Source organism: Symplocastrum torsivum (assembly GCF_059505465.1).
On sequence record NZ_JCACKQ010000125.1, the window covers coordinates 57,056 to 172,398 of the forward strand.

Genomic DNA, 115,343 nt, shown 5'->3' on the forward strand with positions numbered 1-115,343 from the left:
GGGTGTCACCCCCTATTTAGAAATTCTTTTGACCAACTAATTTGGCACAAAAAAAGGAGAGCCACCTAAGCGACTCTCCCGATCATCAGGGTGCATCTACTTATCACAGTATATAGCTAACAGGATGAGGGGGGACACCCCCTGATTTATTTTTTGTGTGAAGTTTGAGATTGAGTTTATCAAGTAAGGGCGAAGCGACCAAAGTAGCAAGAATCAGCCTGCCTCACGGCTTTAGGGAGGGATTCTTCAAAGATTGCTGTACTGGTGTTCTAGCCGTTCAGCTTCTTACTTAGGATTTGGTTTGTCAGTTTAGGGTCAGCCCGCCCACTGGTTTTCTTCATCACTTGCCCAACAAAGAAGCCTTGGAGCTTGGTTTTGCCGTTGCGATACTGCTCTAATTCCTTGGGATTGGCAGCAATAACTTCATCAATGATTGCTTCAAGTTCACCTGTGTCAGAGATTTGAACTAGACCCTTGCGTTCAACGAGTTCTTTAACGGAACCACCCTGAGACAACAGTTCAGGTAGCAGTTCTTTAGCAATTTTGCCGCTAATCGTGCCGTCTTCAATCAGGGTGATCAGTTCTGCCAGGATGAGCGGTGTGAGAGCAATCTCCGTGATTGTGTGCTTCCCTGTATTGAGATAAGCCGCGATGTCTCCCATAACCCAGTTAGCAGTTTGTTTAGGATTCGCCTTAGCCGCGACAGCCGCTTCAAAATACTCAGCTACTAGTCGATCATCCGTTAGCACACGGGCATCATAAGCAGAAAGCCCCAACTCGCTTTCATAACGGTGCCGTTTTTCGGCAGGTAGTTCAGGGAGTTCACTACACCACTGCTCTAACTGTTGTTTTGAAACCTCAATCGGAGGAAGGTCAGGTTCCGGGAAATAGCGATAATCACTAGAGCCTTCCTTAACTCGCATACTAATTGTGCGTTGGCTACCTTCTTCCCAAAGCCGAGTTTCTTGAATAATCCGCTCTCCAGCTTCGACAGCAGCGATTTGCCGCTCAATCTCATATTCGATCGCTTTTTGGATGGCGTTGAAGGAGTTCATATTTTTGATTTCAACCTTCGTGCCAAACTCCTGTTGACCGATAGGACGCACGGAAATATTGACATCGCAGCGTAGAGAGCCTTCCTGCATATTGCCATCACTGACACCGATGTAACGCATAATCCGGCGTAACTCTTGGGCATACTCTGCCGCTTCTTGACCAGAACGCATATCGGGTTCCGAGACAATTTCAATCAGTGGCACACCCGCACGGTTGTAATCGACCAAAGAGTAAGTCGAACCGGAAAGCCCGTCACTTCCTGCGTGAACCAACTTGCCAGCATCTTCCTCCATATGTAAACGAGTGATGCCAATCTTTTTCCGAATTGGATTACCCGCCTCATCAGGGAGTTCAATCTCTAGCCAACCATGCTCAGCAATTGGCAAGTCAAATTGAGAAATCTGATAGTTTTTAGGAAGGTCAGGATAAAAATACTGCTTGCGATCGAACTTGCTGTAGGGTGCAATCTGGCAGTTCAGCGCCAAACCTGCTTTTACGGCGTACTCTAGTACCTTTTGATTGAGTACAGGTAATACTCCCGGCATTCCCAAACAAATTGGATCGATGTTTGTATTCGGGGTAGCACCAAATTCTGTGGAGGAATCAGAAAAAATCTTGGTTTGTGTACTCAGCTGACAATGGGTTTCTAGACCAATGATTGCTTCGTACTGCGTTTTAACCCGTACAGCAGAGGTCATAAGCGTCTTGGATGCTTGTCTTATTGCAACAGATCTCTATTCTATTTTATTAGTGCAAGCCGCTGAGTAGAGCGCCTTAGTCTAAAGTACAGACACTAGTTTAAATAGTTGTCATTCACAAATTATTCACAACTCCTGGTTAACTTAGTAAGTAAGCAGGATTAAGCCTGAGCCGATAGCGTCAAGTTAAAGCCTTATCTGTAAACCGCTAGCCAGTAATCTCGAAACTGTTGACTAGCTTATAACTTAACTAAAACCCAGACCAAAATGGTCTGGGTTTATTATTTGTACTTCCTCATCCCATCTAGCGCAGAATTTGTTCGATCATCCGGTTAGCTTGTGATGCATAGCCGCCGCCAAAGAGATTGAAGTGATTGAGGATGTGGTAGAGGTTATAGAGAGTTTTTCGCTGTTTATAACCATCATCCAAAAGCCAAGCTTCGTTATAACCGCGATAGAAAGCAGCAGGGAAGCCGCCGAAGAGTTCTGTCATTGCAAGATCAACTTCGCGATCGCCTATATAAGTCGCTGGATCTAAAATTACAGGTTCTCCAGACGTAGTAACGGCGGCATTTCCTCCCCACAAATCACCATGTACTAAGGAAGGCTGAGGCTGATGATTCAGCAGTTTGGGAATTGCTGCTATTAATTGCTCTTGCTGAGGAAAATGACCACCACGACGCTGTGCGAGTTGGAATTGATAGCCGATTCGGTACTCAGCAAAGAATTCTATCCAATCCGATGTCCAGTTGTTCAGTTGTGGCGTTGAACCAATCGTATTGTTTTGCTCCCAGCCGAACCCTTTAGCGGTGGGAGGGTTCCAGCGATGCATAGCAGCTAACTGATGCCCCATTTCTTCCCACGTCTGGGAATTATTGCTGCCACCTAGTTCCAGCCACTCCAATACGATGTAGGAAGAATCAGTGGCTATTCCCCAGCAAATCGGTTTTGGCACCCGAATGGCTTGAGTTTCCTGCATTTGCTTTAAACCCAACGCTTCTGCCTCAAACATCTGCACCTGAGAGGCTTGGTTGAGCTTTACGAAGTAGGTGCGAGTGTTGCCGCTAACGCAATAACCCTGATTGATACAGCCTCCACCAACAGATCGGCGGTTGTTGATTTCAAACGCTTCACCTGTGGTTTCGCTGATATGGCTAGCAATTTGTGTCCACATCTTGGAATTTTAGATTTTAGCTAAATGTCGCTCTTCTTAAGCGCCAATTAATTGTTTGGGAAAAACCCTAGCTTGGGGGCTTTCCCCCAAACCCCCTCCTCACTCTCATCTCCGGTGGGGGACAAGCGTCTCCCCCAAACCCCCCGCGCAATCATGGGTGGATTGTGATGAGTTTATAGCATTTCTCTGTTACGCGCGTGTACAGCAGAAAAACCTAACCCCCAACCCCTTCCCTGCAAGGGAAGGGGAGTAAGAATCAAAGCCTCACTCAAGAGTAGGAGAGAGGTCAAAGTGTACCGCATCCAACCGACAACCGCTATATATGAGTCAGTGCCATTCGATTTAAGCTGGCTTGATGGCAACAACACCATAAGCGTTGGGAGAAAGGTACTGCTGTGCAGCTACCTGAAGGTCAACAGCATTCAAAGATTGGATTTTGCTGGGGTAGTTTAAGGCTGGTGCCAAGTCACCTAGCTGCGACTGGTAGTAACCATATAATGTTGTGCGATCGCTTGGTTTTTCATTTCCAAAGATAAAGCGATTCGCGACTTGTGTTCGGATACGGGCAAGTTCTGATTCTGCCACTAATTCTGTCTGAAACTTGCGGATGTGTTGTGCGATCGCATCTTCCACCACAGCTAAATTCTCTTCTGGTAACTGTGCAGAAATATAAAACACTCCCTGATGCCGTTGTGTCATATTGCTCACACCGATGTGAGTAACCAGTTGCCGTTCTTCTCGCAAGTCCCGAACGAGCCGTGACACCCTACCTTGCCCTAAAATCACCGACAGGACATCAAGCGCATAAACCTGCTCTAACTCATTCATTCCTGGAACCCGCCAAACCATCACCAGCCGCGCTTGCTGTAAGGTTTCGTCAACATACTCCCGACGCACAACTTCTGTAAAAGCAGGTTCTGGTGTAAAGGTTTGCGGTAATAAGTTTTTGTCTACTTCCTGAGTGCTAACTGATGTTTGCGTGAACCCATCAGCGACAATCTCAATCAATTCATCAACGGGTAAGTTACCCACAGCAACAGCAGTCATTGAGCGGGGTTGATACCAAGTGCCGTGAAAGTCCCGCATTTGCTGAGCTTTTAGCTGTTCAATCACTGATGCTGGGCCTAATACCTGTCGTCGGTAAGGTAACTGTTCAAACGTTGTCTCAATTGCGCGTCGAAATGTGCGGCGTTGAGGGTTGTCTTCTGAACGGCGAATTTCTTCCAAAACGACCATTCGCTCTCGCTCAAAGGCATCATCAGGAATGCTGGGATTCAACACTACATCCAGTTGCAGAGGGGCAAGTTCAGCAAAATCTTTGGGTGCAGTGGTGATGTAGTAGTGGGTGTAATCCTGACTTGTCGCGGCATTCGTCACCGCACCCCGCTCTTCAATTAACCGCTCAAATTCGCCACTTTGCAGTCGTGGTGTTCCCTTAAAAACCATATGCTCTAAGAAGTGAGCCATGCCGTTGATGTCGTCTGATTCCGCTGCGGAACCAACGTTAATCCAAACATTTAAGTTGACGGCTTCAACAGGCATCTGCTCTGCCACAATTGTTAAACCATTAGGCAGCTTCTTGAGCGTCGGGGCGTTGAGAGGGGGAGTTTTGAGCAGAGTTGAAGTCATTTGTTACACACTTTTTTGCTATTCCCTTTCTATCTTAATGAGGTAGGTCTTTACCCTGTTGGGTTACTATCGCTGGAAATAGAACAGTATGTGTGTACGCTAGCAGCGATAGTGCAAGCACTGCCGCCCAGGCAGATCGCATTCTTCAAATCGTCTGTATCCATTCCAGGAGATTTGCGCCATAAATCTCAATCAAAACCTGCCCCCTAAAGATTTAGCCTATTTCTTCCAGGCTTTTAGCAGCTTAGTAATTGCATCGATTTGGCTTCTGGTAAAGTACGTCAGGGCAAAAATGGCTAGGATGGTGACACCACCATTGACCAAAAGCGTCTGGTAGATATTGGCAGAGGATTCGGTTGAATTGACAGGGACTAGCATTACCTTTTCTGAAGCAGTAGCGGCGAGATTTAGGTTTTGATTCTCTGTGTTGCTCATAGCTTTTGTGATTAGTTAGGTGTTCAGTGGTTTCTGTATCTAAGCTAATCTTGGCTTCTGAAGTTTGGTGTCGAATAAAGTAGAGATATATCTATTAGTTTTAAGAGCTTTTTAACGCTACAAATGAAGTTATTAATTCTTTCGTAAGCAGATAAAAATATTTTAAATTAGCATTTAGCACAATTCTATTTACGCATTTTTACTAATTGGAAATAAAGTTAGTAGATAAAAGTAGAATTAGGTAGAGCTTACTAGATGAGCCATTGGATAACCTAATTCCTCTGCCTAGAATGGGTTTAAAACATTCAATCTAGGTAGGAATTATGACTCTACCAAATTATGAAGATCATGAGGAAGAGTTTCTCAAAGCGATCGCAACTCGCTTTGGTTTCTCTGGTAAGACTTGGTGGGTATTTCTGGAACGCTTTCGCGAAAAAAATACCGATTCTTTAGATAAAGATATCGCGGCGTACCTTGAGGCAGAGTTGATAGAGGGAACCAGCGATGGTGCGAATCCTGCTACTATACTGCGCGATCGCTTAAAGGTGATTTGTGACAAATTTGAGGTTGAGGGGTGCGACTTCCAGGGAGTCACTAAAGGTAGGTGGAAGATTGCGAAGCGGTGGTTGCGGGAAGTCATCTATCCGGAATGGCTAAAACAGTGTCACTTAATCCCCTTAACCTGTGACCAACTTTGGCAGCAACTCTGGGAAACGGCAACGCCTACGGACAAACTGAAGCCAGTTTTGCTGGAACCCGTGTCAGGTTTGGATATGGGAGAGGCGGAAATGACGGAGGAAGACTCTTTCTCTTTTCGCTTAAACAGTAGGATTCGGTTTGAAGTCAATCTGGATAGTGCTGGGTATTTGCTGCTGTTGGAGAAAGGCACGTCCGGGAAAATGTGGTGCTTGTGTCCATCGGGGTTTGCACCGGAACTGAAGCATCTTGGGGGATGGGTGAGTTTACCGCAAGCAAGTTCGCGCCACAAGTATTTTAAATTAACTGGCAGTGCGGGGCAGGAGGAAATCGTGGCGGTGATTACGAAGGACGTGCCAAGGTTGGACTGGTTGCCTAAACCGGGGGAACGGTTGTTGCAATTGCGGGAAGGGCATTTGACGGGTTTATTGGAGTATCTGAATCTAGCCCGTGATTATCAAGTTCTCCGCATGGTGTACAGAGTGACTGCTGCGTAGTTGGCTCACTAAAAAAAGAAGACGATGGAAATGGTTTTTAAGTGGTTGCGAGATTTAGCAGCCCCAGTCAGGAAATTCACAAAAGCAAAAAACTTGAAGCAGCTAAGCAGGAGAGCGGTTCAACTTTATCATGAGGGTCAGTATGGTCAAGCAATAAGTTTGGCTGAGGAAGCCTTGGAATTAGCGCGACAAGTTTGGGGAGAGGAACACCCCAATATAGCAACCAGCCTCAACAATTTAGCAGTACTCTACAAACTCCAGGGACGCTTAGCTGGGGCAGAACCGCTTTATCAAGAAGCTTTGGCGATGAGACAACGCCTGTTCCCAGGTGACCATCCTGATGTGGCAAAAAGCCTCAACAATTTAGCAGTACTCTACGAATCTCAAGGAGGCTTGGATGCCGCCGAACCGTTTATAGAGGAAGCCTTATCGATGACAAAGCGCCTGTTCCCAGGTGACCATCCTGATGTTGCAGATAGCCTTAACAATTTAGCTGGACTTTACGAATCCCAAGGACGCTTAAAAGCTGCCGAACCGCTTATAGAGGAAGCCTTAGCGATGAGGAAACGCCTGTTCCCAGGTGACCATCCTGATGTTGCAGGTAGCCTTAACAATTTAGCTGGACTCTACAAATCCCAAGGACGCTTAAGTGCCGCTACTCCCCTTTTAGAGGAAGTCTTGGCGATGACAAAACGCCTATTTCTGCCTGACCATCCTCATGTCGCACTAAGCCTCAACAATTTAGCATTCCTCTACAAATCCCAGGGACACTTGGATACCGCCGAACCGCTTATAGAGGAAGCTTTGGCGATGAGGAAACGCCTGTTCCCAGGTGACCATCCCGATGTGGCAGGTAGCCTCAGCAATTTAGCAGGACTATACCAATCTCAGGGACGCTTAGTTAAGGCGGAATCCCTTTTAGAGGAAGCTTTGGCAATGACAAAACGCCTATTTCCCCATGACCATCCCCAAGTTGCACTAAGCCTCAACAATTTAGCATTCCTCTACAAATCTCAAGGACGTTTGGATACCGCCCAACCGCTTTATGAGGAAGCCTTGGCGATGAGGAAACGCCTATTCCCAACTGACCATCCTGATGTAGCAACTAGCCTCAACAACTTAGCAGGACTCTACAAATCTCACGGACGCTTGGCTGAGGCAGAACCCCTTTTAGAGGAATCCTTAGCGATGAGTAAACGCCTATTGCCAGGTGACCATCCCAACGTGGCAAAAGGACTCAACAATTTGGCAGGATTACTTGCTGCTACCCATCGCTATTCTGAAGCGCTAGAACGGATGAAAGAGGCAGCAGCCATTGAGAACCGTCTGATTAACCAAGCTTTTGCTGCCAGTTCCGAAAGCGATCGCCTCGCCTATCTCCAACTATTGAGAGCTAATTTTGAGGCATTTCTCTCTCTGGTTTACCAACACCTCCACGACTCTCCTCAAGCCAAACAAGCAGCACTAAATTTAGTGCTACAACGCAAAGCCTTAACTGCCGCCGCCTTAGCTGCACTGAACCAAGCAATCTACAGCGGACGCTACCCCCACCTAACGGAAGAGTTAAAGAAACTGCGAGAATTGAGCGCCCGGATTATCCACTTTACCTTTACTCAACCCCAACCTGATCGCATCCCGCAACTGCAAGCCGAACACAACAAATTGCAACAGCAGCTAGCATCCCAAGTACCAGAAATCCAACTCCAAGAACAACCGATTGACTGCCGCACTGTCGCATTAGAACTACCAAGAGGCAGTACCTTAATCGAGTTTGTCTGCTTTAAAGTCTTTGATTTCCACGCCGCTAGTGGGGAATCAAAATGGCAACCCGCCCATTACCTAGCCTTTATCTTACCCGCAGGGCAGCCAGACCAGGTGCAGATGATTGACTTGGGAGAGGCAGAACCCATCGACCAACTAATTCAGGACTTTCGCCACTATGCATCTGACGGTAATCTCGTAGTGCATTCGCTGGATATGGGAGGAGATGATGATGAACTTGAAGACTTGAGACAGCCTCCCGCAGAGGTTATCCAACTGCGTGAAGCGATATTTAAGCCACTTTGCCCTTACCTACAAAAACACCAGCACCTATTTATTGCTCCCGATGGGAATTTGAACCTACTGCCATTTCAGATTCTCCCCACTGATGAGACGGGCGAACAACTGCTGATGGACGAGTACCGAATCAGTTACCTCAGTGTCGGGCGAGATATTCTGCGTTCTAAAGTTCGGATTGAGCGTTCTGCTTCTCAACCTTTAGTAATTGCTGACCCAGATTTTGACCTGGAAGACCTAACCCCCCCAATCCCCCTTCCCTCGCAGGGAAGGGGGGAGGAAAACTCCTCTCTAGTTATCGACGGAAAGGAGAAGTCTTACTTCCCTCTCCTTGCAGGAGAGGGGTTGGGGGAGAGGTCAAAGTTGGGCGTACTAGGGACACAAGTCGCCGAATTACTGCAAACTTTGGCAGGTTCGGCTTTTAAACGTGCTGAAGGAACTCGCTTTTTGGGTGAAGGGGTTGCCAAGCTGTTGGGGGTATCGCCTTATTTGGATAAGGAAGCGTTAGCGTCTCGTTTGACTGGTTGTGAGTCTCCTGAAATCCTGCTGATTGCGACTCATGGCTTATTCTCTAGAGAAGTACAACTGCAAGACTATTGGAAATTAACCCTGGCGCTGCTGACTTGCCCCGATGCACAGGAAGCGGAACTCTTGCAGAAGAACCGGAAGCTGCTGGATAAGACATTGTTGGAGGAGATGGAAAGGGTAGCAGCGATACTTGCAGAACGCGGAATTCAGAATGATGCTGACTGGTTGAGAAATTTCGCCCCGCAAGTCGTAGCAATCATTGACAAATCCACCCAGCAAACCCCAATCCAAAACTCCCCTAACTCTCCTGATCAAGGGGGGAACTCCAAAATCCCACATCCAGAAGACCCGATGTTACGTTCAGCCCTTGCCTTCGCTGGCGCTAACGCTTGGCTACAGGGTAAAACTCTCCCAAACGAAGAAGGCAAAGGCTTAGTCTTCGCCCAAGACGTAGCCGCACTCGACCTCTGGGCAACTGAACTCGCCGTCCTCTCTGCCTGCAATACCGCAATAGGCGACATCAAAATTGGCGAGGGCGTCTTTGGATTGCGTCGCGCCTTTGCCGTCGCCGGAGCAAAAACCCTGGTGATGAGCTTGTGGTCAGTCCCAGACCGAGCAACTGCCCTACTGATGCAGCACTTTTTTACCAACCTGCACCAAGGTTTAGGTCGTGCCGATGCCTTACAAGATGCCCAGAATTACATCCGCACTATCACCGTCAAAGAATTGCAGCAATCTTCCCTCGGTCTTGTCGTGCTGGAAGAATTACAAAGACATTTACCACAAGATTATCAATTTTGTCAAGACAATAGACCCCTTGAGCATCCCTATTTCTGGGGAGCCTGGGTTTGTCAAGGCGATACTACAGCAATGGTAAAGTCACAGGGATTGAACTGAATTAGGCGATCGCCAATCAGCACAAAAAGCGATCGCCACCTGATAAAAAGGGGAATAACAAAAAAGGCGGCACCCGGATTTGAACCGGGGGTGGAGATTTTGCAGACCTCTGCCTTACCACTTGGCTATGCCGCCGTAAGTTCAGTTTACTACTATACCAAAAAAGGCGACAAACAACTAAGCAGGAATTACGCACTGCCACACACGGTAGGGGCGCACCTTAGAGCGCCCCTACGACAGAATCAGCCTTTCATCAAGAAACTGCGTAAGTTCTACTAAGGATGAGTGCTGCCATCAGGCATAATTGCATTGTTGAAATTGACACCTTCTTGCTTGGCACGCATGATGTCTATCTTCGCACCCTCTAACTCAGCCTCAGCCAAGTTCGTCTGATTGAGCTTCGCATTGCTCAAATTAGCATCTTTCAAATTTGTCTTGCTTAGGTTTGCAGTTTCCAACTCCGCACCCGTCAAATCGGCACCCGTCAAATCTGCCTCAGTTAAGTTCGCATTTTTCAGTTCCGCACCGCTTAGCTTGGCGTTCTTTAAATCAGCACGGCTGAAGTTGGCACTTTCTAGATTGACTCCGCTCAAATCTGCACCAGCCAAATTTGCACCCGTACAATCTGCATTCCTGAAATCCATACCACGCAAGTTTTCTCCCTCAAGTTTTAGTCCTTCGCACTTGACGGTAAGTCCCTGCAATTTGGTATCACTCACCTGGGTTTCAGTGGGAAGCGGCTCTACCGTTTCTACTTGAGCTTTTTCTCCTGCATTCGTCAGTGCAGTTTTGACAAGGAAATACATACCTCCGAAGGCAACTAAGGCTGTTGCAAGACCAGCTAGCAAGATTTTAGTTCGTTTATTCGGATGTGTTGGTACAGGTTGCTGAGCTGGCACCTGCTGTAACTGCATTTGATCAATCGCTTGTTGAATAAACTCTGGCGGAATTTTTGCCTCTGATCCAGCATCCATTAGCTCTTTTACGGAATAGCTCTGGTTGTGCTGAGCATATAGCTGAGCAGCAAGGGTAAAAACCTCCTGAGTTTTGTCTTCAGGAATACGATATTCTGGGCGGTTCATAGTGCATTCGGGGGTGAAGACAAAGGACAATTCAAAGACTATATTTGCGATCTTATTCCTCTATTCAGCTAGCGTCAGCAGCAAGCAGCTAAAGATTTAACTCAAGGGTATCTAATAATCGAGAGTGTTAGTCTGGGAAAAACGTTAATTACTCAGACTTCATCATTTTTTCAAAAATAGTTTTTGTATTTGAAGACTTACTCAAGCTTTTGCCGATTTAGCTATTAGCAGCGGCTCTTGTGCTAAAAACAGCATTATCTGTGTTTACAAGATAATCTGGCTACAAAAATGTCTAGCGAAATTATTATTTTTAACCAATTCTTGAACCAGCCAGAATCAAGAGATTGATACTCTTCAAGATGCATACTCAAGCTGTGTATATATGCTGCGATCGCTCTTTTGCTGAACTAATCCTTCACGAAAGTTTTTGTAGCTACTTTGAAGCCAGTAATACACCAAGCCTTACAAATAATTTACCCTAGCTTTCGCTTGTGTTTTAATACATTCAAATATCAGCTCCTAAAGGAGAAGCTTCTGCCCTCTGCCTTCTGCCTTCTGCTTTTTGCTATAAATCAAAGAATTGGATGGACTAATACCAAGTTATGGATGACTCCTCAGCAGTTGGCTACCTCTATATCTAATCTACGTCCGCTTCTCTCGTGTCCATCCACGATAAACCCACACCTGGATAATAGGTGCCAAGGATTTGTTGGTAGTCATAGCCCTGCTGAGCCAATTTTAGGGCACCCGTTTGACTCATCCCCCTACCACCAAAAACATTAGTCACAATTTCATCAGAGGCAGCGTACATTGATTCCACCACTCCCCCTTTGTGGCTCAGGAAAACTCCAGCCGTTTCTTGAACAGCTTGCTGTGTAGTGTTCCATTCTGCACTGATGCCTTTGTAAACTTGCCAGCGCTGAGTGTTTCCTAGATCGTACAGAGCGTTAGCAGGTCGCAAGTAATGAACTAAGGCATAGGATCGAGCGGCAATGGCTTGAGCTTTTAGAGCTGCCATCGGCCAACTTGGAGAGACTTCAGCGCCTACTACACTAACAAGATAATTCTCAAGGTCAACATAGTTAACCGCTAGTAGGGTATTACCTTTAGAAACCAGAAGTAAATCACCTCGATACCAGCGATCGCCTACAAATACATACCCTCCTTTCGTAGGCTTAATCCAAACACCTCCTGGAGTCTGCCACTGACCAACACGGATATTTGCTCCCTCTGGGCTGACATTTGTCCCATCGTTTGCGGCTAGCTTGCCCAGAACTTTACCACGAGCATCAATCACCTCGCCTGGTGTTGAGGTGCCAACGACTAGGGCGCTATCTCCATTCGCAACAGCAACTCGTAGCTCTAGCAATGGGGCATTTTTAGCTGCCTGGGCAGCTTGAGCTTCGGCTGTAGTAGAACCTTGAGATTTAGGTTTTTGCTTATTACTTGTTTGGGAAGGCTTTGAATCTTGGGATTTGGCTTTGGATTTTTGTGGCTGTGATGTAGAGGTTTTTGTAGGAGAAGATTTGGATGGAGCTTTATCAGTTTTGGCAACCGCCGATTTAGAGGCGGTTGTATTTGTAGTAGTATTACTTTTTGGCGACAAAGAGAGGCTTTGGCTAACTAGACGTTGATGCCAATCCCGTTCGGCTAAGACATCAGCTTGGGATGGCCCAGGGGAAGACGCTAAGTTAGGGGAAGGTTGCTGCGGCGATGCTAGCGACGGCTGAGGTCGTTGTGCCAAGGATTTTGCTAACACAATAGGCACAACCAAGGCGGCTGAAAACAAAAAAAATGTCCACAACACTGAGCGGTTAAAAACTGGGTGCTTGTCAGGCGAACGAAACATGCATCCTCACTCCTACTTTTATCTCTCATAGCCTACAACAAGCAAGTCTAATTGCCAAAAACCAAGTATGGTTAAATTGATAGGTGTCTTGAAAGTCGGGAATGGGGAATAGGGTAATTCAGCTTTCATTCAATGTTCATGTGCGTAGCTCAATGTGAGCCTAATCATTCAGCCCCATTGCTGTTGCGACGGCTGAGATTGTCGGCTCAATTCCTTGCTTGAATTGGTTATTACTGTGTTGAATTGCTGTATCTGGGTCTTTTAAACCATTACCAGTTAATACACACACTACTGTAGCGCCTGTGGGTACTTGGTCTTTGACTTTCAACAAGCCAGCAACTGAGGCAGCACTGGCGGGTTCACAAAAAATTCCTTCTTCAGATGCCAGCAATCGATAGGCTTCAAGAATCTCAGCATCGGTGACGCTGTTAAATTTTCCTTGACTTGCCTGTTGAACAGCGATCGCTTTTTCCCAACTCGCGGGGTTCCCAATCCGAATTGCTGTCGCTATCGTTTCGGGATGAGTCACAACTTCGCCAGTAACCAGGGGAGATGCCCCGGCTGCTTGAAATCCCATCATCACGGGTAAGCGATCGCATTTCCTATCCTGATGGTACTGGCAAAATCCCATCCAGTAGGCTGTAATATTCCCAGCATTCCCTACCGGGATACACAGCCAATCGGGGGCATCACCTAAGCTATCCACCAATTCAAACGCTGCTGTCTTCTGACCTTCTAGCCGATAGGGATTAACCGAGTTAACTAGGGTAACGGGATAGTTTGATGCCATCTCCCGAACAATTTCTAACGCTTGGTCAAAGTTGCCTTGAATTGCTAAGACTTCTGCCCCATAAAGTAACGCTTGCGCCAACTTACCCAGCGCTACATAACCCTCAGGAATTAGCACAAAGGCTCGCATTCCACCCCGACGTGCATAGGCAGCAGCAGAGGCAGAGGTGTTACCCGTGCTAGCACATATCACCGCTTTTGCTCCTGCTTCCTTGGCTTTGGAAATTGCCATCGTCATCCCCCGGTCTTTAAAGCTACCCGTAGGATTAAGCCCGTCGTATTTCACCAGTACTCTTACTCCCTTACCAATCCTTTTTGCGATCGCTGGGGCGGGAATTAAGGGCGTATTGCCCTCTAGGAGCGTGATGACGGGAGTTGAGTCACTTACTGGTAAATACGAGCGGTATGCCTCAATTAAACCTGGCCAGTTGAGATGTCCAGAGGCAGCATTTCCGGTAGCCGATAGGTGGGCAGTAGACAAGCTTGAAGCCACAATTGGTTAGTTATTGGTTATTGGTCGTTAGTTGTTAGTTGTTAGAAGTAGTTTTTTCATCACTAACAACTAACAACTAACAGCAATCAACTCTTAGTTTACCGTGAGTGGTTCGGTGTCGCTGAAGAGGTTTGGGGCTTGTCGATCCGCCGCTTGATGATTTTGGGTCGTTCCACGGGTGGCTCGAAATCGGGGGCCATCCAAGCAGGCTGAGTTTGGTCGTAGACCATTTGCAGGGCGGCGGCAGCGATCGCATGTGGATCGTATTCCTCACTCATATCCCGCACTACGGGTAGGAAGGATGCCATGCGTTCACCGGATAGTGCCTCACGCAACTGTTCTTGCAGTTTCTCTAAGCGCCGTGACTCAATTTGCGATCGCGTTGGGATTGGTGACACGTTCAGCGTTTGCCGCACTTTTCGCTCAATCAAGTTCAGCTTACGCCGCTCAAACGAACTAATCAGAGAAATTGCGATTCCTGTCTTTCCAGCACGTCCCGTCCGACCAATGCGGTGAATGTAGCTTTCCACCTGATCGGGGAGGTCGTAATTAATCACATGGGTAAGATGATCAACATCTAAGCCCCGTGCCGCAATATCAGTTGCCACAACCCAACGGACTTGACCTGCCCGGAAGCGGGACAACAAGCGCTCTCGCTGAGATTGGCTCAAATCGCCGTGGTACTCATCTACACTGTGACCAGCGGATTGTAATTGACTGGTCAGTTCAGCCGCTGCCCGTCGTGTCCGCACAAAAATCAAGGCGGCTTCCGGGTCTTCCAGTTCTAGAATCGGCTGGAGGGCTTTTGCCTTCGTCCAGCCACGGGGAACGATGTAAACTCGCTGCTCAATCCGTGATGGGGTTGCTTTGGGTTGCTCAACGGTCACTGTCGCTGGCGATTTCAGGAACTTGTTGACCAACTCTCGGATTGGACGTGGCATGGTTGCCGAGAAACAAGCGGTCTGACGCTCAACAGGTGCTTGCTTGAGGATTTTCTTGACATCATCAATGAAGCCCATGCTCAGCATTTCATCTGCTTCATCGAGTACAACCCAGCTAACGTTATCGAGCTTGAGGTCACGCCGATCAAGCAAATCAATCACTCGTCCAGGTGTACCGACAACAATTTGTGCGCCGCGTTGTAGGCTGCGGACTTGGCGCTCCATTGATTGACCACCGCAGACGGTGACGATTGATAGACGGCGATTACTGCTGAAAGTGCGAATTGCCTCAGCGACTTGAGACGCCAATTCTCGTGTCGGGGTCAAAATTAAAGCTTGTACTGCTCGGTTTTCAGTGTCGATTCGCTCTAGCATCGGCAGTGAAAACGCGGCTGTTTTCCCAGTGCCAGTTTGAGATTGTCCAACGACATCACGTCCAGCGAGTAGTTGGGGAATCGCTTGGATTTGAATTGTTGTGGGTGTCGTGAAGCCTAGTGTTTCCAGTTGAATGACGGCAGCTTCGGACAGGCCCAGGCTTTGAAAGGAAAGGGTCATAGTTTAGTTGTTCGTTGTTAGTTTTCAGTTTTTTCGAGGTCAGTTATCTGTTTTCAGCTGTCAGTTGTCAGTTGAGAACATTCAACAGACTACGGACAACAAACAAGGAACTAGGCTTAACGGACAACTGACAATTTTGTGTTAGGGACTACAGAACCATACAGGTCATAGATGTCGGCATCAGTAATTTCCACTCCCACAATTGTCCCTAAAGGAGCGTCGCCTTGTACATAGACCAATCCATCTACTTCAGGGGCAAACCGAGCAGATCGACCAATCAATTCGCCTGTTGAGGGATTTTCTTGCTCAATCAGGACATCCACAACCTTGCCTAGGTCACCTTGATTTTTTTTCAGTGAAATGGGCTGTTGATCTGCCATAAGGCCATCTCGACGAGCGTCCATTACGTCTTGCGGCAGTTGGTTTGGCAAGCTGTAAGCGGGTGTTCCTTCTTCTGGAGAAAAGGTAAAAACACCAGCATGATCAAATTCATGGCGTTGGACAAATTGCAGCAGGTGTTCAAAATGCTGATCTGTCTCGCCAGGAAAGCCAACGATGAAGGTTGTGCGTAGCACCGCATCGGGGAGCGCTATTTTGATTCGCTCTATCACCGCGTCATTGACATGCCCCTGCCAGGGGCGGTTCATGGCGCGGAGGATTTCCGGATGGGAGTGCTGTAGGGGCAAATCCAGGTAAGGAAGAACATTGGGTGTTTCCTGAATCGCTTGAATAACATCTGGGGTTAAGCCAGTCGGATAGGCGTAGTGCATCCGAATCCAGGGGATGTCTACTTTACCTAAAGCTCGTAAGAGTTCTGCTAACTTGGGTTTGCCATAAAGGTCTAAACCATAGTTAGTAGTAATTTGGGAAATTAAGATTAATTCCTGAACGCCTTGGGCTGCCAATTGTTCGGCTTCCGCGACGATGGATTCAATTGTCCGCGATCGCTGATTTCCCCGGAGATGGGGAATAATGCAGAACGCACAGCGATAATCACACCCTTCTGCTACTCGTAAATAAGCTACGCCCTCCGAGGTGGTTCGGTAGCGCGGCATTGTCTCATCTGCTATGTAAGTTGGGTTAGCCGAAATCTGCTTAACACGCTTACCCGTTTCTACCCGTTGAAGTACATCAACGATTTTGTTGTAGTCGCCGGTTCCCACCACGGCAACTGCTTCTGGCAACTCATCCAAGAGTTGTTCCTGGAAGTGTTGTGCCATGCAGCCAGTGATGACAATTTTTTTATCAGCTTCTGCTAGTTCTACTAGTGTACGGACAGATTCTGTACGAGCTGCTTCAATGAAACTACAAGTGTTTACAATAACGTAGTCAGCTAGTTCTTCATTCGTATCTACATTATAGCCTGCCTGTACCAGCAGACCCAACATATGTTCAGTATCAATGCGATTTTTTTCGCAGCCCAAGTGAGAGATGGCAATGGTTGGCTTGTTGCCCATGCGGTTATTCGTTGACGACTCATTGAGTGGGGAGCGCTCTAAGAACTAGAGTAAGCATTTTATATTATTAAGCTTTTGGGTTCACCCACACTCCACCAGTCCGGATGTTCCTTATCCTTTCACAAACCCCTGTCTTTATTGTAGATAAAATTTTATTGAGAGATCCAACAGACTTAGACTATTTATGCCATGACCAACCTGACCCCTTAGGGGAGAACATTATAGGTAGGCACAAAGTAGCCGGTGTTTTCAGGTAGATAAGTGAACTTACATCAAATTTTCAAGACACCGAATCCGATTATTGGCGTGGTTCATCTGCTGCCGCTCCCCACATCTCCCCGTTGGGGAGGGAGCCTGAAGGCAGTGATCAACCGGGCAGAGCAAGAAGTAACGGCATTGGCTTCTGGAGGAGTCGATGGCGTAATCGTTGAGAATTTTTTTGACGCACCGTTTACGAAGAATCAGGTCGATCCAGCGGTTGTCAGTGCGATGACGTTGATTGTCCAGCGACTGATGAATTTAGTAACGCTGCCAGTGGGGATCAATGTTTTACGCAATGATGCCCAAAGTGCTTTAGCGATCGCAACCTGCGTCCACGCCCAGTTTATTCGCGTCAATGTCCTCACGGGGATCATGGCAACTGACCAAGGGCTAATTGAGGGACAGGCACATCAGTTACTTCGCTATCGGCGGGAACTCGGCAGTGATGTCAAAATTTTCGCCGATGTTCTCGTGAAGCACGCACGACCCCTAGGCTCCCCTAATCTCACTACGGCGGTGCAAGAAACCATTGAACGCGGCTTAGCCGATGGCGTTATTCTCTCTGGCTGGGCGACAGGTAGCCCTCCTAGCTTAGAAGACTTAGAGCTAGCCTCTGCCGCTGCTAACGGAACACCAGTATTCATTGGTAGTGGGGCAAGCTGGGAGAACATTCCCACCCTGATGCAGGCAGCAGACGGGGTAATTGTATCGAGTTCCCTAAAGCGACGTGGAAAAATCGAGCAACCCATCGACCCAATTCGCGTCAGTCAATTTGTAGAAGCGGTGCGACGGAGTGTTTCTGATCAAGCCGAACCGAAACCCATTTCTTCACTCAAGCTACATTCTTAAGTAAATTAAGCGATGAGCTACGAACAACTAACCACCAACAACTAACCACTAACCACTAACAACTGATTATGAGTCGCCGACGTTCTGCTCCCTGGATTCATCGCTGGTCTCGTCAGCTAATCGGTGCGATCGCTGCCGTAGGTGCCCTATTAACGGCTTATCTAACAATCGTTAAACTCACAGGTGGCACAGCCGCTTGTACCGCTAGTGCGGCGGCATCGGGTGCTTCCGGCTGCAATGATGTTCTTTCTAGTCCCTATGCCACGGTTTTCGGTTTGCCTCTAGCATTGTTTGGCTTCCTGGCATACGCCAGTATGGCAACATTTGCCCTAGCTCCACTGGCAGTGAACGTACAGCAACAGAAAGAACTCCGCTCAAAATTAGAGGATTGGACTTGGCTGCTGCTTTTTGCTGGTGCCACAGCAATGACTATTTTCAGTGGCTACCTAATGTATCTGCTTGCCTTTCAGATCAAAACTGTATGTCTGTACTGCATCGGTTCGGCTTTATTCTCCCTCAGCATGTTAGTGCTGACTTTTATTGGTCGGAGTTGGGAGGATGCTGGTCAATTGTTCTTCGTCGGTATTATTGTTGGGATGGTGACGTTGATTAGCGCCTTAGGTGTCTACGCTAACGTTGGTAAACCGATAGCAACGGCAGCGGAGGGGGCTACTCCAATCCCGATTACCGCTTTGAATGAAACACCCCGACCCGAAATTGGCGGATGGGAAATTACAACGACCTCTGGTGAAGCTGAAATTGCTCTGGCGCGTCATCTGAAACAAGTTGGTGCTAAGGCATTTTTTGCCTACTGGTGTCCGCACTGCTATGAGCAGAAGCAGCTATTTGGGAAAGAGGCACTCAGTGAGCTTAATGCCATTGAATGCGCGGCTGATGGCAAAAACGGGCAACCACAAGTTTGTGCAGAGGCTGGAGTGAAAGGCTTTCCCAGTTGGCAAATTAATGGTGAATTGACTTCTGGGACCAAAACTCTGGAAGAACTTGCTGATTTGACGGGTTATCAAGGACTACGCAACTTCAAGTACACGCTGCCAACCCGTTAACCTTAGCCCAAAGTATAGCAATCAGCAGTCAGCTTTCAGCGGTCAGCTTTGGGTCAAATCAGCTCTAGCTGGGGAACGCTCTTCTCCCGTTAATGACCTAACATTTGTGGCTACTGCCATACCGTAAAAAGCTATACTCGACGCCCATCTTCTAGGCGAGGAAACCAAGGAGGTGCCTAGGAAAGATATTGTTGATGTTGTGATCCGAGCATGGGTCATTAGAAGAGTTACCAATTGATTGAAAAAGTATAGGGGTGAACAATTATTTGATTTGCCCCTATTTGACTATTCAGCTAATTTTTGAGAATTTCTCTACCTGAATAATTACTAGGGCAACGAAACATAACTTATATTCGTTGTCTCACCTCAGTGAGATCTTTTATTTCAGAGACATTGGCAAAAACCGTGCTAAGACCGAAAGAGCAATCTTCACCTCTAAACAGAGTGATCAAGACCAGTTGTGCTATCTGCTGACATGATCAGGTTCTTGAAGAGAAAATATAAGAATATCAAATCAAACTGAGTAGGATGATTTGTTGAACTGCAATCTTGGGATAGTCCTGTAATCAGGCAGATGTTAAAAGCAAGTTTATGGAACCGCTTAAAGCAGTGGTCACAGAAAGATCATAGGTTATTGATAACCTCTGCTGGGGTCACTGCTGCTGTCATTGTCCTCCGCTTGACTAGTATCCTACAAGCCTCGGAGTTTGCCGCCTTAGACCAACTATTTCACCTGCGTCCTCCAGAACGGATTGATGATCGCATTGTCATTGTTGAGATTAACGAGGCAGATCTACAACAGGTAGGACAATGGCCGATTCCTGATCAGGTCATGGCTCAGTTGCTGCAAAAATTAAATAGCTATCAGCCACGCGCTATTGGTCTGGATATCTATCGTGATTTACCAGTTGAACTGGGTCGAGCGGAATTTATCAAAGCGTTTAAAACAATTCCCAATTTAATCGGGATTGAGAAGTTCCAAGACAGCATGAGTCCCGGCGTTCCACCTCCGCCAGTGTCAAATCAACGTAAGCAGGTTGGTTTCAATAATGTTGTAGTTGACCCTGATGGTAAGGTGCGTCGCAGTTTGCTCTATTGGCATATAAAGGGCGAAGATCGTAAAAGTTTTGCCCTTCAGTTGGCTTCAATTTATCTGAAGGCGCAAGGAATTACTCCGCAACCAGCGGAGATTAATCCTAACTATTTGCAATTGGGTCAGAGTGTGTTTCGCCCATTTATGTCTAATGACGGTGGTTATGTGCGGGCAAATGCTAGAGGGTATCAAGTTTTAGCTAATTTCCGTCGTCCTGGTAGTTTCCGCACGGTGTCAATGGTCGATGTCTTGACAGACCGAGTGCCACCGAGTTTGATGCGATCGCGTATTATCCTGATTGGTTCAACAGCACCAAGTCTCCAAGATTTTTTCTACACGCCTTATAGCAGTAGTCTGATTAAGGAAGTTCAGCCGATTTCTGGTGTTGAAGTTCACGCTAGTTTTGTCAGTCAAATCCTGAGTGCAACACTTGATGGACGTCCCTTGATCAGAGTTTTGGGAACTCCCGTCGAATGGTTGTGGATTTTCGCGTGGACGAGTTTAGGTGCTAGTCTGATCTGGAAATTGCGATCGCCTCGACGTGCCTCTTTTGGTCTTCTTCTTGCAGGTGCGACTTTGGCAGGCGGCTGTTATCTAGCGTTTTTAGCGGGTTGGTGGGTGCCGCTTGTCCCTCCACTCTTAGGCTTAGTCGGGTCGGCGGCTGTTGTTACTAGCCATCTTGCCCACCTCAAGGAAGAATTAAAACGCTCTAAAGAATTTTTGCAGACAGTCATCAACAACATCCCTGACCCTGTTTTTGTTAAAGACAAAGACCATCGCTGGATTATTTTGAACCAAGCGTATTGTAAATTTATTGGCTATCCGCTTGAGACATTAATGGAAAAGTCAGACTATGACATTCTTCCTAAACACGAAGCAGAGATATTTTGGAATCAAGATGAACTAGTCTTCCAAACAGGCGAACCCCAAGAAAATGAAGCAGAATTTACAGATTCTTTTGGAACCACTCATTTAATTTCTACAAAGAAATCTCTCCATAAAGATGCGGCTGGTAATCTGTTTTTAGTGGGTGTAATCCGAGATATTACAAAGAGTAAGCGAACAGAACAAGAGTTGAGACAAGCTGCCGCAGAACTAACTCGCTCTAATGTTGAACTCAAACTTTCAGAAGATAGATTGCGTTATCTGGCATATCATGACGCTCTCACAGGGCTTGGAAATCGTAAACGATTCTACGAATGCTTGAGCCAAACATTGGATTGGGCGCGTAGTAATAATAACCAGCTAGTAGCACTGATGTTCCTTGATTTAGATGGCTTTAAGCAGGTTAATGATACCCTAGGGCATGATACTGGTGACCAGTTGCTAAAAGTAGTTGCTCAGCGCCTTATTGGTAGCTTACGCAGTAGTGATGTGGTTTCACGATTGGGTGGTGATGAGTTTACGGTAATTGTGCCGGGAATTCCTCAAGCAGACTATGCTGCTACTGTTGCAGAAAAGATTTTAGAAAGTTTGTCTCAAGTTTTTGTACTGGAAGGGCACAATGTTTTTGTGACTGTCAGTATTGGGATTAGTATCTTTCCCCATGATGGTCAGGGAGAAGAACTCTTGATTAAGAACGCCGATATGGCAATGTATCGTGCTAAGCAACTAGGTCGGAATCAACATCAATTCTCTAATTCGCTTTAGATGAAGCTAGCGTTCAGTTGTCTTGCTCAGTAGGAGTAGTAAGATCAGGTGTTCTTTTTGCGATCTGCGCTGACGCTCGAACTCTCGCTAATGCTAGCCTGCGGCAACGCCAAGGGCGAACGCAAACGCAGCAGCGCTTCGCTATCGCACTCGCCATGAGCGCTTGTCCTTACTGCTTTTCTCAAGAATCATGCATTCTTGCAAGTCTACTACGTTTGACCGCAACTTGGAATAAGCTAATTCCTAACCTCAACTCTTAATTTATGAATTCAGTTTGGCAACAGTTTACTCTGTCGAATTTACATCTGTATCAGTGGCGAGGCGCTAGCTATTTGTATCGGCTGGTGGGACTGCTGCAATCGTGGCATCGGGACAGTTTGCTGATGCAGTACTCTGAGCCGATAGGGGCGTTGTTGGTCGCTTTGGTGTTGGCTTTGGCTCCGTTTGTACCCAATGCTTTGATCGGCGTTCTATTGATTGCAGGAGCAGCGTTTTGGGTGTTGCTGACTTTATCGGATGAAACAGTCTACCCTAAAGGGTTGCCATTGAAGGTAACGCCAATTCATCTACTGGCGTTGCTGTACTGGAGTATTGCGGTAGTGGCAACTGCCCTTTCTCCGGTGAAGATGGCAGCGGCTACGGGGTTGGTGAAGTTAACGCTTTATCTACTGCTATTTGCCCTGATGGCACGGGTGTTGAGAACGCCCCGCATCCGTTCCGGGATTATTACCCTATTCCTCCATGTATCACTAATAGTCAGTGTTTACGGGGTACGGCAGTCATTTTTTGGGGCAAAGGCACTGGCAACCTGGGTTGATCCAGAGTCTCCCTTATCTAAATCGACACGAGTTTATAGCTACTTGGGAAACCCCAACTTACTTGCCTCCTATTTGTTGCCTGCGATCGCGTTATCAATAGTTGCGGTGTTTGCTTGGCGAGGTTGGGTTCCCAAGGCATTGGCACTGACAATGGTGGTGGTCAATTCCTACTGCTTGTTTCGCACGGGTAGCTTGGGCGGCTGGATCGGCTTTGGGGTTCTTTTTGTCACATTGATAATATTACTCTGGTACTGGTGGATCAATTATTTACCTCCCTTCTGGCGCACTTGGTTATTGCCAATTGTGTTCGGGAGTATGGTTGGGTTATTACTCGTAGCCATCCAGCTAGATGAGTCGATACGCCTTCGCGTCTTGCGGCTATTTGTTGGTCGAGGAGATAGTAGTAATAACTTCCGGATGAATGTTTGGGCATCGGTGGTGGAGATGATTCGCGATCGCCCTATTCTCGGTATTGGACCTGGTAACAATGCCTTTAACAAAGTCTATCCCCAGTATATGCGTCCCCGCTTTAGTGCCTTGAGTGCCTATTCCATCTTCTTAGAGGTGCTTGTAGAAACGGGCTTTATTGGCTTTGCCTGTTTCCTGTGGCTGCTTGTTGTGACGTTCAATCAGGGAGTCCAGCAATTGCGTCGTATGCGGGCACTGGCTAATCCGGATGGCTTTTGGCTGATTGGTGCGATCGCTGCTATGACTGGGATTCTATCCCACGGTTTTGTGGATACTGTCTGGTACCGACCCGAAATCAATACTCTCTGGTGGTTAATGGTCGCAATTATTGCTAGTTATTACAGCGTTCAACCTTCAGCGAACAATGGTCAGGTGTTTGACTCCTATGTTCCTGCAACGCAGGCGGATAATGAGTTGAATTGACTGTAAGTAAGTTCCCAACCTGGTATAGCAGTCGCCCAGGAAATTAGGACTTGCGCTAAATACTGAAACCAAGACCCGTCAATATGCATCCCTTCTGCCTTTGCTATAGCTGACAGCTACTCACGCTTCATTGCCCGCGCCATATCTCGCTTATCCTGACGCGCCTTGAGGGTTTCGCGCTTGTCATGAAGCTTCTTACCTTTACCCAAACCTAGGCTGATTTTCACGAAGCCTCGTTTTAGGTACATCTTCAATGGCACAAGCGTTAAACCCTCTTGTTCCACCTTACCGATGAGCTTGCGGATTTCCTTTCGGTGCAGCAGTAGTCGGCGGTTGCGAAGGGGTTCATGATTAAAATAAGTGCTGCTGCTTTGATACGGAGAGATATGTACATTCAGCAGCCATGCTTCACCATCACGAATCAAGGCAAACCCATCTCGCAGGTTTACCCTGCCCTCCCGAATTGACTTAACCTCTGTGCCCTTTAGCTCAATCCCCGCCTCATAAGTCTCTAAAATTTCATATCGGAAACGGGCTTGCCGATTATCACTAACAATTTTGTAACTATCATCTTTATCACTCATATCAACAATCTTTACGTCTGATTCAGGGACTAGTGATTATAGAAGCATTTCACAGGGCGACGCTTGGGGTGTTACAACCTGTCACACCCTTACCTTTTTGAGGCACTACTCATCAGTTTATCTGCTGTACCCTCCCCTCTTGTTCCCCATGAGCAGGCGACGGGAAAAAGACAGTTACAATTCTTCGGTACTTGAGAGCGACGTTTACTGACTTCGTTGGTGGATTGTAAAGTTTTACAACAAATTTGACATTTACCCTAAAAACGGTAACAATAGATACAGAAAAGAAAAAACGTTCATCTCACTGTATTCGGTAGTTAAGCAAGTCACCAGGAATGACAGCGGGACGGAAGTAAGGAGAGATCCTGAAGGAACGCGCCTCATCAAACTTACGTTACATAACGAGGCGAATACTATGAAACTCTCTTATCGCGGTGTTAGCTACGACTACAACCCCTCCGAAGTTGAAACCACTGAAGGTCAAATTGGCGGTAAATATCGGGGCTTGGACTGGAGATTCCGCAATTTGAAAAAGCCACCTGTGCTGCAACCCACAGTTAACCTCAAGTACCGTGGCGTTTCTTATCACACTGGCGGCAATACAACGACAAATACTGTTGAGCCAACCAAGACTCCTGTTTTGTCTACTCAAGATAAAGCTCGTTCACTAATGCTGAATCACCAACGGACGCACCAAAATCGTCAGCAAGCGATGTTGCATCGTTCTGCCGAGGAAATTGGGTTGGCAACTTACAACGGCTAGTACTGAAATCGAAGCTGGGGTAAAAGTCTATCTAATCCCAGAAGCAACGACATAGTTTAATTGATGAAAACGCCCCTGCGGGGGTATTTTTTTATGCTGTTGCATATTAATGAACGTTTTTCTCCTCTTAGCTTGAACGTGCTAACCTATCCCGTTGATGCTGCATAAACCAGTCGAATAGTGCTGGATTATTGTAGGTCTGTGTCCACGAGTCGTGGTCGGCTTCTGGGTACACCGTAAACTTCACATTGCCGCCGCAAGCTTTCAGTGCCTCGACCATCTCTTGTGACGCACTGATGGGAACGATGCGATCGCGTGCGCCGTGAAGTGACCATACTGGAAGATCTTTTAGATTACAGGTATCACCCCATCTTTGAGGTTCTAACCATGATTGCCTCCCCCCAATCCCGGACATGAAAGTGCGAATTGAAGCTCTCAATCGATTTTACTATCCTGATGTCCTAGTTTCCTGTGACGATCGCGATCGCAAATCTTCAGTTCCAGTACCAGAATGATCGCTTCAGCTTTACCCAAATCAACCTTACAATCGAGTAAGGATGCTATGTAAGGAATTCCACTATGTCCATTGCAACAGTCACAACTAAGGGACAAGTCACCATTCCCAAAGAAATCCGAGATTACCTGAAACTAGAAACGGGTAGCAAAGTCGAATTTCTTATTGATGAAAACGGTGATGTCAAAGTTGTTCCACTAAATGTCCCGCTCGAAGCCTTGTCTGGAGTGTTACATCGTCCTGGTATGAAGACTGCAACCCTAGAGGAGATGGACACGGCGATCGCAGAGGGTGCGCGTGATTGGACTTGATACAAATGTCCTAATTCGCTATCTCACCAGAGACGATCTTGATCAATGGGAACGAGCTTCTCAAATGATTCAGGAAAATCAACCTTGTTTTATTAGCAGTGTTGTTTTATGTGAGGTGGTCTGGGTTCTTAAAGGACGACCTTATCAATTTGGCAAAGATGAGATTATCACAACCTTAGAGATGATGGTGCAAAGTTCTGGCTTTGAATTTGAAGACCGTTCTGTGGTTTACCAAGCCTTACAACGCACCAAGAAGGGACAAGCTGATTTTTCGGACTATCTAATTGGAGCGATCGCTCGACAGATAGGCTGTACTGAAACTGTAACCTTCGATCGAAAGTTGCGGCAAGAGCAAGGATTCCATTGCCTTTGAAATAAAAACGATTATCCAGCAAATCCAGCGACAGTTTGGTGGTTATTACTGTGTTTACAACCTTTTGACAATTATTGGTGGCTACAGTATTAGTGTCCGGGTGCTGCCAGTTTTGTGTGCAAAAATCGAGTATATCGTCACGGTGAAGACAGCATCCCTTTGGGAAAACCGCATGAACTTGGGAATTGGACAAACACTTGGTGGACGCTACAAAATCATTAGCCAACTGGGACAAGGTGGGTTCGGTAAGACTTTTGTTGCCCAAGACCAGCACCTTCCTGACAACCATCAGTGTGTTGTTAAGCAACTAAAGCCTCAATCAACTGACCCATTAACCTTGCAAACGGCAAGGCGTCTATTTGATACAGAAGCAAAAGTCTTGTACCAGTTGGGAAGTCACGATCAAATCCCCCGACTCTTTGCTTACTTTGAAGACAATCAAGAGTTCTATCTGGTACAGGAACTGATTGAAGGGCATGACCTCAGTCAAGAACTCACTCCCTCCTACCAAGGGATGGCAAAGGGAGGTTCACCTTCCTCTGGCGGGACTAAAGGGAGTGGCTGGAGTGAGAAGCAGGTAATTTCCCTGTTACGGGACATCCTGGAAATCCTAGAGTTTGTGCATCAGCAGAATGTTATTCACCGTGATATCAATCCCCGAAACTTGATCAGGCGTAAGCAAGATGGCAAGTTGGTTTTAATCGATTTTGGGGCAGTTAAACAAGTCACTACCCAGGTTATCAAAGGCGGGAAGACAAGCTTCACGATCGCAATTGGCACTCCTGGCTATTGCCCTAGCGAACAAGCTAATGCTTCTCCTAGATTAAGCAGTGATATCTATGCGGTAGGAATGGTTGGCATTCAAGCCCTGACTGGCATAGCGCCTGACCAACTACCTACTAACCCTGATACGAGTGAAATCAGTTGGCATGACTTAGCATCAGTTAGCCCTGAGTTTACTCAAGTGTTAGACAAGATGGTGTGCTATGACTTTCGGCAGCGTTATCAGTCGGCAACATCTGCTTTAAACGCCCTCAAAGATTTGAACACCACCCCTAATAAGACTGTTGCTTTACCACCTGCTTCAGCGCTTGCTGGAAAACGAAAACTCTCAGTTCCTCTACTGCGTAAAGTTTTAATCTCAATCAGTGTTATTGGTCTGGGGGCGATCGCAACCGTATTGGCAGTTAACGTAATAAACTCTACGAATGCCACTGATTTAACTAACCGAGGGGAAACTCTTTTGGAGTTGAAGCGCTACGATGATGCGCTTAAGGCATACAATCGTGCTGTTGAAATTCGACCCGAATACGCAGAAGCTTGGAATGGTCAAGGGGATACACTTTTAGCCTTGAAGCGGTATAAAGATGCCCTTGATGCCTACGATAAAGCGATTCAAATCCAGCCAAATTATTTAGAAGCTTGGGTGAGTCGAGGCAAAGCACTTGATTCCTTGCAGCGATACGAAGAAGCGATCGCCTCGTTTGACGCTGCCCTCAAAATCCAGCCAAAATATCTGGAAGCCTGGGATGGTCGCGGTAATGCACAGATGAAGTTAAAACAATATTCAGAAGCGATCGCATCTTTTGATAAAGCCGTTAAACTCCAATCTGACTACTCTCCCGCTTGGTACAGACGTGGCTTAGCACTACATAGTTTGCGACAGTATCAAGAAGCTGTGGACTCCTATGACAAAGCGATTAAATTTAAGCCTGATTCTCCTCAATCTTGGTATAGCCGAGGCAATGCGTTGATTGTTTTAGAACGTTATCCAGAAGCGGTGGAGTCTTATGATAAAGCTGTTCAATTTCAGCCGAATTTCTACCAGGCTTGGTACAGTCGGGGCAGTGCGCTAGTTAACGTGGGGCAGTATGAAAAAGCGATCGCGTCGTTTGACCAAGCTGTGAAATTTAATCCCAATGATGCCGAAGCTTGGTACAGTCGTGGTTGGTCATTACATCAACTGAATCGCTACGAGGAAGCGATTACTTCTTACAATAAGGCACTTAAATTACGGCGGAATTCTCAGCAAACTTGGTATAACCTGGGCAATGCTTTTTATAACTTGAAGCGCTACCCAGATGCGATCGCTTCTTACAATAGAGCCGTTGAAATTAAACCCGATCACTACGAAGCTTGGTACAGTCGCGGCAACGCTTTAGTCAATTTACAACGATATCCAGAAGCAATTGACTCGTACAACAAAGCCATTCAATACCAGCAAGACTACAGAGAAGCGATCGATGCGCGAAACCAAGCACAAAGTCGGTTAGCATCAACGCAGGAAAAACCAGAAGAAGAAAAAGAACCAGAACAACCTCAAGATTAAAAGAATTTGATTGGTTGATATGATTCAACAATGCTTTTGCTAAGGTTCATGAAACTAGGTATTTTCAGGCAAATCACTTTCCAGATCCGGAAATATGAGAACCGCTATAGTTAAACCAAGACAACCAGGAAGACCAACTCTCGATATATTTTGCTAATTCTGAATACCCTGCTGCTCCTGGATGAGCACCATCATTTTCTGCTACCTCGCTCATCCAAGTAGTTGATGATTTTAGAAGATTGAAAACATTTAAGTAAGGTACATTAACCTGATTGCAAACCAAGGCAAACTGTTCCGATAAGTTAGCACTTCTGCGGTTTTGCTCAACATCTCCAATCGGTAAAGGACTAATCATTAATACCGGATAAAGTTGTTTAGCCGTCGTTAAAATTTTGCGGCAGTTTTCTATGGAATGATGTAATTCAATACGAGTTTTACCTTTTTCAAGAGTCGTATCATTTACACCAAAAGAGAAGACAATTCTACCATTGCATTCTTCAGGCAAACGGCGAGATACTTCCTCAAACCAACGTGCTGCGACGTCTGCACTAGTATTTCGTCGTATACCAAGGTTATAGTAAGTAATATCATGCCCTTGCTTGTGTGCTTCTCGGCAAATTCTCCCTGTCCAACCAAGATACTCAGGGTCACAAGTTCCATTCACAAAAGAGTCACCAACAAAGCACATACGCATAATATAGCGGCTTTCACTACTTAATAGAGTACGATGTCTGGATTTCGTTCATGTTTCATAGTTCAGTAGCCTAAACTCATCTGCTCATGGCAAAGATTTGTTGGGCTTCGAGGGTTAAGTTGATAAACAACCGAGACTCAATTCGATCTTGCCCTCTAAAAATCTTACCGGGCAGATATTCACCGTTCTCCAATTGATAAATTGTAATTGTTGGTTGCTTCGGTGACCCGATAAAACGAATTCCCCCATAGGCGGCATAGTCCACGATTATGTATTCTGAAACTCCCAAATCTTCGTATTCAGCGAGTTTAGTAAGATAGTCATCTTTCCAATTTGTACTGACTACTTCAATGACTCCTGGCGGTGGAACGTAAGCCGCAGCAGAGCTAGAATTCCCTTTCATCCGTTGCCATTCTTGTTTGGCAAAAATCACAATGTCGGCTTTACGGCTTTTTTCCTTTTCGTCTGGTTCTGTCTTAAGTCGAACCTGTTTAGACTGTCTGCAAACTAATGGTAGATTTGCCTCTAAGCAGTGAGCTTCTAGGCAAGTGCAAAGTCGCTCTATCAAATCCTCGTGATTTGCATTTGGTTCAGATAATGGCACGGGAACCCCATCAAGTAACTCAAAGTTCCTGCCTGAACCGTCATCCCAGACTAGAAATTCTTCAAAGGTTAATGGCTTTGTAACTGTTGCGTACATGGCGCTTGATAGATGATGTAAAGGCTTTGATGATGTGTTGACGCATCAATCGCAAAAATGGAAGTTTACTTCGTCTCCATCCAATTTTTCCCTGCATGAACATCTGCAACTAAAGGAACACTTAGCTTGACGGCTGATTCCATTGTGGACTTGATTTTTGGCTGCAATTCTTCCCACTCATCCGGAGGAACTTCAAAGATTAGTTCGTCGTGAACTTGTAATAGCAGACGTGCCTGATAATTCTGCAAGAGTTCGTGCATTTTCACCATTGTAATTTTGATGATGTCAGCACTTGAACCTTGAATTGGAGCGTTAGCGGCGGCACGTAGCAAACCAGCATCATTGGGTCCTAATCCCTTAAATTGGTCGAGGTTAATATCCGTTGGATTGTTACCTCGGTACCTGAGAAGGTCGTGAGATGTGAAGTTGAAGTAGCGACGACGCCCTAGAATGGTTTCAACGTAGCCTTGTGCGATCGCTTCTCGTTGTAGTTGTTGCAAATACGCAAAAACTTTTGGATAACGTTGGTTAAACCGTTCAATAAATGTCTTACCTAGTGCCGCTGATATCCCAGTTTCCCTGGCAAATCGCTGCGCCCCCATTCCATAAATCACACCAAAATTAATCGTTTTACCCAAACGTCGTTCATCTGGCGTTACTATTTCTTTTTCAAACAACAACCGTGCCGTTACTGCATGAATATCTTCATTTTTCTGATACGTTTCAACTAGTATCGGCTCTTGAGTAAGATGTGCTAGGATTCGCAATTCAATTTGAGAATAGTCAGCCCCTACCAATACCCAACCTGATTCTGGGATAAACCCCTTACGAATTTGCCGAGAAAAGGCAGTACGAATTGGAATATTCTGCAAGTTTGGATTAGAAGAAGACAGACGCCCAGTTGATGTAGCTGTCTGGTTAAAATCTGTATGGACTCGCTGGGTATCTGGACGCACCAAGGCAGGTAGCGCATCTACATAGGTAGATTTCAACTTTGAGAGAGTGCGATATTCCAGAATCGCATCGACAACGCGATGGTCACCTTGTAGCTTTTCTAAGGTAGCAGCATCAGTAGAGTAACCTGTTTTGATTTTGCGTGACTTTCTGCGGTCTAATTTTAGCTTTTCAAACAATAGCTCACTCAGTTGTTTAGGAGAGCCTAGGTTGAATTTCTCACCCGCCGCTGTATAAGCTTCAGACTCAAGCCGTTCTAAATCCTTTTCTAGCTGCTCTGAGAGTTGTTTGAGATAGGCAATATCAATATGAATTCCTACATATTCCATCTGAGCTAAAACAGGTTCTAGCGGCTGTTCAACCTCTAGTAATAGCTGATGCAATGCTGGTACTTTCTCCAGTTCCTCACACAGCTTGGAAACTAAGCCAAATGTTGTGTAAACATCCATCCCGCAGTAATCGGCAACGCTTGGGATATCAATATCCGCAATTGTTTTTCCTTTAGGAACTAAATCGGTGTAACTTTTAGCCGTTATTCCCAAATACTTCGCAGCCAATTCACTGAGGTTATGGCTGTTCTCTGGATTGATTACATAACTCGCCAGCATCGTATCAAAAACGACTCCCGCCAGCTTAATTCCCTGACAGCGCAACACTAAGCGGTCAAATTTGGCATTTTGCAAAGCCTTAGGATAGTCAGCACTCTCTAGAATTGGGCGCAACGCTTCTAGAACACTGTTTTTATCTAAATTCTTGCCATCTTTATGACCAACAGGGATGTAAGCAACCTCTACGTCAGAACGCTGAAGTTCATTGTTGCCTTTTTTCTTGGCACTTTTTCGTTCCCCAGTGGAGTTCTTGGTGATGGCAAAGCAGCAGCCAATCCCAACTAACTCCGCGTCCCGTGGTTCCAAATCGCTAGTTTCCGTGTCCCAAGCAACGGGGGTTGCCGAGTCAGTACACTGTTGTAGCTGAGCAACTAACTCCGCAAGTTTTTCAGGTGTATCGATAATACTCGGTTGAAGTGCTGCCTGATGAGATGCTTGTTGTTGAGCGGCTTCGGTATCTGCTGCACTAAAGAACCAGAGCGCGGGGTCGTTTGAATCCGGTGAGGTGAAGGTAAATTCCTCTTCTACAGACTCGACTTGTGAAGGCGTGATATCTTTCGTCTCTACTGGAGTTTCGCTATGTTCAGATGCTCTACCACCAAAGGTCTGCTGAAGTTGGTCAATTTTCCCTAAAAATGACTTTAACTCCAACTCTTCTAAAAGCGGTTTCAAAACCTCAGTATCAAATCCTTCCAACTTCCCGTCTTCTAGCTTCATATCCACAGGGGCATCAAATGCTAGTTGAGCCAGGTATTTGGAATGCTCTGCTTCTTGTTTCCCTGTTTCTAGCTTTGTCTTAACAGCACCTTTAATCTTGTCTAGAGAAGCATAAATTCCTTCAAGGGTGCCATACTCCTTAAGTAAGGTAACGGCGGTTTTTTCCCCAATTCCCCTGACACCAGGAATGTTGTCAGATTTATCACCACATAAGGCTTTGTAATCGACAACCTGTTCGGGTAAGATGCCAAGTTTCTCTTCAACCTGTTCGGGTCCAAATTCGGCGGGTCCGGTGGAACGACCACGCTGCTTCAAAAAGTCAGTGCTTAGATAGAGAACACTGATTTCCTTTTTGGGGTCAACGAGCTGAAATAAATCGCGATCGCCTGTTAATATCTTGACTCGATATCCTGTCTCACTCGCTTGCCGCGCCAACGTCGCCAAAACGTCATCCGCCTCATATCCAGGAGACGTTACCACTGGCAGATTAAACGCTTCCAGCAGCTTCTGAAGGTTTTTCAAATCTGGAACAAAATCTTCCGGTGTCCCTGGTCGGTCGGCTTTGTAGGTATCATCCGCTTCATGGCGAAATGTCGGCAAACTCAAATCAAACGCAACTGCCATCGCTTGGGGTTGCTCTGACCCCATCACCTCTACAAGGGACTTGAGAAAGCCAAAACAAACGCTTGTTGGAATTCCCGTTGTCGTTCGCAGTCCTCCATCTCGCCCTTTAGCAAAGGCAAAGTAAGAGCGAAAGGCTAACGAATGACCGTCAACCAGGATAAATAGAGGTTGTTCCGATGAGGAGGCGGAAACAGGGGGGTTAGAGGCAGGAGTGGATTGAGACATAGCCTCATTTTAGCCAGTTCGCTTGGGTAGAGGGCGATCGCTTTCTTAAAGAATCACCAGCCAATAGCATAAAGGTTAACAAAAGTTACACCAGCATTATGAAAACAGCGATTTCAATCCCTGACCCTCTCTTTGAGGCGGCTGAGCAATTTGCAAAACGTGTGGGATTATCTCGTAGTGAGCTTTATGCTGTAGCACTCCGAGAATATTTGCAAGCCCATAAACAAGACCAACTCACCAAGCAGTTAGATGCTGTATATGCTGACGAAGACAGCAGTCTTGAGCTGTTCTTTGTACAGCTACAAAGCCATACGTTATCCAAGGAAACTTGGTGATGAATGCGATCGCTTACCGGGAGGTTTCCAGAAAGCTACCACGAAAACCACTCTTCTTTCTTCCTGATTCTCAAGACAGGCACCATGAGACGAAAGTTCTCCGCAGGAGTAGGAATGAAAATTTTTCTTACTCCTTCTGCCTTATTCTCAAGACAGTGCCGTTCACTTTAAGGTTCAAGAGAAATTGAACTGCCTGAGCAGGGGGGGTTTTGAAGACGAACCGAACAAGTGTAGTTAATCGACTTATCCGCAAACAAAGCCTTGAGGTTTCCTTTGAACCAGAAGGGGGCGTTGGTTGTCTCGTTGCCAGTCTCCGCAGCAGATGCGCCTTGGGGAAGTTTATTAACTTTGATTTGAAAAGTCTCCGCGTCAACCCAGGTAAAGCGGCTTAAGTCGAATTCATGCTGACCAAACTCTAAAGCTCTTCCGTCTGCCGTTTCCAGATCGATCGCATAGAACCAAGCTGCGCCATCCGTGTAACCCTTCATGACGAGATAGCGATCGCTTTGTGACCACTGCATCCAGTCTTCATCTGCACCGTATTTGCCAACCGTCGTTTCTTTGGCTTCACCAGCAACGCGATCAAGTAAGAAGAACTTCCAGCACAAGCCGTTCGTCTCGCCATCGCACCCTCTAAGGAGATTGAAGTTGCCGGAGGGAGAAGGTGGTGAAACGAGCAGCCGCTTGGCATAATTTACAGGTCCAGTTGAATCATAGGTTACTGCAATTTTTTCTAGCAGCACCTTTCCCTTAAAGGAGAGTTTCCCATCCTTACTAAACTCAAGTCCATCAGCCGCTTCCCCCGGATAAAGTGTTACCCACCCTTGTGCGTTGGGTTTCGAGGGTGCGTCAACCTCTTTCGTCGGGCTAACCTTAGTCTGAGTTATTGAGGACGGTTCTTCCCCAGCTTGTCCCGAACTGGTTAGAGAACTAGAACAGGCGGTTGCCGTTAAACCTAGAAGCACAACAGTAAGTAGCTGGATAAATTTAAACATCACTGGAAGCCTCAGCTAGGAGCTTAATTATGATTCCTACTCTTCTATCTGAGAATATTCCGGATATTATTACTGTCTGCATCGTTTAGGACGGGCTTTTCGGCCATCCCACAAGATTTTTAGCAACAACACTAGTGCTTGTATAGATGGGGAGCAGGTTATCAATTTGCGGTTTTTGGTTAATTTCCCCTATTCAGATCTTGCACCAGCCCACTCACCGGCTGTGGAATCAATTCCATGGCTAATAGCACAAGTCCTCTCAAGAGGACTAAACACCTCTACTGACGGGATTTCATTCCACTTAAGTGGACTTGAGCTATTAGCCCGGAGTTTGAACTCCGGGCTGTTTAGCGGGTTGGTGCAAGATCTCAGCCTAGATACTTTAGTCTTCTTTTTTCCTGTTCCAGCAGCAATCAAATTGATGAAGCGTCTTACCGAGAAATTTTCGTCACATCTCAATCTGCCTGCAATAGCCAAAAGCCGCTGTAAGTCATCCCTGAATCATCAGGCTGCACTAACAAAAAGTGTAAGCCCTTACTTTCCTCTTTCCGCTGTTGATAGCGTTGGGCGGCGGCAATAACTTCTGTATCCTCAAACGTAGCAACTACCCATCGCTCAACCAGTCCCGCTTCTAATATCAATCCATCTGGCGCACCAGCCATATAATTTAGGGCAACGGGTTTTGCCTCCTGAAGCCAACGAGCAAGCCGCATCGACTGCCGTCCACCATCAATCACCACACCTGGCACTGGTGCTGTTGATGCCAAGCCAAGATTAATCGGTAAGAGAAACTCTGGCATCTGCAAAATCGGAATCGGACGTTCGGCAAAGGCTTCCTCAATGTTGCCAGCAGGGAGTGTGGCAAATCGCCATTGTTCTCCCCAAAGATTTTCGGGTAGAGGTACGGGTGGCGGCTTGTCTAGGGTAATGGGATTATATGCTTCGCCTGTGTAATTATCGTTTTTGGGGTACTGCGAGGCTCGTTCCTGCAACCATTGCTTTAATGCAGGAGTACGTCGTGTTGCTTCCACCGCTACACCCATTTGTTGCCCTGCTGAGGTAAGTAAACTCAGAGATTGAGGTCGAAATACTTGAATAACATCTGGCAGTTGAGTCGTACTCGCTGCTTTTTGTAACTGAGAAACTAGCCAGTCGCTATTAACCGATGACTGAGGGCAAAAGGCTTCATAAGTCAAGCCGCGTGTGGTGTCACAAATCAACAACTCCCACAGCACTTGCCCGGTTGCATCCCGCAGCGGACGCCGATACAAATCAGCTTGCCAAACACGCATAGTTCTCTAGGTTCACCTGATATTCATTGTAGAAAGCATCGACGCAGGGCATTCACTTGCAGCAGAGTTCAACTAACAACCAACAACCAAAAACTAACAACCAACCCAAGGAACTCGAAGATTTGCGCTTAAATTAATAAAGTACAGTCGAACAACAGGGTATAATTTCAACCCAGTTCGCTGCAAGGCAAGTAAACCCTCACATATCAGTATTGCAACTAAAGCCTATGGAGCCTGCTCTGACTCAATTCGGCACCCAGATGTCCAACCTCACTGGTGTCCGGGCAATTATGAAAGATATTATCGAAACGCTACGCGCCGGACAAGGGCAGGAATTTATAAATTTGAGTGCTGGCAATCCAGTAATTTTGCCAGAAGTGGAACAACTCTGGCGGGATTGCACCGCAGATTTGTTGGCTAGTCCAGAGTATGGTGAGGTCGTTTGCCGTTATGGGTCGAGTCAAGGATATCAACCATTGGTGGAGGCGATCGCAAAAGACTTTAACCAGCGCTATGGACTAAACTTAAGCGATCGCAACATCCTGATTACCCCTGGCAGTCAGTCGATTTACTTCTACGCAGCTAATTCCTTTGGTGGTTATACAACTGACGGACAGTTAAAACAAATTGTCCTACCCCTAAGTCCAGACTATACAGGCTACGGTGGAGTCAGCTTAACGCCTGAAGCTGTATTTGCCTATAAGCCTGCACTAGAAATTAACGAGAAAGCTCACCGCTTTAAGTACCGTCCTGACTTTAGCCAGCTAACGATTACAGAAGATACTGGCTGCGTCATCTTCTCACGTCCTTGTAATCCGACGGGCAACGTCCTCACTGATGAAGAGGTGAAGAAAATTGCCGCCCTTGCTGTCCCCCTAGAGGTGCCAGTATTGATTGACTCAGCTTATGCACCGCCCTTCCCCGCGTTGAACTTCACGGAAATGGCACCTGTGTTTGGGGAAAATATCTTGCACTGTATGAGCCTTTCCAAAGCAGGTTTACCAGGGGAACGGATTGGTATTGCGATTGGGGAACCGGAACTGGTTGGAGTTTTGGAGTCATTCCAAACCAATATGTGTATTCATTCTCCCCGATATGGACAAGCGATCGCGGCACGGGCAATCAACTCTGGCGCACTTGCCAACCTGGCGACAAGCGTCATTCGCCCTCACTACCAGAAAAAGTTTGATGTCGTAGAAGACACCCTCGACCAAGCCATGCCCAAGGATATGCCGTGGTTCTTGCATCGTGGGGAAGGAGCAATCTTTGCTTGGTTGTGGTTACGGGATTTACCGATTACTGACTGGGAGTTTTACCAGGAGTTGAAGCAGGTAGGTGTAATTGTTGTGCCGGGTAGCTCATTCTTTCCCGGTTTACGAGAAGAATGGTCTCACAAGCACCAGTGTCTCCGCATCAGCCTCACTGCAAGTGATGAAGAGATCGAAATTGGGATGAAGCGCTTGGCACAGGTAGCACAGCAAGTCTATCAGCGTTCAACTGTGGTTGTTTAGTCGGTGGCGCGGTTGATTGTTTGAGGTTCATGGTTGATAGCTATGAACCTTGAACCACCTCATCAAATCATCTAAGTATTCGTAAAAGAAGTTGATATGGCATGATTGCCTCCCCAAACTCCCAACCCCTGACTCCCCAGGAATACCTGGAATGGGAAGAACAACAACCGATTAAATACGAATATATTAACGGCGAAGTCTTCGCCATGACTGGGGGAACACTCCCCCACAATTCGATTGCCCTTAATTTAGCCTCCGCTCTCAAAACTCACCTACGGGGCAAAGGCTGTAAAGTTTTCATGGCAGATGCAAAAGTCGGCGTATCAGAGAAAGGGTCTTATCACTATCCTGATGTGATAGTAACTTGCGATCGCCGTGACCAAACTGCCCGTCAAGTTATTTACTATCCTTGTCTAATTGCCGAAGTTCTCTCCCCTGGTACTGAAGGATACGACCGAGGTGATAAATTCAAGTACTACCGCCGTATCAAAACCCTGAAAGAATACGTGCTCATTGATGCCGAAACGATGAGTGTCGAGTGCTACCGACTCAATGAGCGAGGCAAATGGGAACTCACTGCCTACTCAATTGAGGAAGCTACCACACAAGAAGCAGAACTAGAAGTCGAGTTCCCCAGCGTTGACTTTTGCTGTCCCATCTCCCTGCTTTATGAAGATGTTGAATTTCTGCAAACTTAGGAATCCCATAAGCTTACAGCAAATGGTAGCTCAAATCTGGTCACCTATCGAACCCTAAAGCTTAATACAATCTGCTCGAAGGCTTGTATTGATGGGTCAGATGGATCAATGTAGCCTCTACTCAAGTGGATAACACTACGACCATCTGGAGTTGCGAGCACAATATTATCAAATCCGTATAGCCCATCAGACTTATAGGCGAGTGCTTCTTGTCCGGCAACAGTGGCAGTACGACTATTGTTAGTACCTATGCTAAGGCGATCTCTCCACTGTGAAAGCGAAAGTTGCTCAGCATTACTATGAACAGAAATACTGATGTTGGGAGGGTATTCACCACCTTCAAAGCTCTGTGATTTGATTGCTTGATAATCTGCATCCTTCCAAATGTTTATCGTTCCTTGCAAGGATTCACCGGGTTTAGGTTGTAAATTTTCCTGGCTGCTATCGACAACGTAACCATTGGGATATCTAAACCCCAACTTAAATCTGGCACTGCGATAGACATTTCGCGCCTGGGGGGTTTGTCTTCTAGCGGCGGGATTAGGCGAGGATGTGCTTTGAGCGATTGATATTGGTGCAGCAGCCTCAGGTAGGTTCACCTTCTGAGTAGATATAGCAGGATTGATAGAAGTGCAACCGATTGCCAGCAAAGCCATCAATCCAATGGGGAAAATGTGTTTCATGGAATTGACCAGATTAGTGTTGAAAACGTAGTGGTAAAAGTTCGAGGAGTGATGTCCATCGCACCTGATACAAGAGCATTAGGGACAATAGACAAACTAGCCTTGTGATACTGTACCTATAGTAGGCTTGGATAAAGTCAATAGGCTTCACCCGATTGCTTCACCCAACCGGGTGAGTTTGCTTGCGTAGGGAGAAGGCACAGTTACTCTTGATTCCCGGAAGCGATTGCCTGTTAGACGGATGAGAGGAGCGATCGCATCTACTCAGCCACGACAATTACAACCTCTCGCTATCCCTAAAGAAGCTGTATCGCTAAAATTAGAAAGCTAACAGCTACAAGCTTGAGAGCGAATGGCAAACGACGACTGGCTGGAAATTGGTACTATTGTTGCTCCTCAAGGTTTACGAGGAGAGTTGCGGGTCTATCCAAATTCTGATTTTCCTGAACGGTTTGAAGAACCTGGACAGCGCTGGTTACAACGCCCTGGTGAGACGGAACCTCAACCAATAGAGTTACTACAGGGGCGTTTTGTTCCTGGAAAAAAGATATACGTGGTGCAGCTAGCGGGGGTGGAAACCCGTGAACAAGCAGAAGCACTGCGGGATTCTCGCCTCCTGGTTCCCGAAAGCGATCGCCCAGAACTGGGAGACGATGAATATCATGTGATGGACTTGCTGAATCTAGAAGTCTTCAATCAGTTAACCGGTGAAGCCATAGGTGTCGTTATCGATATAATCCCAGCAGGTAACGACCTTCTCGAAGTAAAACTCCACCAGCAACCGGAACCGAAAGCCGAAAAGCCAGAAGCCCCAATCCCTACCAGAACCAGTAAGATACGCAAACCTAAGCGAAAAGTTCCACCCAAGCCAGCAACAGTATTGATTCCTTTTGTAAAAGCGATCGCACCCGTTGTAGACCTTGAGAGTCGTCGGATTGAGATTACACCACCAGAAGGTTTGCTAGAAATTAATGACGATTAAGTCACATTTTGGAGAGTAAAAAATTGTGGAATGGACTCCTGAAGCTGAAGCTAAATTAAAAGAAATTCCCTTCTTTGTACGTCCTGCTGCTCGTCGTAAGATTGAACAGTTTGCTCAAGAAGCTGGACAAACTACCATTACTTTAGAAGTTTACGAACAAGCCAAAGCTAAGTTTGGGTAGAGGATCGCAACTGAGAATTTAGAGCTTTATATAGCATCAAAGCAAGGGCGCACACCCGTGCGCCCCTACCCAAAAATAAATACAGTACCAAAGGAAATTACTGGAAATCTCCTATTTTCAAGCTGGCACTTAAGGCTTGGCAGGTAGTTTAGGCATCACTCATTACCCAATTAACAAGAGTACGCACTGGGTAGCCAGTAGCACCAGCAGGATTGCAGCCCTCATCTTTATCTGCCCAAACGGGACCCGCGATATCTAAGTGCGCCCAAGGTGTCTCTTTCACAAACTGCTTCAAGAAGAGGGCAGCCGTAATTGAACCTCCAGGACGAGGACCCGTATTTTTCATGTCGGCAATTGGCGACTTCAAGCCCTCGAAGTATTTCTCCTCCATCGGCATTTGCCAAAACTTTTCCCCAGCCGCTTCTGAAGCAGTTTTGAGTTGAGAGGCTAGAGTCTCATTGGCTGTCCACAGTCCGCCAATATCATTACCTAAAGCAATGATGCAAGCACCCGTCAGTGTTGCTAAATCTACGATCGCATCTACTTCCAGTTTCTCGGCAAACACCAGTGCATCTGCTAGAGTTAGCCGTCCTTCAGCGTCCGTGTTGTTAACTTCAATCGTCTTACCATTGGAGGCTGTGAGAACATCACCGGGACGCATTGCATGACCACTAATCATGTTCTCCGTCACCGCGCTGACGAAGTGAACCTCAACATCCGGCTTGATTTGTCCAATCGCTTTCGCGGCACCTAAGGTTGCTGCTGCACCCCCCATATCCATCTTCATCGTCTCGATGCCACTACCAGCGCCTTTGATATTCAAGCCGCCAGAGTCGAAGGTTAAACCCTTGCCAACAATCGCTACTTTACGCTTCGGTGTGCCATCGGGTTTGTAGGTTAGATGAATAAACTTGGGAGGCAAATCTGAGGCTTGAGCAACACCGAGGAAAGCACCCATTCCTAACTTTTCACAGTCTTCCCGTTCTAAGATTTCCAGGGCAAGACCATGTTCAGACGCGATCGCTTCTGCTGTCTCTGCCATACTAACGGGTGTCACTGCATTTGCCGGGGCAGCGACCAATTCCCGTGCCAGAATTACACCTGTAGAAATCGCTTGCGCTTTGGTAATCGCTGCTTCCTGACCACGCAGTCCCAGCAAATCAACCTGTTCTAGTTTTGCGCCTTTGTCTTCCGGTTCAGACTTGAAGCGATTATCCTGGTGCAGCGCTAGAATAATACCTTCAGTAATCGCTTGAGCTGTGTCTGTTGGATTATCATTCGCTACTGGTAAGCTAATTCCTAGCGTTTTGCTTTTTTGCTGTTTTGCGCTCCGAGCGATCGCCGCTGCCGCACGACGCAAGCTATCTAAACTAAAAAAATCTGGTTTACCCAGTCCAACCAGTATAATTTTACGAATTGAGCTACCGGAACCCACTCGCGTTACAGCACTACTGCCAGCACTCCCTTTAAACTCTGATTCCTCAATCAGTTCTTTGAGCGTACCAGCTAGCTTCTCATCCAACTGGGCTAAATCGCCACTTAGATCAACACCATCTTCAAATAATCCCACCGCTAGGGCATCGCCAGTCCAGTCTAACCGTGGTGTATCCGTTGCTCGAATTTCCATCCCTATCATCATTTATATGAGTACCTGATCATCAGTATTGCTCGGAAAAACAAAAAAGACCCTTAGTTACTAGATTCAAAGCACAAAGAACTCTTGAGCAAGGCAACTTTTGTGGATAATTAATGTCTTTGGTAAGGTTGTACTGCCTAGCCCTATCAAGGTGTTAGGTAGTAGGTGGTAGGTTTTAGGGAAAATCTAGCTCAAGACTTGGGAAGATTAGGACTTCGGGGAAATTTTAACTCCAAGACTTGTCGCTTCCCCTACGACCTAACACCTACAACCTGCCACCTCTACACAGATTAGGTTGTACTGCCCTATCCCCAATCGGGCAAAGGACGTTACTATGTTGCAAGTTTTGCTTCCATTGCTTTAGTTCAAGCAGAACATTTCTCAGTTAACGCTCAAATCAAAAAAGCAAAATAAAGAAAGGTTGTGCCAGTGTTGGGTAAACGAGGATTAATGCTAAAGGGACGGACAATTAAAATTCCTGTGGCGGTAGGAGTAGGGCTGCTGCTGTGCGGGCTACTTAGCTCATCGCTGATAGCACTGAGACTGACGGGTTTACTAGATCGATGGATTGATAATGAACAAACCGTTAATCCATTAAGCCTGACTAAGGAAGAGGCAAAATCGGCAGTACTACCACTGGTATCTCTGCCACCTCAAGCTAGGGTATCTCAGCTAGAAGCGATCGCCTCTGGCTCCAAGTCACTCGATCAGCATCGCGCCCGTTATCTCCTCGCGTCTGACTTGATTCAACTGCGTCAAGGTCAAAAGGCGCTGACTTGGCTAGAAGGACTAGATTCGGAGTATCCGGCTTTAGCATCCCAAATCGCTGTAAAACGTGCCCAAGCTTACGAAGTAACAGGGGATACAGCAAAAGCCCAGGCAACTTGGAAAGATATCCTGAAAAATCACCCCGATCAGCCAGTAGCGGCTGAAGCGCTGTATGCTTTGGGGAAAGCGAATCCTGAATATTGGAAACAGGCGATCGCAAAATTTCCCGCACACCCCCGCACCCAAGAAATCATTCGTCAACGCCTCAGCAAGAATCCCAAACAGCCAGCTCTGTTGTTGCTCTTAGCGAAGCATAATCCAGAAGCCAAGGGCATGGGGGCTGTACGCGATCGCTTAGTTGACCAATTTGCCTCCCAACTCAAACCAGAAGACTGGCAAGCGATCGCCTTTGGCTACTGGGAAACTCAGGAGTATGGTAAAGCAGCAAAAGCTTACGCCCTTTCTCCTCTCACTCCTCGCAATGCTTATCGAGTTGGTCGAGGGTATCAACTCACGGGAAAACGGGCAGAAGCCAGAATTGGTTACCAAAAGCTAATTAGCCAATTTCCGGATGCAAAAGAAACAGGGCTTGGCTTGAGGCGTCTTGCTAGCCTTTCACCCTCAGAAGATGCACTCAAATACCTTGATTTGGTCATCAGCAAGTTTCCTGATGAAGCGGCTGAAGCGTTGTTTGCCAAAGCTGACATTCTGGATGCATTGGGAAGCGATACTTCTGCCGCTCAAGCTCGTCAGTCGGTAATGTCGCAATATCCCAGTTCCAATGCAGCGGCTAATTATCGCTGGAAGGTAGCTGAGAAAAAAGCAGCAGAAGGAAAGTTACAAGAAGCATGGCAATGGGCACAACCGATTACTACCCAAAGCCCTGATAGTGATTTGGCACCTGAAGCTGCATTTTGGGTGGGGCGATGGGCAGCACAACTCGGACGCCAGCAAGAAGCAAAAGCCGCGTTTGAGCATGTGTTAGCTCGGTATCCAGAGTCTTACTATGCATGGCGTTCTGCTCGATTTTTGGGGTGGGATGTCGGAGACTTTGATACCGTGCGTGATATGGTGCCAAACTTTGCAGCACCGCAAGTACGAGCAGTACCCCCCGCAGGTTCGACAACGTTAAAAGAACTTTACCAGTTAGGTCAAAACAATGATGCTTGGGCACTCTGGCAGGCGGAACTAGAGAACCGACAAGAGCCAACAGTTGCGGAGCAGTTTACTGATGGTTTAATGCGGTTGGGGGTAAGTGACAATCTGGTAGGTATTAATAAAGTCTGGTACCTGAGCTTACGAGACACCCCCGAAGAGCGATCGCAATGGCAAACACTGCGTCGAGCACCAGAATACTGGCACGCTCTTTTCCCCTTCCCCTTTTTGGAACCCATTACCACCTGGTCACAACAACGCCAGCTCAACCCCTTACTCGTAACTGCTCTCATTCGCCAAGAGTCTCGGTTTGAACCCAAAATCCGTTCTGTTGCAGGGGCAACTGGTTTGATGCAGGTGATGCCAGGAACTGGCAGTTGGATTGCCAACAAAATCGATCTAGAGCAATACAACCTAGAAAATCCCGACGATAACATCAAGCTTGGTACTTGGTTTTTGGACTATACCCACGGGGAGTACAAGAACAACTCACTATTGGCAGTTGCGAGTTACAATGCTGGTCCTGGTAATGTGTCTAAGTGGGTTACAAAATACGGGTTCACTGACCCAGATGCCTTTATTGAACTGATTCCCTTCCCGGAAACCAAAGGCTATGTTGAGTCAGTATTTGGTAATTATTGGAATTATCTGCGGCTCTATAATCCAGAAATTTCCCAGATGTTAGCCAAGTATGCGACTACTGAGCCAGTTGTCCCAGGCAAATGAAGACTGCTCAATCGTGAGATTTTTCTGAACCCTGTTGGTTAAGGGAGGAGAGTTTGTTCCCCCAACATCTTGCGTCTGTCCGATTATCCGCCAGGGATTCAAGTCCCTGGCTAACAGATTAAGTCCACTTAAGTTGACTCAGGATTCAATCATTGCTAAAACAAGGCTCTAGTCAAGTCCAACTTACTAGTGCAGCGCGGCGGAAATAACTATCCAGTTGGACATTGGCTAAAAGGCTTACTGTAAAAGCAATATTGCTTCTGCATAAGAGCCTCCTATCTTCTGCCTTCTTGCACTAGTGTCCCCATCACGCGATAGGTACAATAGTTAGCGAGTCCCGAACCTAACCAAACTGATGACGCCTTCTGAAGTAGAGACTGCATCCCAGCTAAATTCAGATACCCTGGACACCGAAGACATCAACGAATTGCCTGATGATGTCGAGATGTCGCTATTCGACCACCTAGAGGAGTTGCGACAGCGGATTTTCTATGCGCTGATTGCCGTGGTTGTGTGCGTTGCTGGCTGCTTTTTAGGGGTTAAGCCAATTGTCCGGTTGCTGGAAGTTCCCGCGCAGGGAGTCAAGTTTCTACAACTAGCTCCGGGAGAATACTTTTTTGTCTCCATAAAAGTAGCTGGCTATAGTGGCTTATTGGTTGCTAGTCCGTTTATCCTCTACCAAATTATCCAGTTTGTTTTACCAGGACTGACTCGCCGCGAACGACGTTTAGTTGCACCTGTGGTTTTGGGTTCAAGCATTCTATTTTTCGTTGGCTTGGCATTTGCCTATATTGCTTTGGTTCCTGCGGCATTGAACTTCTTTATTAGTTATGGAGCAGATGTTGTTGAGCAGTTGTGGTCAATTGATAAGTATTTTGAGTTTGTCTTGCTATTAATGTTTAGTACTGGCTTGGCATTCCAAATTCCAATTATTCAGCTTCTTCTAGGCTTTTTAGGAATTGTTTCTTCCCAGCAAATGCTATCAGGTTGGCGTTTTGTAATTATTGGCGCAACTGTTTTAGGTGCCGTACTAACACCCTCAACTGACCCCTTGACACAAAGTTTACTAGCTGGTGCTGTACTTGCACTTTATTTTGGTGGTATTGGTATGGTTAAAGTCTTAGGGAAATAATATAAGTCAATCCGCTCTCTTTTTGAGACTGGCTAGAAGCTCATAACTATAGAGAAGGACGTTACAGGGTTGAGCGATCGCCAAACAGATGTCATCGTAATTGGTAGTGGGATTGGGGGTTTAAGCTGTGCAGCACTTCTAGCACGGTACGGCTTTGAGGTAACTGTCTGCGAGAGCCATTCCATCCCTGGCGGTGCGGCACACGCTTTTGAACGCAACGGATTTAAGTTTGATTCAGGCCCATCGCTCTACTCAGGTTTATCGTATAGCCCCTCTGCCAACCCCCTCCGACAAGTGTTGGACGCTATTGGCGAGAAACTGCCGTGTGTGAACTACGATACATGGGGTTGCTGTCTGCCGGAAGGGGATTTTGATACATCGGTTGGTGCCGAGCAATTTTGTGAAGTTCTATCAAAGTTCGGTGGCAATGAAGCTATTGCTGAATGGCTCAAGCTTCAGCGCGTGATGGAACCCTTAGCGAGTGCTGCTGTTGCCATTCCGCCTGCTGCAATGCGCTTGGATCTGGGTGCGGCGCTTACGGTGGGTCGATTTGCCCCGTCTTTAGTACGGCATACTCCTAATATTTCTAAGCTAACGGGTTCGTTCAGCCGGATTATGGACGGCGTTATCTTTGACCCATTTACGCGCAACTGGCTTAATTTGCTGTCTTTCCTCCTCTCTGGACTGCCAGCCGATGGTACGAGTGCGGCGGAGATGGCGTTTATGTTTGCAGACTGGTATCGACCCGGTGTTGTACTGGATTATCCAGTGGGTGGTGGTGGCGCTCTTGTTGATGCACTGGTGCAGGGACTCAAGCGACATGGTGGTGAACTTCTGCTTGGCACTCATGTCGAGGAAGTGTTGGTAGAAGGGAATCGCGCAGTTGGTGTGCGTCTGCGAGGTGGCAAAGAAATGCGATCGCGTCGAGCTGTTGTGTCAAATGCTTCGGTTTGGGATACGCTCAAGCTACTGCCAGAAGGAGCAGTTCCCAAACGATTTCGAGCAAAGCGACAGGCGACACCTGAGTGTGACAGCTTCATGCACCTCCACCTCGGTATTGAGGCAAAAGGACTACCCCCAAACCTGGCTTGTCATTATATTGTGGTTAACGATTGGGAAAAGGGCGTGACAGCTCCGCAGAATGTTGTGCTGGTGTCAATTCCGTCACTTCTCGACCCATCTCTTGCCCCATCTGGAAAGCACGTCATTCATGTCTATACACCGGGAAATGAACCATATGACCTCTGGCAGGGAATGGATCGTCGGAGTGAAGAGTATGCGCGACAAAAGCAGGTGCGTGCAGAAGTGATGTGGCAAGCTTTGGAGCGAATCATTCCGGATGTGCGATCGCGTTGTGATGTCACCCTAGTTGGTACACCACTCACACACGAGCGGTATCTCCGACGCTACCGAGGGTCATATGGGCTAGCAATTCGAGCTGGAGAGGGATTTTTTCCAGGTTCAGGTACACCTTTACCAGGACTGCTATGCTGCGGAGATTCAACCTTTCCTGGAATTGGTCTACCTGCTGTTGCTGCTAGTGGGATGATTGCCGCAAATACGCTTGCACCCGTGCAAAAGCATCTCGAAATGCTTAAAGATATTGGGTGCCTTGCATAGCAGTTGAATTGTCAGACCCCCCTATCTGCCTGATTTAGGGCTACTCTAGAGGGTTCTGTCCCATGAGACTTGATAAACTATTAAGTACGGAACCTGGAGGTCAAAGAGTTATGCTTAAAGACTCCCTATTTATTAGCGCATCCCCTGAAATTATGGGCGGCACGCCAGTTTTTACTGGTACTAGAGTTCCTGTGCAGACACTTCTGGACTATCTCAAAGCGGGAGAGTCAATCGGATGCCGGGATTGACGGTTAAAGACCTGGAAAAATTACAAGTGCAGCATCCGGACTATCGGATGGAGTTGGTGAGTGGGGAGATTATTGTCATGAGTCCGTCAGGGTATGAATCCGATGAAGTCGCTGCTGAGATTATCGCTCAGTTGCGTAATTGGGTCAGACCTCGTAGGTTAGGGCGAGTGACTGCATCCAATGCTGGATTTATTCTTCCGAATACCGATAAGGACGTGCGTGCGCCTGATGCGTCGTTTGTACGAGCAGAGCGATTGCGGCGAACCACAGGAGACTATGCTCAGTTAGTCCCTGATTTGATGTTTGAGGTCAAGTCTAAAACTGACTCCTTATCTAAGTTGCGTCAGAAGATTCAGGAGTTTTTAGCTTTAGGAACACAGGTTGGGGTTTTAGTTGACCCGCGAAGTCGGACGATGGAGGTTTATCGTCTGGGTGTGGAGAAAGTACTTTTACGGGATGGGGATGTACTTACAGTGTCGGAACTGCTACCGGGATGGGAGATGGCAGTGGCTGAGGTTTGGGCACCAGAGTTTGATTAGGTATCGATGGTATCAAACTCTTCAGAATCAGTATCACCTGCAGCCACCGAACTTTTTGCAATCCCTCGAAGCCGAGACAGGTTTCCCCGTTGCGAGATTGGGTGAGTTTCCCGTTTTAGCGACTCTAAAAGAGTTTGCACTAACTGAAGCGCGATCGATAATAGGCAATTGCAACGCCTGCTTTTGCAATTCCTGTAGTGTCATTCCCAGTTAATCAAAGAAATCTCCTGTGTCTAGCAATGCTCCACATCTTGCACAAACCAAATGCCAAGAGAGACCGCCACCAAACTGGGAATGAGACCAACGCCCTTCGTTGTCACTGAAAACATGCCCCTCTACACTAGTGCAAGGGGATGAAGCGTCTCTGTTCATTCGTAAGCGGCTTTCAAATAGATCGAATTCATCTGGCGGAATATCTTTAAGTTCTATTCTCTCTAATGCCTTATAAGGATCTATGTGGTAGTAGACGCTGTCTTTGTTAAAAATGAGAAGGTCTTCATGAGGATTTCGCTCGTCTTTGTTACTCGAAAAATCTTTGATGTTCTCTGTTACAAAATGAAACTCAACATTGTTCTTAATTGCTTCTGTTTCTTTAACCCATTTCTCGAATTGAAGATAAATCACAGTATCTGCAACTGAGTTTTTGTTCTTGTGGCAGGGAGCTTGTTTTTTAATAGCAATTTGAGAAGCATTGATTAATATTTCAGCAGAACTAGGCAATTTTGTAGTATTTATATTGTCAAAAATGCTTTCAATTATGCCTAGAGCATTTACACCTTTCTTAGCAGATGAATCGATATTATCATTAGCTTTATTTAAAAGAGCTAAAAAAGCTGAGCGTTCAGAAATATCAAGATAATCTTGAATTTTTTTAGCATTTTTAATGTGATTTTTTAATGGACTAGTGTCTTTGCCAACAATACTATCTTTATGACGACTGTACTCTTCAACAGTCACATCAGAAAGCAATATTTTCAACTTGTTTTGGTTAAGACCAGATAGGATACTCTTCAAAAGAGGACGTGATTCTGGTTTGGCAGCTAGAGTTAACCAAATACACGTATCGAAGAGAAGATATTGCATGATTCTAGGGAATACTTTAACTCTATTGGACTAATTGCATAACATACCTTGCAGATAACCTTTGAATACTGCCCGACCGAGAGACGAAGCAGAGCAACTATTAATAGTTTTACCGCATCTACCGATCGCGTTCTTTACCTACTTCGATAGCTGCTGCACAATGCGGTATGTTCTGGTGCAGCCAACCCTTCTTGCAACGCAGCTAACACTACCCCCATATTCCCAACCAATAGGTCATCGGCAACCAACCACAAGCCTGGAAACACTTAACTATGATCATATCGGCTATATCCTCTCTAACCAGCTTGATCCGTTCCAGTACAGCGACTTGTCGTGCAGCATTAGTACATTTGCTTACTCGGATAGTGTTGCCAAAAATTCCTCTGGCATTATTGCCGGAACTGAAGAAGTTACAAAATCAGATGTATTTCGCGTCACAATCATTTCTAAACCTGCAACATTCGCCGCAGCACTCGTCACAGCGTCCTCAAAATCTGCCATAGAACTTTGCAATGCTTGCCGAATTACTTCGTCCGTTACGCTGGCAACTTGAATACGCTGTAATAACCTCGACAGCAGTTCCCGTGCTGCTTCACTACCAATTTGACGGCGTAAGATGTAGAAAATATTGGTTACTGCATGACCTGAAACATACCCCTGTACTTGTTCCTGCGTCACTGTATTTAATGCTTGTGCAGAAGCAATCACAAACGGTTGGCGTTGCGCTAAAACATCCAGCAATACATCGCTATCAAACAGCACCCGCTTCAACTATATTTCTCCTCTAGATAATCCACATAGGATTCTGTTGAATAGTCTGTATGTAGCTGAATCGAACCGATTAGGCTTTGAGTCCAAGGGTCGAGATTAGTCAAAGGTTGTATCGTTGAACTTGGTGAAATAGATGACAACGTTTCTTTTTCGATTGATGCCAACACGGATTGAACTAAACGCCAGCGATCGCTAATTGGCAATTGCAATGCCTGCTTTTGTAATTCCTGCAATGTCATTAGCATTCTCTCCCTTGAAGCTCTCTCTACTAATTGTATTTGTGACGGTGCCTGAGCCGATTACTCCAACACTACGGATTTCGGACTGATTTCAAACTGCAATTGTGAGCGATAGAAACAAATATCAAACTCCATAAAGAAGTTAACTTGCCCTAAAATGAGTGGTACATTTGTAGCCTGCGTCCATGCAAACACGAGTTGGACAGGCTCAAACTGCCCAACGACAGCTTGAACAAGCACGACACTCGCCTCATACTGAGCCAAATTTCCCGTCAAACTTAATGCTGTTGTTTGTTGTTCCCATACATACCCAAGCTCAATTCCTACTGAATACGGAAGCACATTCACGCTTGCTCCGGTGTCCAATAAACCAGATGCTGCAACAGAACTTTGTTGATAAGCCAAAGTGAGAGGCAAGAATGGACGAAAACTGGCTTCGCCCAATGCAACATCACTAGGGATAAAAGGATACCGTTGAGCGTTACGCATGGTCTTGAGTTTTAGCAGCTTGTAGCACTTTTAACATCGTATCGGCTGCTTCAACCGCGTCATAGGGCGACCACACTGGATAAGATTGATCAGGCTTAATCAGCTCGGTTTCTTGTTGGGCTAGTTCCGAGATTAAAACTTGCATGACATAGAATTTATCTGCGCGGCTAAGCCCTCGCAATGTCGAGATTAGTTCTGATGAAACCATGTGATTTGATTAGGTAACAGCATTTGAATTGTTATACCGCTCTATCTGCCTAATTTAGAGCTACTCTAGAGGGTTCTGTCCCATGAGACTTGATAAACTATTGAGTACGGAACCCGGAGGTCAAAGACTTATGCTTAAAGACTCCCTAATTATTAGCGCATCTCCTGAGATTATGGGCGGCACCCCAGTTTTTACGGGTACTAGAGTTCCTGTGCAGACGCTTTTGGACTATCTCAAAGCAGGAGAATCGATTGACGATTTTTTAGATGGGTTTCCTACTGTGACCAGAGAGCAGGTCATCGCCTTACTGGAATCTTGTCTAGTGTTATCTGAAGGTTAACTCATTGTACTTTTGCCCAAAAATAGCCAAATCAACCAAACGATGTAATGAATCGTGACAATCGCCCAAAATACAGCCTGATAGGACTTCTTACTACTTTTGTGTCGCAGTCTTCGCTGGGCTACAAATCCACCCAACCATCCACCCGCAAGTTCACACAGATGCAGTGTCTTCTCTGGCGTTCTCCAGGCCCGTCGGTTAGCACGAGACTTGTCATCAGCGTATAGGGCAAAGGTCAGTAGACTCATCGCAGGATAAAGAATGAGTGGAAGCGGATTGGAAGTCGTCCAAGCAAAATGAATCGCCCCAACTAAAGGCAGAATCGACAACAGCAACACCTCCAACACTGGAAACGGAGATGTGGATGCAGCGTTAGATGTAGCTTTGTTATTCAAAGATGACGCGGTTGGCTTGCTTCTTGCGCCTAAAATGAAGGCGTTGCAAGCGCTAAGTTTGCCATCTTGACCAGCTACGGCATGGTAGTAGATTGTATCGCCTACTTGTGGACGACGAGTCGCGTCTTTGAGTTCAGATATGTGCAGAAAAATTTCTTGACTTCCATCAACGGGTTGAATGAAGCCAAATCCGCGATCATCTTTCCATTTTGTGAGTTGTCCTCTGCGTATACCAAGCTTCATAAAGCAGTTCTAGACCATGAACTTTGTCATCCACTAACAAATCTCAAGTACCGTCACAACCAGAGGATTAAGCAGTCCAACTAATTATCCAACCACACAGGGTGATCTAATCACCATACCAATGATGTTATGCCGCACCCACCGTTCTAACTCCCTTGTTGGAAATGCTTTATTGATAAATTGATAAGTGCAATTTAACACACCCAAATTTTGTAATACTACCGAATAAAGCAGTCTAACACTGCTAAGAAGATAGTTTTACCGCATCTACCGATCGCGTTCTTTACCTACTTCGATAGCTGCTGCAAAAATGCGGTATGTTCTGGTGCCGTAGATATGGAATGAAGTTTCAAGCAGAAACAGTTAGTTTTTGAGGGCTTGGGATGCTTGAGTAGCGGAGTGATTCCCACGTTCCTTGGAGAGTTGGTCGATGGTGTCTCCAATAACTGTGGTTAAACTTTTGCGGGTTTGGGCGTGGTTAGTTTGCTCGGTTTTCAAGGCATCGAGAAGGCGATCGCGTTCTCCCATGATGTCTTTGAGCTTTGTCCGCAATTCCTCAACGGTCTGCATCTTCGCTAGTTCCTGCTCAATGGCTGATGCCGATTCTGGGTCATCGGCTTTCGGGCGCGAACTCTCCCCTTGCAGTTGCCGTAGTTCGGCTTTGAGGGTTTCGACCTGTTGTTGGGCAAGCCGTGCTTCTGTTCGGCGCTGCTGTGCTTCAGTATTGTATAGTTGACGCCAGTTATCTGCACTTTCGTAAGCTGTATCGCGATCGCTAATCGTCTCAGCTAGTTGCTGCTTCAGTGCTTTGATTTGCGCTAACCACTGCGTGACATCGTTGCTCATCAACCAGTGTTCCTCTCTTAATTGCTGTCAAATACTGCCTTGTGTAGATCGCATGACTGACCACTTACATAGGTCAATTGTCCATAAATTTGGCACAGTAATTCGTAAGATCAATATCAAGTTCGATTAGTTACTTCATTGGGTGGATCGGGGTGCTTTGCTAGTGGTGGCGTAATTAGTTGCATCTGTACAACCGATAACGGACAGAGAGTGACCACTAATATACGAAGAATTCAAGCGTACTTGATATAAGATACCTCGCTGCCAAAATCAGAGCTTATGTTATCTTCCCGTTTTTTCCGTTTCTTTCGTTACTTAAATTTGGGAACTTTGAGGAAGACGTTCGCCCGTGCTATGAAACGTCGGTTGATGGGTTTGTCTGCTGAGATGGCATACAACGCCATGTTGGCTCTATTTCCAGCAATTTTGGCAGTTCTCACAGCGATTGGATTGTTTGAAGAATCTTTACAAGACACCTTCCGCGACTTGGCAAACCAACTGAGCCAAGTCGCACCCGACCAGGTACTGGAACTCATTCGTGCGTTTAGAGATGAGATTAGCCGGACAAAAAGTAGCAGTCTATTTTCTTTTAGCTTCCTCTTAGCGATTTGGACAGCTTCTGGAGCACTTAGTGCCGCGATGAATGCCCTCGATCAGATCCATGAAATTCCTTCACAACAAACACGACCCTTTTGGAAAGCCAAGTTGATTTCTCTGGGTCTAACAATCGGCAGTATCGTACTTCTGGTTACTGCCTCTTTCCTGGTATTCATCAGTGGTTGGCTTGTGGGAATGGTAGCCCAACAGAGTGGAGTTGGGATTTTATTAACACTCTGGCGACTTTTGAGTTGGCCCTTGGCTTTGGGAATCGTTGCCACTGCCTTTGCCTTTATCTACCGCTTTGGCCCAAGTCGTTGGACTCAAGGAACACCGATAATGCCAGGAGCCGTTTTGGCAGCGATTTCGTGGGCAATTTTATCGGGGCTATTTCGGCTCTACGTCGCAAATTTCGGCAATTACAACAAAGTTTACGGTGCTGTGGGTGCTGTGATTGTCTTACTGCTTTGGCTTTATATGACTTCTTTGGTACTTTTATTGGGCGACCAGCTCAACGTTACGGTGGGAAAGGCAATGCAACGGGCTAAAGCTGCTTCTATCGAGGCAGCTAAGACAGAAGAATCTGCGATCGCTAAATCCAACACGGTCGAGGATAGACAATCTTGAATACTGATGTAGCCTCAACTGACAACTTAGTTCTCCTCAACCTCCAAAAGTGCCACCGAGACTGCACCAAACGCAAAAGCCAAAACCATTGGCATAGGCGACTTTAGCAAGTAACTCAAAATTGCAGCAACGACGGTCACTACTACGGCGGAAATTGACAAAAATCTTTCGTCCCTACTCAAGCCTTTTTCCGCTTTAATTAATCTAAGAACCCTAGGTGGAATTGGCTCAGGCATGACTGCTCCTGGCGGAAATGCCCAGTAGTGACAACGCTCTACATATAAATCTGTCCAACCATTCTCAAAACACCAGTCTTTAACCCATTCTTCGCAGTAGTGTTTCATCGTCATTTGTTAAATTTTTATTAATTTATAGTTAGTAGTTTTTGTGCTTGCCTGAGTTAGGCTTGCGCTTTTTGAGAAGACTAACAGAAGTGAGCCTTGCTTCACTCAAAAAGATACTAAATTTTACGCTAAAGAACTTTCACTGTTTCAAACTCTACCAATGATAATATCGTTCACTCAAGCTTTAGAGGGATTGACAACCAAACGAGTGTTCTTCGCTGCTCAATATCTATAGCAGAAAGCCGTCAGCTATCAGCGACCAACTTTTTGTTTTCCTTGCTCTGGCTAGGTTTCATACACCTGAGTTGTCCCTTATCTCTCCAGGAAACCGCTATAAACACAAGCTGCTGATTTAATTAAGTAAAGATATGCAAATCAAGAATGAAATACTTGAAATACAAACGGAGCAAGGAATTTGTATTCGTAATATTACGCCTCAAATTGTAAAAATTCTTGAAGCAACCGCCTTCAAAACAGGTCAAGTTTTAGTATTCTCCCGGCACACAACAACAGCACTAGCAATTAATGAAAATGAAGAAAGATTACTAGAAGATATCAAGCGGCATTTGGGAAAGTTAGCGCCTGAGTCAGAAAAGTATTTACACAACGACCTGCACTTAAGAGATGTTCCACCGGATGAGCCGATGAATGCTCATTCTCACCTCATGGCAATGATGCTGAGTACCAGTGAAGTGATTCCTGTGGTGGATGGTCAATTGGCTTTAGGGACTTGGCAATCCGTCTTGTTTTTTGAGCTGGATGGTCCCCGAAAACGGACTGTGTTTATACAGATTACGGGTGAGTAAGCTGATGTGCATTGATAGCACTTCTCGTTTGAGTGAAATAAGAGACCTAATCCTGTCAAGGTTAAGGCGCGTAGGTGATAGGTTTTAAGGGAGAAGCTATGGTTACGGTGAACTGAAGGGCAAATAATGATGTGGCTTGTCGTCGCTAGTGAGACATGGTAATTACCAGCTTGCCAATTACCCGTCCCTGTTCGCTAGTAGTATGAGCAGTGGCGACTTCGGATAAAGGATAGGTTTGCTGAATAAGCGATCGCATTTTACCCGCTTCAATGAGTTCCTTGAGAAAGCCTAAATCCTTGCTATTCGATTGAGCGATGACCAGTTTCGCTTTCTTACCGGGTAAGAAGAATGTGAGGCAACCCTGCACTAAAGTGTCAGGCATGGGCAAGGTATTAACGTAAATCCCATTCGGCTTCAAAATCGCTTGGCAGCTAGAAAAGGATTGCTTGCCAACCGCATCCAAAATAATGTCGTACTGCCTTGTATCTTGAGTAATGTCCGTGCTGGTGTAATCAATAACATGATCAGCACCTAAGGATGTCATCAACTCCAGATTCTTGGTGCTGCAAACGGTTGTCACCTCAGCACCAAGCGCCTTAGCAATTTGCACGGCAAAAGTCCCTACGCCGCCTGAACTACCATTGATTAAGACTTGGTGTCCCGACTGAATTAAACCTAAGTCTCGCAATGCTTGCAAGGCAGTCGTTGCAGCAAGAGGAACTGCCGCTGCTTGTTCATAAGTCATGTTATTGGGTAATAGACAAGCGGCCCTTTCTGACACAGCCGCATATTCAGCGTAAGCGCCTCCCGGTATGGAATCGAGGTAGGCGTAGATTTCGTCACCCGCTTTGAAGCGTGTCACCCCGGCACCCACCTCCACAACAGTTCCCGCAACATCAAAGCCTAATACAAGGGGGAAATTGTAGCCTGTAAGAAGTTGAAGCTGTCCGGAGCGGATTTTCCAATCCACAGGATTAACACTGCTTGCCTGAACTTTTACTAGCATCTGCTCAGGCTTGATTCGAGGCTGTTCAATGTCTGTATAGTGCAAGACAGAAGCCGAACCATATTGATTAATCGTGACCGCTTTCATTAACAGATTTACTCCTTTAGGCAACAATCAACTTGCGGATTGAGTCTGCCATAGTTTGGCTAGCTGTGTCTGCTGTGACGATTTCAATTTGTTCATCACTACTACTGCCTAACCCTAGCTGTACTGCTCTTTGGATTTGTTCTAAATCCCAGACAGAACCACGAGAGACAGCGTCTGTCGTACCAAGCGATCGCAAAATCCCAATCGCCACAACATCGACAGCCACACGATCAGTCCCTGCCAAAATTACACCAGACTTAACCTTCTTGCCTGCTTCTGGCCCACCATTCACCAGTGCTTCCACGCCATCGACTAATACCAGTGCGGGTTGGTAAGCTTTATTGATTTCAGCAATCATCAAGCGTTGATGCGGTGAGGAGTGTAGTTCTTGCATGTAGTTATAAGAGTTGCCAGGAACATACTTGGCAACCATTCCTACTGTGTTTTTCAGGGAGAGAGTGAAATGTCCTCCAAAGCGATGTGTTTTTAAGCAGCAGGTGTTGATGACAGCACCCGCATCGAGAACCGGACGTGCGATCGCAAATCCCTGTTGCCAGTGGGTACCCTCAGCCGGAAAAGATTGCCAATCATCGGCACCCATTTCATCAAACACAATCGCCTTCAACCCATAACGCTCAGCTAGCTGAAATACGCCTTTTGTCTGCATCGCTTGACGAGTATCCGCCATACCAGAGCGATCGCCTATCGTAATTTGTCCAGCACCCGCGTTCTGTAATTCCTGTACTAAGGCTTCTAGCAGTTTCGTATCCGTTGCCGCCGGGGCGGGGTCAGCCGTATTGTAGTTAGGCTTGAGGAACACAGTCTGACCAGAAATTCCTTGAGGCTGGAGTAAATCCAAAGCTTTACGAGTACCAGAAATTCGGTCTTCACTACGCACAAGGACAACCCGACTGACGTTTTGAGCCGCTGATTGAGTGTTAGGCGTAGCCGCAGGGGTTGGTGTGGTAAGTTCAGGAACTCTGGCATCTGCCGTTTCTGACGGTGATTGCACAGCACGGCAAGCTGTAGGCAGGATAGAAGCGCCTGCTGCCAGTCCAGCCAGTCGCAGTACTTGGCGTCTTTTATATTTGGAGAAAGAATCAGAAGATCTCATAGGTTCATGCTAGCTAACCACTGTTAAGACAGGCATGACCAAGCTCAAGGTTCAAATTCAAGCGATTTGTTCAAGTAAGCCCTAGCAGTCACCAAGGCGACTCTTGACTCTCGCCAAATACTAAAACCTTAACCCGTCACTCTTCTGCCTTCTGCCATACCAGATGGTCAGGGGTTACAGTCCCCCTCAAATCTTTTGTAATCTATGCTACTATTTAACACTTCGCTTCCCTTTGGTTGTTGTCTCACCTCTCATGCACAAGTTTCTAAAAGCTGACTGCTGATAGCTGAAAGCTGACAGCTCTTACTGAGAAGCGATCGCAGTTGCCTACTTACAATCTGACGCCCTTGTCTATTGACTCTGTTAAGTTGGAGAAGATGAAGGGTTCAGTCTCCAAAACCTTACTTTTTGTAAAATATTTTTTTACTCTCTACCTAAGGGCTTAGCTACTGTGCTACCTTCGGGAAGAGAGTTAATTCGGTTGCAGGTTTTGTTTTCATTGACAGGCTTATTGCTTTTAGTCTTGACAGGCTTCTCTCCGAAATCTACATCTCTACACCCTTCTGATTTTGGAGAAGATCCATGTCAATTTATGTAGGCAACTTATCCTACGAGGTTACTCAAGAAGACCTCAGTGCTGTTTTTGCAGAATACGGTTCTGTAAAGCGGGTTCAGTTACCCACTGACCGTGAAACCGGTCGTCTACGCGGCTTTGGTTTTGTGGAAATGGCAACAGAAGCTGAAGAAGCAGCGGCTATTGAGGCACTAGATGGTGCTGAATGGATGGGTCGTGATTTGAAAGTTAACAAGGCTAAGCCTCGTGAAAGCAGAGGTCCTGGCGGCGGTGGCGGTGGTGGTGGTCGTGGTGGAAACTTCTCTCGCCGCTACTAAACCCTAAAGCTAAGCTTCTCTAGCTTTGTATAACTGAAGGCAATAAAGTAGTCAGCCTATTCAGACTACTTTATTGCCTTCTTTAGTTTTATCGTCCTCTAACCACCAACGGGCAATCTAACCTTTCACGCAGACAACCTGCTTCAGTGTTGCCACAACCTCCACAAGGTCAGACTGATTAGCCATCACCTCGTCAATTGGCTTATAAGCACCTGGAATTTCATCCAAAACACCCTCATCCTTACGGCACTCAATACCTTGGGTTTGCTCAACCAAATCATCCAGTGAAAAGTGCTTCTTCGCTTTGTTGCGAGACATCAAACGTCCGGCACCATGCGAACAGCTACAGTAGCTGTCGTGGTTACCCTTACCCTTGACGATGAATGACTTTGTCCCCATCGAACCAGGGATAATGCCGTAATCTTCCTCTCGCGCCCGAACAGCACCCTTGCGCGTAACATACACGTCTTCACCAAAATGGACTTCCTTCTCGGCGTAGTTGTGATGGCAGTTCACCGATAGCAGAGGCTTAGTTGGCTTACCCCCAGCGAGATGCTTCTCCACAATTCGTTGGAAGCGTGCCATCATCACATCGCGATTGAAACGCGCATAGTCCTGCGCCCACTGTAAGTCTCGCCAGTAGGCAGTAAATTCTGGAGTCCCTGCAACAAAGTAAGCTAAATCTGGATCGGGCAAAGTGGTGTCTGCCAGTTTCGCCAATTGCTTAGCGGTGCTGATATGGTTCTGCGCTAGCATGTTGCCGATATGGCGTGAACCAGAATGCAACATCAACCAGACAGCATTTTCGGTATCGAGGCAAACCTCAATAAAGTGATTCAATTTGTTACTAATTGCTTGCTAAGCTTATTAAGTCTCCACAGCCTAAGTTCAACACTGTTTCGACTTCTGCTTAACACTTTCATTGAAGACTCAAGTGAATGGGTAGTAATAAAGTGATCTTCTTCAGATGTCCAAGGCTTCCTATTGTTCACCCGCTTCATATCACTAGGGCGGCACCAACTCAGCACTTCACTTACCTTAGTTAGCTTTCTGGGTAAAGCTAGACAATCGTCATAGTATAAGTTTTTTGCTAAAAGTTGAGCATCCTCTTTGTACACAACTATGTTGTAGACTCTATCCCTAGTGTTTCTATTAACAGTCTTTACTTTACCCGTAATCTGACTGATTAATTCTAGATACTCCACAGCAATGTGTGAACTAGACGTAACCAGGGATAGAAAAGGGAACCCTTTAGAGGTGAGTCCTAACGAACCATCACCGTCTATCAGACCTCTAACATAATCCACTTTAGAGAAGCTACAACTAGGTGGCTTTATTAATTCTGACTTACTACCACTCGGTAATCCCCATAATTCAAGATAATCTCGAAATCGTTTATCGTAAACCTTCAAAACAACGGATGTGTGATTACTACTAAAGTTAGTTGTACGCACACGCTCAGTAACAGAAGAATTGAAGGGTATAAGACTCTTGAATGCCCAAAGTATGTCCTCATCCTTCTTGCTGACCTCTATACTTAAGCGACCGCGATTACGAGTGCTATTGTACAGATGACCATCGGTTTGAATGAAGCCAAACAAGTAGGCGAAATGGGGAACTTCGAGGCTGATATTAGTGGGTTCCATGACCTCACAATATCATGAATGAAAGTTGCAATTGACCAAGACATTTCTGCTTGGTTCTATACCTTCCTATTTGGTATAGTTCGGAGCACACCTTCATCCTAATTAATTAGGATGCCCAAGTCCCTCTGCTCTCTACGGGGCGTATTATCGCTTCCCTCGGTATTGGCATCTCAGCTTCCACCGATTTGGACGAGTTTTGATTACTGCATTACTACAGTAAGGGGCAATCTTTCACCCCCTCCAAGAGAACCCATCTGTTTCATGGCTTTTCCCTCTAGGCGTTGTACTCCAGAATGAAGTTCTTTGAAATCACGCCACCCTGGCCAGTTAGCTACAGTTTTCTCAACATCTTTGTTTTGGTTAAAGCCAACCGGGATTGCTGCTTCAATATCCAGACGAATCTGCTTGAGTTTCCCCTCCAATTGTTCAGCAACAAATGGAGTTTTGATTGCACTCATCCCACAACCAACATCCACCCCGACAGCGGCCGGGATAACAGCATCTTTGGTTGCAACGACAGAACCCACTAACGCTCCTTTCCCCAGGTGAACATCTGGCATTAGCGCCACATGCTTAAACACAAATGGCAGTGAAGCAACGTTCTTTGCCATTTTTGTTTCATCTGAGCCAAGGGAATGATTCGCCCAAGAGAGAACTGGTTTTGGGGTTGAAATTTCCAGCTTTTCGTATGGCATAAACGTTTGCCTCTAACAACATCTGTAACACAGGAATCAGCTTGCGATCGCCTTTTGGGCAGCGCTAAGGGCAATCGCTCAGCTCATCCTGGAATTACTTCTTTTATACTACATTTATACTACAAGCGCCAGCAGATTTGTAAAGAATTGAAAACAGTAGTAAAGCTGATTTAAGAAAGAGAAACTACATTAAAATTTGTAAAGAGGGCAAGGCTTTCTCTGGCTGCCCTAGTGAGTCAAGAGCAATCCACGCAAATATAGGTCTACGGCTATGGCAGTTCGCAAGGATACACTTTGGGATCGTTTCTTATCTCCAATCATCCGAAGCTTTATTGATGAAGAAAAGTTGCGGCAGTTCTATGAAAGTAAGGACTGGCAAGCCGAGAGCGATCGCTTCCGTCGCCCTGATGTAACATATCCTCAGTACTACAGTAGTCAAAACTTCCACGGCATTGAGGGAGGCTACCTTAATGGTGGTGCAGCAACCTCCTATGACCCGATTACCCAATACGTGCTACCCCCTAGCGAAAAATGGGTACGTCAAGGCTTGATTGATAGCATTCAGGGAAAGCCACGAAGAATTTTGGACTTGGGCTGTGGCACGGGTTCTACTACACTGATGTTGAAGCAAGCGTTTCCTCAAGCCGAGGTAATCGGGCTAGATTTGTCACCCTATATGCTGGTAATGGCTGACCACAAAGCGAAAGCCGCAAGGTTAGATGTTCAATGGCGTCACGGCAAGGCAGAAGAGACAGGTTTCCCGGATGCCTCATTCGACTTAGTTACAGCATCCTTGTTGTTTCACGAGACACCCCCAAGCGTAACTAAGGCAATTTTACGGGAATGCTTCCGGTTACTTACGGCAGGTGGGGAAGTTTTAATTTTGGACGGCAATCAGAAAACGATACGCCAAGTCGATTGGTTAACTGAAGTTTTTGAGGAACCGTACATCAAAGCTTATGCGGCTGGTAATTTAGATGCTTGGATGGGGGCAGCAGGTTTTGAAGCGGTACAAACAAAGGACGTGTTTTGGTTGCAGCAGGTAACGCAAGCAATGAAACCTATCCCAGTTGAGGGTTATTCAGCAGCACAGCAGGTATCTACCAGTAAGACACTTGATGATTTTGGTTCTGAGGGCTTTCCTGCCCCAGCTTTCTAGCACAACGGCATGACTTTAAAGGCAGTTCTGTTTGATTTTAATGGTGTCATTATTAAAGATGAAGCAATTCACCAGCAGCTAATTGAAGCGATTCTGATTGAGGAAAATCTACGTCCCTCTCCTCAGGAGTACCGGGAAATTTGTCTGGGGAGAAGCGATCGCGTTTGTCTTACTGATATACTCAAACGTCGAGGTCGAGTCGTTACAGACAGCTACCTAGATCAGATTATTACCCGCAAAGCCGAAGCTTACCAGCGCCAGCTAGAAACACTGGAGAAGTTGCCTATCTATCCAGGTGTGGAAGACTTGATTTTCCAAATTCGTGTCGCGCAGTTGCCGATGGGTGTTGTCAGCGGCGCACTCCGTTGTGAGGTAGAACTGGTACTGAGTCGCGCTCAGTTGGCGCAATACTTTACAGTAATCGTAGCGGGTGACGACATTAAGGTGAGTAAGCCTGAACCCGATGGCTATCTTCTTGCCGTTGAGCAGTTAAATCAGCAGTATCCTGAGTTGAAAGCCGATGCTTCAGAATGTTTAGCCATTGAAGACACGTTCGCTGGAATTGAAGCGGCGAAGCGGGCTGGAATGCAGGTTGTTGGAGTAGCAAATACCTATCCTTTTCATATGCTTCAGCGTCAGGCTAGCTGGACTGTAGATTATCTTAATGAACTCGAACTCGACCGAGTACAGCAAGTCTATTCTGGCACTACACATCAGCCTAGCCGTATATAGGGAGTAGAGACTAATGGGGACAAGCAGGACAAGGGAGATTTTTTTTATGTCTTTTTCACTACTCCTGTTCCTAAGCTGGAGTTCAATTCTATTCCTCCGGACAGATGGATCGTACAGAAAGTGTTACAATAAGAAACGGTTATTTAAGGTTTTAGGATTTAATCTAGAATCCGAGGTAACTAGGGGAATTAGCTCAGTTGGTAGAGCGCGGCGATCGCACCGCCGAGGTCAGGAGTTCGACTCTCCTATTCTCCACTTTTACGTTTATCAAGATAATGTACGCTTTGTTAAGAGATTTGTAACTCTTGTATCAACTTGTGTGATCTTGCCCGTGGTATCTCCAGATCAGCTATTGTAGAGAAGACAAAAGAATTCTTAAGGAATTCTTAAGTAATGCCGTGTTCTGAACGGATCACTTACACGGTCTTCAAAGACCAGTTTCCCCCAAACCCCAGCAAGCGCCAGGGTTTTTACCTAAAAAGGAGATTCTATGACTCCCACAATGCTGCGACAGTTATGGTCTTTAATTGAAACAACTCAGACCAATCTACTGCTGAAACAGGATGATGCAAGTTTGGTGCAGTGGATACTAAAGCAATTCAAGCAAAAGCGATCGCTTGATACCCAGGAAGCTGATATTATAAGCGATTACATCTACTCCCGGATATCTCTCATCCGCGATTTGGCAGCGCAACGTTAGTAGTTCAGTCAAGCCATCGATACCTCAGCCCAGCTCACTCCTCGCTTCAGCAATCGGAAAAGCGCGAGACCTTTAAGCTTGTCCTTTGTTCTATCAAGAGCCGTCCCTCAAAGGGTCTATGAAGAACTGTATAGGTTTATACCTTCTAGGGAGTCTGATAGACAAATAATATCAAGTAACGATGAAGGAATCGAAATAAGGGCAAGGGGTTCATGGGTAGATGGAGTTATTGGCGTAAAGCTGGTTCTTTGCTAGCTGCCACAGTATTTGTTGTCTCGTTGGGAGCCTGTGCTACGGGAGATCCCAAACAAGCGGCGACAACCCAAGGTAGTTCTCAAGCTCAAGCCGGAGCTTCAGGTACATTAGCGAAGATAAAAAGTCGCGGCAATCTGATTTGTGGGGTTAGCGGTCAGTTGCCTGGGTTTAGTTTTGTAGATTCACAAGGGAAATACTCTGGACTTGATGTTGATGTGTGCCGTGCGATCGCGGCGGCTATCTTTAACGATCCAGAAAAAGTTGAGTACCGTAACCTCAGTGCAGCTCAACGATTTACAGCATTACAATCCGGTGAAGTAGACCTCCTGAGCCGCAACACAACTTTAACAATTAGCCGGGAGACTTCAACCGGATTAGACTTTGCCCCTGTTGTCTTTTATGACGGACAGGGCATGATGGTAAAACAGTCTAGTGGTATCAAAGACTTAAAAGGCTTAGAAGGTAAATCGGTCTGCGTTCAAACAGGGACAACAACCGAGCAAAACCTAGCTGACCAAATGCGGAAAGCTGGAGTTAAGTACACGCCGATTGTCTTTGAAGATGACAACGCTACCTTCGCCGCTTACCAAGAAGGACGCTGTGAAGGCGTTACTACAGACCGTTCTGGACTAGTATCGAAACGCTCAACATTACCGAATCCTGATGAAAATCTGGTTCTTGATGTTGTGATGTCAAAAGAACCCCTTGCCCCAGCCGTCAAACAGGGTGACCCTCAATGGACTGATGTGGTGAGGTGGGTCGTCTACAGCTTGATTCAAGCAGAAGAGTCGGGCGTTGACTCGAAAAATGTTGATCAAATCGCCTCAAGCACAACTGACCCTGAAGTGAAGCGTCTCTTGGGTACAGAAGGAGATTTGGGTAAAGGGTTAGGACTTGAAAATAACTTTGCTGTGCAGGCGATTAAAGCAGCAGGTAACTACGGCGAGATTTATGAGCGCAACCTTGGCGAGAGTACACCCTTTAAGCTAGAGCGTGGACAAAATGCGCTCTGGAGTGAGGGTGGCTTGATGTATTCCCCACCATTCCGCTAAGGTAAGCCCGATGACTACACAATCGTCTCGTGGAAATTCACTAGGGTTGTCTGATTTCAAGAACTTTTCAACCCTAGTACGGGATAGCCGCTTCTGGAAGTTAGCTGGACAGGTCATTGCCATCGTTGCTGTGGGACTGTTTTTTGCCCTTCTCTGGCACAATCTCAACTTCAACTTGCAGCGGTTGGGTATCCCATTTGGTTACGGTTTCTTAGGTAGCCAAGCTTCTTTCGATATTGGTGAAAGTCTCATTCCCTTTAGCCCTTCTGATAGCTTTGGTAAAGCGATGAGGGTGGGGTTGATTAACACGCTACGGGTGTCGGCAATCGGCATCATCCTCGCGACACTTTTGGGATTAGTTGTTGGTGTTGCCCGTCTATCTGATAACTGGTTAGTTCGCAAGTTGGCGCTTGTCTATGTCGAGATCTTCCGGAATACACCTTTACTGCTACAACTGGTCTTCTGGTATACGGTTTTCAACAAATTGCCAGCGCTTGATGCTCAAACTGCTCCATCGTTGATTCCGTTTTACTTTACAAAGCGTGGTATGGCTGTCCCTTGGATTAATCCAACATCAGGGACAGGAATTTGGCTGATTTTACTAGCAAGTGGAATTTTGGCAGCCGCGTGGCTTGGGCGTTGGCGTACTCGTTTGCGGGTGGAACAAGGTATCCCTAGTAAACGGTTGCTGTGGTCAGGAGGGGCAATTGCCAGTGCAGCACTACTGGCTTTAATCATCAGCCGGACAGCCCCGTTTAACCTAACAATTCCGAGAGTGGAAGGTACACAACTCCTAGGTGGGCTGCAACTCTCTCCAGAGTTCAGTGCCTTGCTTATCGGACTGACGATCTTTACTGCGAGTTTTATTGCTGAGATTGTCCGTGCTGGAATTCAATCGGTACCGAAAGGACAGGGGGAAGCGGCACGCGCTTTGGGACTAAAATCTGGAATTATCACGCGACGAGTAATTTTACCTCAAGCTTTACGAGTAATTGTGCCACCCCTGACAAGTCAGTACCTGAACTTAGCAAAGAATTCTAGTTTAGCGATCGCAATTGGCTTCCCTGATCTCTATGCCGTCTCAAACACAACGCTTAATCAGACAGGTCGTGCGCCAGAAGTTTTTCTGATCATTGCTGGAACTTACCTCACAATTAGTTTGACTATTTCCCTACTCATGAACCTGTATAACCGCACCGTACAAATTAAAGAACGGTAAATGTCAGTGGTTGGTCATAAGCAGCTATTTAACAACCAACAACTAACAACTAACAACTAATAACTAATAACTAATAACCAACAACTAACAATGACCCTTGAAATGGCTCCCCCACCCAGCGTCAGACCAACACCCTGGAACTGGGCGCGGAAAAATTTATTTAGTACCTGGTACAACGTTATCCTCAGCGTTGTTTTCCTGTTGGTAATATTTCAGGCAATCAGTAGCTTTCTGGTGTGGGCAACGACACAGGCAAAATGGGCTGTGGTCAGCGATAACTTGAGGCTATATTTTGCAGGTCGCTTTCCTGCGGACTCAGTCTGGCGTCTGTGGCTCATCTTGGCAATCATCACCTTCCTGGGAGGTCTAACTTGGGGGAATCTCCAAATGCAATCTCGCCCTTGGAGTCGTCCTGTATTGATTGGATTTGCGATCGCTGTAGCCTTAGTTTTGATTTCGCCCATTGGATTGAATGCTCGCCTCATCCTCTGTGGACAGATTGCTCTTGTGGCAGTTGGCTATTGGGTTGGACGACAGCTCGATATCAAATTTAGCCGTTGGCTACCCCTCCTCTGGGTTATCTCTATTCCAGTTGTCTTCTGGTTGCTCAAAGGTGGCTTAGGCTTAGAGAATCTTCAGACTAGCGTATGGAGTGGTCTAGTACTAACCTTATTGACAGCCGTTCTTAGTATTAGCCTATCGTTTCCCCTAGGCGTTTTACTTGCTCTTGGACGCCAAAGTCCCCTGCCAGTAGTCCGTTTACTTTCAACTCTCTACATTGAAATTGTTCGGGGAGTACCATTAATCAGCATCCTATTTCTCGGTATGGTGATGCTGCCTTTTTTCCTGCCACCAGAACTCAGCCAGGTGGATCGGGTGCCAAGAGCGATAATAGCATTGACTTTATTTAGTGCTGCCTACATCGCAGAAGATGTGAGAGGGGGTCTACAATCCGTACCTCGTGGACAGGGAGAAGCTGCACGGTCACTAGGTTTAAGTGCGCCCTTAGTTGTTCTCCTGATTGTGCTACCTCAAGCGATACGTGCTGTGATTCCAGCACTTGTAGGAACGTTTCTGGGATTGTTCAAAGACACATCCCTACTTTCTATCTTTGGATTTTTAGATTTGTTTGGAATATCGAAAACAATTCTTGCCAACCCAGCATACATTGGGCGTTCCAATGAAGCTTATCCATTCATCGGCTTGATCTACTGGGTTTTCTGTTATGCGATGTCATCCGTCGGTCAACGCCTCGAAGCCAGTATGAATGTCGGACAGCGCTAGAGTTTAATCAAGAACTGGTGGTTGGGAAGCGCTCTCAATTACCTATTCCTATTCACCAATCACTAATTTAGGTAAAAAATTATGGAAGATCAGCAAGCAAATCTAGTTTTAGATGATTCCCAGTTAACGGCTCAAGAGCAAGTCATCATCGCGACAGATGTCCATAAGTGGTACGGTCAGTTTCACGTCCTCAAGGGTGTAAGCATGACGGTGCATCGTGGGGAAGTTGTCGTTGTAATGGGTCCCTCTGGTTCGGGAAAATCGACGTTTATCCGAACATTTAATGCTTTAGAGGAATTCCAACAAGGAAAAATCGTCATTGATGGGATTGAACTCTCCCATGATTTGCGTAACATTGATGCAATTCGCCGGGAAGTGGGGATGGTGTTTCAGCAATTCAACTTGTTCCCACACCTGACTGTGCTAGAAAATGTCACTTTAGCCCCGATCTGGGTACGGCGACAGAAAAAGGCACAAGCCGAAGAAAACGCAATGAAGTTGCTGGAGAAAGTAGGAATTTTGGAACAGGCGAAGAAGTTCCCTGGTCAGCTATCGGGAGGGCAACAGCAACGGGTTGCGATCGCACGCGCCTTGGCGATGCAACCTAAGATTATGCTATTTGATGAGCCAACATCTGCCCTTGACCCAGAGATGGTAAGGGAAGTGCTTGATACAATGCGATCGCTTGCTCAGAGCGGGATGACAATGGTTGTTGTTACTCATGAAGTTGGTTTTGCCCGTGAAGTAGCTGATCGAATTGTCCTCATGGACGGTGGTGTGTTGGTGGAAGAAGCAAAACCAACAGAATTCTTCCAGAATCCCAGAGAAGAACGGACTCGTAAGTTCCTATCTCAAATTCTCTAGCTATCTAAGGTTTGAGAAACAAAGACGTATCTTAATCTTTTCAGTCCTTGTCACTGTGTAAATTTTCCATACATTACACAGTTGGCTTAAGCATGACAGCGATTTTCTTTTTAAAAGCGTAATTTGTACCTAGATTATGGGGTGTTTGAGTACGAATGAAGAAGCACAAGCCCCTGTAAGCGTTACTTACACTGAATTTCAACAATTATTTCAAACCAAACTACATCCTCAGAATCTGGGATACAACTCGTAATAGGTATTTATAGCAGTCGCCAAGGTGATTAGGACTTGCGCTAAATACTGAAACCTTTGCCAGTCAATCTTTTCCCTTCTGCCTTCTGCCCTCTGCCCTTTGCTATATTGCTCCGAAATTAGGCAGCCAAAACAGAGATGCTTAATCATTGGAGAAAGTCCCGACCCTTGGCAACAGTGCTTCTCTTAGCTATGGTTAGCTTAGAGATGGAGATTGTCTGCTAAGCTAATGTGCATTTAAACTACACATTGAATTTAGTTAGTTTTTGTTCACTACTAACTGTTGCCCGTTGTCACTCAACAGTTAAGAGTCAACGCATAGGGATTACTTAAAGCAAGTAAGTTAAATGCGAGAGCAGATAATCTATGTTGTGTTCAATAATGTGCTTATTCTAAAGAGGCAGTTTCCTCTTTAAGATGTCAGTTTTGTCTAGATTTCACAGAAGTATTAGCTAGTGTACAAAATTCATTTTGTTTATCATTCAAGTCGAGGCTCTGATGCTGTATGGAAGCCTGATGAAAACATGGATTGGTTTGCAACTTACCCGATTATTCCTAGAGTAGGAGATTGTATAGGCTTCGGTTCTTATTGGTTTAGGGTTGATGAGGTTTTCCTTTATAGCCAACAGCAGTCTGCTAATGAAGTGCCTGCACTGATTAACTGTTCCTATTATGGATCGAGCCAAAGTTTTAATAAATAATATAGTGAGTCTCAGGTGGATGAGGTACAGACTTCTGGGTTTTCGGGAATTGGGTGACGCTGGCATCCGGAGGTTCCCTCCGGATGAGGAAGCGCACCCGCAGGGAATTGGGAATTGGGAATTGGCAAGAAAGTAAGATGTGCCTCACTGATATGAGAATTCCTATAAGCTGAGGTAAATTTAAGAAGAGGGATAACGTAAAAGCAAAAAAGGAATTTACGTTTCCCTTTAACCAATTCACTAAAAGAGTCCTATCCCTCTTTGCAAAGTTTTAGTGATTGGTATTAACGGTAGATAATTAGATATTTGCTAACAACAGTAAACGAAAAATAGCTAGATTTAGCAACTAATTTAAATGCATATTAGCCAAGTGATAAAACTCTTACTGGGCTGGAGGAAAATCTTGTGGTGGTATCTCCTCATAAGGAGATGCGGGTGGATTCTCCTGGGCATGAGAGAGCATTCCTGATACTAAGTTATAAGCAAAATAGGAGGGGACAACAACCATCAGGACAGCAGCGATCGCACCTACCCAGGTTAGGGGTGTCAACGAAGAGCCGTAATGACTGCGGTACGGGTCATAGGAAAGCTGTTTGACATCTAAGACATTGCGTAAAGCAATTAGTCGCTTAAAACGTACCCGTCGATCATCCAGTTTTTCTAATAGAATCCAGCCAGACATTGCCTCTTCTTCACACAGCTTTTGAAGAACCACTGGGTTACGAAATAAGTCACGACTGGCTCGCACAATCTTGAATTCCCAGCCAACAAGCTGCGGATCTGTAGAAGCTTCATGCGGACGGTTAGAGTAATCAGCCCTCCCATTGTGTTGTACCGCCTTTGCCGCTGGAAAGTCTTCTTTTGATTCAAAACACGTCAAAATTTCTTCCTCCTCCTGCTGTTGCTGACTGTTAACAACTTGCCGCCAGCGCAGCAATCCACTCACCACTACCGCCTGCCAACCAACATTGCCGACCAACAAGCTCCAAATCGTTATTTCGAGCATGATTTATGCTGCTTTTTGTCTCAAATTCATAACGCCGCCTTATCTCCCACCTGCCTCATCCGTGTTATTTTGCCAAGGCAAATAGCCTTCAATCACATAATCTGACCCCAGTTGTCGCCAAGTGACACTTTCTAACGTCAGAGCCTCTGTCATCGTTGCAAATCCTAAATCCCCGACTGGCGAGGGAGCTACCTTGCCACCGACGATTTTCGGAGCAATGAAAGCAAGAACTTTTTGCACAGTGCCATCCGCGATCGCACTTGCTGCTAAAGTTCCGCCACATTCCCATAACACACTCGAAAGTTGCCGCTCATACAAATAAGTCATTACCTGTCGAGGAGTTAGGGGCGTCAGTTCCACTACCTCCACACCCTTTTTCACTAGCTGTTGCTGCAAATCCGGATTAGCTCCTGGCTCAGTCAAGATTAAGGTAGGGGCATCAACCGTGTGCCAGAGATGAGCATCTGCTGGTAGGTCAAACGTGCGACTCATGACGATTCGCAGTGGGTTGTGAGCATCGGGATGATGGCTGGTTAGGTAAGGATTATCTTGACGCACCGTATTACCACCAACAATTACCGCATCACAAGCCGCCCGGAGTTGATGCACATGCGATCGCGCCTCTTTACCCGTAACCCAAGTGCTATGACCGCTGATCGTAGCAATTTTCCCGTCCAAGGTCATCGCATACTTCAAAATTCCCAAAGGACGCTTGTAGAGAATGCGATGAATAAACGCTTCATTAAGCTGACGGCAAGCCGCTTCTTCGACTCCTACCACAACCTCAATCCCTGCGGCACGTAATCGCTCAATTCCTCCCCCGGATACCCGTGGATCAGGGTCAACCATCCCGACTATGACCTTACCTACACCTGCCGCCACTAATCCTTCTGAACAAGGAGGCGTTCGTCCGTAGTGATTGCAAGGTTCCAGATTGACATAAATCGTCGCTCCTTTCGCCTTTTCACCTGCTTCCCGCAGCGCAAAGACTTCCGCATGGGGTTGACCCGCACCCGGATGAAACCCTTCTCCCACAATCTCACCATTCTGGACAATCACAGAACCGACGAGGGGATTAGGACTTGTTCGTCCGAGGGCGCGGTGGGCAAGTTCGATGCACCGTTGCATCATGGTGCGATCAAATGCAGTTGAAGGATCGGACAATGGGGACACATTGGGAGAATTAGGTTGGGTGTCCAGGAAAGAATTTTCCATTAATCTTCTACTGTGCTGGTTACCCCTGAGTTTAATAAATCAGGACATTGCAAGCCTATATTAGTTGCCTACTTCTCAGATTGGTGTGACCCTGGAAAACTTTAGAGGCGTTCCTTATTATCTATCACGCACGTTCAGTGAGCCTAGATTTTCGTTTTGAGGGGTATAGCGAACCTATCAGGTTCTCCAGATGCTGCCTTCAACTGGTAAGAAGCGCGATCGCTCTTGTTCACATACTATTGTTGATGCAAACTTTTTGTCTCAACCTATAGAAGCTTTCTGATGTACAAAAAATTCAACAATAAGCTTAAATTCATATTTATAGCTGGTATTTTCTTGAGCGCGTTGCTGTCGGGAACAGCCGCAATAGCTGCTCAAGAAAGTGACTTAGTAAGTTTATTTAGCCCACCTAAGGTTGTGGTGAATTCCAGCTACATCAGCCCACTGGTGGAACTATTTGGCGATGTCTCTGTAGGGAAAAACGTCTTCGTTGCTAGCAATACTATCCTACGTGCAGAACCCGAAACCCGTCTCTGTATTGGCAATGAAACCAACCTCCAAGACAATATCCTGTTTCTGGCACTCGATAATACCCCAGCCCCACCCACACCCTGCGGGGCGAGATCAAGTAGTACTGGAGAGCGAGTCAGTATCGCCCACCAAGCTAACATCAAGAACTCAAGTATCGGTAACTTTACGTTTATTGGTTTCCGTTCCCGTCTTAACAATGTAGTGCTAGAAGACGGTGCCTTTGTACTGCACGGTGCGACTCTCTCGAATGTGAGAATTGGCAAAGATCGCTTGGTGCCAATTGGGGCAGTCATCACAAATCAAGCCCAAGCGGATGCCTTACCACTAAAAACAGAAGCTAACTCTGAATTCCAAAATGAAGTCCTGGAGGTGAATGAGGAGTTTGCCGAACACTACGGCGAACTCTACGAGGAAGAGGGGTTTGACTTGGTGACTGGAGCAAGCGTTGCACCGAAGACTTCCTGGAATCCTAACCCTGTTAGTCCTACCCTGGGTGAGAACGTCCGGCTTGATGAATTCGTTCGGCTCGTTGGAGATGTGCGGTTGGGTAGTAATAGTGTGGTAGGAGAGCGTACAGCGATTCGTGCTGATGAAGGCTCACCCATTATCATTGGTGACAATGCAGAGATTGAGGATCGAGTAACCTTTCATGCTCTCAAGGGTACGAGTATTCGCATCGGTAAGAACCTGAACACCGACGATAACATTGTGTTTCATGGTCCACTCGAAGTTGGTGACAACCTAACGATTGAGGATGATGCCGTATTATTCCGCTCTAAGGTGGGCAACAACGTAACTATCGGCACTGGGGCGCTAGTCATTGACGTAACACTGCGTGACGGGGTGCAAGTACCAGAGGGCGCAGTTATTACAACGCAGGAACAAGCAGATGCCTTGATGTAGGTTGTAGAATCTCCAAAATCCGCGTTACGCAATAGTATCAGGGTCAATACCGAGCGATCGCAACCTTGCTTTCAACTGTTCTACCTGCGATTCTGCTTGTTCAGCGCGTTGGCGTTCCTGTTCAGCACGTTGGCGTTCCTGTTCAGCGCGTTGGCGTTCCTGTTGTGCTTGTTCCTCTGCCTGCTGACGAGCTAAAACTTCTTGCCGTAACGCCTCTGCCAGTTCATCAGGAATGAGCAGTTTTTCTCCCGTATCTTCACGGGTAAAACTAATCAATCTTCCCTCAACCTGTAACCGTAGCTGTAGAGGCTCACTACGGCTATCCTGGATTGGTTCGTAAGCTTCGCCTCTTAGCCGATAGCCGCGCAACTGTTCTTTTACCCACTCACCCTTAGGGTCAAATAGCCAATATTCTTTTACCCCTAACTGCTCATACAGCGTCTTCTTGAACACCTGATCTTGATCTTTTGTCCCACCCGATGTCATCTCAAAAACCACACTGGGTACTTGCCCCTCTTGCCAGATTTTGTAGTTGTCTCGACCACCTGGTGCCACGTCAAAGATTACCATCACATCTGGGGCAACCCGTAACTTAGGAAAGCCTTGAGCATAGTAAAGAAATTGATTGCCCAAAACTGTTGCCTGACGATCTGCTAGATATTGTTTCAGTACTTCTAAAGTAGTCAGTAAGGCATAGAGGTGGTCATAGGTTTCTGCCACGGGTTCACCATCAGCACTGGGGTAGAAGGGTTCTGTTTCGACGGCAGGGACTGTGGCTGTCATGGTTAGAGAGGAGAGCGCTACTCATCTATTTTAGTATCCTGAATAGTACTCAATAAAATCCCTAAAATTTTATTAGCATTACCGACAGGATAATTGCTTAAATCAATAGATACATGTTTACCTTCTAACTTCAAGAACTTCCAAAGTTCTCCCGTTGTCACCACTCCATAAATTAGTTGGATATCATTCCCTTCGCGTTCATTAAACAATTGTGCTGCAATCATTTCGGCAACACACTGTCCCAAGCCAGATTTAATATTATCATTTTTGGCTTCTACAAGAGTAATTACTGGAGCCTTAACAAAAAGCTGTTCCGGAGAAAGACTAATTATAAAATCGCAAATTCCATTTAATCCTTTGTCAAAATCCACATTAAAATCTGTCCCTGAAAATAAACTAATTTGATGTTTTAATCGTCTCTTCATCTCTAGTAATATCGGGACAATAATCATTTCAGAACGGGCTTTTTCTGTACCAATAGCTACAGCTAAGGGAATATTCTCTTTGAGGTTAAAAGCTAGATTTTCACTACACTCAACCTCGTTAACATCTGCAAACAAGTCAACTGTTTCGCTAAGAGTTAAGCTAAAGGTCTTTATCAGTTCACTGAGTTTAAAGTCACTGTAAGCCATTGCTGTTGAGTTATGCCCGTTTATTGAAAATTTAGACTAAGGTTACTTCCGGTATTGCTCCTTGCATTTTGCCTAAAAAGTTAATTAAGTTTTCCAATTGTTGCTCTGCCTTCAGGACACCTAAACCCCGAACAGTTACCTTACCCGGAGTGTAGACAAAACGCGATCGCATATGATCTGGTAAATTCTCCTTCAGCAAGTTCCAAGCCGGTTCCTCCATTGGTGTCTCCAGAACAACGTGCTGCTTGTCCTCCGGTTTGATTCGGCTAAACCCTAACGACTTCGCAATCTGTTTGAGTTCCACCACACGCAACAATTGCTGCGCGGCTGGGGGAATTTGACCATAGCGATCGCTCCAATCTGCTGCTAGCTGAGTCAATTCCTCCTTCGAGTTCGCAGAAGCCACAGCCCGGTAAGCACTCATTTTCTGGTCTAAATCCGGGATATACTCAGCCGGGATAAAGGCAGTGAGATTGAGGTCAATCTGCGTGTCGTCCACTTTCGGAATTTCCTGCCCTTGAATCTCCCGAATTGCCTCTTGCAGCATTTCCATATAAAGGTCAAAACCAATTGCCTCCATCTGTCCAGACTGTTCCGCACCCAGGAGATTACCAACACCACGGATTTCCATATCCCGTGTCGCCAGTTGATAACCGGAACCGAGTTGAGTAAATTCCTGAATCGCTCGTAAGCGCTTCCGTGCCGGTTCGGAAAGTACCCGTTGCTTGGGATAAAAGAGCCATGCATGGGCTTGAATTCCCGCACGTCCAACCCGTCCACGTAACTGGTACAACTGGGATAACCCGAACTTCTGAGCATCTTCGATCAAGATGGTGTTGACTCTCGGAATATCCAACCCAGACTCAATAATGGTGGTACAGACTAAGACCTCTGCATCCCCATTACCAAAGGTGAGCATCGTTGCTTCGAGTTCCCCTTCGTCCATCTGACCATGTGCGATCGCAAGTCTTGCCCCTGGTATCATTTCCCGGATTTGGGTGGCAACTTCTTCGATGCCCTCAACTCTCGGTACTACATAGAATACTTGCCCACCTCGATCCAGTTCATTCCGAATCGCTGTGCGTACTGCTTCGGGATCGTAAGGCGCAAGATGGGTTTTAATCGGACGACGTGAGGGGGGTGGTGTGGTAATCAAACTCATTTCTCGCACCCCAGATAACGACATATAGAGGGTGCGCGGAATCGGTGTTGCTGTCAGAGTGAGGACATCAACCTGAGTTTTGAGTGTCTTGATTTTCTCCTTCTGGTTAACCCCAAAGCGCTGTTCTTCATCCACCACCAACATCCCCAAATCCCGGAATGTCACCCCTTTACCTAAAAGCTGATGCGTACCGACGACAACATCTAATTCCCCAGTTGTGAGGCGTTGTTGGATATTGCGCCGTTCCTCAGCACTGCGGAAGCGGTTGAGCAAACCGACATTGATCGGATAAGGGGCAAAGCGTTCTTTGAGGGTATGGTAATGCTGTTGAGTCAGGATTGTCGTCGGGGCGAGGACAGCAACTTGCTTACCGGCCGTAACAGCTTTGAAAATGGCGCGAATTGCTACTTCTGTTTTACCAAAGCCGACATCCCCACAAACCAAGCGATCCATCGGGCGATCGCTCATCATATCTCGCTTCACATCCTGCACTGCTTTCAACTGGTCAGGTGTAGGTTGATAGGGGAAGGAATCTTCTAACTCTTCTTGCCAAGGTAAATCCTCTGGGTAGGCAAAACCCTGGCGTTGCGATCGCGTTGCATACAGTTGCAGCAAATCAACGGCAAGTTTTCTAATCCCTTTACGAACCCGACTTTTTGTCCTCTCCCAGGCTTTGCCAGACATCTTATTCAGTTCTGGCGGTCGCTCTCCGGTAGCGCGAAACCGGGATAATACTCCTAGTTGGTCAGCCGATACCCGCAGTAAGCCATCAGCATACTGAAGTACCAAATACTCGCGGGTTTCGTTGTTAATCGTCAGGCTTTCTAGCTTGAGAAACTTACCGACACCATGGTTTTTGTGAACGACATAATCCCCTTGTCGTAGCTTGTTGGGGTCTACCTGTTTTGAGGCAGCACGACGTCGCTTGCGGACATAACTGGGCGTTGTGAGGGTATGCTGCCCAAAGAATTCGCGGTCAGTAACGACCACAAGGCGGTAGGTAGGCAGAATGAAGCCTTCGAGTTCTGCCAATCCTGAATACTTGAGCGCGACTGGCGTGTGCTGGATTTGTAGCTTATCAATCGCTGGATAGTCGCGAGGGTTGGGGACGAATTGGGCAGGACAGTCGTGTTCTTGGAGTAGGGAGACAGAACGACTAGGTTGAGCGGAAATCAGCCAAACAGAGAAGTTACGATCGCGTTCTCCCCGTAGTACCTCCGCAAGCTTGGCAAATTGGTGAGGTGTCGTGGGTACAGGTCGGCTGGCAAGATTAACAGTTTTTGTAGAACCCTTGTCGGTTAACTCTTCCACCAGTTCTGAGAGATAAACCAAGGGGAATCGGGAAGCGTCTTGCTCAGTTCCTTGTCCTAAGGCTGCCAGAGAGTCGTCAAAAGAGCGGTGAAGAGGGGGAAGAGGGAAAGCCAGAGATTCCAGTTGTTCTTGCGCGTGTTCACAAGCGCGATCGCTATGCGCTCGACACTGCTCTAACTCATCTATGGCAATCAAGGTATTCTTTGGCAGATAGTCGAGAAGAGACGCTGGCTGATCAAAGGCAATCCCTAAGAACCGGCGAGTGCCTTCTGGTGGTGTCCCGGCTTCTAGATAGTCTTGGTCTTCTGGCGAAAGTCGTGATTTGACTTGTTCTCGCTGCGATTCGCTTAATGAGGCGACAATAATTGGACTAAAATCCGTAGGCGTGAGTACCAACTGCTCAATTTTGTCTAACGAGCGTTGGGTTGCTGGGTCAAACTCTCGTAGTTTGTCAAGCTCATCCCCAAACCATTCCAACCGCACTGGCAACTCGGCGGCTACCGGGAAAACATCGACAATATCACCACGCCGACTCCACTGCCCTTCTGTTTCTACCAAGGGAACCCGCTCATAACCCAGTCGTGCTAACTTCTCATCAACACTCTTTGAGTCCCAACTCATCCCTTGCTTGAGGGTGAGGCAGTAGGGCTTGAAGGCAGCAACTGGAGGCAAGTGCGGTTGCAGCGAGGCTTGAGTAGCGATGATTGCTAGTTGTCCGTTGTTCTCCCCCCTTTTTAAAGGAGGATCGACTGACTCCTCACCTTTGACTAAATCGGCTAAGACTTGCATTTGTCCCCAAGTCATTTCCGATTCTGGGTCAAATGGCTCATAAGGTGAGGCTTCGGAGGTTGGGTAAAAGTGGACAGTATCCCAACCCATTGCTTCGAGTTGGGCTGCCCAACGACTTGCTTCCTCTAGGGTGCTGGCAACCACGAACAAGTTACGAGAACTCGCCTTTGCTAGGGCGGACGCTACCAATCCTTTTGGAAGACGGGAAACACCATTTAGCTGTAGAGATGAGGAGCGATTCAGTACAGCGAGCAGTTCACCAGTCAGGGGCGATCGCTCTAGTGCCCGAATGATTGAAGAAAATGGCATGGGTTCACAGAATACTTGGCTCGTGATAATAAACGCTAATCATAGCGGTCTATCTCCCTCATTTTATGAAGCCTCACGAAAACTCGCAGTCTTGCCAGGGGCAGGTGATGTTTTAGAGCAGGAAAGGATACTAGATACTAGAACGTTAAGGGCACCTCTTTCTCACCACCGACCATTAAATAAATGTCCTCCATACCTCTCGAAATTTTCTTCCTTCTTTTGCTAATTATCCTCAATGGGGTCTTTTCTATGTCGGAGATGGCAGTGGTATCGGCACGGAAGGTACGTCTGCAACAGCTATCCAATCAGGGAAATATTAAGGCTCGCAACGCTTTAAAGCTGGCGGAGTCACCAAATCAGTTTTTCTCGACTGTTCAGATTGGGATTACACTCATTGGCACTCTAGCCGGTGCTTTTGGTGGGGCAACTCTGGCGGAGAAGCTGGCAACTCAGTTGAAACTGATTCCAATAGCATTTTTGTCCGCCAACTCTAATGCGATCGCGTTGTTTATTGTGGTTTTGATCATCACCTACCTTTCACTTGTAATCGGTGAACTGGTACCCAAGCGGTTAGCGTTAAACAATCCTGAACAAATTGCCGTGGGTGTGGCTTCTCCCATGCGCTTTTTGGCGAAAATTGCTGCGCCTGCGGTGCATCTGTTGAGCTACTCGACCGATTTGGTTCTGCGGCTGTTGGGGATTGGACCCTCTAGAGAGCCAGAGGTTACTGAGGAAGAAATTAAAATTTTAATCGAGCAAGGCACCGAAGCGGGAACATTTGAGGAAGCGGAACAAGAAATGCTCAATCGAGTGTTTCGCTTGGGAGATAGGCGAGTTAGTGCGATGATGACACCACGACCGGATATCGTCTGGCTTGACTTGGATGACCCGGCACAAACAAATCGGCAAGTGATTATTGATAACACTCATTCTCAGTTTCCGGTATGCCAGGGTGAGCTTGATAATGTGCTTGGGGTCATACATGTCAATGATTTGCTATCTCGCTGTCTGAACAATCAGCCGCTTGACTTGACATCAACTTTACGCCGTCCTTTGTATGTGCCGGAAGGCACACCTGGATTGAAGATTCTAGAGCTGTTTAAGCAATCTGGCACTCACATTGCAATGGTTGTTGATGAATATGGTGTGCTTCAGGGGTTGGTCACCCTCAACGATATTCTTGAAGAAATTGTGGGAGATCTTCCTTCAGTTGATCAAATTGATGAGCCGCAAGCCGTACAGCGTGATGATGGTTCTTGGTTAGTGGATGGGATGTTGCCAGTAGAAGAGTTTTTTGAACTTTTTGAAATTGAGGAGTTACCCAGAGAGCAACGAGGTAACTATCACACGATGGGAGGCTTTGTCGTTACGCACTTGGGACGCATCCCAATTGCCACTGATCATTTTGAGTGGCGGGGAATGCGTTTTGAAGTCATGGATATGGATGGTAATAGAGTCGATAAGTTGCTGATTATGCCTATACCAAGTAAACGACATAAGTCAGTCAACGAAAACTAGTTCCTTTTCTTGTTAACGGGACTTAAACAAATTTCAAGCCCAAACAATAGTTCTTGATTTTTGTCTAAGTTCCGTCTTTAGATTGGGGAGTGTCAGCAAAGATTAATAGCTAATGGCTGAAGTTGGATATCAGCACGATGCAGATTCAGAAGCACAGTCTCTGAGTATAGGAAGAGCCACTAGTACAGTTGTTTGTTGCTCAGGAATACTTTCAATGGTCAGCGTCCCAGCATGTAATTCGCTCAGGCGTTTAGCAATCATCAGCCCTAAACCGGAACCTTGTTGTTCGTATAGTTTCCGTTCAAATTGCTGATAAGCACCAAGCCCTGCAATCTGTTCAGCACTCATACCTCGTCCATTGTCAGTAATAGACAGAATCAAGGTATCATCCTCAACTCTATTAGAGATTGTTACTGGTGTACCAGGCCTCGAAAACTTGAAGGCATTTTGCACCAGTTCTTCAACCACTTTATTGAGGCGGTTAGCAGATATCTGTACCCCTACCTCAACCAGTTTTAAGTGCAAATCAGCTTCTCGGTTGGCGGCACAAGCTTGCTGCATGGCTTGGTCAGCAATCAGTGTTTCAACATACTGAGTTTGCTCACTCCGCAGTGACTTTAATCGTCTTGAGTCAGTTGAGATTAACTCCAGTTCTGCATACAGCAAGAAATTCTGGATCAGTCGGTATAAGCGTTTTCCCGAAGTCCGGATGCCCTCTAGCATCTCCAATCGCTCAGCGGGTTCGAGCGCATCATAGTCCGCAATCAGCAGTTCCGCATAACCTAAAATACCATTTAAGGGAGTCCGCAGTTCGTGAGGCAATGACAGGGTAATACTACCGCGCAACTCATCAAGTTTTTGTGCTTGTTGTCTCTCAATCGCAGCTTGTTTTTCCAGTCGAGTAGCGATCGCTTGTAGGAGGTCTTTTGCCCGAATTGGCTTGGTTAGATAATCGTCAGCGCCCAAACACATCCCCCTGCGTAGATCAGCTGGGTCTACTTTGGCAGTCAGAAAAATGAATGGAATCGTATCTGTGAGCGGATTTTGACGCAACAACTCAAGTACACCAAAACCATCGAGTTCGGGCATCATTACATCGCAAATAATCAAATCGGGTAGGTAGGAGAGTGCTAAACGCGCACCAATAGCACCATTCTCAGCCCCAATCCCCTCAAACCCTTCAGCTTCCAAGAGTTCTAAAAGATTCTCTCGCACGGTTTGCTCATCTTCAATGATCAAAATTCTTGTCATCGTTCTGTCTACGTTGATCGCTTGTGCAACTATTCAGAGATTCTTGAGGAGAAAGCTTCTCTCTGAGTCAGAAACAGTAGATGGCCAAACACCTGACATCAGTCTTACTAAATCTCATTCTTGAACTACAAAAGCCAGTAAATATAGAAGTATAATTTCCACCCTGTAACTCTATTGCTCTTTTTTCAAGTGACACTCCCAGCCCTATACCGGAAATCGTGTCTACGTTATGGAACGATGAAATGGTTCAAACAAGCGCTGTTAACCTCTAGTGTCTAGTATCATCTGGGTTTAAACCTATTGGTAGTATCTACCTCAAGTTAACAAAACTATTAACAGTTTATAGACCGTATTTTTACGGATTTTCAGTATGAAGGGTTAAGATTTTACCCCAGACTGACGGAAGGGGTATAAGCCTCACTTGATTCGTCCAAAGGGTTGAGACTTCTGTTAATGCCTTGTGTATAGAGGAACACGAGTTCTTCCTTGAGTTAGATGAACTCTCGCTAAAAAACTATATAGAGACGTTCCGCTGGAACGTCTCTACGACTAGAATTCTATTCTTCATTCATCGCCGTTGTTAGCTCTTGGTGGCTACGACTTCTCTCCACGGGCGTTGTGGTGGAAACCATTGCTGCCATTAACTGCTCAGGCACAACTTTGAAGGGTAGTCGGTGGATATCAGAGCTAGGTGAGCAAGCAATTTCAGCCGCTTGCCGTAATTCTAGTAGCGTAATGTTCCCAAGATTTAGGTCATCTAGGCTTTGGGGTAGACCAATTTCAGCGTAAAACTTCAATAACTGTTGTCGTGCCGATGCTGCCAATTGGTTGCCCTGAAGCATCTCCTCTAAACGCAACTGCGCGAGAATACCATACGCCACTTTCTCACCATGAAGAACATCATGAGCCGCAGGCAGATGGGTTAAGCCATTATGAACTGCGTGAGCGGCGACAGTACGACACTGTGCCCCCCCTAAGCCACCAATGACTCCAGCTAGTAGAACCGTAGCATCGACGACTTCCCGCCAAACTTCACTTCCCGGTTCCTTAAGCGCATCAGCCGATTTTTGAAACAGGATATCGCGCAAGACTCGCGCCTGTTGAACAGCAGAAATAATCAGAGTGAAGGGAGAACTGCCGCTACTAACAGAAGCTTCGTACCACTTTGCCAAGGCATCACCAATTCCAGCAATTAGGGTACGTTGGGGTGCTGTCTGAATCAGGCTGTAATCGAGTACTAGCAGGTTTGGACAACGGTCAAGACCAACATCATATAAGAAAGCGCCTTGATCGGAATAGATATTTGATAAACCTGTCCAAGCCGCACAGGTAGCCGCAGAGGTAGGAATCGTGACAACCGGAAGCTTACACTGGTGCGCTAAAACTTTAGCGGTATCCATCGCCTTACCGCCACCAACCCCAATGATTAAATCCGCTTGATGCGAGGCGGTGGCTTTTTGGAGGGAGGCTAAGGACGCTTCACTGCAATCTGGGCTGTAGGAAGCGAAGGAGTAGTTTAATGGCTGATGTTCTAGGACAGATTGGAGTTGAGAAGCCAGAGTCGCTAATGTGCGATCGCCTCCTACAATCAATGGACGCTTCCCCAAACGTGCGATCGCCTCTCCTGACTGTTCCAATGCTTGAAAACCCCGCAATACCTGAGCGGGTGCTACGGTTAACGCAAGCAATGAGGTAGACGATTGGTTCATTGTGCCTGTGGTGGAAACGTCAACTGGGAATTGGGGAGGCATACAAGAGCGTTAGTGTACTGTATTCATAAATTATGAGTAATCTATTATTTTACTACACTGCATCACTATCTGGTGATTCAGGAAGCGATCGCCTACTTGTAAACAAGAAGGACTGTTAAGATCAGTATTCGCTAGCCTTCTTCCAATAAGCATTATGGGCAACACGTTTGGGCATCTATTTCGGGTTACTACCTTTGGCGAGTCTCACGGGGGTGGCGTTGGTGTTGTGATCGATGGGTGCCCCCCACAACTGGAAATTGACGCTCAAGAAATTCAGTTTGAACTGGATCGAAGGCGTCCAGGACAAAGCAAAATTACGACACCCCGCAAGGAAACGGATACCTGCGAAATTGTTTCCGGGATGTTTGAGGGGAAAACCTTGGGAACGCCCATCGCTATCTTGGTACGCAACAAAGATACTCGTTCCCAAGATTATGACGAGATGCAACAGACGTATCGCCCATCCCATGCCGATGCGACGTATGATGCCAAATACGGTATCCGCAACTGGCAGGGTGGAGGACGTTCCTCAGCACGAGAAACGATTGGACGAGTTGCAGCAGGTGCGATCGCAAAAAAAATCCTCTCACAAGTCGCTGGCGTTGAAGTTATTGGCTACGTCAAGCGCATTCAAGATTTAGAAGGCATCATTGACCCGAATACCGTTACCCTAGAGCAAGTAGAAAGTAATATCGTCCGCTGCCCTGACGCGGAATGTGCAGAGCGGATGATTGAACGAATTGAGCAAATTGGGCGTAGCGGTGATTCAATTGGTGGGGTGGTTGAATGCATTGCCCGAAATGTACCAAAAGGCTTAGGAGAACCAGTTTTTGACAAGCTGGAAGCCGATTTAGCAAAGGGGGTTATGTCCCTACCTGCGAGTAAAGGGTTTGAAATTGGTTCGGGTTTTTCCGGAACCCTCCTCACAGGTAGTGAGCATAACGACGAATTTTACACCGACGAAACAGGTGAAATCCGCACCGTAAGCAACCGCTCCGGCGGGATTCAGGGTGGCATAACCAATGGGGAGAATATTATTCTTCGGGTAGCATTTAAACCCACTGCTACCATACGAAAAGAACAGCGTACTGTAACCAGCACAGGCGTTGAGACAATACTAGCCGCCAAAGGACGACATGACCCTTGCGTCTTACCGAGAGCAGTGCCTATGGTAGAAGCAATGGTCGCTTTAGTATTATGCGATCACCTACTGCGTCATCAGGGTCAGTGCCGTACTTTAAAGTCTTAAAGCAAGAAAATGGAAACAAGTCCTTCCTCTGAGTTTGTTGTCCAATTCTGGGGAGTCCGAGGCAGTGTCCCCTCTCCTGGAAAAGAGACAGTTCGATACGGCGGCAATACATCCTGTGTTGAGATGCGAGTCGCTGGAAAACGCTTGATTTTTGATGGCGGCACCGGATTGCGGATGCTAGGTAAAAGTTTACAACCTCAGCAGCCACTTGAAGCCTACTGGTTTTTTACTCACTACCACTGGGATCATATTCAAGGCGTGCCATTTTTCACCCCAGCATTTGTTGAAGGAAATACCTTCCATATTCATGGGGCAGCACCCGAAGGTGCAGCGATGGAGCAGCATTTTTGCGATCGCGTTTTGCACATGAATTCACCTGTACCCGTCAAATCGATACAGGCAGACTTGAAGTTCTACGATCTAGTCTGCGGCGATACGATGACGCTGGGTGATATCACCATTGAAACTAGCCCTCTAAACCATCCCAATGGGGCGATGGGCTATCGCGTGACGTGGCAGGGACATTCTGCCGTCTACTGCACAGATACAGAACATTTTCCTGACCGTGTAGATGAAAATGTGCTACAACTCGCTCGTGATTCTGATGTAATTATCTACGATGCGATGTACACCGATGAAGAATACCACAGCCCGAAATCTCCAAAAGTTGGTTGGGGACACTCGACTTGGCAAGAAGGTGTGAAGGCGGCAAAGGAATCGGGTACAAAGCGCTTAGCGATTTTCCATCACGAACCCAATCACTCAGATGACTTTCTCGATCAAATCGAAGTAGAAGTGCAGGATGCCTTTGAAGGGGCATTTTTAGCGCGTGAAGGAATGATTGTATCAGTGATTTAAAGCGTGTTGTTTGTTATTTGTTGTTTATCGTTATCTAGAGCAACTGATAACCAACAACCCGCTAGCGTCTACTATGAGACATCTTCAGACGAGATTCTGGAAACTGCTTGGCTTAGCGCTTACTTCAAGCCTGCTAGTCGTTTTCATCTACACTCAACCCTCCTTTCTAAAGGATATCGGGATGCGGCTGAGTGGCACCCAAGCCGCCGCTGTAAGCACGAAACCCATCCCGCAAACCTATTTTGGGATGCACATTGCCGAACCCTTTAGGATTCCCTGGCCCGCAGTTCCAATTGGCAGTTGGAGACTGTGGGATACAAGTAGCGCAGCAGGATTACCCTTTTGGCCGCATTTGGAACGGGAAAAAGGTCAATGGGACTTCAGAACCCTGGATGACTGTGTAAAGTTAGCCAGTGAAAAAGGAGTCGATTTAATCTACACGATGGCGCTGACACCGAAATGGGCGGCAGCAAGAAATGACTCCTCCCCGTATGGTGATGGCCCCACCGCAGCGGAACCAAAAAACCTAGATGACTGGCGTAACTTTGTCCGTACTGTCGCCACCCGTTACAAAGGCAAAATTCAGTATTACGAAATTTGGAACGAACCCAATCTGAAGCATTTTTTCAGTGGTTCTATTGACCAGCTAGTCACCCTAGCCCGTGAAGCTTACACCATTATTAAAGAGGTTGATCCAGCCGCAAAAGTTGTCTCTCCATCGCTGTACTCAGATTATGGAGCATTGCCTTGGCTTGATGAATATTTTGCTAAAGGGGGAGGCAATTACGCTGACATTATTGGCGCTCATTTCTACATCGCAAATGATAAACCTCCTGAAGAAAGTTTGCCTCTCATTCGCAAAGTTCAACAAGTGATTGCCAAACACAAACTGGAGCAAAAGCCGTTCTGGAATACTGAGACAGGATATGGCAATAAACAGGACAATGCCTTCTATTCGGATGAACAAAGTATGGCTTATGTTGCCCGAATGTACTTGTTGAATTGGGCATCAGGAATAGAGCGTTTTTACTGGTATGCCTGGGATAATCGTAACGTTGTAACGATGCTGATGGTTAAGGAAGATAACCAAACTCTGACAGGAGCAGCAAAAGCTTATGGTGAAATTCAAAAGTGGCTCGTAGGCTCACAAATGAAAAAGTGTCAGCCAGATTTTCGGAACACTTGGACGTGCGAATTAGTTCAAGAAAGTGGTAAGCCAGCCTGGGTTGTCTGGAACTCCCAGCGTGATGACTTGAGCTTCAAAGTCCCTGAAAACTACGAGGTTCAGCAAGTCCAAAATTTGTATGGGGAGAAAACAGAGCTTGGGCGCGATCGCATTTTGAAAATTGGCTCACTTCCAGTATTACTAAGTCAGTAAGCGAATCGCCGTCTGCCAGATGATGATAATCGGACGCACCTTTAAATCCACGGTTTTATAACTGCGAAAGGCTTGTTCAACCGAATTCTAAAATTACATGGGTACAAAGACCAGAGGAGCGGTAGCTCTATCTAAGGCGGAGCAAGCTTTGGCTTGTCCAACAGTACATCTGTATGGGGGACTTCAGCCTAATTGCCGAAAACCCAGAAATTTGTGCCTCATCAACATGAGAACCGCAATATAATTACTGATTACACGATACAAATGCACTCGCCCAAGTGCTAACCCGAAGGGCTAATCACACATACCAGATTTAACTGAAATAAAAGAAGCGATCGCTCAGACAAAGTAGAGGGTTTTAAGATTGGAGGTACAAAGATTTATGAGGAGTGTGAGCGATGGTACAATCTGACCCTAAGTTGCGCTTACCAACTAGCGAGGAATTGCCTTGCTCAGATGATACGCCAGTGGATAACGAGAATCAAAATTTTATTCCCAACTTACTTTTATTTTTGCTCAAGTTTATTTGGGGCAATCGCTCTGATTGGTTTTTTGCTGTGGATATGGGGATTTATCACACCACAGGAGTGAGTCCGTTGGTGCCTATTGTCCCTGACGGATTTTTGAGTTTAGGGGTTGAGCGGCACAGAAGCGAGAGGTTACGGAAAAGCTATGTAGTTTGGGAAGAAAACGAGGTTGTTCCTATTTTTGCTCTAGAGATTGTGTCGCTGACTCCAGGGGGAGAATATGATAAAAAAATGGAGGTTTATGCAAAACTTGGCGTTTTATATTATGTAGTTTATAACCCCGAATATTGGCAACGGGATAGACATCAGCCTTTTGAGGTTTATCGCTTAATTGATGGAAAGTATCAACTTCAAATTGGCGAACCGTATTGGATGAGTGAAATCAATTTAGGCATTGGACGTGCGCCTTACCGGGATGGAGAGATTGAGATTGAAGCGTTGTATTGGTACGACAAACAAGGAACTCGATATTTGACGGCAGAGGAAAGATCTCAACAAGCGCAACAGCAACTTGAACGCTATCGTCAGTTGTTTGGAGAATTACCAGAAGGTTAAGATTAGGCGAGCGCTTGTGCTAAATTGCATTGATGTTAAAGGAGCGATCGCATTTTAAAAATTGGCTCACTTCCAGTATTACTAAGTCAGTAAGCGAATCGCCTAGTCCAACAAATTACCGATAACCCTCTTTTGTTATTTCCGGGCAAGAATCATTGCCACAAACTTACTGCGAAGCACAGAAACCTATATCCAAGAATGCTTCGCCCAGGCTTCAAGCCCTAAAGTAACAAAAGAGGGAATAAATTTTTGTAACTATCTGCATAAATCTTCTGCCTAAGTCTGAGAATTTCCTAAAAGCTCAAGCACCCACTTTCTTAGGAAGAGACTTTATGAAAACCCGTTGGCTCAGACATTTCTTGCTTGGTTTAGTGGGAGCGTTAGTAATTGCTTTTGGACTCTCAATATTTACAGCTACTACTGCCGCGACACGGTTCTACTATTCCATCACTGACTTAGGGACTCTCGGCGGTAGCGAAAGCTATGCAATGAGCATCAACGACATGGGGCAAATCGTCGGCAGATCACAAACGAGTAGTGGAAACTCTCAAGCTTTCTTGTGGCAGGGTGGTGCGATGACTGATATCGGTACGGCTGCTGGCTACAACAACAGCATTGCTATCGACATCAATAACGCGGGGCAAGTTCTCGGTGGTACAACAAGTCAGGTTCCACTCTTTGTTTCCTCTCCATTCTTGTGGAGCAATGACACGATAACAACACTTCCAGACCCTGAGATTTGTTACGCCTCTGGTATTAACGATGCGGAACAAATCGTTGGCTTATGTATTGTCATAGGGACTAACTATGCCTCTGCTGCCTTCTTGCCAGGTGGTTCAATAATCCTCGACCTTCCTAGTTCAGCTTATGACATCAACAATTCAGGACAAGTCGTTGGCGCTTTTAATTCCGAGATTGTCGATGTCAATACGAACAATGACTACGAAGCCTTCTTGTGGCAGGATGGTACAACAACTGAGCTAGGTACTCTTGGTGGCACTAATAGTGAAGCTAATGCCGTTAATGACGTGGGGCAAGTCGTTGGTAGAGCGCAAACTAGCACGGGTGATTTTCACGCCTTCTTTTGGGATGGTGCGATGCAAGACTTAGGCACTCTTGCTAACTACACCAGCAGCGTCGCTTATGGCATCAATAACAAGGGGCGAGTTGTTGGGACGGCGACAAACAATAGTGGCAGTTCCCATGCTTTTGTGCGATTAAATAATGGAATACGAGATTTGAATAACTTGATTCCTGCTAATTCCGGATGGGAACTGATTGAGGCACGGGATATCAACAACAACGGACGAATTGTTGGTTATGGAACTGTGAATGGAGAAAACCATGCCTTTGTCCTCACACCAACTTGGGTGACTCGATAGAGTGAGTTTTCTGTTCAAACTACGCAAAATTTCCTCCCAAGCGTTAAAACTAGTAGGGTGCGTCGTGACGCACCCTACCAGCAAGGAGGTGTAAAGGTTGCCAAGAGTTCGAGTCCGTCAACACGTCAATCCCCTGAGTAAGAAATACCAGACACCCCTGAGTCCTCCTGATTGGACTCAAGTTTATGCCAAGGTGAGTTCGCCACTGCATCTAGATATTGGCTGTGCAAGGGGGGAGTTCTTGTTGGAGATGGCAACGCTACAACCTGAGTGGAATTTTTTGGGGTTAGAAATTCGTGAACCTTTAGTAGAACAGGCAAATGCTATTGCCTCGGAATTGAGCTTGAGTAATCTCCACTACCTGTTTTGTAATGCGAATAACTCTCTAGTACCAGTGCTTGAGTCTTTTCCTAGTGGTACATTACAACGTGTTACTATCCAATTTCCTGACCCCTGGTTCAAAAAGCGCCAAGCGAAACGACGGGTAGTGCAGCCAGAATTAGTGGAGGCCCTAGCCAAATATCTAGCGTCTGGGGGAATGGTTTTTCTTCAGTCAGATATTGAAGCGGTAGCGGTGGAAATGTGCGATCGCTTTGAATCTCACCCGGCGTTCATCAAACAAGGGACTGAGCCTTGGTTGGCAACTAACCCCCTGCAAGTTCCTACTGAACGAGAAGTCTCTACACTGTCTCGTGGTGAACCTGTTTATCGTGCGTTGTTTCATCGAGCTTAGATATGCACTCTAGTTGAGACGCATCGATCAGATCGTTTTGCCGTTTATAGTCCTTATCCGCAAATTCTATTTGTAATACCAAACGCTCTTTACTACCAGGAGGAGTCGCTTTGTAGAAGCAATTGCTATCTTCCACAAATCCAAAACCCGCTTTACCGCAGAGCGGTACGATATTTTCATAGCCGTAGTATTCAGCAATTTCTTGGTGCGATCGCCCTTTTCGTAAAAATAGATGTGAAAGCTTCTTCTTGAGGTGGCTGCCTCGCACACAAACACGTGGACTACTACACAAGTCTACATCTGTTAAATAAAAGAAAAATTTCAGGATACGAGCTTCATCTGAATCTGTGTAAAACACTTGAGCCGCACGGCGACGCTCATAGATAGTTGAATCTACAGGAAAACTCCACCAAAGCTGATTTCCTTGATGTACAGGCGTAGCCTCTAGATACTTAGCTGCAATCTCTAATAGGATTGGATCGCTTTCCAGCTTTTTGATGGCTGGACACAGTGAAGCTGTATTGTAATAGCTTCCAACGGCTATTGATTTTTTATAGTTCGCTTGTACTTTTAGTTTGTCAGCGTAATAGAATCCCAAATTGGGCTTTCTGTTGCCATAACAAGGATTGTCAAGTGCAAATTCATAGATTTCTTGAACTATCGCTTGAGGAAGGTTAAATCCTAAAGCAAACCCATCCTTTTTTAAATAACAAATCCTTTCATCTACATTGATGTTTTCAAAAACAGAAGAATTGGCAGTAATTGGTTTTGAAATCTCAGAAAAACTTCTAGAACTTCTAGAATAAGAGCGGAAAATAAAGCGTCCCGCTTTCAACTTACAAACTTCACGCATGATAATCGATAGAGAATTTCGAGTCAATTTTTTAGCGCATCTCAACAGGTTGTCTAAAACGAACGGCAAGACTTAACGAATACATTATTTTTCTGTATTCGCTGTAAATCTACCCTTGTAAAATTCGTTAGATATTTCGGTAGGCAGATGAATTCAAGAAAATTCGGTTTTAAGAACCCTGTTGGTTAAGAAGAGATTGATGCACCAAAATGCTCTAGGCGAGATGTAAATCTCTAATATTTTTGTGGCTGCTACTAGTTTAATTTAAAAAAAATATGTTTTTTAGAAAATCTATCAGGTTTATGTAATGATTTAGTAGTTATCCTTCTTTGTTTATAAAGCTTCAATGAATTTGGTTTTAAAAAAGTATATGACTAACGATTATTTTAAAAGATGATGCAAATCATTGATCTGTGTCCTGATAATCTAGAAGCGATTCAGCAGGCAGCGACTTTGTTAGTTGAAGGCTTCAAAGAGCATTGGTCAACTGCATGGTCAGATCTAGATAGTGCTTTGGCAGAGGTGCAAGAATCGTTTAGCACAGACCGAATTAGCCGAATTGCGGTGGATGAGGCTGGTGTTGTTCTGGGTTGGATTGGTGGTATTAAGCAGTACGACGGTAATGTTTGGGAACTTCATCCGTTGGTTGTGCGTTCTGAGTGTCGAGGGCAGGGAATTGGGAAAGCGCTTGTGGCGGACTTGGAAGAGCAAGTGAGAGAATGTGGGGGTTTCACGATCTGGCTGGGTACGGATGATGAGGACAATATGACAAGCCTCTCAGGTGTCAACCTCTACCCGAACGTTTTTGAGCATATTGCAAGGATAAAGAACCTGCGTAGTCATCCCTACGAGTTTTACCAGAAGTGCGGATTTGTCATTGTCGGTGTGATTCCGGATGCTAACGGGTTGGGAAAGCCGGACATTTATATGGCGAAGTCAGTAAGGAGGAATCAGTAGAGGGTTATTGCTTACTCTGAGGTGAGAGTGTAGGGAAGAAGGGAGGCAGGGGAAGTTAAAAAGAAAGTCCTCTCTTGTGTGTTCTTAGGAGTAGTGGTGATGAGGCTACGCAATTTGACGGAATTGGATTGAGGAATTTTTTCATAAGCTGGAGATATAGGTTCTAAGCTGAAAGATTAGTATGGATACGCTGTTGAGCATTTGTATTGGGATTGGTTTGAGTGCGGCTTGTGGTTTCCGGATTTTTGTGCCGCCGTTGGTGATGAGTATGGCGTCTCTGTTTGGGCATCTGACACTCTCACCGAGTTTTGAGTGGATGGGAAGTTATTCAGCGCTGGTAGTGTTCGCGGTGGCAACTGGTATTGAAATTGCGGCTTATTACATTCCTTGGGTTGATAACTTGCTGGATACGATCGCTACACCAATGGCGATCGCAGCAGGTACGTTTGTGACGGCTTCCGTAATTCCTGAGGGCGATCCGATGTTGCAGTGGACTGTGGCCTTGATTGCAGGTGGCGGTGCAGCAGGTACCATTCAAGCCTTCACAGGAATAGGACGTTTGGCTTCAACGATGATGACGGGAGGATTGGGAAATCCTTTAATATCGACGATTGAATCAGGTGGTTCGATTATCCTATCGGGATTGGCGATCGCAGTTCCTGTATTTACTGTCTGTTTAGTGGCAGTGTTGTTGGTGTTCACACTCAGCAAACTAGGCAGAAGTCTAGCGGTTAAAAGAGAACATCAAGAAGCTGATATAGCGAGTCTAAATGAGTTATACAACTCAGGTGGCACCGAAAAGACCAAGGTTAGAAGTCAGTAGTTACAAGCCAAAGACTTTTCCCAAACATCAATTATTAGATAATGAAGTCAGTTGGTTGTACAAATGATTTAGACGCGCTATATGAAGTCGGTTTAATCCGTTGTACAGCCTCTAAACTTCCATCTCTACCTAACTCAAGCTATGGTGAGGATGAAATTTAGAGGAGGCAAAACCAATGAAAGGGAAGCAAGTTTTACTTACGGGTGGAACGGGTGGTTTAGGGATGGGTGTCACTGCTACTGTTCTCGCCCAAGGTGGAGAAGTAACGATTCCCTACCACAATGAAAAAGAAGTAGAACGCTTGAAGGGGAAGTTAGCGGCTGCTGAATTTGAACGGATTCGATTTGTTGCAGCTAACCTGTCTGATGAGTCAGTGGTGGAACAGCTAATCAATGATATGGGGCGAGTCGATGTCCTGATTCATCTGGTAGGTGGCTTCGCTATGGGCAAAACTCATGAATATAGTTTTGCCGATTGGCGACGAGATTTTGATTTAAATCTGAATACGACATTTTTAGTGTGCAAGCATAGCCTTGGCAAAATGTTGCAGCACGGATATGGGCGGATTGTTACAGTAGGCTCAAGGGGAGCCGTTGAACCAGCCGGACAACTAGCGGCTTATTGTGCATCTAAGGCTGGGGTTGTCGCGTTGACAAAAGCGATCGCTGACGAAACGAAAGGAACAAATATTACAGCAAATGTTGTGCTTCCCAGCATCATTGATACACCTGCTAACCGGGAGGCGATGGGGACTCAAGACGCTGATAAATGGGTTAAACCAGAGTCCTTAGCGCAAGTTATCTGTTTCCTCGCCTCGGAAGCGGCAAAAGATGTGCGTGGTGCTGCTGTTCCGGTTTATGGGAGTATTTAGGCGATTCTAAAACTACAACGCGATCGGCAACCTGAAGAGTTATTGCCCAAGATTTTATTAGGGAAAGGAGAAATGACTACTTATCCTCATTGTTGGCAGAAAAGAGTTGTAGAGCGACTTGATATGCCTCTGCCTGCTAGGACAATAACTGCGACTGAAGAAAACTATAACCGTGATCAAACCGAAAAATCATCCTACAGTTCAATTGGTTGAGTTTGTTAACGATATCAGGATTGTCAAAGTCTTTAGAGTTTAGATTCAAAAAACACGCCTGCTTTGGCTGATAACGTTGTAAGTGATCAATAACTGATGCATAAACAAAGGCATCTTGTGGTGTTAAATCATAGATGTCTTCACAAGAAGCTGCCTTAATCAGAATGTCGGCGGTGAGCGCAACAATGTCTCCAATATTGAGGAGTCGATCTCGGCACTGAATAAAGCGCTTTTGTTCCTCCTCATTGCTGTCTACTAATAATCTGTTAATTTGTTGGATACTCTCGATACGACTTGCATAAGAAGCTGTACGTTTAAGTTGTCCTAACTCAGCATTCAACGACTGTTGTAGTTGATTGCGACTCCTGGCTTGACGAATCAATTTCTCATGAGGCTCAGCAAGACTATAGGCTGGAATAACCAGCTTCGCCTGCCCTGCTTCACAAAGTTGCAGAATTTGTTCACAACTTGCATACTGCTCTTGCTCGAAGGTTAGCTCTAAAACAAAATTTGTCTCAACATAAATATTCACACAGCCGCCTCATGCTCAAACTTTCCTCCGGCTATGGCGGTGTACAGCCCTGACTCAATCAACCAATGCTGTGAATTATCCACATTTTCAGGCAATTTCTCAGCGTGAATAATCTCTCCAAGCCAAGATGCAACAATTAGTTCAAGGCTTTGTCCACTGATTTGATCAGCCGTTACCCCTGCCCTTTCAAAGTAAGGCTCAAGAATAGGACGTGCATCAATCATGTAAGTAGGTTCACTCTGATCAAGATAAGCCTCAGCATCAGTCCATAGGTAAAATTTATCTGGAAAGACCATCAGAAAATAGGGAGCCTTTGGGAAAGTGCCGTGTGCGAAAATATTACGTCGGAGTTGGGCTGCCCACTCTGGTGATGCGTTAGTTTTGCGCTTGACTTCAACCACAAGAGCCAGTTGACCATCGCGGTTGTCAACTGACAAGTCCCAGCGAGAATCGCCTCTAACAGCCATAAAAGGCTCACTTCAAAAAACCAACTACTTGATCATTTTGACGCCAAACTCTGGCTTTTCGTCAACTGCTGGGTATTGCTCGAAAACCTTGCGCTAACTTAGCTGTAAACACCAATAGATAAGTTTTCGTTGATGTCTCAGCCGAAGAGTGTGTGGGTTCTCGACTTACACCGATTGCTTGGCCAGTACTGGACGAACAGGGGAGTGTTCTAAGAGACAGTAGGGACGGCTGTAGCTTAAGGGCGACTCTAAAGCGTGTTCGATTAAGAATTCTGGATTGCTCATCACTTGCTCTGTCTTGCCATCAAAGACGATTTGTCCTTGACTGAGGACAATGGTGCGATCGCATAATTCCAAGGCTAAATCTAAATCATGGGTAGCAATGAGTTGTGTTAGGTCTAAGCTTTTCAGTAACTCGATTAACTGACGGCGCGAACGTGGGTCTAATTGCGCGGAGGGTTCATCAAACACCAAGACTTGTGGGTTCATCGCCAGTACGCCTGCGATCGCAATTCGTTTCTTTTCCCCCCCAGACAAATTCTCGGTACTCCGTTGCCCATAATGTTCTGGATCGATGTTCACTGCTGCCATTGACTGAATCACTCGCTCACGCAATTCTTGATCGCGTAAGCCAAGATTCATTGGACCAAAGCAAACATCCTCCCATACCGTTGGCATGAATAGCTGATTATCAGGATTCTGAAACACCAACCCTACAAAATTCCGAATCTCTCGCAAATTCTCCGGCGTAACAAGCAACTCTCCAATTGCCACCTCTCCCTCTTGGGGTAGCAAAATTCCATTCAGGTGTAACTGTAATGTCGATTTTCCCGAACCATTCGCCCCGATTAGCGCCACCCGTTCACTGGCTCGAATTGCAATATTTATATCCCTTAATGCTTGAGTTCCATCTGGGTAGGTGTAGCTAAGATTTTTGATTGATATAGGATTGTGGTGCATGAAGAAAATTGGAATGAACAAGAGAACTCAGGAGTTCAGGAGTTCAGAAAATTCTGAACTTTTGGACTTCCCTGAAGATAGGAGCGACTTCTCATGGAGCAGGGGTCACAATCCAGGTCTGAAAGAGATTCTGTAACTCCTGTAACTTCTGAACTCCTTCTTCAACTTTATCGGCGTAATAAGTAGATAACCTGTCCGAGTAGCGCCAAAATTACGGTCAAGGTAATAGCCACAATATCCCGTTTGCCACCTGGAGGAACCTTCTCAATCGGTGGTACTCCTCGATAACCCCGTGATAGCATTGCCTGATGAACTCGCTCTCCTCGCTCATAGGTACGAATAAATAGCGCTCCCATCATGTTGCCAATTACTAAGCGTGAAGAGCGGTTACTCCCCATCAAATTGCGAGATGCTGCTGCGCGACGCATCGCGTTGAACTCACCAATTAGAACACCGATGTAGCGATACATTGAAGCAAGAATTGCTACCAACAGAGGAGGAGTGCGTAAGGCGACTAAAGCATTCAGTAAGGCTGGGACGGAAGTAGTTAGGGTGAGGATATTGAGCATCAAGAGTGAAAGCATTGCCTTAATTGCGACACTCCCTAAAACCATCAACCCTTCTGTCGTAATTTTTAGTATTCCCCAAGACCAGATGGCTTCGCCACCCTTCTGAAATAAGGTGCCAAGTAGTATCGTGCCAACAAAAACAAACTCAACAGCGATTCGCTTGAGTAGCACGCTCAAAGTCACCCGACTCAGGAGGATAACGCTTAACACACCTGCGCCATAAATTGCCCAAGTCCACCAACGCCCATCTGGTGTCAGCGCGATCGCAAACACCAAAAGTACGGTACATAGAACGCGAGTCCGGGGAGCTAAGGAGTGCCAGGGTGTATCATTTTTGCTATCAACATCTAGATTAAATGCCCCAATGTGCAGCAGCATCTGCTTGTAATTCCTATCTATCCAGGGGCTGGTCTGGATCATCGAGATACTGGGGGGCATCATCGTCTGTAGTAGATGGCGACGTACCCCGAACCACCAGCTTGCCAATGCCCCAAGCTAAGCCAAATGTTGCTAATGTACCTACTAACCCAGCTAAGGGAGTTGCAACGGCTTCCGGTACACCCCGAAGGGCATACTCTTCAAAAACAGCGTAAAAGGGTAGCTTTTGGGCAGGGGCTTCTTCGACGGCTTCATCATCAAACTTTAGATCCTGAGAAACTCGATCTAAGCCGTCTGGATCTGAACTCGCAAAGGGAGAGAGGAAAATTGCAACTAGGAGGGCAACACCTAAGCCAGCGATGACGAAGGCACGGTTGCGTTGGCGAGAGAGGTTGCTACTCATAAGTATTGAATCTCTGTCTAACAAGATGTATAAATTTAGCGGGTTGAAACTGGGCGAGAGTTTGAGGAGACTGTTTTGCGTGGTGGGTCAAAAAACAAATCAGGTCGAGCGCGCCAGACATAGCTGACAGCCACGACGGTAATGATCGCTTCGCCAATGCCGATCAGGATGTGCCAAAATGCCATTGCCCCTAAAGCCAGCCCCAGAGAGACTTTATCCGATAGCGCTAGTTGCACTGCCGTTAAAAGGGCAGCAACAAAGACACTCGTCCAAGATGCGATCGCTGTACCAATCAACATTCCCCGCCAAGTATTGCGTCCGATCGCAAATCGGATTGCTTTGTAGAGATAATAACCACCAAATGTCCCAATCAGACCCATATTGGTGATATTTGCTCCGAGTACCGTTAAGCCACCATCCTGAAAGAAGACAGACTGCACAATAAAAACAGCAACCATCACCAATGAACCAGCCCAAGGCCCTAGTAAAACTCCCGCTAGTGTTCCACCGAGTAAATGACCAGAGGTGCCTCCTGGAATCGGGAAATTGATCATTTGAGCAGCGAAGATAAACGCCCCACAAACCCCCATCAGTGGTACTGCCCGTTCCTGATAGTCCGCTTGCACTTGCTTTAGGGAGACTGCAATCAGGGCGATCGCAAGTAGCCAGGTGACAAGGCTAACGGGTAGACTCAAAAACCCATCGGGAATGTGCAACGCTAACTGTGGCTGTATAAGCCAATGCAGCAAGTTGTGCGTGGAAATACTGGGCAGCAAGACTGTAATCATTACTACAAACTCTATTTTTTGTCGGTTGCTTCAATAAGTGCAACCCTCTAATAAAACCTGTCTTGTATAAAAAATGCAATCCCATAGGGGGGCATTGAAAGAACCTCTTTTAGGATTAGATAAAAGTTGGAGCTTTCAATCTGCTATGAAAGCATTTAGAAGGATTCATAAACTCTATCTAGAGAAATAAATTATACAAAATTTGCGTCTTCTATCTAGTACAATCTGTGAGGTTCTTACTTGTCCTACACGAAAAAAGTTATAGAGCTACTGAGATTTCTGTTAAAGATGATGGACAAATGACTTCAGTAAGCGTTAAAGATTAAAAACTTCTTTTACCCTTGTTAAGGGTATTGAAAAATAAACTTAATGATTAGTACTGCAAAAGGGACTAATTGGTTTCCTAAACCTATCGGTCAGTTTTAAATTAGTATTTCCTATTTTTGTTTGGCTAAAGTTTGCTTCTCTTCGGTCTGCACCAATGAACTTAAGAAAATTGGTGTTACCTGTTTTAGGTTTACCTCTTTAAAGAATCGCCTACTAAAAAATCTCGTCTTCCACTAGATATTGGAATTTGCTTGGCATCTTAGCTCTCCAGGGATTAACAATGTGGGAGGAGTGTGTTGGTGTGAGGCTAAAATGTATCAAATTTTGCAGAATCGTCTACGGGTTAGTCCAGTTGTAGCGATCGCATTTCTACTTTTCGTTGTGTCGGGTGAGGTGAGTGCTACCGAGAAGTCAGTCACTAGGGGATTGGAGGAAAACTCAACTGAGCCAACCTTAACCCAATCCCAAGCAGTTGAGGTGACAGACTCAACATCAAGTGTCTTAGAGCAAATCAATCACTATAACAATCAGGAAGCAGATGATTTTGGGCAGGTAACCAACGTTTCTCAACTCGCTGATGTTCAACCGGGAGACTGGGCGTATGAAGCTTTGCGATCGCTTGTGGAACGATATGGTGCGATTGCGGGTTATCCTGATGGAACCTTCCGAGGCAACCGCAGCATGACTCGCTATGAGTTTGCCGCAGGCTTACAACGCGCCCTCGATCAAATTCAGACACTCATCGCGAGAAATGAAAATCTTGTCACTCAAGAAGACTTAGCAACTTTACAACGCTTAAGGCAAGGCTTTATCCTTGAACTCACTTTACTACGCGCTGATGTTGATGCGCTTACTGCCCGTACTAGGGAACTGGAACTCACGCAATTTTCCAGCACAACCAAACTGGATGGAGAAGTCATCTTCGGGCTTGCCAGCATTGTAGATGGAGAGGATGCCGAGGGTAATGATATTGATACTGTCACCACATTTGGTCATCGAACCCGTTTAAACTTAGAAACCAGTTTCACAGGTAGAGATATACTCCGCACACGACTTCAGGCAGAAGGCTTGAGTTCTCTGGAAAGCCGTACTCTTACCCCCGAAGGTGAACTGGCTTTTACAGGGGAAACAGATAGTGATGTTCAACTGGATGAACTGCTATATAGTTTCCCTATTGGTAGTCGTACCCAAGTTGTCATTGCCGCGAATGCTGCTGGGGCGGAAGATTTTGCTAATACAGTTAATCCTTACCTGGATGGTGATGGCGCAAGCGGCGCACTCTCACGCTTTGGGACTCGCCCTTCTATCTACTACCTCGTGAAGGGTGCTGGTGTTGGTGTTCGCCACGCTTTTAGTGACAATGTAGAACTGAGTCTAGGTTACTTAGCTGGTGATGCGGGTAATCCGGAAGCAGGTGCTGGTTTGTTTAATGGTTCCTATGGCGCATTAGCGCAGTTAGTGGTTCAGCCGAGTGAACGCTTGAGTCTTGGTTTAACCTATGTTCACGCCTATAACAACTACTTAGGTACTGGTAGCAACAATGCCAATTTGTTAGGACTATCGGCACTCAGCAATTCCTACGGTGTGGAAGCATCCTTTGAAATTAGCCCTCAGTTCGTTTTGGGCGGTTGGGCAGGATATACCCAAGCGCGTGTCATCGATCAGGGAGATGCTAGTATCTGGAACTGGGCAGTAACCGCCGCATTTCCGGATTTGGGTAAGACTGGTAACCTGGCAGGTATTATCATTGGCATGGAGCCAAAAGTAACGGATAGTGACAACCCTTTGGTAAATCTGGGTATTGATAACCCAAGCACGTCACTTCATCTAGAAGCGTTCTATCAATACAAGTTGACGGATAATATCACGATTACGCCGGGGGTGATTTGGCTGACAGCACCCGACCACAATAGTGTTAATGATGATGTCGTGATTGGAACGGTGCGGACAACCTTTAGTTTCTAGACTAGCGTTTGCGATCGCAATTCAAATATCAGCCGCTTCCTAACAAAAAGCAACTATGGCGGTTAGCAGTCAGCTATCAGCTATCAGCTTTTCTGTTTTCCTTGAAAAGTACAAGCCTTTTGACCTTCTGCCTTCTTGCACTAGCCCCTATCCCCCATCCCCTTATGACCAATAGCCATCAAACCAACAAGCAAAAAGTCATTGGGTTGTTACCCGCTGGCGGATATGCAACAAGGATTTCGCCCTTACCTGTAAGTAAGGAGTTGTATCCGATTGGCTTTCGGCATGTGGAGGAAGGCGGTAGTTTACGACCAAAAGTTGTTTGTCATTACCTGTTGGAGAAGATGCAGTTAGCAGGAATTGAGCAAGCCTTCTTTATTCTGCGTGCTGGGAAGTGGGACATTCCTGCCTATTTTAGGGATGGCACAATGCTGAAGATGAACTTAGGCTATCTGATTATGAACTTGCCTTATGGTGTGCCTTACACCTTGGATCAGGCGTATCCTTTTGTTCAAGATTCGCTGGTAGCCTTGGGTTTCCCGGATATCTTGTTTCAGCCTGATGATGCCTATGTACAGTTACTTGCGCGTCAAGCGACGACTCAAGCTGATGTTGTCTTGGGATTATTCCCGACTAATCAACCTCAAAAGGCAGGTATGGTTGATTTTGATACGACAGGTCGAGTGCAGCTAATTGTCGAAAAGCCTCACGAGACTGATTTACGTTATATGTGGGGGATTGCCGTATGGACACCTACTTTTACACAGTTCATGCATGAGTACATAGTGGTGATTGAGTCGGGTAAAGTGCGAAGTGAGGCGGCGGATTCGCTACCACCACAATCAGAGATACCGATTGGGGATGTAATTCAAGCAGCAATTTATAAAGGGTTGCGAGTAGAAGCTGAGGTATTTCCTCAAGGTAGTTACCTGGATATTGGCACACCGGATGATTTAGTACGGGCAGTTAGGGATTTTTCTGTTGAGGTTTAGTTGTTGGTTGTTGGTTGTTGGTTGTTGGTTAGCATCAGTGATTTGAAAAAAGCGATCGCACGAATGGCACTGACTTAAAGAATAAATCCAACCTCTGCCACCTCTCGATCAATCCTTGTGCAGGGGGTTTGGGGGAGGCACTCCGTCCCCCACCGGAGCTTTAGTGAGGAGGGGGTTTGGGGGGAAGCCCCCCAAGCAAGGTTTTTCTACGAACGATTACTTTTGGCTTAAGTCAGTGACATTAAGCGATCGCACAACCGGAATCAAATACTGTGACAAGGTAAAAGCATCGACTCCTAATTCTGTTCGTTCCTCTGCTGCCATAATCCCCGCTTGGGCGTGCCACCAAGCGGCAACGGCAGTTGTTGCTTCCAAAGGCTGTTCTTGCAAGGCTTCCTGCGCCACTAGACCTCCCAAAAGCCCTGTCAATACATCCCCACTACCACCACGAGCAAGAGCGGGTGTACTCTCAGGAATCAGCCAGACAGAGCCTCCAGGATGAGCAATTGCTGTCCTGGCCCCCTTTAACAAGACGACAGCACGACTCAGTTGGGATGCTTTACGAACAGCACTTACTCGATCTGGGAGTAACGTTGCTGAGTCGGGGAATAGGCGCTTAAATTCACCAGCATGAGGTGTTAAAACGGTAGTTGCTCTACGCCTTAATAATGTGGGAATCGTTCTCAGTTCAGCAAGAATATTTAAACCGTCTGCATCTAAAACTAGAGGACATTCAGCCTCTAACACGCTTTGCACCACTGGCTTCGCCTCCACCGTCAAACCAGGGCCACACGCGATCGCACTATACTTACTCAAATCAAACGCTGCTGGTAACTCCAAAATTGCCCCATCTTGTGTCTCTGGGCAACCGATAACTAGCGCCTCTGGCAACTGGCTACTCAGCATCGGCTTGAGGCTTTCTGGCACGGCAATCGAGAGCATCCCAACGCCACTGCCACGCCCACCTAATCCTGTTAAAAGTGCCCCTCCTGAATACCGACGAGAACCACAAACTAGTAAGAGATGCCCTTGCTTGTATTTATGAGTTACGGCTGGGCGAGGTATCGGTAACAAGTCTTTGGCAGTGGCGGCTGTCATTCGTTGCATCCCAACGGGTTCACTGAGGATTGACCAGACATCCCTCATAGGAATGCCAAAATCAATTAACTCCGCTTTACCGAAATACTCCAACGCTTGGTCTTGCAGAATAGCCAGCTTCCACAACCCTAAGCAAAGAGTATGGGTTGCCCGAACTGCCGTTCCCAACACTTCTCCCGTATCTGTATGTATCCCAGAAGGTAGGTCAATGCTGACAATCGGTTGCGATCGCTGATTTAACTGGTCAATGGCACCAGCAATTTCCCCTTCAAGTACTCTCGTTTGCCCAAAGCCAAATAAGCCATCTATAATCAAGTCGCACTGATACAAGGGCGAAATCTGCTCATAAACAGGAATACCCAAACTCTCTGCATACTGAGCGTGATTGGCGGTGAGTTCCTTGAGCTTTGAAATCGGACGATAAATCAGCACATCGTAGCCCTGGAAGTGCAACTCCCGCGCCACGACTAAAGCATCCCCCCCATTGTGTCCTGGCCCTACCAACACACCGACTCGACGTAGGAGAGAACGAGGGTAAAGTTCCTGGATACGACGGCTAATCAGTCCGGCAACCTTTTCCATCAACGCGGCAACTGGCATCCCTGCCTCAAAGATGCGCCCTTCTATCTCGCGCATCTGCTGTGCCGTCACCACGACTTGCTCGATTTGTTCTCGCCGATTATTCCCTGTAGTCAATGCTTGCTTGTCAAATGCCATTTTGCTTGTCTGCTTCTTTCCCCTGCCTCTTTTGCCAACAAGTTTATCTTGCAACTTGAAGATGCGATCGCTTCGCAACACTCACTATGTCAACGTGGACAAATAAAATAGTATTCAACAATCTAGGCGTGTACATCCCCCTTATAAATATCAGGTATGGCAGTTGAGATCGAGCGAAAGTTTCTTGTCAAAGGTGAAGTGTGGCGTAGGCATCAGTCAGAGGCAGCACTTCTTACTGGCACCATCTATCGTCAAGGTTATCTTTCCACTACAAAAGGCAAATCTGTAAGAGTACGCCTAGCAGGAAATCAAGGCTATCTCACCATCAAAGGTTTAACCAAGGGTGTTTCTAGAGCGGAGTATGAGTATACTATTCCAGCAGAGGATGCTCAAGAAATGCTGGATACATTATGTGAACCCCCGTTGATTGAAAAAACACGCTACAAAATAGAATTCGGTGGCTTACTTTGGGAAATAGACGAATTCGCTGGTGAAAATCAAGGCTTAATTGTGGCGGAAGTTGAACTCACCGACGAAAATCAAGTTATTGAACTGCCAGACTGGATTGACATAGAAGTTTCCGATGATCCCAGATATTACAATGTCAATCTATCTCAACATCCGTATAGTCAGTGGTCAATCCAGTAAGTAAAACTGTAGTGTTTTTCAAGTCAATAAAGTACCAATTGTTGTAGGGGCGCACGGCTGTGCGCCCTTGACTGTATTGTTTGTAGGATGGACATCTCGTCCGTCCAGTTTATGCCATTAGATGTATAGCAGTTGCTCATTCTGGTAAGTAATAACTCTGCCAGAAACTATTGTAATGATTATCATTGTTGTTCGTTACATCACCCCTTTATTTTTTGTTCTCACTCGCTGATACAACTCCTCCATTACCTCAATAAAAGAAGTATCCTTCTTCCAAAATGGTGGGAAATCTCCCGCCTTCTTAATTAAAATTGCTGGAATACTTGCTGGAGAAGCCGCTTCGATAGTTTGTGGTAATCGCTTTTCCCCTAGCCAAAAGTCTCTTAAACTTACCGATTCTTTTCCTGGCACTTTTTCAGGTTTCGTGTAGTAGGAGACAGCCGATTCAATCGGAATATCTTCAGGTTCTATTCCTGAGGAGAGAACTTGCCCTAGTGGAGATTTAGCCAACTCTTGAATGAGTTTTTCCCGTGATAATCCTCTAAGTTCAAATAGTAAGAATGGGTTAGAGTCTAATTCGGAGGCTACTAAGTAATAAACTCCAGCAATATGTTTACAAGGATTGGAATAATCCGGACAGGAACAATTGGTTGTAAAATCCTTACGGCTCTGAGGTAATAAATTTAAATCTAGCTCAGTAAAAGCCGATTCTATATTATCCGGCACTTCGTTCATTAATAACTTTGAGACAAAACTAGCTTTCGACGCAATCTGTGCGATCGCTTTTGACCAATCTGCTGCTGAAATGGGTTTAATCTCGATAGTTGTGTTGTATAAAGGTTCTTTGTAAACCCCGAAATAGGGATTAACTGACCCCCTCACCTTTGCTGTAATTTTTCCTTGAATTATTTTATATTCCTTAATTTTACCTCCGCTGGCATAAGACCGACCCCTCCCTAATCTAGCTGAGTCAGTAAAGGCTTCCAACGCGGCAATAAATCGCTTTCCCCACCATGTTCTACTAAATTGTGCCATTTCTAATTACTCCAAAATCGCTGTTTTGTTCAAAGCAATCAACTGTTTAAAGCTTTCATTGTCCAGTTCAGTTAACCAAGATTCATCTGTCCCAATAATTGCTGATGAGAGTTTCTTCTTATCTTCAATCATTTGATCGATGCGTTCTTCCAAAGTTCCTAATGTTACAAATTTATGAACAAATACATTTTTATTCTGACCAATCCGGAAAGCACGATCTGTTGCTTGGTCTTCCACTGCTGGATTCCACCAACGGTCAAAATGGAAGACATGATTTGCTTTAGTTAGGGTAATCCCAACACCACCAGCTTTCAGAGAAAGGATAAACACAGAAGGTTCAGTTTCTGCGTCTTGAAACTCAGTAATCATCTTTTCCCGTTTGTTGCGATTGGTGCCACCGTGAAGATAATAGGTGTTGTAATGTAGGGTTTGTTTGAGATACCTCTCCAGGTTGTCGCCGATTTCTGTAAACTGGGTGAAAATCAGTAAGCTTTCCCCTTCGGCATTGACCTCTTCTATCATCTCGGCAAGGCGTTCTAGTTTATGCGATCGCTCTGGGAGAAACTCACTGCTATCCTGTAAGAACTGCGCTGGGTGATTGCACACTTGCTTCAGCTTCATGAGGGTAGACAAGATTAGTCCCTTGCGTTGTATGCCTTCTGCTTCCTCAAGTTGTCTTTCTACATCCTTAACAACTGCCTCATATAACGAAGCTTGTTCTTTCGTTAGGTTGCAATACTGTTTGTGTTCAACTTTATCCGGCAAATCTTTAATCACTTGCTTATCCGTCTTCACTCGCCGAAGAATAAATGGTTCTACCAACTTCTTTAAAGTGGTAGACTTTACTTTATCATTCTCTTTTTGAATCGGAATTTCAAACGATTTGCGAAATTGCGCTTCCTTCCCCAAGTAACCAGGATTGAGAAAGTTAAAAATAGACCACAGGTCTAATAAGCGGTTTTCTACTGGTGTTCCTGTTAAAGCCAGACGGTGCTTAGCTTGGAGTTTTAAAACCGCCTTAGTTTGTGCTGCTTGAGGATTTTTGATATTTTGTGCTTCATCGAGTACAATGCGCTGCCATGTCACACTTTTAAAGAGTTTTTCGTCTTTTCTGGCTAGAGTAAAAGATGTAATTATGACATCGTAGTTTGAAGCCGCAGCAATAAATTCTTGTTCATCTTTAATTCGGCTACTACCGACTGGGTGGGATAAACACAACTGTAAATTAATGAGTCAATAATCTTTTTATCAAAGCTAGCTGGTAAAGGAGTATTGACAACAATTTCGGTTAGGATATATTCGGAGAAATGTCGTAACAAAGTCTCTTTATCATAAAATTCAGTTGAGTTTATTTGGCTTTCTGAGCCGCAAACACAAGCCAGGGGCATACAATCAACATATTGATGAATCTTTGCTTCATATTGCTCAGAAATGATTTGCCAAGCTGGATAAATTTCAAAATTATTAGCTGGCTTTTTTCGTTTTCCTTTAGGAAGAGGTAACTCCCGATATTTTAGAGCGGGAATATATTGGTCTTTGAGGAGAACTTGCTTGAAAGACTGAGTATAGTGGTACCAGAAGAGCAAGTCTGAGCCAAACTGGAGTTCGTTTGAGCTATAGAGAGCTAGAAAATGAAGGTCATTGAGGAGTTGAATAACTGGTGTGACCTGGTAAGACTTAAAATTAGTACCTCGAAGAGTTCGAGTGACTTGATAACAATCAATAGCCCAAGCTTTAAAATCTATGTCTTCAGGAGTCTCTCCTTCTAGATATCGAGTCATTTCTAGAGAAGGGAGAGGTTGGTTATCGAGGCTAGGTAGAATGAAGTATTTTGAGGAAATATTATTTTTAATCAGGAGCGAGGGAGTTTCGGGAATACCCAATTTCTTGAAAAGAAAGTTAGATAAATCCTCTTTCCTTAAATGTCCTGGATGAATGTTTTCTGATTGAGTTTTATTTCTCTTCTGAAAAAACGTTTCTATCCATAAGTAAAAAGCACCCGTTTGGATGAATGATGTTTCGGATGAGGGAATCCAAGTGCCGTGGAGAACTTTCATGGGTAGATGCCTCTAAAGTTTGTTATTCTTAGCTACCTATTTGAGGGATGATACCAAATCTTGGTGTTCTAGTATTGTTGCGTTTCCCACAGACCAGGACTTAAAACGAATGTCACTCTCCTTAAGCCCTGAACTAAAGTTCGGGCTGAATTAATGAATGGGTTGTGTATCTCCGGTGCTTTTACCCGCCTTCACCTGATTTCAGCCTAAAATGGGCAGTGGAAATCTGAGGGAACCGTTGCATGGAAGCGACAAAGGTTCGTACTTCAAAGACCTTCAAAAAACTAGAGACGCACCTACGCAGTTTAGTAGGAAAAGCGATCGCAGATTACAACATGATTGCAGAAGGCGATCGCGTAATGGTTTGTCTGTCCGGTGGCAAAGATTCCCACACCCTACTCGACGTGCTGCTAAGCCTCCAACGCAAAGCGCCAATAAAATTTGACCTCCTCGCCGTGAACCTGGATCAGAAACAGCCAGGTTTTCCAGCGCATGTGTTGCCAGAGTATTTGGACTCTTTGGGGGTGCCGTATCGAATTGTCGAACAGGACACCTACAGCATCGTTCAGCGAGTCATCCCTGAAGGAAAAACCATGTGTAGCCTATGTTCGCGCTTGCGTCGCGGCATTCTCTATCGCGTTGCTTCTGAAGAGGGTGCTACTAAGATTGCTCTGGGTCATCACCGGGATGATATTGTGGAAACCTTGTTTCTCAATATGTTCTATGGTGGACAACTCAAAGCCATGCCACCAAAGCTGTTGAGCGATGACGGACAACAGGTGATTATTCGACCGCTAGCCTATTGTTCGGAGCGTGATATCGAGCGTTACGCAGACATCAAACAGTTTCCCATCATTCCCTGCAATCTGTGTGGTTCTCAGGAGAACCTGCAACGGGCGCAGATCAAGCAGCTATTGCAGACTTGGGAACAGGAACATCCAGGACGAATTGAAACTTTATTCAGTAGTCTTCAAAATGTTACCCCATCCCATCTTGCCGATACCCAGTTGTTTGATTTCGCTAGCCTAGGCAATTTGCGATCGCACACATCAACCACTAACTGACACTACGATGAAATTGTTACGAGAGAAACTAGGGAATGAAGTCTGATAAGGAGGGTTGCAACGTTGAAGCGAGATGAAGTGCTAGCGATTATTAAAGTCCATCAAGTCAAGCTTCAAGAACTAGGAGTCAAGTCTTTAGATTTGTTTGGTTCTGTAGCACGGGATGAAGCTAGACAAGATAGTGATGTAGATTTTCTAGTGGAGTTTTCCAAACCTGTCGGATTTTTTGAATTCTTTGAGATTCAGCACTATTTAGAGGATATCCTGGGACGTGATATTGACCTAGGTACCCAGGATGCTTTAAAAGAACATCTGCGTGAACCTGTTTTGAAAGATGTGATTCATGTCTTCTAGAAGCTGGCAACTCCGAGTACAGGATATTTTGAATGCGATTTCTACGATCCAACAGCGTACCGATAGGCTGACATTTGAAGAGTTTAGCGCGAATGAAATGCTTGTAGAATCAGTCCTCTATAAGTACATTGTCATTGGTGAAGCCGCAGCAAATATTCCTGCCGAGATTCAGCTTCGTGCGCCTCAAGTTCAGTGGCGATTGATGAGCGACATGCGAAATATCATGGCTCATGAGTATTTTCACGTTAATCTCAAGATCGTTTGGGGAACGATTCAGAACAACCTTCCTCCAGTGGTAGAACCTCTGAGAAATCTATTGACTAGCGAAGCAGAGAATGAGTTTTGAATATCGAGTGCGATCGCATCTATATTCTCTTGAACTCCGAGGATAGAAGCTTAGGCAAGGTCAAGCGCGTGTTGCTTCAGTTCATCCAGAGAAACGTATTCCACAGCTAATGCATGGGTTGCTGACAAAACTACAGGTGGAGCAACGCCAGCATCTAGCGCCTCCTTCCATCGACTCGCACACAGACACCAGCGATCGCCAGGTTTCAAGCCAGGAAAATCAAACGCTGGCACTGCTGTACTCAAATCATTCCCTCTGGACTTGGTAAATGCAAGGAACTCTTCCGTAACTTGGGCACAGACGATATGCGAACCAACGTCACCAGCTCCAGTGCTACATTTTCCATCCCGATAAAATCCGGTCATGGGAGAAGTGCAGCAAGTCTCCAATTCTCCTCCAAGGACATTTCTAGCTTGTGTCATGACGGTAACTTTTTTAGTAATGGGTTTCATCAATAGATTACTAAAGATACGTTTGCGATCGGCAAGTCGTATTCTGCTCATATCATTTAGTATCAGCATAGGCAATCACGCTATGGGGCAGACTCCTGAAAATTCCTCAGATGAAATCTATTTTGCAATGAAAGTGATAAATCCAGTCAATTTCGTGTTGGAGACAAGCAGCGATGATCCAAGTCAAGAGTGAGCAACAAGTTTTACAAGAAGGACTACAGATCCTTTTTTCCAATATGGAACCATCCCAGGTTGCTCGATTCTGGGCAGCGTCCAATCTGGGGAAAGGGAATTACCTGAAACTTAAGGATGAGCTTTTTGCACAAGAATCAGTGGCGAGTTTATACTCTAAGGTTTTAGAGTTTCAGAAATCGAAGCGCGAAGTCTAACGCAGCCGTTATTCTCAGTTGCTGGCTGACAGTAGATCAACGGGGAGCCTTTGATTCTCGTTTTAAGGCATCGGTTATCATACAATGAGTGAAGGAATTGCTGAGTAAGTGTATCGTATAACAACGGTGTAGTACTGACTTTGCGATAGCTGAATAGATAGCGTAAGTTAATGACATCTAGCGCAGGCTAGCTTCAAGGATTAAGCCATTTAGAAAGCAAGTATGGCAAGAAACTTATTTTTAGATGCTCTGATTAGTAGAGAAGATTTTGATGTTCAGGATGAATCGCAGATCTCCCAGGGACCTCATAAAACTAGTTTAAGCTATAGTGACTTTAAAATCCCCGGTTTTTTCTTTGCGTCTTTAAGGAAGCCTGATTTTCAAAGAGAAACAAGTGAATGGGATACTGAAAAAGTATGTGATTTAATCGCAAGCTTTCTTGATGGCGATTTGATTCCAGCAGTTATTCTTTGGAAGTATGCAGATAGCTATACCTTTGTTATAGATGGTGCTCATCGAATTAGTGCTTTAGCAGCATGGGTTAATGATGACTATGGCGACGGTAAGCTTTCAAGAAAGTTTTTTGATAATAGTATTCCTGAAATTCAAATTGATAATGCAAAGAAGGCTAGAGAGCTAATTAATACAGAGATTGGAGCATTTAAGCATTATGAAGAGTCTTTGTTTGAGCCTGATTTAGCGGAAGACAAAGTTAAAAAGAGGTTAAAAACCTTGGAACGAGAGCTATCGATCTTCAGTGGGTTAATGGAGATTCGAGAAAAGCAGAAGACTCTTTCTTCAAGATAAATCAAAAATCTACTCCTCTCAAAGATACTGAGATTGCAGTCCTTAAATCTAGAAGAAAACCTTCTGGATTATGTTCAAGAGCTATTCGTCGAGGAGGTCAAGGCTATAAATATTGGAAAACCTATAATCCCCAAATAGCTGATGATATTCAGAAAGAGGCAGAAGAGGTTAATAAACTTATTTTCGAGCCGATATTAACTAGCCCTATTAAAAGCCTTGATCTACCTCTTGGTGGGAAAGATCATGAAGCCAGCTCGTTATCTATGATCTATGAATTAGTTAGCCTTTTTAAGAGTGATAAAGAGGTCGATGATGAGAATGGGGATAAAACACTTAGTTTGTTGAAATCCATCCGTAAAGCCTTGAGGCGAGTAAATGATATTCATCCTTCTTCGTTAGGTCTTCATCCTATAGTCTACATATATAGTAGTAACGGTCATTTTCGAGTAAGTTGTTTTCATGCGGTTATTGAATTCTCTAGAAGATTAGACCAGAAACGTAAACTAGACATTTTTACAAGACATCGTGCCAACTTTGAGTTAATATTGATGGAATCCGACAATATTATCCAGCAAATTGTTAGGAAGGTACGGCAGGCAAATAAGGCAATAGTACCTATTGTTGATTATTTTGATGCGATTCTTGATGAGTTGAATAAAGGTGTTTCTCCTGAAGATGTACTAAGAAACGTAGTTTTACAAAAGAAATTTTCCTATTTAGTTTTGTCAGTTGAACAAGCAGAAATCCAATCTTCTTCGTTTTCCAAAGATACCAAGAGTGCTGCTTTTATTAGAGAGGCAGTAAAGACTGCACCTTGCTGTTCAATTTGTGGTGGATTGTTACATACAAAGTCAATTCAAATCGACCATAAAATACGAAAACAGGATGGTGGGACCGGAGCTTTAGAGAATGCTCAGTTGTCTCACCCCTACTGCAACAGTACTTACAAAAACTAAAGTCTGAAATAATACAAGCCTTACACAGAGTATTTGCTCTTGCTCTTGCTTTTGCTATTCTCTCACGAGGGTTTATATTTCGGAGATGTATACTACAGGCATCTATAACCCTAACTTTTCCCGTATCACATCCTCTTTATCTCTGAATCCTACCAGCACGGCTGCTCCATCCTTCACGAAAAGCGGTCGCTTGAGAAGCATCGCATCCTTGGCAAACGCCTCAATCCACTGCTGGGAAGCCCAAGTCTGCTTCTCGTCACCTAGCGCCCGGTAGGATTGACCTGAAGTGTTCCGCATCGGCTTAGCACCTAGAGTATCCACCCAACTTTGGATCGTTTCACGGGTTGGTGGATTTTCCTTTGTATTAATAAAGTCGTACTCAACACCCTTCTCTTCGAGCCAGTTGAGAGCCTTCTTGCAAGTGGTGCAATTTGGTATTCCGTAAACTTGAATAGACATAACGTTTGTTAATCAACATTAACTACTATGCAATGCACCCAATATTTTTAACCATTTCCAATGCCTCTAGGCAACCTAGACTTACTAAAGCCCTCACTGCTATTAAAGCTATGTGCAACTTAAATGCCGACTAGCCGATATCCCACCATAGAGCCAGGTTTCTGTCAGACAAACTTTTTAAGCTACTGAAATACCTGAATATCCTCTCTTGTGAGTCCTGATCAAAAAGATAAAGTTGTGGATGAGCGGGACACCAACGAAAATCGTCCTTTGGGTGTGCAACGACCTTTTCGAGCCGCCTTGCTCCTGTTGGCGGGACTCCTCCTCATCCTGGGTATTCTCTTTAGCTGGGGTTCGTTAAGTATGATTCAGATGCCTGGGGAAAGCTATCGAGGAGAGTTACCACCCTTAACCCAAAAAGAAGTGGCGCTCAGGGATTCCCTTCAACGGGATGTAGAAAAGCTGGGGAGTGAAATTGGGGAACGGAACTTCCTACACTACAAGGAACTAATGGCGGCGGCTGATTTCCTAGACGCTTCATTCGCTCAAGCTGGGTATAAAGTCCAGAGGCAAGGATACACCATTGACAACCAGACCTACTACAATCTTGAAGTCGAAATCCCCGGTACTCAACGAGCTGACGAGATTGTTATCGTCGGCGGACACTACGACTCAGTATCTGGTAGTCCTGGTGCAAATGACAACGGCACTGGCGCTGCTGCCACTTTAGAACTAGCGCGTCTATTTGCTGGGAAAAAGCCTCAAAGAACCTTACGGTTTGTTGAGTTTGTTAATGAGGAGCCGCCTTTTTTCTTCTCAGAAGGGATGGGGAGTCTGGTTTATGCGTCTCGATGCAAACAGCGCTCTGAAAACGTCGTTGCCATGCTCAGTCTGGAAACGATCGGGTACTATTCTGACAAAATTGGTAGCCAAAAATATCCTTTACCTGAGCTATCCTCCATCTACCCGCTCCAGGGGAATTTCATCAGCTTCGTCGGCAATGTCGCTTCCGAGTCACTGGTAACAGATGCGATCGCGTCTTTCCGTCGTCATACCAAATTCCCGTCTGAAGGGACTGCACTGCCAAACGAAATTACTGGTGTAAGTTGGTCTGATCAGTGGTCATTCTGGCAGCAGGGTTATCTCGGAATAATGGTGACGGACACCGCACCTTTTCGTTATCCCTACTATCACACCGCAAATGATACCCCCGACAAAGTTAACTACGAAAGCCTCGCACGGGTAGTGGCAGGTTTGGAATATGCGATCGCGGATCTATCAGGATTGAGCCAACCAGAGTAGTAAATCCACAATTCAGTTATCTCCTTGCTCATTGATTATTTCAACACGACTGCCGATACCGAACCCAAAGAGAAAGATTGTCGTTTCTCCCTAATCTGTGTTCATCTAGACAACCTCGCTTAGCACGAATCCCCTTCTCAAGACATACAAGATTTTCTGCCAGAATCTTATTTGTCTAACCCTCGTCTTACTTTGTTATAAGCGATCGCTCTAACATTTTTTACTTTTGGTAGAAGTTCAAATTGATAGAGTTTCTTATCTTTAAAGATAAGAAAATAAACTATTTCTAATCGTGACCTACTAAGAGCTTAGAGCATTTAGGAGTCATTGAGGTATTAATATGAGCGAGTACATCACTTTCTGCTTTTTGGTTCTATCGTTACTGGGTTGGGCGCTTTCTGAGTGTCTGCTCTTTTTGACCTGATTTTAATGCGGTAAATCATCTTGAGGAACTTATGCTCGACTCTCTTTTACGTTCATTTTCTGACTCTAATATCAATACAGCAGTTCACCCTATAGAAGTGGCAACTGTACTAGACGTTATTCCTGAAAATACTTCTCGTTTAAATTTATCTCAAGCTGAGTTACATAGCCCTGCTATGAACGCGACTGTATTTTCAACAACCAAAGGCAGTGTTTCAGCTATAGAGTTTGGGGAAGAACTGATTTTGTTCAATATAGCTGGGCAAGAAAAACCAGTAGTTTTAGATATAGATACGCCGCTCGAAAGAGTAAAGCAGTTAATTCTGAGTTATATTCAATAACTTAGGAAATCCGAGAGTGTAGGTAAAGAAAAAGAGTACTCATGAATTCAATTAAGCTAAGACTTCTCGGCGATGGTAGACGCGGTTATCGGCAACTTATCAGATTCTCTACAGTTGTGGTGGACAAGGGGAATTTGATTATTGATTGCCCCATACCCGATGATGCAAAAGCTTTGCACCAACAGTTTGCTTCTGATTTATACCGAATTGCGTCTCGGCTAAAAGTTATCCAAACTGTCGAAATTAAAGGCAATGGAGAAACCCTTTACGAGCCGTGCCCAGTTAGGATAATTTTTTAATAAGCTGATATGCATTGTAAATTTTATATTGAACAAGCCTTGCTTTTTGTCACTGTTAACCGTTGACTGACAACCGTCAACGGCTAACAAAGAAGGGATTGCAATCAAGCAAGCAACTTAAATGGCGCTGCCGCTTACTCTTGATGACTACGCAGTTGCTCCACGATATAGTCCTCGATTTCTTTTCTGTCTCTAGCAGTTGCCCCTCTTTGATAATTTTTCCCCGCTTCTTTGACAAACTTGCGCTTCTCGTTAGACGAGGTGGTTCCTTTCGAGCGTGAGCCTTTTACTTTTTCTTGTAAGGCAATCCATGTCTGTTCACCCATCGCTTCGCCTATCTGAACGAGAGCTTCTGGCAGCAATCTTTGAGCTTCTTTGCGAAAATCCTCTTCGGTTTCCAAGTCTGATAGTTCAATTTGTCCGAAATCGATCCTGATTTGCTCTTTTTGCATCTGGAATAATCTTGATCCCTTAAGTAGCGCGAATTAACACTTGACACAGGAAAAAATCTTATTGTGTTTTTCGTGTTAATAAGCACCAACATAAGGCTTAAATTGTTTTTTTAGAATATAGCAATGTTTATTGCCTTATTACGTTCTAATGTGAAAGTTGACCGATCCAAATACGCGATCGCCTTCTCTAATGCCTTAAGAACGACCAACAACCAACAACTAACTACCTTTTCGCCCAATCAGCCAGTAAGTAAGCATTTCTCCCTTACCCTTAACCAGGGTAGTACCTCGCTCTTCAAAAACATACTTATCGCGTAACTGCTCATACGTTGTCGTCGTGACTTGAATTCCTCCTGGCATACCTTGGGATTCCATGCGACTAGCAACATTCACTGTATCGCCCCATAAGTCATAGGTGAACTTTTTTGTACCAATCACACCTGCTACTACAGGCCCCGTATTGATACCCATGCGGAGGCGGAACGGTTCATCGTTGTCGCGTTTGAAGTGACTGATTGCCTGTTGCATATCCAGTGCCATTTCTGCGATCGCTTCTGCATGGTCAGCTCTAGGTTTGGGCAAACCACCCACTACCATATAGGCATCGCCAATCGTCTTAATCTTCTCCAAACCGTGCTTTTCGCTGAGTTGATCGAACTCAGAGAATATCCGGTTGAGTAAAACTACTAATTCTCTGGGAGGAATCTGAGCAGAAATTTCTGTAAAGTTAACCAAGTCAGCAAACAAAACCGTCACTGAAGCAAAACTATCCGCGATCGTACTTTCCGCCAATTTCAGCCGCTGCGCGATCGGCTCCGGTAAAATATTCAACAGCAGTTCTTCAGCACAGGCTTGTTGATAGCGGAGTGCTTCTTCCCAAACCTTACGCACCGTCACATCAACAATACTGCCTTCGTAGTAGAGTAGTTCCCCATCAGCATCACGAACAGCGTGGCTATTTTCCGAAATCCAGATAATACTGCCATCTTGACGGAAAATTTGTAACTCAAAATTTGATACCCGATCCTGTGCGTCCATTAGCGCCCAAAACTCCCCTCGGCGTTGGGAGTCAACGTAAATTTGCTCACTGATAGCCGTCGAATTGGCAATCAAGTCTTCAGGAGACTTGTAGCCGTAAATTCTGGCTAGTGCTGGATTCGCACTGAGATAACGCCCATCCGGTGTTACTTGAAATAGCCCCTGATCAGAATTCTCAAAAATGCTGTGATACCGTTCCTCAGCTTGCCGCAGAGCATCAAGCGCCTGCTTACGCTCAGTGATATCGCGCACAATGCAGACGGCTTCATCAACACCGCTCTTGACAATCCGTGCCTCAAAACTATGAACCCCATCAGCCTTTTCTAGTTCATGTTCATAGGTTTGTAGCTCACCCGTTTCGACAGCTACCCGAACTAGGCTAAGCAACTGCTCTCTTACCTCCTCCTGCATCGGCACATCACGCAAATTCTTCCCAATCAACATTTCGGGTGGAACCAGCAAGTCATCTGCTTGTGCCTTGATGTCTAAATAGGTGCCATCCACCCGATGGCGAAACATCCGATCAGGCATGGCATCCAAAAGTGCCCGCATCCTTTCCTCGCTTTGCCGTAGAGCCTCGGTTGCTAGCTTACGCTCGGTAATGTTCATCGCCACACCAACCATGCGTATTGGCTTACTAGTAGGGTCGCAGTAAACCTGACCTTTGTGTCCTACCCAATTTAGGGTTCCGTCTGGCCAAATTACCCGAAATTCGATCGCGTAATCTCTTCCTTCTGTAAGCGCACAAGCCACCGATTGAGCCACATACTCACGATCTTCTGGATAGACAGAATCCAGAAAGGCTTCATAGGTAGGATGATACATACCCAGAGGCAAACCAAATACGGGTCCGAGTTGGTCAGAATAGACGACCTCATTGGTCATGATATTCCAGTCCCATGTCCCCATCTGGGCAGCTTCCAGGGCTAATCTGAGCCTTGCTTCACTCTCCTGCAACGCGGCGGCAGCTTGCTTAAGCTGGGTAATATCATGCACGACGACGCAGAAAACCTTCCGACTCCTGTAGGAGATTAGGCTAACACTGGCAGAAACATCAACAAGAGAGCCATCTTTGCGGCAGTGCTGCGTTTCGCTTAGATAAAGATGTTTTTCCCTTAAAATCTGCGAAATTCTTACCTCTAGAACGTCTCGATCAATAGGCACAAGATCGTAAAGAGTCAGCTCCAGAATTTCCTCAGCAGTATAACCGAGTAAATTGAGGTAGGTAGAATTGGCTTCCAGAACACGCTTGGTGACGGCATCAATGAGATACAAGCCTTCTGCACTCTGCTCAACAACAGCCCGATAGCGTTCTTCGCTTTCCTTAAGCGCTTCTTCTGCTCGTTTTCGTTCACTAATGTCTCTTAACGTAATCGCTATGCCATCGCTTAAGGGGACAACTTGATGGTGAAGCCAGGAGGCTTGCACTTGTGGTGTTGAAACCGGAAACTCTTCTTCTAAGACAATTCCCGTTTCAACAACCTTGATATATTTCTCCAACAAGCCAGAGGTGCGATTGAAGGGCAGAAGTTCATACATTCGCTTACCAAGCACCTGTTCTTTGGTCATCGAAATCATCTGTTCGCCGTTGGCGTTGAGGTCAGCGAAGGTAAAGTCGATAATGTGCCCTACCTCGTCTCGTAAACTCTGGAAGATGAAAAAGGCATCAAGACTACCCTCAGCCGCTGCCCGAAATCGCGCCTCGCTCTCCCGTAAGGCTTCTTCTACCCGCTTGCGAGCGGTGATATCACGCGCCATCCAGAGAACTGTATCGTCTGAAATTGGTGAAATACTAGCCGTTAACCAAACTTCTTGTTTCCCAATTGCAGGACGGCTGTACTCAACATTAACAGTCTGCCGAGTGAAGAGAGCTTGTTGGATGCAGCGAAGAAAGGTATCCGCTTGCGATCGCTCAAAAAGTTCGTGTACTGTCTTCCCAATCAGTTGATCAGCAGGTTTGTATAAAAGTGAGAGATTCGTCGGTGCAATTTTGAGATAGCGCCCTTGAGCATCAAGGACGATGACAACATCCGTAATTGTGGCGAACAAGGCATGGAGTTCTGCTTCCGAGTCACGCAGTACTGCCTCGACTCGCTGGCGTTGGGTAATTTCACGCTGTAACTCTACCCTCGCCGCTTCCAATTCACGAGACTTTTGCTCCAA

107 protein-coding genes, 2 tRNA genes and 1 riboswitch (1 of these 110 cut by a window edge) are annotated in these 115,343 nt (G+C 45.8%); of the genes, 55 read left to right on the forward strand and 54 right to left on the reverse strand.

The features are described from left to right. Positions 1 to 269: 269 nt before the first annotated feature. From gatB to AC5JL3_RS30820, 4 genes are all read right to left on the reverse strand, one after another. Positions 270 to 1,754 (reverse strand): Asp-tRNA(Asn)/Glu-tRNA(Gln) amidotransferase subunit GatB, encoded by a 1,485-nt coding sequence (gene gatB / locus AC5JL3_RS30805; protein ID WP_496078071.1) that lies wholly within the window; start codon positions 1,752 to 1,754, stop codon positions 270 to 272. 304 nt (positions 1,755 to 2,058) lie between these two features. Then, positions 2,059 to 2,928: a fructosamine kinase family protein gene (locus AC5JL3_RS30810; protein WP_496078072.1), complete on the reverse strand. Its 870-nt coding sequence runs from the start codon at positions 2,926 to 2,928 to the stop codon at positions 2,059 to 2,061. 342 nt (positions 2,929 to 3,270) lie between these two features. After that, positions 3,271 to 4,557: a M16 family metallopeptidase gene (locus tag AC5JL3_RS30815; protein WP_496078073.1), complete on the reverse strand. Its 1,287-nt coding sequence runs from the start codon at positions 4,555 to 4,557 to the stop codon at positions 3,271 to 3,273. Between the two features lie 219 nt (positions 4,558 to 4,776). Further along, positions 4,777 to 4,992: a hypothetical protein gene (locus tag AC5JL3_RS30820; protein ID WP_496078074.1), complete on the reverse strand. Its 216-nt coding sequence runs from the start codon at positions 4,990 to 4,992 to the stop codon at positions 4,777 to 4,779. A 323-nt stretch (positions 4,993 to 5,315) separates the two neighbouring features. On the opposite strand from AC5JL3_RS30820, the gene AC5JL3_RS30825 reads away from it, so the two are divergent. Both AC5JL3_RS30825 and AC5JL3_RS30830 read left to right on the forward strand, forming a co-directional pair. Further along, positions 5,316 to 6,185, forward strand: a complete 870-nt coding sequence (locus tag AC5JL3_RS30825; protein ID WP_496078075.1) for a DUF4384 domain-containing protein — start codon at positions 5,316 to 5,318, stop codon at positions 6,183 to 6,185. 24 nt (positions 6,186 to 6,209) lie between these two features. Continuing rightward, complete coding sequence (locus tag AC5JL3_RS30830) at positions 6,210 to 9,668, forward strand: CHAT domain-containing tetratricopeptide repeat protein (RefSeq protein WP_496078076.1); 3,459 nt, start codon at positions 6,210 to 6,212, stop codon at positions 9,666 to 9,668. Positions 9,669 to 9,732: 64 nt separating this feature from the next. Here the strand turns inward: AC5JL3_RS30830 and AC5JL3_RS30835 are convergent. The 6 genes from AC5JL3_RS30835 to rimO all read right to left on the reverse strand — a co-directional run bounded on the left by AC5JL3_RS30835 (position 9,733) and on the right by rimO (position 16,834). Then, positions 9,733 to 9,803: transfer RNA gene (locus tag AC5JL3_RS30835), tRNA-Cys, on the reverse strand. Between the two features lie 140 nt (positions 9,804 to 9,943). Continuing rightward, a complete protein-coding gene (locus AC5JL3_RS30840; protein ID WP_496078077.1) occupies positions 9,944 to 10,750 on the reverse strand; it encodes a pentapeptide repeat-containing protein in 807 nt (268 codons plus the stop codon). A 637-nt stretch (positions 10,751 to 11,387) separates the two neighbouring features. Further along, the gene (locus AC5JL3_RS30845) at positions 11,388 to 12,599 is read right to left on the reverse strand and encodes a SpoIID/LytB domain-containing protein (protein WP_496078078.1); all 1,212 of its coding nucleotides are present in this window, start codon (positions 12,597 to 12,599) and stop codon (positions 11,388 to 11,390) included. Positions 12,600 to 12,759: 160 nt separating this feature from the next. Beyond that, entirely contained in the window at positions 12,760 to 13,869 is a 1,110-nt protein-coding gene (gene thrC, locus AC5JL3_RS30850; protein WP_496078178.1) for a threonine synthase, read from the reverse strand. A 110-nt stretch (positions 13,870 to 13,979) separates the two neighbouring features. Next, on the reverse strand, positions 13,980 to 15,377 hold the full coding sequence (locus AC5JL3_RS30855) for a DEAD/DEAH box helicase (protein WP_496078079.1): 1,398 nt from the start codon (positions 15,375 to 15,377) through the stop codon (positions 13,980 to 13,982). A 116-nt stretch (positions 15,378 to 15,493) separates the two neighbouring features. Beyond that, positions 15,494 to 16,834, reverse strand: coding sequence for a 30S ribosomal protein S12 methylthiotransferase RimO (gene rimO / locus AC5JL3_RS30860; protein ID WP_496078080.1), 1,341 nt, complete (start codon positions 16,832 to 16,834; stop codon positions 15,494 to 15,496). A gap of 261 nt (positions 16,835 to 17,095) precedes the next feature. Here rimO and btpA point away from each other — a divergent pair, with 261 nt between their 5' ends. From btpA to AC5JL3_RS30880, 4 genes are all read left to right on the forward strand, one after another. Continuing rightward, positions 17,096 to 17,944 (forward strand): photosystem I biogenesis protein BtpA, encoded by an 849-nt coding sequence (gene btpA / locus AC5JL3_RS30865; RefSeq protein WP_192220116.1) that lies wholly within the window; start codon positions 17,096 to 17,098, stop codon positions 17,942 to 17,944. Positions 17,945 to 18,012: 68 nt separating this feature from the next. Beyond that, positions 18,013 to 19,008, forward strand: coding sequence for a vitamin K epoxide reductase family protein (locus tag AC5JL3_RS30870; RefSeq protein ID WP_496078081.1), 996 nt, complete (start codon positions 18,013 to 18,015; stop codon positions 19,006 to 19,008). Positions 19,009 to 19,582: 574 nt separating this feature from the next. Then, positions 19,583 to 21,751, forward strand: coding sequence for a CHASE2 domain-containing protein (locus AC5JL3_RS30875; protein WP_496078082.1), 2,169 nt, complete (start codon positions 19,583 to 19,585; stop codon positions 21,749 to 21,751). Between the two features lie 263 nt (positions 21,752 to 22,014). Further along, positions 22,015 to 23,460, forward strand: a complete 1,446-nt coding sequence (locus AC5JL3_RS30880; RefSeq protein WP_496078083.1) for an IctB family putative bicarbonate transporter — start codon at positions 22,015 to 22,017, stop codon at positions 23,458 to 23,460. A 116-nt stretch (positions 23,461 to 23,576) separates the two neighbouring features. On the opposite strand, the gene smpB is transcribed toward AC5JL3_RS30880, so the two are convergent. Then, on the reverse strand, positions 23,577 to 24,044 hold the full coding sequence (gene smpB / locus AC5JL3_RS30885) for an SsrA-binding protein SmpB (protein ID WP_496078084.1): 468 nt from the start codon (positions 24,042 to 24,044) through the stop codon (positions 23,577 to 23,579). 291 nt (positions 24,045 to 24,335) lie between these two features. Further along, positions 24,336 to 24,424, forward strand: a riboswitch (Glutamine riboswitch). 35 nt (positions 24,425 to 24,459) lie between these two features. Here smpB and AC5JL3_RS30890 point away from each other — a divergent pair. Continuing rightward, entirely contained in the window at positions 24,460 to 24,807 is a 348-nt protein-coding gene (locus AC5JL3_RS30890; protein ID WP_496078085.1) for a DUF4278 domain-containing protein, read from the forward strand. Positions 24,808 to 24,934: 127 nt separating this feature from the next. On the opposite strand, the gene AC5JL3_RS30895 is transcribed toward AC5JL3_RS30890, so the two are convergent. Continuing rightward, complete coding sequence (locus AC5JL3_RS30895) at positions 24,935 to 25,222, reverse strand: carboxylesterase family protein (protein WP_496078086.1); 288 nt, start codon at positions 25,220 to 25,222, stop codon at positions 24,935 to 24,937. Between the two features lie 164 nt (positions 25,223 to 25,386). Between AC5JL3_RS30895 and AC5JL3_RS30900 the strand changes: the two genes are divergently transcribed. The 3 genes from AC5JL3_RS30900 (at position 25,387) to AC5JL3_RS30910 (ending at position 28,334) form a co-directional block, all read left to right on the forward strand. Then, positions 25,387 to 25,632 carry an AbrB/MazE/SpoVT family DNA-binding domain-containing protein gene (locus tag AC5JL3_RS30900; RefSeq protein ID WP_496078087.1) on the forward strand — a complete coding sequence of 82 codons (246 nt, stop codon included), beginning with the start codon at positions 25,387 to 25,389 and terminating at the stop codon, positions 25,630 to 25,632. Beyond that, positions 25,619 to 26,005 (forward strand): type II toxin-antitoxin system VapC family toxin, encoded by a 387-nt coding sequence (locus AC5JL3_RS30905; RefSeq protein WP_496078088.1) that lies wholly within the window; start codon positions 25,619 to 25,621, stop codon positions 26,003 to 26,005. The genes AC5JL3_RS30900 and AC5JL3_RS30905 overlap by 14 nt, the downstream gene beginning before the upstream one ends. Before the next feature lie 64 nt (positions 26,006 to 26,069). Then, positions 26,070 to 28,334 carry a tetratricopeptide repeat protein gene (locus AC5JL3_RS30910; RefSeq protein ID WP_496078089.1) on the forward strand — a complete coding sequence of 755 codons (2,265 nt, stop codon included), beginning with the start codon at positions 26,070 to 26,072 and terminating at the stop codon, positions 28,332 to 28,334. A 73-nt stretch (positions 28,335 to 28,407) separates the two neighbouring features. Here the strand turns inward: AC5JL3_RS30910 and AC5JL3_RS30915 are convergent, their stop codons facing one another. The 3 genes from AC5JL3_RS30915 to polA all read right to left on the reverse strand — a co-directional run bounded on the left by AC5JL3_RS30915 (position 28,408) and on the right by polA (position 32,856). After that, positions 28,408 to 29,028 (reverse strand): GDSL-type esterase/lipase family protein, encoded by a 621-nt coding sequence (locus tag AC5JL3_RS30915; protein ID WP_496078090.1) that lies wholly within the window; start codon positions 29,026 to 29,028, stop codon positions 28,408 to 28,410. A gap of 76 nt (positions 29,029 to 29,104) precedes the next feature. Next, positions 29,105 to 29,728, reverse strand: coding sequence for a Uma2 family endonuclease (locus AC5JL3_RS30920; RefSeq protein ID WP_496078091.1), 624 nt, complete (start codon positions 29,726 to 29,728; stop codon positions 29,105 to 29,107). A gap of 65 nt (positions 29,729 to 29,793) precedes the next feature. After that, positions 29,794 to 32,856 carry a DNA polymerase I gene (gene polA / locus AC5JL3_RS30925; protein WP_496078092.1) on the reverse strand — a complete coding sequence of 1,021 codons (3,063 nt, stop codon included), beginning with the start codon at positions 32,854 to 32,856 and terminating at the stop codon, positions 29,794 to 29,796. A 98-nt stretch (positions 32,857 to 32,954) separates the two neighbouring features. On the opposite strand from polA, the gene AC5JL3_RS30930 reads away from it, so the two are divergent. After that, positions 32,955 to 33,191 (forward strand): CopG family ribbon-helix-helix protein, encoded by a 237-nt coding sequence (locus tag AC5JL3_RS30930; RefSeq protein ID WP_496078093.1) that lies wholly within the window; start codon positions 32,955 to 32,957, stop codon positions 33,189 to 33,191. Between the two features lie 167 nt (positions 33,192 to 33,358). Here AC5JL3_RS30930 and AC5JL3_RS30935 read toward each other — a convergent pair whose 3' ends face one another. Together AC5JL3_RS30935 and AC5JL3_RS30940 are read right to left on the reverse strand one after the other, a co-directional pair. Continuing rightward, on the reverse strand, positions 33,359 to 34,186 hold the full coding sequence (locus AC5JL3_RS30935; RefSeq protein WP_496078094.1) for a hypothetical protein: 828 nt from the start codon (positions 34,184 to 34,186) through the stop codon (positions 33,359 to 33,361). Positions 34,187 to 34,641: 455 nt separating this feature from the next. After that, positions 34,642 to 35,478, reverse strand: a complete 837-nt coding sequence (locus tag AC5JL3_RS30940) for a Tab2/Atab2 family RNA-binding protein (RefSeq protein ID WP_496078095.1) — start codon at positions 35,476 to 35,478, stop codon at positions 34,642 to 34,644. A 227-nt stretch (positions 35,479 to 35,705) separates the two neighbouring features. Here AC5JL3_RS30940 and AC5JL3_RS30945 point away from each other — a divergent pair, with 227 nt between their 5' ends. Together AC5JL3_RS30945 and AC5JL3_RS30950 are read left to right on the forward strand one after the other, a co-directional pair. After that, positions 35,706 to 36,989, forward strand: a complete 1,284-nt coding sequence (locus AC5JL3_RS30945; protein ID WP_496078096.1) for a valine--pyruvate transaminase — start codon at positions 35,706 to 35,708, stop codon at positions 36,987 to 36,989. A gap of 101 nt (positions 36,990 to 37,090) precedes the next feature. After that, positions 37,091 to 37,687, forward strand: a complete 597-nt coding sequence (locus AC5JL3_RS30950) for a Uma2 family endonuclease (RefSeq protein WP_496078097.1) — start codon at positions 37,091 to 37,093, stop codon at positions 37,685 to 37,687. 44 nt (positions 37,688 to 37,731) lie between these two features. On the opposite strand, the gene AC5JL3_RS30955 is transcribed toward AC5JL3_RS30950, so the two are convergent. Continuing rightward, on the reverse strand, positions 37,732 to 38,370 hold the full coding sequence (locus AC5JL3_RS30955) for a hypothetical protein (protein WP_496078098.1): 639 nt from the start codon (positions 38,368 to 38,370) through the stop codon (positions 37,732 to 37,734). 352 nt (positions 38,371 to 38,722) lie between these two features. Here AC5JL3_RS30955 and rimM point away from each other — a divergent pair, with 352 nt between their 5' ends. Further along, positions 38,723 to 39,352 (forward strand): ribosome maturation factor RimM, encoded by a 630-nt coding sequence (rimM, locus tag AC5JL3_RS30960; protein WP_496078099.1) that lies wholly within the window; start codon positions 38,723 to 38,725, stop codon positions 39,350 to 39,352. 25 nt (positions 39,353 to 39,377) lie between these two features. After that, positions 39,378 to 39,533, forward strand: a complete 156-nt coding sequence (locus tag AC5JL3_RS30965; protein ID WP_496078100.1) for a PCP reductase family protein — start codon at positions 39,378 to 39,380, stop codon at positions 39,531 to 39,533. Between the two features lie 148 nt (positions 39,534 to 39,681). Here the strand turns inward: AC5JL3_RS30965 and AC5JL3_RS30970 are convergent, their stop codons facing one another. Next, a complete protein-coding gene (locus AC5JL3_RS30970; protein WP_496078179.1) occupies positions 39,682 to 41,160 on the reverse strand; it encodes a leucyl aminopeptidase in 1,479 nt (492 codons plus the stop codon). Between the two features lie 432 nt (positions 41,161 to 41,592). Here AC5JL3_RS30970 and AC5JL3_RS30975 point away from each other — a divergent pair, with 432 nt between their 5' ends. The 5 genes from AC5JL3_RS30975 (at position 41,593) to AC5JL3_RS30995 (ending at position 47,357) form a co-directional block, all read left to right on the forward strand. Next, the gene (locus AC5JL3_RS30975) at positions 41,593 to 43,818 is read left to right on the forward strand and encodes a lytic transglycosylase domain-containing protein (protein WP_496078101.1); all 2,226 of its coding nucleotides are present in this window, start codon (positions 41,593 to 41,595) and stop codon (positions 43,816 to 43,818) included. A 355-nt stretch (positions 43,819 to 44,173) separates the two neighbouring features. After that, positions 44,174 to 44,950, forward strand: a complete 777-nt coding sequence (tatC, locus tag AC5JL3_RS30980; RefSeq protein WP_496078102.1) for a twin-arginine translocase subunit TatC — start codon at positions 44,174 to 44,176, stop codon at positions 44,948 to 44,950. 69 nt (positions 44,951 to 45,019) lie between these two features. Next, positions 45,020 to 46,570 (forward strand): phytoene desaturase family protein, encoded by a 1,551-nt coding sequence (locus AC5JL3_RS30985; RefSeq protein ID WP_496078103.1) that lies wholly within the window; start codon positions 45,020 to 45,022, stop codon positions 46,568 to 46,570. A 110-nt stretch (positions 46,571 to 46,680) separates the two neighbouring features. Continuing rightward, positions 46,681 to 46,818, forward strand: a complete 138-nt coding sequence (locus AC5JL3_RS30990; RefSeq protein ID WP_496078104.1) for a DUF433 domain-containing protein — start codon at positions 46,681 to 46,683, stop codon at positions 46,816 to 46,818. Further along, positions 46,806 to 47,357 (forward strand): Uma2 family endonuclease, encoded by a 552-nt coding sequence (locus tag AC5JL3_RS30995; RefSeq protein ID WP_496078105.1) that lies wholly within the window; start codon positions 46,806 to 46,808, stop codon positions 47,355 to 47,357. Before AC5JL3_RS30990 ends, AC5JL3_RS30995 begins: the two co-directional genes overlap by 13 nt. A gap of 210 nt (positions 47,358 to 47,567) precedes the next feature. On the opposite strand, the gene AC5JL3_RS31000 is transcribed toward AC5JL3_RS30995, so the two are convergent. The 5 genes from AC5JL3_RS31000 to AC5JL3_RS31020 form a co-directional block, all read right to left on the reverse strand. After that, positions 47,568 to 48,440 (reverse strand): PIN domain-containing protein, encoded by an 873-nt coding sequence (locus tag AC5JL3_RS31000; RefSeq protein WP_496078106.1) that lies wholly within the window; start codon positions 48,438 to 48,440, stop codon positions 47,568 to 47,570. A gap of 354 nt (positions 48,441 to 48,794) precedes the next feature. Beyond that, positions 48,795 to 49,202 carry a PIN domain-containing protein gene (locus tag AC5JL3_RS31005; RefSeq protein ID WP_496078180.1) on the reverse strand — a complete coding sequence of 136 codons (408 nt, stop codon included), beginning with the start codon at positions 49,200 to 49,202 and terminating at the stop codon, positions 48,795 to 48,797. 5 nt (positions 49,203 to 49,207) lie between these two features. Further along, positions 49,208 to 49,450, reverse strand: coding sequence for a hypothetical protein (locus tag AC5JL3_RS31010; protein WP_496078107.1), 243 nt, complete (start codon positions 49,448 to 49,450; stop codon positions 49,208 to 49,210). A 60-nt stretch (positions 49,451 to 49,510) separates the two neighbouring features. Continuing rightward, positions 49,511 to 49,939, reverse strand: a complete 429-nt coding sequence (locus AC5JL3_RS31015; protein ID WP_496078108.1) for an aspartyl protease family protein — start codon at positions 49,937 to 49,939, stop codon at positions 49,511 to 49,513. Next, on the reverse strand, positions 49,932 to 50,147 hold the full coding sequence (locus AC5JL3_RS31020; RefSeq protein ID WP_496078109.1) for a hypothetical protein: 216 nt from the start codon (positions 50,145 to 50,147) through the stop codon (positions 49,932 to 49,934). Before AC5JL3_RS31020 ends, AC5JL3_RS31015 begins: the two co-directional genes overlap by 8 nt. 130 nt (positions 50,148 to 50,277) lie before the next feature. Between AC5JL3_RS31020 and AC5JL3_RS31025 the strand changes: the two genes are divergently transcribed. After that, positions 50,278 to 50,487 (forward strand): DUF433 domain-containing protein, encoded by a 210-nt coding sequence (locus tag AC5JL3_RS31025; RefSeq protein ID WP_496078110.1) that lies wholly within the window; start codon positions 50,278 to 50,280, stop codon positions 50,485 to 50,487. Here the strand turns inward: AC5JL3_RS31025 and AC5JL3_RS31030 are convergent. Beyond that, positions 50,484 to 51,125: a DUF1294 domain-containing protein gene (locus AC5JL3_RS31030; protein WP_496078111.1), complete on the reverse strand. Its 642-nt coding sequence runs from the start codon at positions 51,123 to 51,125 to the stop codon at positions 50,484 to 50,486. The two genes, AC5JL3_RS31025 and AC5JL3_RS31030, sit on opposite strands and share 4 nt — an antisense overlap. 363 nt (positions 51,126 to 51,488) lie before the next feature. Then, the gene (locus AC5JL3_RS31035; protein ID WP_496078112.1) at positions 51,489 to 51,971 is read right to left on the reverse strand and encodes a hypothetical protein; all 483 of its coding nucleotides are present in this window, start codon (positions 51,969 to 51,971) and stop codon (positions 51,489 to 51,491) included. A gap of 279 nt (positions 51,972 to 52,250) precedes the next feature. Here AC5JL3_RS31035 and AC5JL3_RS31040 point away from each other — a divergent pair, with 279 nt between their 5' ends. Further along, positions 52,251 to 53,195: a YihY/virulence factor BrkB family protein gene (locus AC5JL3_RS31040; RefSeq protein ID WP_496078113.1), complete on the forward strand. Its 945-nt coding sequence runs from the start codon at positions 52,251 to 52,253 to the stop codon at positions 53,193 to 53,195. Positions 53,196 to 53,221: 26 nt separating this feature from the next. Here AC5JL3_RS31040 and AC5JL3_RS31045 read toward each other — a convergent pair whose 3' ends face one another. Next, complete coding sequence (locus AC5JL3_RS31045) at positions 53,222 to 53,545, reverse strand: slr1957 family protein (RefSeq protein WP_496078114.1); 324 nt, start codon at positions 53,543 to 53,545, stop codon at positions 53,222 to 53,224. 362 nt (positions 53,546 to 53,907) lie between these two features. Here AC5JL3_RS31045 and AC5JL3_RS31050 point away from each other — a divergent pair, with 362 nt between their 5' ends. After that, positions 53,908 to 54,345 (forward strand): secondary thiamine-phosphate synthase enzyme YjbQ, encoded by a 438-nt coding sequence (locus AC5JL3_RS31050; RefSeq protein ID WP_496078115.1) that lies wholly within the window; start codon positions 53,908 to 53,910, stop codon positions 54,343 to 54,345. Positions 54,346 to 54,490: 145 nt separating this feature from the next. On the opposite strand, the gene AC5JL3_RS31055 is transcribed toward AC5JL3_RS31050, so the two are convergent. Then, positions 54,491 to 55,438: an NAD(P)-dependent alcohol dehydrogenase gene (locus AC5JL3_RS31055; RefSeq protein WP_496078116.1), complete on the reverse strand. Its 948-nt coding sequence runs from the start codon at positions 55,436 to 55,438 to the stop codon at positions 54,491 to 54,493. Positions 55,439 to 55,454: 16 nt separating this feature from the next. Further along, the gene (locus AC5JL3_RS31060; protein ID WP_496078117.1) at positions 55,455 to 56,552 is read right to left on the reverse strand and encodes a DUF362 domain-containing protein; all 1,098 of its coding nucleotides are present in this window, start codon (positions 56,550 to 56,552) and stop codon (positions 55,455 to 55,457) included. A gap of 582 nt (positions 56,553 to 57,134) precedes the next feature. Here AC5JL3_RS31060 and rbp point away from each other — a divergent pair. Beyond that, positions 57,135 to 57,443, forward strand: a complete 309-nt coding sequence (gene rbp, locus AC5JL3_RS31065) for an RNA-binding regulator (protein ID WP_496078118.1) — start codon at positions 57,135 to 57,137, stop codon at positions 57,441 to 57,443. A gap of 117 nt (positions 57,444 to 57,560) precedes the next feature. Here the strand turns inward: rbp and AC5JL3_RS31070 are convergent, their stop codons facing one another. The 3 genes from AC5JL3_RS31070 to AC5JL3_RS31080 all read right to left on the reverse strand — a co-directional run bounded on the left by AC5JL3_RS31070 (position 57,561) and on the right by AC5JL3_RS31080 (position 59,784). Beyond that, on the reverse strand, positions 57,561 to 58,283 hold the full coding sequence (locus AC5JL3_RS31070) for an RtcB family protein (RefSeq protein ID WP_496078119.1): 723 nt from the start codon (positions 58,281 to 58,283) through the stop codon (positions 57,561 to 57,563). Further along, the gene (locus tag AC5JL3_RS31075) at positions 58,280 to 59,089 is read right to left on the reverse strand and encodes an LAGLIDADG family homing endonuclease (protein ID WP_496078120.1); all 810 of its coding nucleotides are present in this window, start codon (positions 59,087 to 59,089) and stop codon (positions 58,280 to 58,282) included. Before AC5JL3_RS31075 ends, AC5JL3_RS31070 begins: the two co-directional genes overlap by 4 nt. Positions 59,090 to 59,289: 200 nt before the next feature. Next, complete coding sequence (locus AC5JL3_RS31080) at positions 59,290 to 59,784, reverse strand: RtcB family protein (RefSeq protein ID WP_496078121.1); 495 nt, start codon at positions 59,782 to 59,784, stop codon at positions 59,290 to 59,292. 271 nt (positions 59,785 to 60,055) lie between these two features. On the opposite strand from AC5JL3_RS31080, the gene AC5JL3_RS31085 reads away from it, so the two are divergent. The 8 genes from AC5JL3_RS31085 (at position 60,056) to AC5JL3_RS31120 (ending at position 67,049) form a co-directional block, all read left to right on the forward strand. Then, positions 60,056 to 60,943 carry a class I SAM-dependent methyltransferase gene (locus AC5JL3_RS31085; protein ID WP_496078122.1) on the forward strand — a complete coding sequence of 296 codons (888 nt, stop codon included), beginning with the start codon at positions 60,056 to 60,058 and terminating at the stop codon, positions 60,941 to 60,943. Between the two features lie 9 nt (positions 60,944 to 60,952). Beyond that, a complete protein-coding gene (locus AC5JL3_RS31090; protein WP_496078123.1) occupies positions 60,953 to 61,675 on the forward strand; it encodes an HAD family hydrolase in 723 nt (240 codons plus the stop codon). A 182-nt stretch (positions 61,676 to 61,857) separates the two neighbouring features. Beyond that, positions 61,858 to 61,930, forward strand: a tRNA-Ala gene (locus AC5JL3_RS31095). A gap of 235 nt (positions 61,931 to 62,165) precedes the next feature. Further along, positions 62,166 to 62,375, forward strand: a complete 210-nt coding sequence (locus tag AC5JL3_RS31100) for a hypothetical protein (RefSeq protein WP_192220075.1) — start codon at positions 62,166 to 62,168, stop codon at positions 62,373 to 62,375. A 212-nt stretch (positions 62,376 to 62,587) separates the two neighbouring features. Beyond that, positions 62,588 to 63,682 (forward strand): amino acid ABC transporter substrate-binding protein, encoded by a 1,095-nt coding sequence (locus tag AC5JL3_RS31105; protein WP_496078124.1) that lies wholly within the window; start codon positions 62,588 to 62,590, stop codon positions 63,680 to 63,682. 10 nt (positions 63,683 to 63,692) lie between these two features. Further along, on the forward strand, positions 63,693 to 64,901 hold the full coding sequence (locus AC5JL3_RS31110; protein WP_496078125.1) for an amino acid ABC transporter permease: 1,209 nt from the start codon (positions 63,693 to 63,695) through the stop codon (positions 64,899 to 64,901). Positions 64,902 to 64,991: 90 nt separating this feature from the next. Beyond that, entirely contained in the window at positions 64,992 to 66,185 is a 1,194-nt protein-coding gene (locus AC5JL3_RS31115) for an amino acid ABC transporter permease (RefSeq protein WP_496078126.1), read from the forward strand. 81 nt (positions 66,186 to 66,266) lie between these two features. Continuing rightward, positions 66,267 to 67,049, forward strand: coding sequence for an amino acid ABC transporter ATP-binding protein (locus AC5JL3_RS31120; RefSeq protein ID WP_496078127.1), 783 nt, complete (start codon positions 66,267 to 66,269; stop codon positions 67,047 to 67,049). A 1,335-nt stretch (positions 67,050 to 68,384) separates the two neighbouring features. On the opposite strand, the gene AC5JL3_RS31125 is transcribed toward AC5JL3_RS31120, so the two are convergent. Continuing rightward, the gene (locus tag AC5JL3_RS31125) at positions 68,385 to 69,008 is read right to left on the reverse strand and encodes a hypothetical protein (protein ID WP_496078128.1); all 624 of its coding nucleotides are present in this window, start codon (positions 69,006 to 69,008) and stop codon (positions 68,385 to 68,387) included. A 39-nt stretch (positions 69,009 to 69,047) separates the two neighbouring features. Then, complete coding sequence (ribD, locus tag AC5JL3_RS31130; RefSeq protein ID WP_496078129.1) at positions 69,048 to 70,223, reverse strand: bifunctional diaminohydroxyphosphoribosylaminopyrimidine deaminase/5-amino-6-(5-phosphoribosylamino)uracil reductase RibD; 1,176 nt, start codon at positions 70,221 to 70,223, stop codon at positions 69,048 to 69,050. A gap of 282 nt (positions 70,224 to 70,505) precedes the next feature. On the opposite strand from ribD, the gene AC5JL3_RS31135 reads away from it, so the two are divergent. Continuing rightward, complete coding sequence (locus AC5JL3_RS31135) at positions 70,506 to 71,657, forward strand: LbetaH domain-containing protein (RefSeq protein ID WP_496078130.1); 1,152 nt, start codon at positions 70,506 to 70,508, stop codon at positions 71,655 to 71,657. A gap of 24 nt (positions 71,658 to 71,681) precedes the next feature. Here the strand turns inward: AC5JL3_RS31135 and AC5JL3_RS31140 are convergent, their stop codons facing one another. Genes AC5JL3_RS31140 through mfd form a run of 3 tightly spaced genes read right to left on the reverse strand, consistent with a single transcriptional unit; the run spans position 71,682 to position 76,643 of the window. After that, complete coding sequence (locus AC5JL3_RS31140) at positions 71,682 to 72,440, reverse strand: Uma2 family endonuclease (protein ID WP_496078131.1); 759 nt, start codon at positions 72,438 to 72,440, stop codon at positions 71,682 to 71,684. A gap of 17 nt (positions 72,441 to 72,457) precedes the next feature. After that, positions 72,458 to 73,072, reverse strand: a complete 615-nt coding sequence (locus AC5JL3_RS31145; RefSeq protein ID WP_496078132.1) for a hypothetical protein — start codon at positions 73,070 to 73,072, stop codon at positions 72,458 to 72,460. 31 nt (positions 73,073 to 73,103) lie between these two features. Further along, positions 73,104 to 76,643 (reverse strand): transcription-repair coupling factor, encoded by a 3,540-nt coding sequence (gene mfd / locus AC5JL3_RS31150; RefSeq protein ID WP_496078133.1) that lies wholly within the window; start codon positions 76,641 to 76,643, stop codon positions 73,104 to 73,106. Positions 76,644 to 76,826: 183 nt separating this feature from the next. Between mfd and AC5JL3_RS31155 the strand changes: the two genes are divergently transcribed. Continuing rightward, positions 76,827 to 78,161, forward strand: coding sequence for a hemolysin family protein (locus tag AC5JL3_RS31155; protein ID WP_496078134.1), 1,335 nt, complete (start codon positions 76,827 to 76,829; stop codon positions 78,159 to 78,161). A gap of 129 nt (positions 78,162 to 78,290) precedes the next feature. Here AC5JL3_RS31155 and AC5JL3_RS31160 read toward each other — a convergent pair whose 3' ends face one another. Next, positions 78,291 to 79,412: a hybrid sensor histidine kinase/response regulator gene (locus tag AC5JL3_RS31160; RefSeq protein WP_496078135.1), complete on the reverse strand. Its 1,122-nt coding sequence runs from the start codon at positions 79,410 to 79,412 to the stop codon at positions 78,291 to 78,293. A 557-nt stretch (positions 79,413 to 79,969) separates the two neighbouring features. After that, the gene (locus AC5JL3_RS31165) at positions 79,970 to 81,121 is read right to left on the reverse strand and encodes an iron-containing alcohol dehydrogenase family protein (protein ID WP_496078181.1); all 1,152 of its coding nucleotides are present in this window, start codon (positions 81,119 to 81,121) and stop codon (positions 79,970 to 79,972) included. 196 nt (positions 81,122 to 81,317) lie between these two features. Between AC5JL3_RS31165 and aroC the strand changes: the two genes are divergently transcribed. From aroC to trmB, 6 genes are all read left to right on the forward strand, one after another. Beyond that, positions 81,318 to 82,412 carry a chorismate synthase gene (gene aroC, locus AC5JL3_RS31170; RefSeq protein WP_496078136.1) on the forward strand — a complete coding sequence of 365 codons (1,095 nt, stop codon included), beginning with the start codon at positions 81,318 to 81,320 and terminating at the stop codon, positions 82,410 to 82,412. 9 nt (positions 82,413 to 82,421) lie between these two features. After that, the gene (locus tag AC5JL3_RS31175) at positions 82,422 to 83,270 is read left to right on the forward strand and encodes an MBL fold metallo-hydrolase (protein WP_496078137.1); all 849 of its coding nucleotides are present in this window, start codon (positions 82,422 to 82,424) and stop codon (positions 83,268 to 83,270) included. A gap of 73 nt (positions 83,271 to 83,343) precedes the next feature. Beyond that, positions 83,344 to 84,648, forward strand: a complete 1,305-nt coding sequence (locus AC5JL3_RS31180) for a GH39 family glycosyl hydrolase (protein WP_496078138.1) — start codon at positions 83,344 to 83,346, stop codon at positions 84,646 to 84,648. Between the two features lie 398 nt (positions 84,649 to 85,046). Further along, positions 85,047 to 85,730, forward strand: coding sequence for a Uma2 family endonuclease (locus AC5JL3_RS31185; RefSeq protein ID WP_496078139.1), 684 nt, complete (start codon positions 85,047 to 85,049; stop codon positions 85,728 to 85,730). A gap of 332 nt (positions 85,731 to 86,062) precedes the next feature. After that, positions 86,063 to 87,112: a DUF3466 family protein gene (locus tag AC5JL3_RS31190; RefSeq protein ID WP_496078140.1), complete on the forward strand. Its 1,050-nt coding sequence runs from the start codon at positions 86,063 to 86,065 to the stop codon at positions 87,110 to 87,112. A 97-nt stretch (positions 87,113 to 87,209) separates the two neighbouring features. Beyond that, positions 87,210 to 87,845, forward strand: a complete 636-nt coding sequence (trmB, locus tag AC5JL3_RS31195) for a tRNA (guanosine(46)-N7)-methyltransferase TrmB (protein WP_496078141.1) — start codon at positions 87,210 to 87,212, stop codon at positions 87,843 to 87,845. On the opposite strand, the gene AC5JL3_RS31200 is transcribed toward trmB, so the two are convergent. Continuing rightward, positions 87,793 to 88,698 (reverse strand): hypothetical protein, encoded by a 906-nt coding sequence (locus tag AC5JL3_RS31200; protein ID WP_496078142.1) that lies wholly within the window; start codon positions 88,696 to 88,698, stop codon positions 87,793 to 87,795. The two genes, trmB and AC5JL3_RS31200, sit on opposite strands and share 53 nt — an antisense overlap. Positions 88,699 to 89,094: 396 nt before the next feature. On the opposite strand from AC5JL3_RS31200, the gene AC5JL3_RS31205 reads away from it, so the two are divergent. From AC5JL3_RS31205 to fabG, 3 genes are all read left to right on the forward strand, one after another. Further along, on the forward strand, positions 89,095 to 89,655 hold the full coding sequence (locus AC5JL3_RS31205; RefSeq protein WP_496078182.1) for a GNAT family N-acetyltransferase: 561 nt from the start codon (positions 89,095 to 89,097) through the stop codon (positions 89,653 to 89,655). Positions 89,656 to 89,836: 181 nt separating this feature from the next. Next, positions 89,837 to 90,478, forward strand: a complete 642-nt coding sequence (locus AC5JL3_RS31210; protein WP_496078143.1) for a DUF4126 domain-containing protein — start codon at positions 89,837 to 89,839, stop codon at positions 90,476 to 90,478. A gap of 175 nt (positions 90,479 to 90,653) precedes the next feature. Next, a complete protein-coding gene (fabG, locus tag AC5JL3_RS31215; RefSeq protein ID WP_496078144.1) occupies positions 90,654 to 91,349 on the forward strand; it encodes a 3-oxoacyl-ACP reductase FabG in 696 nt (231 codons plus the stop codon). A 136-nt stretch (positions 91,350 to 91,485) separates the two neighbouring features. On the opposite strand, the gene AC5JL3_RS31220 is transcribed toward fabG, so the two are convergent. The 6 genes from AC5JL3_RS31220 to AC5JL3_RS31245 form a co-directional block, all read right to left on the reverse strand. After that, positions 91,486 to 92,094, reverse strand: coding sequence for a PIN domain-containing protein (locus AC5JL3_RS31220; protein WP_496078145.1), 609 nt, complete (start codon positions 92,092 to 92,094; stop codon positions 91,486 to 91,488). Next, positions 92,091 to 92,561 (reverse strand): hypothetical protein, encoded by a 471-nt coding sequence (locus AC5JL3_RS31225; protein WP_496078146.1) that lies wholly within the window; start codon positions 92,559 to 92,561, stop codon positions 92,091 to 92,093. Before AC5JL3_RS31225 ends, AC5JL3_RS31220 begins: the two co-directional genes overlap by 4 nt. A 165-nt stretch (positions 92,562 to 92,726) precedes the next feature. Beyond that, positions 92,727 to 93,542, reverse strand: coding sequence for an energy-coupling factor ABC transporter ATP-binding protein (locus AC5JL3_RS31230; RefSeq protein ID WP_496078147.1), 816 nt, complete (start codon positions 93,540 to 93,542; stop codon positions 92,727 to 92,729). 146 nt (positions 93,543 to 93,688) lie between these two features. After that, positions 93,689 to 94,468, reverse strand: coding sequence for a cobalt ECF transporter T component CbiQ (cbiQ, locus tag AC5JL3_RS31235; RefSeq protein ID WP_496078148.1), 780 nt, complete (start codon positions 94,466 to 94,468; stop codon positions 93,689 to 93,691). Between the two features lie 13 nt (positions 94,469 to 94,481). After that, positions 94,482 to 94,871 (reverse strand): PDGLE domain-containing protein, encoded by a 390-nt coding sequence (locus AC5JL3_RS31240; RefSeq protein ID WP_496078149.1) that lies wholly within the window; start codon positions 94,869 to 94,871, stop codon positions 94,482 to 94,484. A gap of 35 nt (positions 94,872 to 94,906) precedes the next feature. Then, positions 94,907 to 95,659: an energy-coupling factor ABC transporter permease gene (locus tag AC5JL3_RS31245; protein WP_496078150.1), complete on the reverse strand. Its 753-nt coding sequence runs from the start codon at positions 95,657 to 95,659 to the stop codon at positions 94,907 to 94,909. A 639-nt stretch (positions 95,660 to 96,298) separates the two neighbouring features. On the opposite strand from AC5JL3_RS31245, the gene AC5JL3_RS31250 reads away from it, so the two are divergent. Both AC5JL3_RS31250 and AC5JL3_RS31255 read left to right on the forward strand, forming a co-directional pair. After that, positions 96,299 to 97,951 (forward strand): iron uptake porin, encoded by a 1,653-nt coding sequence (locus AC5JL3_RS31250; protein ID WP_496078151.1) that lies wholly within the window; start codon positions 96,299 to 96,301, stop codon positions 97,949 to 97,951. A gap of 164 nt (positions 97,952 to 98,115) precedes the next feature. Next, positions 98,116 to 98,943 carry a nucleotidyltransferase family protein gene (locus AC5JL3_RS31255; protein ID WP_496078152.1) on the forward strand — a complete coding sequence of 276 codons (828 nt, stop codon included), beginning with the start codon at positions 98,116 to 98,118 and terminating at the stop codon, positions 98,941 to 98,943. A 216-nt stretch (positions 98,944 to 99,159) separates the two neighbouring features. Here the strand turns inward: AC5JL3_RS31255 and AC5JL3_RS31260 are convergent, their stop codons facing one another. Then, entirely contained in the window at positions 99,160 to 100,758 is a 1,599-nt protein-coding gene (locus AC5JL3_RS31260) for an NAD(P)H-hydrate dehydratase (RefSeq protein ID WP_496078153.1), read from the reverse strand. A gap of 156 nt (positions 100,759 to 100,914) precedes the next feature. Between AC5JL3_RS31260 and AC5JL3_RS31265 the strand changes: the two genes are divergently transcribed. After that, on the forward strand, positions 100,915 to 101,406 hold the full coding sequence (locus AC5JL3_RS31265) for a CYTH domain-containing protein (RefSeq protein WP_496078154.1): 492 nt from the start codon (positions 100,915 to 100,917) through the stop codon (positions 101,404 to 101,406). A gap of 195 nt (positions 101,407 to 101,601) precedes the next feature. Here the strand turns inward: AC5JL3_RS31265 and AC5JL3_RS31270 are convergent, their stop codons facing one another. From AC5JL3_RS31270 to AC5JL3_RS31280, 3 genes are read right to left on the reverse strand one after another with little or no spacing between them, the layout of a single operon-like run. Then, positions 101,602 to 102,441, reverse strand: a complete 840-nt coding sequence (locus tag AC5JL3_RS31270) for an SWIM zinc finger family protein (protein WP_496078155.1) — start codon at positions 102,439 to 102,441, stop codon at positions 101,602 to 101,604. Positions 102,442 to 102,447: 6 nt separating this feature from the next. Further along, positions 102,448 to 103,659 (reverse strand): DEAD/DEAH box helicase, encoded by a 1,212-nt coding sequence (locus tag AC5JL3_RS31275; RefSeq protein ID WP_496078156.1) that lies wholly within the window; start codon positions 103,657 to 103,659, stop codon positions 102,448 to 102,450. Then, a complete protein-coding gene (locus AC5JL3_RS31280; RefSeq protein ID WP_496078157.1) occupies positions 103,575 to 104,498 on the reverse strand; it encodes a hypothetical protein in 924 nt (307 codons plus the stop codon). The genes AC5JL3_RS31275 and AC5JL3_RS31280 overlap by 85 nt, the downstream gene beginning before the upstream one ends. A 242-nt stretch (positions 104,499 to 104,740) precedes the next feature. Here AC5JL3_RS31280 and ttcA point away from each other — a divergent pair, with 242 nt between their 5' ends. From ttcA to AC5JL3_RS31295, 3 genes are all read left to right on the forward strand, one after another. Beyond that, positions 104,741 to 105,562: a tRNA 2-thiocytidine(32) synthetase TtcA gene (gene ttcA / locus AC5JL3_RS31285; protein ID WP_496078158.1), complete on the forward strand. Its 822-nt coding sequence runs from the start codon at positions 104,741 to 104,743 to the stop codon at positions 105,560 to 105,562. A 63-nt stretch (positions 105,563 to 105,625) separates the two neighbouring features. Then, positions 105,626 to 105,916, forward strand: a complete 291-nt coding sequence (locus tag AC5JL3_RS31290) for a nucleotidyltransferase family protein (protein WP_496078159.1) — start codon at positions 105,626 to 105,628, stop codon at positions 105,914 to 105,916. Further along, on the forward strand, positions 105,906 to 106,262 hold the full coding sequence (locus tag AC5JL3_RS31295) for a HepT-like ribonuclease domain-containing protein (RefSeq protein WP_496078160.1): 357 nt from the start codon (positions 105,906 to 105,908) through the stop codon (positions 106,260 to 106,262). The genes AC5JL3_RS31290 and AC5JL3_RS31295 overlap by 11 nt, the downstream gene beginning before the upstream one ends. A gap of 50 nt (positions 106,263 to 106,312) precedes the next feature. On the opposite strand, the gene AC5JL3_RS31300 is transcribed toward AC5JL3_RS31295, so the two are convergent. After that, positions 106,313 to 106,684, reverse strand: a complete 372-nt coding sequence (locus AC5JL3_RS31300; RefSeq protein ID WP_496078183.1) for a DUF2237 family protein — start codon at positions 106,682 to 106,684, stop codon at positions 106,313 to 106,315. A gap of 266 nt (positions 106,685 to 106,950) precedes the next feature. On the opposite strand from AC5JL3_RS31300, the gene AC5JL3_RS31305 reads away from it, so the two are divergent. From AC5JL3_RS31305 to AC5JL3_RS31315, 3 genes are all read left to right on the forward strand, one after another. Then, on the forward strand, positions 106,951 to 107,103 hold the full coding sequence (locus tag AC5JL3_RS31305) for a hypothetical protein (protein WP_496078161.1): 153 nt from the start codon (positions 106,951 to 106,953) through the stop codon (positions 107,101 to 107,103). Positions 107,104 to 107,325: 222 nt separating this feature from the next. Beyond that, positions 107,326 to 107,910 carry a DUF262 domain-containing protein gene (locus AC5JL3_RS31310; protein ID WP_496078162.1) on the forward strand — a complete coding sequence of 195 codons (585 nt, stop codon included), beginning with the start codon at positions 107,326 to 107,328 and terminating at the stop codon, positions 107,908 to 107,910. 263 nt (positions 107,911 to 108,173) lie between these two features. Continuing rightward, positions 108,174 to 108,866: an HNH endonuclease gene (locus tag AC5JL3_RS31315; protein ID WP_496078163.1), complete on the forward strand. Its 693-nt coding sequence runs from the start codon at positions 108,174 to 108,176 to the stop codon at positions 108,864 to 108,866. 102 nt (positions 108,867 to 108,968) lie between these two features. Here AC5JL3_RS31315 and AC5JL3_RS31320 read toward each other — a convergent pair whose 3' ends face one another. Beyond that, a complete protein-coding gene (locus tag AC5JL3_RS31320; RefSeq protein ID WP_496078164.1) occupies positions 108,969 to 109,325 on the reverse strand; it encodes a Spx/MgsR family RNA polymerase-binding regulatory protein in 357 nt (118 codons plus the stop codon). A gap of 363 nt (positions 109,326 to 109,688) precedes the next feature. Here AC5JL3_RS31320 and AC5JL3_RS31325 point away from each other — a divergent pair, with 363 nt between their 5' ends. The 3 genes from AC5JL3_RS31325 to AC5JL3_RS31335 all read left to right on the forward strand — a co-directional run bounded on the left by AC5JL3_RS31325 (position 109,689) and on the right by AC5JL3_RS31335 (position 111,690). Next, the gene (locus AC5JL3_RS31325; protein ID WP_496078184.1) at positions 109,689 to 110,627 is read left to right on the forward strand and encodes a M28 family peptidase; all 939 of its coding nucleotides are present in this window, start codon (positions 109,689 to 109,691) and stop codon (positions 110,625 to 110,627) included. Between the two features lie 455 nt (positions 110,628 to 111,082). Then, positions 111,083 to 111,391: a hypothetical protein gene (locus AC5JL3_RS31330; protein WP_496078165.1), complete on the forward strand. Its 309-nt coding sequence runs from the start codon at positions 111,083 to 111,085 to the stop codon at positions 111,389 to 111,391. Positions 111,392 to 111,432: 41 nt separating this feature from the next. Then, the gene (locus AC5JL3_RS31335) at positions 111,433 to 111,690 is read left to right on the forward strand and encodes a hypothetical protein (RefSeq protein ID WP_496078166.1); all 258 of its coding nucleotides are present in this window, start codon (positions 111,433 to 111,435) and stop codon (positions 111,688 to 111,690) included. A gap of 134 nt (positions 111,691 to 111,824) precedes the next feature. Here the strand turns inward: AC5JL3_RS31335 and AC5JL3_RS31340 are convergent, their stop codons facing one another. Both AC5JL3_RS31340 and urtA read right to left on the reverse strand, forming a co-directional pair. After that, complete coding sequence (locus AC5JL3_RS31340; RefSeq protein WP_496078167.1) at positions 111,825 to 112,142, reverse strand: hypothetical protein; 318 nt, start codon at positions 112,140 to 112,142, stop codon at positions 111,825 to 111,827. Positions 112,143 to 112,361: 219 nt separating this feature from the next. Beyond that, positions 112,362 to 115,343: the 3' portion of an urea ABC transporter substrate-binding protein gene (gene urtA, locus AC5JL3_RS31345; protein ID WP_496078168.1), read on the reverse strand. 1,188 nt of this gene lie beyond the right edge of the window; 2,982 of the gene's 4,170 nt are visible here — the last part of the coding sequence; its start codon lies off the right edge, out of view; the stop codon is at positions 112,362 to 112,364.

Coding starts and splice junctions, on each gene's coding strand:
- AC5JL3_RS30895 (WP_496078086.1), bottom strand. CDS start 25,222: ATGTCCGGGATTGGGGGGAGGCAATCATGGTTAGAACCTCAAAGATGG.
- smpB (WP_496078084.1), bottom strand. CDS start 24,044: ATGAGTGATAAAGATGATAGTTACAAAATTGTTAGTGATAATCGGCAA.
- AC5JL3_RS31145 (WP_496078132.1), bottom strand. CDS start 73,072: ATGGCTTACAGTGACTTTAAACTCAGTGAACTGATAAAGACCTTTAGC.
- ribD (WP_496078129.1), bottom strand. CDS start 70,223: ATGGAAAATTCTTTCCTGGACACCCAACCTAATTCTCCCAATGTGTCC.
- AC5JL3_RS30920 (WP_496078091.1), bottom strand. CDS start 29,728: ATGTACGCAACAGTTACAAAGCCATTAACCTTTGAAGAATTTCTAGTC.
- ttcA (WP_496078158.1), top strand. CDS start 104,741: ATGGAAGCGACAAAGGTTCGTACTTCAAAGACCTTCAAAAAACTAGAG.
- AC5JL3_RS31020 (WP_496078109.1), bottom strand. CDS start 50,147: ATGGTTTCATCAGAACTAATCTCGACATTGCGAGGGCTTAGCCGCGCA.
- rimO (WP_496078080.1), bottom strand. CDS start 16,834: ATGGGCAACAAGCCAACCATTGCCATCTCTCACTTGGGCTGCGAAAAA.
- gatB (WP_496078071.1), bottom strand. CDS start 1,754: ATGACCTCTGCTGTACGGGTTAAAACGCAGTACGAAGCAATCATTGGT.
- rbp (WP_496078118.1), top strand. CDS start 57,135: ATGTCAATTTATGTAGGCAACTTATCCTACGAGGTTACTCAAGAAGAC.
- AC5JL3_RS30945 (WP_496078096.1), top strand. CDS start 35,706: ATGGAGCCTGCTCTGACTCAATTCGGCACCCAGATGTCCAACCTCACT.
- AC5JL3_RS31010 (WP_496078107.1), bottom strand. CDS start 49,450: ATGACATTGCAGGAATTACAAAAGCAGGCATTGCAATTGCCAATTAGC.
- AC5JL3_RS31050 (WP_496078115.1), top strand. CDS start 53,908: ATGCAAATCAAGAATGAAATACTTGAAATACAAACGGAGCAAGGAATT.
- AC5JL3_RS31200 (WP_496078142.1), bottom strand. CDS start 88,698: ATGCGTGAAGTTTGTAAGTTGAAAGCGGGACGCTTTATTTTCCGCTCT.
- AC5JL3_RS30870 (WP_496078081.1), top strand. CDS start 18,013: ATGAGTCGCCGACGTTCTGCTCCCTGGATTCATCGCTGGTCTCGTCAG.
- AC5JL3_RS31185 (WP_496078139.1), top strand. CDS start 85,047: ATGGTACAATCTGACCCTAAGTTGCGCTTACCAACTAGCGAGGAATTG.
- AC5JL3_RS31110 (WP_496078125.1), top strand. CDS start 63,693: ATGACTACACAATCGTCTCGTGGAAATTCACTAGGGTTGTCTGATTTC.
- AC5JL3_RS31260 (WP_496078153.1), bottom strand. CDS start 100,758: ATGGCATTTGACAAGCAAGCATTGACTACAGGGAATAATCGGCGAGAA.
- AC5JL3_RS31310 (WP_496078162.1), top strand. CDS start 107,326: ATGGCAAGAAACTTATTTTTAGATGCTCTGATTAGTAGAGAAGATTTT.
- AC5JL3_RS31100 (WP_192220075.1), top strand. CDS start 62,166: ATGACTCCCACAATGCTGCGACAGTTATGGTCTTTAATTGAAACAACT.
- AC5JL3_RS30970 (WP_496078179.1), bottom strand. CDS start 41,160: ATGGAAATTCGAGCAACGGATACACCACGGTTAGACTGGACTGGCGAT.
- AC5JL3_RS31025 (WP_496078110.1), top strand. CDS start 50,278: ATGCTTAAAGACTCCCTAATTATTAGCGCATCTCCTGAGATTATGGGC.
- AC5JL3_RS30825 (WP_496078075.1), top strand. CDS start 5,316: ATGACTCTACCAAATTATGAAGATCATGAGGAAGAGTTTCTCAAAGCG.
- AC5JL3_RS30880 (WP_496078083.1), top strand. CDS start 22,015: ATGAATTCAGTTTGGCAACAGTTTACTCTGTCGAATTTACATCTGTAT.
- AC5JL3_RS31075 (WP_496078120.1), bottom strand. CDS start 59,089: ATGGAACCCACTAATATCAGCCTCGAAGTTCCCCATTTCGCCTACTTG.
- AC5JL3_RS30915 (WP_496078090.1), bottom strand. CDS start 29,028: ATGCGTATGTGCTTTGTTGGTGACTCTTTTGTGAATGGAACTTGTGAC.
- AC5JL3_RS30855 (WP_496078079.1), bottom strand. CDS start 15,377: ATGACCCTTTCCTTTCAAAGCCTGGGCCTGTCCGAAGCTGCCGTCATT.
- AC5JL3_RS31325 (WP_496078184.1), top strand. CDS start 109,689: ATGATTCAGATGCCTGGGGAAAGCTATCGAGGAGAGTTACCACCCTTA.
- cbiQ (WP_496078148.1), bottom strand. CDS start 94,468: ATGCTGCTGCACATTGGGGCATTTAATCTAGATGTTGATAGCAAAAAT.
- AC5JL3_RS31265 (WP_496078154.1), top strand. CDS start 100,915: ATGGCAGTTGAGATCGAGCGAAAGTTTCTTGTCAAAGGTGAAGTGTGG.
- AC5JL3_RS31210 (WP_496078143.1), top strand. CDS start 89,837: ATGGATACGCTGTTGAGCATTTGTATTGGGATTGGTTTGAGTGCGGCT.
- AC5JL3_RS31295 (WP_496078160.1), top strand. CDS start 105,906: ATGTCTTCTAGAAGCTGGCAACTCCGAGTACAGGATATTTTGAATGCG.
- AC5JL3_RS31270 (WP_496078155.1), bottom strand. CDS start 102,441: ATGGCACAATTTAGTAGAACATGGTGGGGAAAGCGATTTATTGCCGCG.
- mfd (WP_496078133.1), bottom strand. CDS start 76,643: ATGCCATTTTCTTCAATCATTCGGGCACTAGAGCGATCGCCCCTGACT.
- AC5JL3_RS31250 (WP_496078151.1), top strand. CDS start 96,299: ATGTATCAAATTTTGCAGAATCGTCTACGGGTTAGTCCAGTTGTAGCG.
- aroC (WP_496078136.1), top strand. CDS start 81,318: ATGGGCAACACGTTTGGGCATCTATTTCGGGTTACTACCTTTGGCGAG.
- AC5JL3_RS31055 (WP_496078116.1), bottom strand. CDS start 55,438: ATGAAAGCGGTCACGATTAATCAATATGGTTCGGCTTCTGTCTTGCAC.
- AC5JL3_RS30955 (WP_496078098.1), bottom strand. CDS start 38,370: ATGAAACACATTTTCCCCATTGGATTGATGGCTTTGCTGGCAATCGGT.
- AC5JL3_RS31160 (WP_496078135.1), bottom strand. CDS start 79,412: ATGACAAGAATTTTGATCATTGAAGATGAGCAAACCGTGCGAGAGAAT.
- AC5JL3_RS30940 (WP_496078095.1), bottom strand. CDS start 35,478: ATGCGTGTTTGGCAAGCTGATTTGTATCGGCGTCCGCTGCGGGATGCA.
- AC5JL3_RS31240 (WP_496078149.1), bottom strand. CDS start 94,871: ATGAGTAGCAACCTCTCTCGCCAACGCAACCGTGCCTTCGTCATCGCT.
- AC5JL3_RS30840 (WP_496078077.1), bottom strand. CDS start 10,750: ATGAACCGCCCAGAATATCGTATTCCTGAAGACAAAACTCAGGAGGTT.
- AC5JL3_RS31090 (WP_496078123.1), top strand. CDS start 60,953: ATGACTTTAAAGGCAGTTCTGTTTGATTTTAATGGTGTCATTATTAAA.
- AC5JL3_RS31045 (WP_496078114.1), bottom strand. CDS start 53,545: ATGACGATGAAACACTACTGCGAAGAATGGGTTAAAGACTGGTGTTTT.
- AC5JL3_RS30815 (WP_496078073.1), bottom strand. CDS start 4,557: ATGACTTCAACTCTGCTCAAAACTCCCCCTCTCAACGCCCCGACGCTC.
- AC5JL3_RS30930 (WP_496078093.1), top strand. CDS start 32,955: ATGAAAACAGCGATTTCAATCCCTGACCCTCTCTTTGAGGCGGCTGAG.
- AC5JL3_RS30990 (WP_496078104.1), top strand. CDS start 46,681: ATGCTTAAAGACTCCCTATTTATTAGCGCATCCCCTGAAATTATGGGC.
- AC5JL3_RS31245 (WP_496078150.1), bottom strand. CDS start 95,659: ATGATTACAGTCTTGCTGCCCAGTATTTCCACGCACAACTTGCTGCAT.
- AC5JL3_RS31330 (WP_496078165.1), top strand. CDS start 111,083: ATGCTCGACTCTCTTTTACGTTCATTTTCTGACTCTAATATCAATACA.
- AC5JL3_RS31315 (WP_496078163.1), top strand. CDS start 108,174: ATGATCTATGAATTAGTTAGCCTTTTTAAGAGTGATAAAGAGGTCGAT.
- AC5JL3_RS31280 (WP_496078157.1), bottom strand. CDS start 104,498: ATGAAAGTTCTCCACGGCACTTGGATTCCCTCATCCGAAACATCATTC.
- AC5JL3_RS30900 (WP_496078087.1), top strand. CDS start 25,387: ATGTCCATTGCAACAGTCACAACTAAGGGACAAGTCACCATTCCCAAA.
- AC5JL3_RS30875 (WP_496078082.1), top strand. CDS start 19,583: ATGTTAAAAGCAAGTTTATGGAACCGCTTAAAGCAGTGGTCACAGAAA.
- AC5JL3_RS31000 (WP_496078106.1), bottom strand. CDS start 48,440: ATGCAATATCTTCTCTTCGATACGTGTATTTGGTTAACTCTAGCTGCC.
- AC5JL3_RS31030 (WP_496078111.1), bottom strand. CDS start 51,125: ATGAAGCTTGGTATACGCAGAGGACAACTCACAAAATGGAAAGATGAT.
- AC5JL3_RS31140 (WP_496078131.1), bottom strand. CDS start 72,440: ATGACAGCCACAGTCCCTGCCGTCGAAACAGAACCCTTCTACCCCAGT.
- AC5JL3_RS31255 (WP_496078152.1), top strand. CDS start 98,116: ATGACCAATAGCCATCAAACCAACAAGCAAAAAGTCATTGGGTTGTTA.
- AC5JL3_RS30935 (WP_496078094.1), bottom strand. CDS start 34,186: ATGTTTAAATTTATCCAGCTACTTACTGTTGTGCTTCTAGGTTTAACG.
- AC5JL3_RS31305 (WP_496078161.1), top strand. CDS start 106,951: ATGGAACCATCCCAGGTTGCTCGATTCTGGGCAGCGTCCAATCTGGGG.
- AC5JL3_RS31080 (WP_496078121.1), bottom strand. CDS start 59,784: ATGCCATACGAAAAGCTGGAAATTTCAACCCCAAAACCAGTTCTCTCT.
- AC5JL3_RS31175 (WP_496078137.1), top strand. CDS start 82,422: ATGGAAACAAGTCCTTCCTCTGAGTTTGTTGTCCAATTCTGGGGAGTC.
- AC5JL3_RS31205 (WP_496078182.1), top strand. CDS start 89,095: ATGCAAATCATTGATCTGTGTCCTGATAATCTAGAAGCGATTCAGCAG.
- AC5JL3_RS31190 (WP_496078140.1), top strand. CDS start 86,063: ATGAAAACCCGTTGGCTCAGACATTTCTTGCTTGGTTTAGTGGGAGCG.
- AC5JL3_RS31340 (WP_496078167.1), bottom strand. CDS start 112,142: ATGCAAAAAGAGCAAATCAGGATCGATTTCGGACAAATTGAACTATCA.
- AC5JL3_RS31155 (WP_496078134.1), top strand. CDS start 76,827: ATGTCCTCCATACCTCTCGAAATTTTCTTCCTTCTTTTGCTAATTATC.
- AC5JL3_RS31115 (WP_496078126.1), top strand. CDS start 64,992: ATGACCCTTGAAATGGCTCCCCCACCCAGCGTCAGACCAACACCCTGG.
- AC5JL3_RS31060 (WP_496078117.1), bottom strand. CDS start 56,552: ATGAGATCTTCTGATTCTTTCTCCAAATATAAAAGACGCCAAGTACTG.
- AC5JL3_RS31135 (WP_496078130.1), top strand. CDS start 70,506: ATGTACAAAAAATTCAACAATAAGCTTAAATTCATATTTATAGCTGGT.
- rimM (WP_496078099.1), top strand. CDS start 38,723: ATGGCAAACGACGACTGGCTGGAAATTGGTACTATTGTTGCTCCTCAA.
- AC5JL3_RS31320 (WP_496078164.1), bottom strand. CDS start 109,325: ATGTCTATTCAAGTTTACGGAATACCAAATTGCACCACTTGCAAGAAG.
- AC5JL3_RS31165 (WP_496078181.1), bottom strand. CDS start 81,121: ATGAACCAATCGTCTACCTCATTGCTTGCGTTAACCGTAGCACCCGCT.
- fabG (WP_496078144.1), top strand. CDS start 90,654: ATGAAAGGGAAGCAAGTTTTACTTACGGGTGGAACGGGTGGTTTAGGG.
- AC5JL3_RS30810 (WP_496078072.1), bottom strand. CDS start 2,928: ATGTGGACACAAATTGCTAGCCATATCAGCGAAACCACAGGTGAAGCG.
- AC5JL3_RS30950 (WP_496078097.1), top strand. CDS start 37,091: ATGATTGCCTCCCCAAACTCCCAACCCCTGACTCCCCAGGAATACCTG.
- AC5JL3_RS31335 (WP_496078166.1), top strand. CDS start 111,433: ATGAATTCAATTAAGCTAAGACTTCTCGGCGATGGTAGACGCGGTTAT.
- polA (WP_496078092.1), bottom strand. CDS start 32,856: ATGTCTCAATCCACTCCTGCCTCTAACCCCCCTGTTTCCGCCTCCTCA.
- AC5JL3_RS31105 (WP_496078124.1), top strand. CDS start 62,588: ATGGGTAGATGGAGTTATTGGCGTAAAGCTGGTTCTTTGCTAGCTGCC.
- AC5JL3_RS30995 (WP_496078105.1), top strand. CDS start 46,806: ATGCCGGGATTGACGGTTAAAGACCTGGAAAAATTACAAGTGCAGCAT.
- AC5JL3_RS31180 (WP_496078138.1), top strand. CDS start 83,344: ATGAGACATCTTCAGACGAGATTCTGGAAACTGCTTGGCTTAGCGCTT.
- AC5JL3_RS30820 (WP_496078074.1), bottom strand. CDS start 4,992: ATGAGCAACACAGAGAATCAAAACCTAAATCTCGCCGCTACTGCTTCA.
- AC5JL3_RS31015 (WP_496078108.1), bottom strand. CDS start 49,939: ATGCGTAACGCTCAACGGTATCCTTTTATCCCTAGTGATGTTGCATTG.
- AC5JL3_RS31085 (WP_496078122.1), top strand. CDS start 60,056: ATGGCAGTTCGCAAGGATACACTTTGGGATCGTTTCTTATCTCCAATC.
- AC5JL3_RS31035 (WP_496078112.1), bottom strand. CDS start 51,971: ATGAGCAACGATGTCACGCAGTGGTTAGCGCAAATCAAAGCACTGAAG.
- AC5JL3_RS31120 (WP_496078127.1), top strand. CDS start 66,267: ATGGAAGATCAGCAAGCAAATCTAGTTTTAGATGATTCCCAGTTAACG.
- AC5JL3_RS30830 (WP_496078076.1), top strand. CDS start 6,210: ATGGAAATGGTTTTTAAGTGGTTGCGAGATTTAGCAGCCCCAGTCAGG.
- AC5JL3_RS30845 (WP_496078078.1), bottom strand. CDS start 12,599: ATGTTTCGTTCGCCTGACAAGCACCCAGTTTTTAACCGCTCAGTGTTG.
- AC5JL3_RS30890 (WP_496078085.1), top strand. CDS start 24,460: ATGAAACTCTCTTATCGCGGTGTTAGCTACGACTACAACCCCTCCGAA.
- tatC (WP_496078102.1), top strand. CDS start 44,174: ATGACGCCTTCTGAAGTAGAGACTGCATCCCAGCTAAATTCAGATACC.
- AC5JL3_RS31125 (WP_496078128.1), bottom strand. CDS start 69,008: ATGCTCGAAATAACGATTTGGAGCTTGTTGGTCGGCAATGTTGGTTGG.
- AC5JL3_RS31300 (WP_496078183.1), bottom strand. CDS start 106,684: ATGACACAAGCTAGAAATGTCCTTGGAGGAGAATTGGAGACTTGCTGC.
- AC5JL3_RS31040 (WP_496078113.1), top strand. CDS start 52,251: ATGTTATCTTCCCGTTTTTTCCGTTTCTTTCGTTACTTAAATTTGGGA.
- AC5JL3_RS31225 (WP_496078146.1), bottom strand. CDS start 92,561: ATGGCTGTTAGAGGCGATTCTCGCTGGGACTTGTCAGTTGACAACCGC.